Here is a 110358-nt window from a genome sequence, read left to right on the forward strand (position 1 = left end):
GCTGCCGCTTCTGCTCGACTTCCCCCTTCTCTGAAAAAAAACCCGCGTCGAAGAAAGCCGCTTCGACGGCTCTAGATCAGCGGTCTTGCCACCCCTCCCTCGACATTCCCTTTGTTCGTCCGTGACTTTTTTCAAAATTTATCTTGCGCGCTAAATATTTGCGCGATACATTCACCTCGCACTTACTTAGCGCGCAAACATTTAGCGCAAACAAACCAAACCCGAAACGAGGCCTACATCATGCAAACTCTCTACACCGCAATCGCAACCTCCACTGGCGGCCGTGACGGTCGTGCGGTTTCCAGCGACAACATCCTCGACGTCAAACTGGCTACCCCAAAAGAACTCGGCGGTGCTGGCGGCGCGGCCACCAACCCTGAGCAACTGTTCGCCGCCGGTTACTCCGCCTGCTTCATCGGCGCACTGAAATTCGTCGCCAGCCAGACCAAACGCAGCATCCCGGCTGACGCCTCGATCACTGCCCACGTTGGCATCGGTCAGATTCCTGGTGGTTTTGGCCTCGACATCGACCTGCACATCAGCCTGCCAGGTCTTGAACAAGCCGACGCGCAAACCCTGGTCGATGCGGCTCACCAGGTCTGCCCGTACTCCAACGCCACTCGCGGCAACGTCGAAGTGCGCCTGCACGTAACCGTCTAACCGAAGACCCCAAGACCGAACAGGAAACGAACATGAACACTTTCAGCAAAGTCTTGACCGGTACCCTTCTCGCCCTGTCCATCCACAGCGCATTCGCGGGCGACGGGGTTGAACACAACACCCAGGCGTTCCTCGATGTGTTGAACGCCGGTACCGGCAAACCGATGGAACAGATGACGCCTGCCGATGCCCGCGCCGTGCTGGTGGGCGCCCAGGCGGGGGTGAAACTGACACTGCCAAAAGCGGATGTCAGCCAGAAGACCATTCAAGTCGACGGCCAACCGCTCAGCCTGACCATCGTCCGGCCGGCCGGGGTCAAGGGCGAGCTGCCGGTGTTCATGTTCTTCCACGGCGGTGGCTGGGTGCTGGGGGACTTCCCGACCCACGAACGGCTGGTTCGGGACCTGGTCACGGGCTCGGGTGCGGCGGCGGTCTTCGTCAATTACACCCCATCCCCGGAAGCGCATTACCCGGTGGCGATCAACCAGGCTTACGCCGCTACCAAATGGGTGGCCGAGCACGGCAAGGAAATCAATGTCGACGGCAAACGCCTGGCGGTAGCCGGCAACAGCGTCGGCGGCAACATGGCAGCCGTGGTTGCGCTGATGGCCAAAGACAAGGGCACCCCGGCAATCAAATTCCAGGTGCTGTTGTGGCCGGTGACTGATGCGAACTTTGAAACGGCGTCTTACAACCAGTTTGCCGAAGGGCACTTCCTCACCAAAAACATGATGAAGTGGTTCTGGGACAACTACACCACCGACGCCAAGCAACGGAACGAGATTTACGCTTCACCGCTGCGGGCGACCACCGCACAACTCAAGGGCTTGCCACCTGCGCTGGTGCAGACGGCCGGTGCCGATGTGCTGCGCGATGAAGGTGAAGCCTATGCACGCAAACTCGACGAGGCCGGTGTGCCGGTCACGGCGGTTCGTTACAACGGCATGATTCACGACTACGGTTTGCTGAACGTGGTGAGCCAGGTGCCGGCGGTGCGCTCGGCGATGCTGCAAGCGTCGGAAGAACTGAAGCAACACCTGAAGAAGTAACACCGCTTACCTGTAGAAGCCGGCTTGCCGGCGATAGCGATCTTGAGGACGCCATCGCCGGCAAGCCGGCTCCTACAGGTTTGTGTATCGGTCGAGATCAATGATGTATGTGATACCGCCTTCGCGAGCAGGCTCGCTCCCACAGGGTTCATCGTTGAACCCGGAATTTCAGGCACAAAAAAGCCCGACTCAATGGTCGGGCTTTTTCATTCCTGAAGCAGTGCTTATTTAGCACGGCCTTTGTAGGAACCGCCTTCGCGGGTATCGATCTCGATCATGTCGCCGATTTCGATGAAGTCAGCAACCGACAGTTCGGTACCGTTCTTCAGTTTGGCAGGCTTCATCACCTTGCCGGAAGTGTCACCGCGAGCGGAACCTTCGGTGTAGTCAACCTGACGCACGATGGTGGTCGGCAGTTCTACGGAAACCAGACGCTCTTCGAAGAAGATCGCTTCGCAAACATCGGTCATGCCTTCTTCAACGAAAGGCAGAACGGCTTCGATGTCTTCAGCGTTCAGCTCGTACATGGTGTAGTCGGTGGTGTCCATGAACGTGTAGGTGTCGCCGCTGATGAAGGACAGGGTCGCTTCTTTGCGGTCGAGGATTACGTCGTCCAGTTTGTCGTCGGCGCTGTAAACGATCTCGGTCTTGTAACCGGTCAGCAGGTTTTTCAGCTTGGTCTTCATGATCGCGCTGTTACGACCAGATTTGGTGAATTCAGCTTTCTGAACCAACCATGGATCGTTTTCGAGACGGATCACGGTACCGGGTTTCAGTTCTTTACCAGTTTTCATTGCGAATATCCGAATTTGGATGGGATTTACAAAAATCTAGGCCGCGTATCATATCCAATTTAGGTAAAACTGTACCAGCGCTGCGGCAAGATCCGCCTGCAAGGCCTGTTCCAGACACCACGCTTCGGCATGTTTTTGCAGTTCGGGCCAGTGTTTACGGACAGTCAGCCAGTGACCGGACATATCATGCCCGGCATTCCACGCCCGCCATAGACCGCTGATCGCCTCGCAGGCGGGTGCCGAAAGGCCTTTTGTGTACAGCGTCAGGAAGGCTTCGAGCTTGTCCAGGTGAATGTCTTCGTCCTGGCGATAGATGTGCCAGAGCAGCGGCCGCCCCGCCCATTGCGCACGGACAAACGAATCTTCGCCGCGCACGGCGTTGAAATCGCAGCTCCACAACAGCCGGTCATATTGATCCTGTCGGACGAACGGCAGCACCTGCACGGTCAGGGCATCGCGCACATGCAGGGCACCCGCCGCCAATCCCTCGACGCCGAGCCAACGTTCGACATCCCCCAGGATCCTGCCTTCGGGCACCAGCACATGCGTGGGAACCGAATCCGCCGCCAGCACGTTCAACCAGCTTGCCAGTCCCGCATTCTCGTAGGCGAACAGTGAGATCAACTGCGCGCCTTGTGCGTGATAGATCCCCAAACCTTGCAGGAATGTTTGCCGGGCGACGGGATCCTGCTGGAAAGCCCTACGATCCTCAAGCAATCCCCTCTCACGCAGCAAGCCGCCGGTAGCCTTCTGGAACCCCGGAAAGAAGAAGTACTTCTGCACATTCTTGTACTTCACCGACGGCAAGCCGTGGCAACCGACAACCCAGTCCTCGGCACTCAGGTAGTCGAGGTTCAGCCACAGGGGCGGTTTTTCGCGGGCGGCCATGGCGTCCATATAGACGCTCGGCAACTGGCAGGCGAAGGCGGCGATCACTACGTCTGCTGCGTCGGTGGGCGGCCAGTCGGCGGGCCAATGGCGGACGTCGACGCCTTCCTGCCATTGCTGCGCGGCGTGAATGTCGATGCCCGGGCAAAGTCGCTCGAAGGCCCGCAGGTCATCGACCCACAAGCGCACTTCCAGGGCATGCTCGGCCACCAGTTGCCGGGCCAGGCGCCAGGTCACACCGATGTCGCCAAAGTTGTCGACCACGGTGCAAAAAATATCCCAGCGCCTGTGGTTTTTCATTTGAGGCATATCAGGCATTCCAGGCTCCCGTTGGCAAAGGCGCCGATTGTCCGCATAAATTACCCCGTGCAGAAGAGCCGACGGCGATTAATCTTCATGCGACAATCGCCACTCGCCCGCGACCAGCCGCCAGGAGGCCGTCATGCCCTATCGTTCCAAACCGCGCCGTCACTTGCCGATCCAGCTCAACGCTCTGCAACTGATCGGCAGCATTGCCCTCGGATTGTGGCTGGGGTTTCTCGCCATCGCGCTGACCTGCTGGCTCGCCTCTCGCCTGTTGTTCAGCGAGCAACTGGCGCCCGTCGCACAAGCGATCGAGCAACTGGCGCAACCGCCGGTGGTGGTGCAACCGGAGCCGGACATTCCGCCGCAGAGCCCGATCTTCCAGCAGTACGAAGAAAACCTGCGCAAGAACGAACAGGCGCAACGGCTCGATCAGGCCCGCAGCAGCAACCGCAACCTGTCGAACCCCAACTGCCAGTTCTGGCTGCAACAGGACCGCACGGCACCGAACGAAAAAAGCCGCGCCAACGTCCTGCAATTCTGCGATTGATCATGAACAAGCAAACCGTCCACCAACTGATTATCGACAAGCTGCGGGTCGATCTCGACATCGCCGAGCGTGCCGCGCAAACCGCTTACGAAACCGCGACCCACGAAGAAAACATCGCCGAAAAAAAATACGACACGCTGGGGCTGGAAGCGTCCTATCTGGCCGCCGGACAGGCAAAACGGGTCGAGGAAATCAGGCAATCATTGGCGCTGTGCCAGAACCTCGCGCTGCGGCGTTATGACGACCGGCGCGGCATCGAAGTCGGCGCCCTGCTCGGCCTGGAAGACGAAAAGGGTCGTGAGCAATGGCTGTTTCTGGCGCCCGACGCGGCGGGGCTGAAGGTCGATCTGGTGGGGCAGCTGATTACCGTCATCACCCCTCGCTCACCGCTGGGCAAAAGCCTGCTGGGCAAGTTCGAAGGGGACGAGGTGGAGATTCTGGTGGCGGGTGCTCGGCAACAGTTTTCTGTTACCGAGGTAATCTAATACGCGGATTAATGGACTGGGAGTTCGACGCCGTCGAACAGCTCTTCCAGTTCCTGCTTGTTGTGGCACTGGATAGCCTTGGCCATGACTTCGCGGGTCAGGTGCGGAGCGAACTTCTCGATGAAGTCGCACATGAAGCCACGCAGGAACGTGCCGCGACGGAAACCGATTTTGGTGATGCTGGACTCGAACAGATCGCTGGCATCGAGCATCACCAGATCGCTGTCGAGTTTGGCGTCGACCGCCATTTTCGCCACGATACCCACGCCCAGGCCCAAACGGACGTAAGTCTTGATCACGTCGGCGTCGGCTGCGGTGAACACCACTTTCGGCGTCAGGCCGCGATGGCTGAATGCTTCGTCGAGCTTGGAACGGCCAGTGAAACCGAACACATAGGTCACGATCGGGTATTCGGCCAGCGCTTCGAGGGTCAGCTTCGACAGCTTGGTCAGCGGGTGGCCCTGAGGCACGACCACGCAGCGGTTCCAGCGGTAGCACGGCATCATCACCAGGTCTCCGAACAGCTCTAGCGCTTCGGTGGCGATGGCGAAATCGACGGTGCCGTCAGCAGCCATTTCGGCGATCTGCATCGGCGAACCCTGGTGCATGTGCAGCGCAACGTCCGGGTATTGCTTGATGAAGTTGCTGATCACCGGCGGCAACGCATAACGCGCCTGGGTGTGCGTGGTGGCGATCGACAGGGTGCCTTTCTTCTCGTTGGAGAACTCCTGGGCAATCTGCTTGATGCTCTCGACCTTGCGCAGGATCTCGCCAGCGGTGGTGATGATGCGCTCGCCGGCCGGAGTGACGCGGGTCAGGTGCTTGCCGCTGCGGGCAAAGACCTCGACGCCCAATTCGTCTTCCAGCAGGCGGATCTGTTTACTGATACCCGGTTGCGAGGTGTAGAGGCTTTGGGCTGTAGCGGAAACGTTGAGGTCGTGGTGCGCCACTTCCCAGATGTAGCGCAATTGTTGAAGCTTCATATGAATCCCTCAAAGCAGGTAGACGCCACGGGCATCAGCGACGGTATATAACTATATTAATGGTTTGAAGAATAAATCTAGAACTTTTTTATCAATTTGCCACTATTCGTGTTCTAGCGATCCCCTTGGCGGCGCCGTTCCACCAGCGGCACCAGATAGACCGGGACCCGAGCCAACTGCAATACCCGCGCTGCGGTCCGGCCCAAAGGCGTTTCCGCGCCAGCACCATGGCTATGACTACCTACGATCAACAAATCCACAGAGAGTTTCTGAGCCTGGTCGAGAATGACCTGCGACGGATCGCCCTGAAGCACCCGCACCGCTTGTATCCGTTCCAGGTCGTGCTCCCCTTCCTCCCCCAGCTCCTCACGGAAACTGTCGAGCACGCGCTGCTCGATATTGGCGATCACCGTGTTCAAGCCCTGGCTGTGAAACTCGTTCAACGCCTGCTCGTCGAGGTAACTCTGAAGCACCGACTCGGCAAACAGCCCCATCGGTTCAACTGCGTGCACCACGTACAAATCGGCATTGAAAGTTCGAGCCAGTTCCAGCGCATGCTGCATCACCAATGGGGCGTACAGGCCGAGGTCAGTGGCATACAGCATCGAACGAATCATATGACCTCCTCGAGTGCCAACATGGCGGAGATTTGATTCAGCTTAGCAGTGCCTTGGCGAGTGCGACGTCCCGCGTAACGCGTTGAACCGTGGGCTTAAACCTTTTGCTCGTTGCTTATGCCATGGGGCACATGGCCGGTGGCGACCACCTCGCGGGCCAATTCGCAATGGCCGGCCTGGTCATCGAAAAACACGTCGGCGGCAAAGGCTTCGAGGAAAGCGGACTTGGTGAGCCCGCCGAGAAACAGCGATTCATCCAGGCGGATGTCCCACTCGCGCAAGGTGCGGATCACCCGCTCGTGAGCCGGTGCCGAACGCGCGGTGACCAACGCGGTGCGGATTGGACAGGCGTCCTCCGGAAACTCGCGCTGCAACAGGTTGAGCGCCGCGAGAAAGCCTTTGAACGGCCCGCCGCGCAAAGGCTCGCGGGCACTTTCACGCTCGCTGGCCTGGAACGCTTCCAGCCCCCCGGCCTGATAGATGCGCTCGGACTCGTCGGAAAACAGCACCGCGTCACCGTCGAAGGCAATCCGCAATTCATCGCTCGCGGCACGGCTGGCACCGCCCGAGAGAATGGTCGCCGCCGCGAACCCGGCATCCAGCGCGCTGCGCACGTCTTCGGCGTGGGTCGACAGAAACAGATCGCAACCAAACGCCTTGAGATAAGGATACGGACTGCGCCCACCGACAAACGCCGCACGGGAAATCGCCAGTCCGTAGTGGTGAATCGAGTTGAACACGCGCAACCCGGTGTCGGCACTGTTGCGCGACACCAGGATCACTTCGACCCGGGCGCGACCCAGGCTGGTATTGAGGTTGAGGAGTTTTTCAACGAGTGGGAACGCATCGCCGGGCTCGAGGATTTCGTCTTCGTGTTCGATCTGGTATTGCCGATAAGCCTCGACGCCGCTCGACAGATACACCTTGTGGCTTTCACTCAGATCGAACAGCGCACGCGAAGAAATCGCCAGCACCAGTTTGTCGTCAATCGTCTTTGCCATGCCCTTCCCCCCTCGGGTTGATCGACTCAGGTGTTTCGTCGATCGATAAAACTCAAACTGCGATACAGCGCCTCGATCCGCGGCAACTCACATCCGGCGGCTTTGGCCGCCGCCAATGGCCGGGCGTAGATGGCTGCCAGTTCCAGCGGTCGCTTGTGCAGGAAATCGTGGTACATGCTCGGCCAGTAGTCCGGCATTTTCTCGGTCATAATGAACAGATAGTCGGCATAACCGGCCGGCATGTCGTGACCGCAGGCCTTGGCGCCCTGCACCACTTCGGCCATCAGCGCCTTGATCAGTTCCCGGCTGTCGGCATCGGCCATCAACGGCGTGGTGCCCGCGCCAAGCAGTACCGAGAGGCCGTTGTAAGGGATATTCCAGACCAGTTTCTGCCAGCGTGCCTGATGCAGATTCGGCATGGCCTGGGAGTCGATGCCGGCGCTGCGGAACAGCCCGGCGCCCTCCTCGACAATCGCCATGCGCGCCTGATCATCGCTGGCGGGGCCGCTGTGATAACCCACGTTCACCGCGCCCAGGGCCTGATGGGTGATCGCGCCTGGGCCGGTGCGATGGACGCAGATCAGACACAGCCCGCCGAGCAGGTGCAGAGTGTCGGGGAGCAAGGCGCGCAGACTGTCTTCGACATCCAGGCCATTCTGCAGCAACAGCACCTTGGCGTTCGGCGCGGCGGCCTGAATGATCGCCGGTGCCAGATCGGCATTACTGGTGGTCTTCGCGCCGACCAGCAACCAGTCGCAGGGCGGCATGTCTTCGGCCGACGAATAGGCCTGCACCGGATTCAGGGTCAGCGCACCGTGCACTGCGCTGTCCAGTTGCAACCCGCGTTCGGCCACTGCCGAAAATTCGCTGCGCAACAGAAAATGCACATCGAAACCGGCCCGCGCCAGCATCAACCCGTAGAAACCTCCGATCGCACCGGTTCCGATAATCCCGATGGTCGGCCTGGCAACTGCACCCGTCATGGCAACTCCTCTGCTGTTCTGGTCAACGCCTGATCCACGGCCGCATTGAGCTCGGTGCCGGTCAGGCGCGATTTTAGGGCCCCGAAAAACTCACCGTCGCGCACCACAAACAGCGCCGGCAAATGAAAGACCTGATAACGCTGGACCACCCCGCCATTGTCCCCGGCATCGATCCAGCACAAACGATCGACATGCAGGTCGAGCCTGGGCAATTGCTCACGGGCAAAACGGCAGCTGGCGCAGCCAACGCTGGTGAAAATCACCAGCGATACGCCGCTCATCGCCAGCAACCGTTGGTCGGCGTCGAAATCGGTCAGTTCCAATTCGACCACTATACTGGGGGAAACAATGTCAGATGGCCGACACATGGAGTCCGTGCTCATGGGACGTTTTATTCCTCATCCTGACGATGTACCCGTCGAATTAACGTTGCTCAAACCAGAGTGTATTTCACGGCAACAGCTGCACACTATCAGCCTCGGGGGCATGGCTTGCAATTACCACCGCGCCTGGCGTCACGGCACGGCGCTGGAAGTTCGCATGCCGACGCTGAACCCCGACTTGCGCTACCTGGGCTATGTGGCCTGGTGCCTGCGACGCAAGCGCGGCTATCTGGTGGGCATTGCCTTCGTTGACGAGCAGATGATGTTCAGTGCCCGGATGGGCGAACAGGTCTGCCAGATCGAACGTTACTGTCGCCTGCATGACGCCCATGACGATCTGCAGGAAACCCAGGCCCTGGCCCTCGAATGGGTGCAGCAGCACGCCGACGAGTTCTCTCACGACACGGTTCGCAAGGCATTTGCACAAGCGGTGTTGGACTGAAGGGTGTTCGCAATTCGCGAGAATGCCCCTAAAACCGGCGTCTGCCCATTGTCGAGCCACGGTGTAACGCGCTAAGGTTCCGCTCCCCGACGCGCTTAAATTTGCTGTGCTCCGCCGCGCGGGTTCGCTGGCGGCCGGCACCCGTGACCTGACGAGTAAACGATGGCTGATTTACCGATCAACGACCTAAACGTCGCCTCCAACGAGACGCTGATCACTCCCGACCAGCTCAAGCGTGATATCCCTCTGAGCGACGCTGCCCTGCGCACCGTCACCAAGGGTCGCGAAGTCATTCGCAACATTCTTGATGGCACCGACCACCGCCTGTTCGTCGTCATTGGGCCTTGCTCGATCCACGACATCAAGGCCGCCCACGAATACGCCGAGCGCCTGAAAGTGCTCGCTGCGGAAGTGTCCGATACGCTGTATCTGGTCATGCGCGTGTATTTCGAGAAGCCGCGCACCACCGTCGGCTGGAAAGGTTTGATCAACGACCCGTACCTGGACGACTCCTTCAAGATTCAGGACGGTCTGCACATTGGTCGTCAGTTGCTGCTGGACCTGGCCGAGATGGGCCTGCCCACCGCCACCGAAGCCCTCGACCCGATCTCCCCGCAGTATCTGCAGGACCTGATCAGCTGGTCGGCCATTGGCGCGCGCACCACCGAATCCCAGACTCACCGTGAGATGGCGTCCGGCCTGTCCTCGGCCGTCGGCTTCAAGAACGGCACCGACGGCGGCCTGACCGTGGCGATCAACGCCTTGCAATCGGTTTCCAGCCCGCACCGTTTCCTGGGGATCAACCAGGAAGGTGGCGTGTCGATCGTCACCACCAAGGGCAACGCCTACGGTCACGTAGTATTGCGCGGCGGCAACGGCAAGCCGAACTATGATTCGGTCAGCGTCGCACTGTGCGAACAAGCGCTGAACAAGGCCAAGATCAAGCCGAACATCATGGTCGATTGCAGCCACGCCAACTCCAACAAGGACCCGGCCCTGCAACCACTGGTGATGGAGAACGTCGCCAACCAGATCCTCGAAGGCAACCAGTCGATCATCGGCCTGATGGTCGAAAGCCACCTCAACTGGGGTTGCCAGGCCATCCCGAAAGACCTCGCCGACCTGCAATACGGCGTGTCGATCACCGATGCCTGCATCGACTGGTCCGCGACCGAGAACACCTTGCGCAGCATGCATGCCAAGCTCAAGGATGTGTTGCCGAAACGCGATCGTTCCTGATCACTGTTCAGCGCACACAAAAACGCCGGGCTAAACCCGGCGTTTTTTTATGCGTTCGTTTTACTGGCTCAATTTGGCCGCGTGCCGCTGGTGGCGCTCCATGTAGCGCTCCACGTAGGAACACGAAGGAATGACGGTGTAGCCCATTTCCTCGGCGTACTCCAGCGCCTTCTCGGTCAAGGCTGCTGCAATGCCGCGGCCACGCAAGGCATTGGGCACAAACGTGCGATAGATATCCAGGGTCTGTTTTCCCAGATCCATATAGGTCAGGTAGGCACGATGACCGTCCACATTGGTCTCGAACTGATGACCAGCCTGGTCATGGTGGATGGACAACGCCTCACTCATCACTACTCCTCGCGGGTCTTTTATTCTGACCCCTACCTTACCGATGTTTTTCCGGCGAAGGAACATCTACGCCACCCCGTGCCTGAATGGACACCGAGAAGAGCTGCACCGATCTCGCGCAACCGAGCACGTACAAATAGTAGGCACCATTGGCAGAAATGCTCAAGGTACGCTCGTCATCATACGGGGTTGGACCGGTGCTGCTCCGGGTGAAGCAGGGGCGGCTCGACCAAAGATCTGCGGGGGTCGATCGCCTGAACATTGCCGGATGTTGAGACTTAAGACGAGCGCCTTTCTTTTAAGTCACCTCAACTAGGAGAAAGATATGAGAGGCACCGCGCAAATCCCGAACAAAAGTGTAGACGAATCCATATAGGCAGACTTTAGCCTAGACCGGGAAAACAGTCGCAGCAGGCGGGAACTTTTTCGTGCCAACTCGCTCTGCGCGGGCCTTGCAGCTGGATATTTTTTAATCAGATGCAAGTAAAAGTTGCTCGAAAAAGAATCAACGCCTACAATTTTTTTTGCTTCTTGCTTTACGTCAGTTTACTTACGACAAGTAATGGGTAGTATGTACGCCGGCTATTTCCTCACTCTGAGGAGACAGCTACTTAATAGAAAGTCCTTGAAGGGGAACACGATGAACAACGTTCTGAAATTCTCTGCTCTGGCTCTGGCCGCAGTTCTGGCTACCGGTTGCAGCAGCGTATCGAAAGAAACCGAAGCACGTCTGACTGCTACTGAAGACGCAGCTGCTCGCTCCCAGGCTCGTGCAGACGAAGCTTACCGTAAAGCTGATGAAGCTCTGGCTGCTGCTCAAAAAGCACAACAGACTGCTGACGAAGCTAACGAGCGCGCTCTGCGCATGCTGGACAAAGCTAGCCGCAAGTAATAATCCCTCGGGATTGTTATCAAGCCGACCCATTTTTGGGTCGGCTTTTTTATTGCCTGCGTTTTGTATCGGCCATAAAAAAACCCGCCGATGCTGCCTGCACCGGCGGGTTCTGTTCAAGCCTTACTGCAGCGGGTCGAGCGGTGCGCTCGTCACCATCGGCGCGGAGCCGTTCGGCACGCCGATTTCCACTGGCAAGCCGTCTTCAGCGGCGACCACATCACGGACCACGTTCCAGTCCATGCGCAGGTTGTTGGTGATGTCTTCACGCTTGAGCATCGCGTTGATCACCGCCGTGTGCTTGTCGACCACCGACGGGTTGCCCTTGTCGTCCAGCGGCGTGTGCGCCTCCAGGTAAACCTTGCCGCCACTTTTGCCGAACTTGTAGGCGTCGTTGATGATGCGCACCGACGTTCCAACCGGAACCATGGTGGCCATTTCCAGCACGTTGTTGTTGAACATGCGGAAGCAGCCGTGGCTGGTGCGCATGCCGATGCCGAACTTCTTGTTCGAACCGTGGATCAGGTAGCCCGGTGTGCCCAGGGTGAACTTGAACGGCCCCAGCGGGTTGTCCGGACCGGCCGGTACGACGTTTGGCAACGGGTCACCGTCGGCAGCGTGTTCGGCCTTGATCGAGGCTGGCGGGGTCCAGGTCGGGTTCGGCGTCTTGGCGATGATGCTGGTGTGGGCGATTGGCGAACCCCAGCCTTCACGACCGATACCCAGCGGGAAGGTGTAGACCACGTTTCGGCCTTTCGGGAAGTAGTAGAGGCGGTATTCAGCCAGGTTGATGACGATGCCTTCACGCGGGCCCGGTGGCAGGATGAAGCGTGTCGGCAGCACGATCTCGGTGCCGGCGCCCGGCAGCCAGGCATCGACGCCAGGGTTGGCCGCAACCATCTCCGAATAGCCCAGATCGTAGGTGGTGCCAAGGTCGGCGAAGGTGTCTTCGTACTTGGCCTTGATAACCTGGACCTGGCCGATGATGTCTTCACCAGGCGGTGGCAGGGGCAACTCCAATGCGGCTACGGGGCCTGCCATACAAACGGCGGCAAGGGTCAGGCAGCGGGTGACGGCAGGAAAGCGCGGCAACATCCGGAAAATCCTTCGCATGATCGACTAGGGTATAAGAACGGGATTGTACACCGGAGCTCGGGTATACGGGGAGACGCACCGATAGAGCGCGCGTTGATGCTTTTTGAAGGGGTACATATCCATTTCTTCGGTAACGGCGGCTATTGGTTTCGCCCTTACGGCGAGTCACTTGCAAAAGCGGCAAGTAAACAAGCGCTTTTGCCCCTTTCGTTCGGTGCCTCGCCTAGACTCGGCATTCCCTCGCTCCGGTCCTGCTCCGTGGGCCCGCCGCCATCGGCCATCCATGGCCGGGGGCGGCTACCGCGAGATCAAAAGCCAAGGCGAGCTAACGCTCGGCCTGATGAGTGGTGAGAATCAAAAGCGAACGCGATCCCCTGTAGGAGCCAGCTTGCTGGCGAAAAACGTCCAGACACCGCGCTCATCCAGACAACCCGCGTCATCGTTAACGTCCATCGCCAGCAAGCTGGCTCCTACACTTTCGACCGTGTGAACCCGATCCCTTGTAGGAGCCGGCTTGCTGGCGATTACGGTGGGTCAGTCGACACATTTATTGACTGAACGGACGCCATCGTCGGAACGCCGCCCGCAGCAAGCCGGCTCCTACAGGGGATCGGTGTACATATCCGGAATGAGGGAACGCGTACACCAAGAGCCAGGTCGGCTTTAAGGCCGCCTCGGCGGCTGTGGCGGTGGTCGCCCCCTCGAGAGGCCGAGTGGATGTTCTGCGCAGTGGGCAACCCGGCATGGATGCCGGGTTAGCCGCGCACGGCCATGGATGGCCGATGGCGGCGGGCCCACGGAGCAGGACCGGAGCGAGGGCATGCCGAGCCATGGCGAGGCACCGAACGAAAGGGGCAAAAGCGCTTTGGTTACTTTCCGCCGGGCCGCGCAGGCTTTTCGAAAGTGACTCGCCGTAAGGGCGAAACCATTAGCCGCCGTGACCGCAGTAACGGATATGTACACCGTCAAAAAAGGCGATCAAAGCTCAAACCGCAACTCAGGCCAGATCGGCGAAGTACCCCGCTTCTGCGACTCCAGGATCGCCCGGCACAACGAACACAGACGCTGATCCTGAAACACCCGCCGGTCAACGCTCGACCAGCGCGGCTGCGCCGGCAACAGGCTGCCGCACAAGGTTCGATCCGCCGAGCCGCCCAGCTCCAGCTGACGGGTCACCAGATGCACCCGCACTTCCTGGCAGGCGAACAGATCCAGCTGCTCGTCAGGCTCGATCAGTTGATAGGCAAAAAGGGACCAGGCAGGACGCGGCATCGGGGGCTCCAAATCGGGGGCGCCACATTAGCCGAAACGCCGCCACTAGAAAAGCGTCAAAGCAGCGGTTTCAGTGTCGGCCAGACATTTTCCAGCAACTTGTCCTGAGCCCCGGCGGCCGGGTGCAGGCCGTCGGCTTGCATCAGCTCCGGATGCCCGCCCACACCTTCGAGAAAAAACGGCACCAGCGGGATTTTTTTCTCGGTGGCGACGTTGCTGTACACCTCGGCGAAAGCCTTGGTGTAGCGGGCGCCATAGTTAGGTGGCAACTGCATGCCGAGCAACAGGACCTTCGCCCCACTGGCGCGTGAGCTGTCGATCATCGCTGCAAGGTTTTGTTGCAATTGTGTTGGCAGCATTCCACGCAGGCCATCGTTGCCGCCCAACTCGAGGATCACCAGCTCCGGTTTATGCTCTGCAAGCAGCGCCGGCAGGCGTGCCTGGCCTCCCGCACTGGTGTCGCCACTGATGGACGCGTTGACCACCTTATCGTCGAAACCTTCGTGCTTGAGCCGTTGCTCAAGCAGCGACACCCACCCCAGGCGGGTATCCAGTCCGAAACCGGCGCTGATACTATCGCCAACGATCAGGACTGTACCCGCCGCTGCGTTCTGGGCCATGCACATCAAGGCCAGGCCAGCACTCAAAAACCACACTCGCATCGGATTCTCCATGGGCGCAAGCATTCTCACCGCGAAGAACCTCAGCAAAGTGGTTCCCAGCGCGGAAGGTGAACTGACTATCCTGCACGAACTCAGCCTGGAACTGAACAAGGGCGACAGCCTGGCCATCGTTGGCGCCTCCGGTTCCGGCAAATCCACCCTCCTCGGTCTGCTGGCCGGCCTCGACCTGCCGAGCAGCGGCGAAGTCACCCTCGCCGGCCAGGGCCTGAGCAATCTCGATGAAGATCAGCGCGCACGCATTCGCGCCGAGCACGTCGGCTTCGTGTTCCAGTCCTTTCAGTTGCTCGACAGCCTCAACGCCCTGGAAAACGTCATGCTGCCGCTGGAGCTCGATGGCCGCAAAGACGCCCGTGAACGCGCCACCGAGTTGCTGCAACGCGTAGGGCTCGGCCAGCGCCTGACCCACTCGCCACGCCAGCTCTCCGGTGGCGAACAACAACGCGTGGCGATTGCCCGTGCGTTTGCCGCCGAGCCCGATGTGCTGTTCGCCGACGAACCCACCGGCAACCTCGACAGCCACACCGGCGAGCGCATCAGCGACCTGCTGTTCGAACTGAACAAGGAGCGCGGCACGACCCTGGTGCTGGTGACCCACGATGAACGCCTGGCACATCGCTGCCGGCGCCTGATCCGTCTTGAAGCCGGCCTGTTGGTCGCCCCTCTGGAGCCTTGATGGCACGTCTGCCGCTGTTGCGCCTGTTCAGTCTCGCCATCCGCCAACTGCTGCGCGACGCCCGCGCCGGCGAGCTGCGGGTGTTGTTCTTCGCTTTGCTGGTGGCGGTGGCCGCGAGTACCGCCATCGGTTACTTCGGTGCCCGCCTGAATGGCGCCATGATGCTGCGCGCCACCGAATTCCTCGGTGCCGACCTGCTGCTCGAAGGCAGTTCACCGGCGCGGCCGGAACAGATCAAAAGCGGCACCGAGCTGGGTCTCGAACACGCGCAGGTGGTGGAGTTCTCCAGCGTCATCGCCACCGACAACGGCATTCAACTGTCCAGCATCAAGGCCGCCGATGACGTCTACCCGCTGCGCGGCGAGCTGAAAAGCGCCCCTGCGCCCTATGCCGAGGAAGTGCCCGGCGGCGGACCGAAACCCGGCGAAGCCTGGGTCGAAGCTCGACTGCTGACCGCACTCGACCTGAAGATCGGCGACAACATCGACGTTGGCATGCGCACCCTGAAACTGGCGCGCGTACTGACCTACGAACCGGATCGCGCCGGCAATTTCTACAGCCTGACGCCGCGAGTGCTGATCAACCTCAGCGACCTCGCCGCTACGGGTGTGGTGCAACCCGGCAGTCGCGTCAGTTACCGCGAACTCTGGCGCGGCAATGCCGAAGCGCTGGAAACCTATCGCCAACTGATCAAACCCGGCCTGGCTGCCAACCAGCGCATCCAGGACGCCCGCGACGGCAACCGACAGATCGGCGGTGCATTGGGCAAGGCTGAACGCTACTTGAACATGGCCAGCCTGGTGGCGGTGCTGTTGTCCGGCGTCGCGGTGGCGTTGTCGGCGACGCGTTTCGCCACTCGCCGCTTCGATGCCAGCGCATTGTTGCGCTGCCTGGGACTGTCCCGTCGGGAAACCATGGTGCTGTTCAGTTTGCAACTGACCGTGCTTGGGCTGCTGGCCAGCATCAGCGGCGCGTTGATTGGCTGGCTGGCGCAGCTTGGCCTGTTCGCGCTGCTGCATGATTTGCTGCCGACCGACGTGCCGCCGGGCGGCCTGTTTCCAGCCCTTGCCGGGATCGGCACCGGACTGGTGGCGCTGGCTGGTTTCGCCCTGCCGCCCTTGGCTGCATTGGGTCGGGTTCCGCCATTGCGCGTATTGCGCCGCGACATGTTGCCCATTCCGTCCAGCACCTGGATGGTCTACGGCGCAGCGCTGGGTGCGCTTGGCCTGATCATGTGGCGCCTGAGCCTGGACCTGCTGCTGACATTCGCCCTGCTCGGCGGTGGCGTGATGGCTGCGCTGGTGCTGGGCGGTTTGCTGTTGCTGCTATTGAAGAGCCTACGCCGGATGCTCGCGCGCGCTTCCCTGCCATGGCGGCTCGGGCTGGGGCAATTGCTGCGTCATCCACTGGCAGCGGCAGGCCAGTCGCTGGCCTTCGGCCTGATTCTGCTGTCGATGGCATTGATCGCGCTGCTGCGCGGCGAATTGCTCGACACCTGGCAGAATCAGTTGCCGAAAAACGCCCCGAACTATTTCGCACTGAACATCCTGCCGGCGGACAAACAGGCCTTCACCGATCGCTTGATCGAACTGTCGGCACAATCCGCGCCGCTTTATCCGGTGGTGCCGGGGCGGCTGATCAGCATCAACGGCGAGCCGGTGCAGGAAATCGTCAGCAAGGACTCGGCCGGGGATCGCGCCATCCAGCGCGACCTGAGCCTGACCTGGGCGGCGGACCTGCCGGCCGGCAATAAACTCACCTCCGGCAACTGGTGGAGCGAACAGGCGCCGGACGACATTCCCGGCGTGTCGGTGGAAGGCAAAGTCGCCGAGAGCCTGAAGCTCAAACTGGGCGATCACATGGTGTTCACCGTTGGCGGTGTCAACCGTGAAGCGAAAGTCACCAGCTTGCGGGAGATCAACTGGGACAACTTCCAGCCGAACTTCTTCATGATCTTCCAGCCGGGAACCCTGAAGGATCTGCCGGCGACGTACCTGACCAGCTTCTATCTGGCCGCCGGTCATGATCAGCAGATTGTCGACCTGTCCCGCTCCTTCCCGGCGGTGACCATCCTGCAAGTCGAGGCCTTGCTGGAACAATTGCGCAGCATCCTCGCCCAGGTCACTTTGGCGGTGGAATACGTGTTGTTGTTCGTGCTGGCAGCGGGGATGGCTGTTTTGTTCTCAGGCCTGCAAGCCACACTGGACGAACGCATCCGCCAAGGCGCATTGCTGCGAGCGCTAGGGGCCGAGCGGCAGTTGCTGGTCAAGGCACGGCGGATCGAGTTCGGCCTGCTTGGCGCGGTCAGCGGATTGCTGGCGGCGCTGGGTTCGGAGCTGGTGAGCCTGGTGCTTTATCGCTACGCGTTCGACCTGCCGTGGCACCCGCATCCATGGCTGTTGGTGCTGCCATTGATCGGCGCCGTGCTCATCGGCGGCGCCGGTGTGTTCGGCACCCGTCGGGCTTTGAACGCCAGCCCGCTGACAGTGTTGCGCGAGGGTTGATAGACTCCAGCCTTCTCAATCACAAGAAGTTGCCATGAGCCGCTATCGCCCTCCCCGCCCAGCTGGCACCGCGCTGATCACCCCCGAAGGTGAAGCGCGGATGCGGGCCGAGTTTCATGAGCTCTGGCATGTGCGCCGACCGCAAGTGACGCAATCGGTCAGCGAGGCGGCCGCGCAGGGTGATCGCTCCGAGAACGCCGAGTACACCTACGGCAAAAAGATGCTGCGCGAGATCGACAGTCGCGTGCGCTTTCTGACCAAACGCCTGGAAGCACTTAAGGTTGTCAGCGAAAAACCCAGCGATCCGAACAAGGTCTACTTCGGCGCCTGGGTCACCATCGAAGACGAGGACGGCAAGGAGTCGCGTTACCGCATCGTCGGCCCGGATGAACTGGACTTGAAACTGGGCCTGATCAGCATCGACTCACCCCTCGCTCGCGCCCTGATCGGCAAGGCACTGGACGCGGAAGTCCGGGTGCAGACGCCGACCGGCGAGCAGTGTGTTTATATCGTGGCGATCGACTACCCCTAGGCTCAGCGGCGGGTGATCAACCCTTGTCGGGCAACGCGGGTCAGTTGCCTGATCATTTCGGGGGCGTCTTCGACACTCGGAGACTGAATCACTGCGAGGTCGAAACTGTCGCTGGCAAATCGAGCCAGAGACTCACCGTCTTCAACAAACTGGATCAGGAACGCGGCGGGCCCACCGGTGCGACGTGGCCAGCCATCGAGATAACGCAGGAGCGTCGGCTGATGTTTGCCGCCAAGCAGGATTTTTGGATTGCGCTGGGTGAGGTGTGCCGTGATCGGCGCGGGGCGTACAACGGGGCTTAGTGCATTCATCGTGTCGTGTCTCTGCCTCAAAAGTCTGCATGGCAGGTGAGAGGCAACACCGAACCAGCGCTTTAGCGGTATTTCGAAGCCTGTTTAAAGCTTCTATCGGCAACTGAATGAGTCACCTGGCGCCCCGCAAGTAGCTGTTTAAATCGGCGCATGGGCAGCATCCTAGAGAAGCTGACCGGACAGTGTCAAGAATGACGCACAACAAAAAAGGCCCGCGCAATGCGGGCCTTTTCGTTGAGCCAGAGCGATCAACCCGCGATGGCGCGATCCACCGACAGCTTGCCGGCGCCTTCGATCAGCACCGCGATGGTGCCACCGAGCAGGGCCAGGGCGAACTCGTAACCGTTGTTGGCCATGAACAGGCCGTGGCTGATATGCACGGTGAAGATAGCGACCAGCGACAGGAACGCCAGCCCCAGTGCCGCCGGACGGACCAGCAAACCAATGATCAGGGCCAGACCGGCGAAGAACTCGGTACCACCGGCCAATGTGGCCATCAGGTAGCCCGGCGTCAGGCCGATGCTTTCCATGTACTGCGCAGTGCCCGCCAGACCGTAGCCACCGAAGGCGCCGAACAGTTTCTGCGAGCCGTGGGCCGCGAAGATGATGCCGACGAAGATTCGCAGCACAGTCAGGCCGTAGCCAGCGCGAGTAAACAGTACCTTGTTGATCAGTGAGCTCATGTTGTGTCATCCATTCTGGAGTTATGTGTGTTGGTTGGCCGCTATATTAATCAGTAAAACAAATGTTAAAAGCGCAATTTTTCCGCCATAACAATCAGTTTAGTCGATCATTTGCGTGAGACAACTTTCTGCCCCTGGGGCTCCAACGACTCCCGCTCCCTATCGAACGCCAGGTAATACTTGTTCACGCTATTAACATAGCTGACAGGTCCCATTCCCACCTGCTCCATGGCGATGCGTTCGACCTGGAAAAACCACTGGTTTGGATTCAACCCGCGCCGCCGCGCTTCGGCGCGCATACCCTGCACCCGCTCCGGCCCGATGTTGTAGGCCGCCAGCACGAATGCCATGCGCTCGCGCTCGTTGAGTTTGGGGCTGGCAAAAAACTTGCGGCGGATCATCGCCAGGTACTTGGCGCCGGCCTGCACATTGGCGTCAAGGTCCTGGATGTTACTGACCCCTACCCGCTGCGCCGCCGACGGCGTGATCTGCATCAGCCCGGTCGGGCCGCTGCCGCTGCGGGCGTTGGGCTGCAAGGCAGATTCCTTGAACGCCAGTGCCGCGAGGTTCAGCCAGTCCATGCCTTGTGCATCGGCGTGCTTCTGCAACACCGGCCGAAGTTTTTCCAGGCGCTGGCGATCGTTCTTGGCCAGTGGGTAATGCACTTGATAGAGACGTCGATAAATACGCAGGAACGCCGCGTCCTGATCCGAAGGCTTTTTGTAACCGGTCAGGAAGCGATCGATGCTCGCCCGCAGCATCGCGGCATCGCGACGCACGAACCAGAACTCTTCGCCCGGTTCGCTGACGAGCACCTGCCGATCGAAGCGCAGCTTGGGCAGGATCTTGCCCCAGCGCTCGGCAATGGGTTGCTCGACGATGGTCAGGTGAAAGATCCCGCCCTGAACCATCTCCAGCACGTCTTCCACCGCCAGGCTCGGGTCGACCCATTCGATCTTCACCGGCGCCAGTTTGTGCAGGGCCAGTTTTTGATTGATCTGGCTGATGGCATCCCCGGCGGCGCTGCCGGTGGGCAATGCCAGGGTTTTACCGGAGAGTTGTTCGAGGTGCGTGTAGCGTTTCTCGCCTTTGATCCCGACCAGCACCAGCGGGATATTGCTGGCGATCGGCTCGCTGGTACTGACGGCGAAACCCGGTTGCAAGTCGAGCAATTCCCCCGGCGCAACCAGATCGCCCTCCCCGCGCTGCAATGCGCCGAGCAGTTGATCCTTGGCTCTGGGAATGATCTTGAGGGTGACTTCCTGACCGTCGCGGGCATGACCGTTGAGGTATTGCTCGAAGGCGCGCAGCCGATGGTATTCGACGCCGATGGCCTGGCCCTGGACTTCGCCGGAGCTGTTGCGGCTCTGGTTGACCAGCACCCGCAGCACACGGCTGCTGCGGATTTCCTGCAGATCGCGCACCTTGGCCGCCGGTACGGCTTGCAGTGGGCCGGCCAGACGCGCAACCGCCGGCATCGGCAGCAGCAACGAACCACACAGCAGTAACAAAATCGAGGGACGTGTCATCCACTCTCCGGAAAGAATACTGGGCCGATTTCAAAGAATTTTGAGAAATCGAACGACAGAAACAGAGCGCCTTGAGCGCTGGCAAAGTGCGAAAGACTGGCACAGTGATGGCACGCTGACCACCCCGGCTTGCCTCGCGGCATCAAAAGACAGCTTTAACTCGTTGTAGTTCTTGGCTTTTCTTATAAATCTACAGCTCTGATATGCTTTCCGGCCTTTGGTCCGAGGTAGCACCATGCAACTCATCGATATCGGCGTCAACCTGACCAACCCCAGTTTTGCCGACAAACACCAGGCTGTACTCGACCGCGCGTATGCCGCCGGGGTCTGCCAATTGGTGTTGACCGGTACCAGTGTCGAAGGCAGTGAACAGGCGCTGGAGCTGTGCCAGCAACTGGACGAAACCGCGCAGCGCTTGTTCGCCACCGCCGGCATTCACCCGCATTCGGCCAGCGACTGGAACGCCGACAGCGACCGGCGTCTGCGCAGTTTGCTCAAGGAGCCGAATGTGGTGGCCGTGGGTGAATGCGGGCTGGACTTCAATCGCGATTTCTCGCCGCGCCCGCAGCAGGAAAAAGTCCTCGAAGAACATCTGGCGATGGCGGTCGACCTGCAACTGCCGGTGTTCCTCCACGAACGCGACGCCAGCCAGCGCTTGCTGGAAATCCTTCGGGACTATCGGGATCAGTTGCCCGCCGCCGTGGTGCATTGCTTTACCGGCGAAAAGAAAGCGCTGTTCAGCTACCTCGACCTGGACCTGCACATCGGCATCACCGGCTGGATCTGCGACGAGCGTCGCGGCACGCATTTGCATCCGCTGGTGAAAGAGATCAAGCGCGGGCGATTGATGCTGGAGAGCGATGCGCCGTACCTGCTGCCGCGCAGCTTGCGACCAAAACCGAAAAATGGTCGCAACGAACCGGCGTACCTGACTGAAGTCCTGCGGGAAGTGGCGTTGCATCGTGGGGAGAGCGAGGAAGACCTGGCAGCCCATAGCACCGCGTGCGCGCGGGCCTTTTACGGACTGCCGACGATCGACTGAAACCCGATCTACTGTAGGAGCGAGCCTGCTCGCGATGGACGTCAACGATAACGCGTGTTTACTGGATAAAACGCGGTGTTCATTAGTCCATCGCGAGCAGGCTCGCTCCTACAGTGGGGTAACACTCAGTGGTTGCTGCGCATCATTTCCTTCGGCACATACTTGCCGATCTCGAACTTGCCGATCGCCGCGCGGTGCACTTCGTCCGGGCCGTCGGCCAGGCGCAGGGTGCGCTGCATCGCATACATGTAGGCCAGCGGGAAATCGTTGGAAACCCCGGCCCCGCCATGGATCTGGATCGCCCGGTCGATGACGCGCAACGCGACGTTCGGCGCGACCACCTTGATCTGCGCGATCTCGCTCTTCGCCACTTTGTTGCCGACGGTGTCCATCATGTACGCCGCTTTCAGGGTCAGCAGGCGGGCCATGTCGATCTCCATCCGTGAGTCGGCGATCTTGTCGATGTTGCCGCCCAGACGCGCCAATGGCTTGCCGAACGCCGTACGGTTCACCGAACGCTTGCACATCAGCTCCAGCGCGCGCTCGGCCATGCCGATCGAACGCATGCAGTGGTGAATCCGGCCCGGGCCAAGGCGACCTTGAGCGATTTCAAAGCCACGCCCTTCACCCAACAGGACGTTTTCGTACGGCACCCGCACGTTTTCAAACAGCACTTCGGCGTGACCGTGCGGCGCGTCGTCGTAACCGAACACCGGCAGCGGACGGACGATTTTCACGCCAGGGGTGTCCACCGGCACCAAAATCATTGAGTGCTGTGCATGACGCGGCGCATCGGGGTTGCTCAGGCCCATGAAGATCAGGATCTTGCAGCGCGGATCGCAGGCACCCGACGTCCACCATTTCTTGCCGTTGATCACCCACTCGTCACCGTCACGCACAGCGCGGGCGGCCATGTTGGTGGCGTCGGAGGACGCCACGTCCGGCTCGGTCATGGCGAACGCCGAGCGGATCTCGCCACGCAGCAACGGTTCGAGCCAGCGTTGTTTCTGTTCTTCGTTGGCGTAACGCACCAGTACTTCCATGTTGCCGGTGTCCGGCGCCGAGCAGTTGAACGGCTCCGGGCCGAGCAAGGAGCGGCCCATGATTTCTGCCAATGGCGCGTATTCGAGGTTGGTCAGGCCGGCACCGAGTTCGGACTCAGGCAGAAACAAATTCCACAGGCCTTCGGCCTTGGCCTTGAGCTTGAGTTCTTCCATGATCGCCGTCGGCTGCCAGCGGTCGCCCTCAGCAACCTGGCGCTCGAACACGGCTTCGGCGGGATAAACGTAGGTGTCCATGAACGCGGTCACGCGCTCACGCAGTTCTTGCACCTTGGGCGAATAAGCGAAATCCATGAGCAGCTACCTTCTTGGGGGAGGTTGTTTAGGTCATGAAATCGATGCTAGATCAGCTACGAAAATTTACCTAGCCTATTCTCGGCGTGTATTAACATTCATCACCGATATATGATCGGCTGATTGCCAGGGCCTTCGGCCTGATCAAAAAAGCCCAACAATAAGAGTGCAGCGCAATGAATCTGAGCAAGGTCGACCTCAACCTTTTCATCGTCTTCGACGCGATCTACACCGAAGCCAACCTGACCCGCGCCGGGCAGATTGTCGGCATTACTCAGCCTGCGGTTTCAAACGCTCTGGCCCGCCTGCGCGAGACGTTCAACGATCCGTTGTTCGTGCGCACCGCCCAGGGCATGGTGCCGACGCCGATGGCACAGAACATCATCGGGCCGGTACGCAACGCGCTTTCTCTGTTGCGCGTGTCGGTCCAGGAAAGCCGCATCTTCAACCCGTTGCAGGCGGTCAAGACGTACCGCATCAGCATGACCGACCTCACCGAAGCGGTGATCCTGCCGCCGCTGTTCCAGCGCCTGCGCCGTCTGGCGCCGACGGTGATCATCGAGAGTTTCCTGTCCAAGCGCCGGGAGACCACCAAGGAGCTGGCGGCCGGACGTCTCGACTTTGCCGTGGATGCGCCGCTCAACACCGACCCGCAGGTGCGTCACGTCAAGTTGATGGAAGACCGCTACGTGTGTGCGATGCGCAGGGGCCACCCGCTGGCGGCCAAGGAAAAATTCACCCTCGACGATTACCTGTCGCTGACCCACATCCATATTTCCAGCCGCCGCAGCGGGCTCGGCCATGTCGATCTGGCCCTGGGCAAGATGGGCATCCAGCGCAAGATTGCCCTGCGCTCGCAGCATTACCTGATGGCCTCGCAGGTTTTGCAGCAGACCGACATGGTCATGACCGTGCCCGAGCGTTTTGCCCGGCGTAATGATTTGCATGCTTTCAGCTTGCCGGTGAACGACGTGCCGCCGGTGGAAACCCACCTTTACTGGCACGAAAGCACCGACCAGGACCCGGCCAACCGTTGGATGCGCGAGCAGATGATCGAGTTGTGCCAGCAGGTGACGGCGCATGAGAAGAAGCTCGATAAGGTGTAAGCGTTGCACCGCGTCATCGTTCTTCGCGGGCAAGCCCGCTCCCACAGGCCTTTGGGTGAACACAATATTTGTGAATGATAGAAATCTCTGTGGGAGCGGGCTTGCCCGCGAAGGGGCCGGTAGCAACACCACACATCCACGCCCCTTGACGTAAACGTCAACCTGCCATTAGCTTAGCGCCATGACCTTTTTCGAGCGCGCCCATGAGCAGCCAGACCTACAGCATTTCCGACCTTGCCCGCGAACTCGACATCACCACGCGGGCCATTCGCTTTTATGAAGAGCAAGGCCTGCTCAGCCCTGAGCGTCGAGGCCAGGAACGCATCTATTCGCCTCGCGACAAAGTCAGCCTCAAGCTGATCCTGCGGGGCAAGCGCATCGGTTTTTCCCTGGCCGAATGCCGCGAACTGATCGAACTCTACGACCCCACCGGCGGCAACCAGAAACAGCTGCAGACCATGCTCAACAAAATCGCCGAACGCCGCGAACAGCTGGAACAGCAGATGCTCGACATCGAACAGATGAAGCTGGAACTGGATACGGCGCAGGAGCGCTGCACCCAGGCGCTGGAGCAAACGATGAAAAGCCAGCCGGTCCTGTAGGAGCGAGCTTGCTCGCGAAAATCGCCAACGATGACGCGTTTACATGCCATACCTCAGCGGCAGATAGATTTTCGCGAGCAAGCTCGCTCCTACACGGTTTCTCGACATTCAGACAATCAGCACAGGTCGATTCCCATGTCCCTCCCCTCCCACGTACGCCTGGTCGAAGTCGGCCCCCGCGATGGTCTGCAGAACGAAGCACAACCCATCAGCGTCACCGACAAGGTGCAATTGGTCGATGCGCTGACCGTCGCCGGTCTTGGCTATATAGAAGTCGGCAGTTTCGTCTCGCCCAAATGGGTGCCGCAAATGGCCGGTTCCGCCGACGTCTTCGCGAAGATCCAGCGTAAACCGGGCGTGACCTATGGCGCCCTCGCCCCCAACCTGCGCGGCTTCGAGGATGCGATCGCCGCCGGGGTCACGGAAGTCGCGGTGTTCGCCGCGGCGTCGGAGTCGTTTTCCCAGCGCAACATCAACTGCTCGATCAGCGAAAGCCTGGAGCGTTTCGCACCGATCATGGACGCCGCCAGGAAACACGGCGTTACCGTGCGCGGTTACGTGTCCTGCGTGCTGGGTTGCCCTTACGAAGGTCAGGTGGCGCCGGCACAGGTCGCCCGGGTCGCCCGCGAGCTCTATGCGATGGGCTGCTACGAGATTTCCCTGGGTGACACCATCGGCACCGGCACGGCGGGTGCAACGCGCAGGATGTTTGACGTGGTGTCGGCCGAGGTGCCGCGGGAAAAACTCGCCGGGCACTTCCACGACACCTACGGCCAGGCCATGGCCAACATCTATGCCAGCCTGCTGGAAGGCATCGCGGTGTTTGACAGCTCCATCGCCGGCCTTGGCGGCTGCCCGTACGCCAAGGGCGCCAGCGGTAACGTCGCCACTGAAGACGTGGTTTATCTGTTGAACGGTCTGGGTATCGACACCGGCATTGACCTGGACGCGTTGATCCTCGCCGGCCAGCAGATTTGTACGGTACTGGGCCGTCCGACCGGTTCGCGCGTGGCCAAGGCGCGCAGCGCACAGTGAATGTGTCGGGGTGTTACCGCTGTGGGCTGGAATGTGGGCGCAAGCGAGTAACACGGAAACAAATTGTCGGGTTTTGCCTGAGTGAAAAATCCGACAAAAACCTAAATCATTGATTTACAAAGGTTTTAAAAAGTTGGCACGGCTTCTGCTATCTCTATGGCATAACAAGAATAAAAAGCAGCAAACCAATAAAAATAAGACGAAACGACTCTGACATAACAAGAACAACACGGCAGAGACGCAGCTAACAGATTTTTTTGGAGAAGGTGTGCTTTTCAGGGTGCTTTTCGGAGTAACCCGCAACCGGGCAGAGAACAATAAAACTACCTTCAGGTAGCTCCCGAACTGGTTGGATCGCTCAGCGAAAAAGTAGATCAGCGCTCAAAAAAATACGTTTGCTCTTGATCCCGGATGGGGATCGACAAAAACAGCGGTAAAGGGTCACGGTTGCTAAAAACAAAAACAGACCGCCCCTCAATAATAAAAAAAGAGCACGCGCAACGACAAATTAAAGGGGAGCTTCGGCTCCCCTTTGTGCTTTCTGCGATTCAGGTTTTCACCATCGCCCCTGTGGGAGCCAGCCTGCTGGCGATTGCGGTGGTTCAGACATAAGTATGTTGACTGACACTCCGCTATCGCCAGCAGGCTGGCTCCCCCAAGGGGAAATTTGTCACGCCTTGTTTATGCGCAACTCCTCGATACTGATCTCGCGCATCCGGAATTTCTGGATCTTGCCGGTCACCGTCATCGGAAACTCCTCTACAAACTTGAAGTAACGCGGCGTCTTGAAGTGCGCAATGCGTTCCTTGCACCAGACTTGCAGCTCCTGCTCGGTGGCGCTGTGGCCCGGGTGGAACTTGATCCAGGCGACGATCTCTTCGCCATAGCGCGAACACGGAATGCCGATCACTTGCACGTCCGCCACCGCCGGGTGCGTGAAGAAGAACTCTTCCAGCTCCCGCGGGTAAATATTCTCACCACCACGGATGATCATGTCCTTGTTGCGACCGGCAATGCACACGTAGCCTTCGTCGTTCATGCTGGCCAGGTCGCCGGTGTGCATCCAGCCGGCCTGGTCGATGGCTTCGGCGGTGCCGTCGGGGTTGTTCCAGTAACCGAGCATCACGCTGTAACCCCGAGTGCACAGCTCGCCAATGGTGCCGCGCGGCACCAGGTTGTCCGCTTCGTCGATGATTTTGCTTTCCAGTTGCGGCTGGGTGCGGCCGACGGTGGTTACGCGCAATTCCAGTTCGTCTGACGGACCGGTCTGCAAAGACACCGGGCTGGTTTCCGTCATGCCGTAGGCAATCTGCACTTCGCTCATGTGCATGTCGCTGATGACCCGACGCATCACTTCGATCGGACAGGTCGCACCGGCCATGATCCCGGTGCGCAACGTCGACAGGTCGAACTCGGTGCGCTGCGGATGATCGAGCATGGCGATGAACATGGTCGGCACGCCATAGAGCGCGGTGGCGCTCTCTTCAGCGACGGTGGTCAGGGTCAGCAGCGGATCGAAGGCATCGTTGGGGTAGATCATGGTGCTGCCGTGGGTGACGCAGCCGAGATTGCCCATGACCATGCCGAAGCAGTGATACAGCGGCACCGGGATCACCAGCCGGTCATTGGCGGTCAGGCCGAGGCTTTCGCCCACCATGTAACCGTTGTTGAGAATGTTGTAGTGGCTGAGGGTCGCGCCCTTCGGAAAACCGGTGGTACCGGAGGTGTACTGGATGTTCACCGGTTGGTCGAAATGCAGGCTGTCACCCCGCTCGCGCAACTGCTCGGCGGACACACCCGCGGCGAGATCGCTCAGTTGCGACCACGGCAGAAAACCTGACGGCGGCTGCGCATCGAGGCTGATCACACCGCGCAAGTCCGGCAGGCGGTCACTTTGCAACTGGCCGATGGATTGCTCCGCCAGTTCAGGCACCAGACCCTGGAGCATGCCGTGGTAGTTGGAGGTCTTGAACGCTCCAGCGCAGACCAGCCATTGGCAGCCCGACTGCTTCAACACGTATTCGAGTTCCGAGCTGCGATACGCCGGATTGATGTTGACCAGGATCACACCGATCTTGGCGCTGGCGAACTGGCTGATGCACCACTCGGCGCAATTCGGTGCCCAGATGCCGAGACGGTCGCCCGCCTGCAAACCCAGCGCCAGCAGCGCTTTGGCCTGCAGGTCCACCGCATCGGCCAGTTGCTGCCAGGTGTAGCGCAACTGCTGATGGCGCACGACCAGCGCCTCTCCCGTCGGGTACTGCGCGACGGTGTTATCGAACGCCTGACCGATGGTCATCGCCAGCAAGGCTTTGTCCTGTGAACCACGGGTATAGCTGCGCTGCGGGCTTGCACTGGGTTGATCCATGACGACCCCTATTGTCTTTATTTATGGGCTGCTCGCGGTGCCCTTGTGGGAGCGAGCCTGCTCGCGAAGAGGTCGTCACATTCAACATTACTGCTAACTGATCCGACGCTATCGCGAGCAGGCTCGCTCCCACAAATTCCATCCGCGTTCTATCTTGAACTGGCCCTACTGTCGCTCAAGTTGACGTTAACGTAAAGGGTGATTGACAGCCATTCGTCACAGGCTTACGTTAACGTAAAGGTGAGAGCTGAATCGTTGCCCTCCCCACCCGACAAAAAAGCCAAAAGGTGACCCATGAGCTACCCATCCCTGAATTTTGCCCTCGGTGAAACCATCGACATGCTGCGCGATCAGGTTCAGTCCTTTGTCGCCAAAGAGATCGCCCCGCGCGCTGCTCAGATCGACATCGACAACCTGTTCCCCGCCGACCTGTGGCGCAAATTCGGCGACATGGGCCTGCTCGGCATCACCGTTCCGGAAGAGTACGGCGGTGCCGGCCTGGGTTACCTGGCGCACGTGGTGGCGATGGAAGAAATCAGCCGCGGTTCGGCATCGGTCGCCCTGTCCTACGGCGCGCACTCCAACCTGTGCGTGAACCAGATCAACCGCAACGGCAATCACGAACAGAAAAGCAAATACCTGCCGAAGCTGATCAGCGGAGAGCACATCGGCGCCCTGGCCATGAGCGAACCGAATGCCGGTTCCGACGTGGTGTCGATGAAATTGCGCGCGGATAAGCGCGGCGATCATTACGTTCTCAATGGCAGCAAAACCTGGATCACTAACGGCCCGGACGCCAACACGTATGTGATCTACGCCAAGACCGACCTGGAAAAAGGCCCCCATGGCATCACCGCGTTCATCGTCGAGCGCGACTGGAAGGGCTTCAGCCGCAGCAACAAGTTCGACAAGCTCGGCATGCGCGGCTCCAACACCTGCGAACTGTTTTTCGATGACGTCGAAGTGCCGCAAGAAAACATCCTCGGCGTACTCAACGGCGGCGTGAAAGTGCTGATGAGCGGCCTCGACTACGAGCGTGTTGTCCTGTCGGGCGGCCCGACCGGGATCATGCAGGCCTGCATGGACTTGATCGTGCCGTACATCCACGACCGCAAGCAGTTCGGCCAAAGCATCGGCGAGTTCCAGCTGATCCAGGGCAAAGTCGCCGACATGTACACCCAGCTCAACGCCAGTCGTGCCTACCTGTATGCCGTGGCTCAAGCCTGCGAGCGTGGCGAAACCACGCGCAAGGACGCTGCTGGCGTGATCCTCTACAGCGCCGAACGCGCCACGCAAATGGCCCTCGACGCGATCCAGATTCTCGGCGGCAACGGCTACATCAACGAATTCCCGGCGGGTCGTCTGCTGCGTGACGCCAAGCTGTACGAAATCGGCGCCGGCACCAGTGAGATCCGTCGCATGCTGATCGGTCGCGAACTGTTCAACGAAACCCGCTGAATCGGAGCTGTCCATGGCTATCCTGCATACCCAGCTCAACCCCCGTTCGGCGGAGTTCGCGAGCAACAGCGCGGCAATGCTCAAACAGGTCGACGCCCTGCACACCCTGCTCGCGCAAGTGCAGCAAGGTGGCGGCCCGAAGGCGCAAGAGCGCCACACATCACGCGGCAAATTGCTGCCCCGTGAGCGGATCAATCGCTTGCTCGACCCGGGTTCGCCGTTTCTCGAGATCAGCCAACTGGCGGCTTACGAGGTGTATGGCGAAGACGTGCCGGCCGCCGGCGTGATCGCCGGGATCGGTCGCGTGGAAGGCGTCGAGTGCATGATCGTGGCGAACGATGCCACGGTGAAAGGCGGTTCCTACTACCCGCTGACCGTGAAAAAGCACCTGCGCGCCCAGACCATCGCCCAACAGAACCGTTTGCCCTGCATTTACCTGGTGGACTCCGGCGGCGCCAACCTGCCGCGTCAGGATGAAGTGTTTCCGGACCGCGAGCATTTCGGGCGGATCTTCTTCAACCAGGCCAACATGAGCGCCATGGGCATCCCGCAGATCGCCGTGGTCATGGGCTCCTGCACCGCCGGTGGTGCCTACGTGCCGGCGATGGCGGACGAAGCGATCATGGTCCGCGAACAGGCAACCATTTTCCTCGCCGGCCCGCCGCTGGTGAAAGCCGCGACCGGTGAAGTGGTCAGCGCCGAAGACCTGGGCGGTGCCGATGTGCACTGCAAGATTTCCGGGGTCGCCGACCACTACGCCGAGAGCGATGAACACGCCCTGGCGATTGCCCGACGCAGCATCGCCAACCTCAACTGGCGCAAGCTCGGCGAAGTGCAGCAGCGCACGCCCATTGCTCCGCTCTACAACAGCGACGAGTTGTACGGTGTGGTCTCGGCCGATGCCAAGCAGCCGTTCGACGTGCGCGAAGTGATTGCGCGACTGGTCGACGGTTCAGTGTTCGACGAATTCAAGGCGCTGTTCGGGACTACGCTGGTGTGCGGTTTTGCCTACCTGCACGGTTACCCGATCGCGATCCTCGCCAACAACGGCATCCTCTTCGCCGAAGCCGCGCAGAAAGGCGCGCACTTCATCGAACTGGCCTGCCAGCGCGGCATTCCTTTGCTGTTCCTGCAAAACATCACTGGTTTCATGGTCGGCCAGAAATACGAAGCCGGCGGCATCGCCAAGCATGGCGCGAAGCTGGTGACCGCCGTGGCGTGCGCCAAGGTGCCGAAATTCACCGTGATCATCGGCGGCAGCTTTGGTGCGGGTAACTACGGCATGTGCGGTCGGGCTTACGATCCACGCTTTCTGTGGATGTGGCCGAACGCGCGCATCGGCGTGATGGGCGCCGAACAGGCCGCTGGTGTTCTGGTGCAGGTCAAGCGTGAGCAGGCCGAGCGCAGTGGCCAGGGTTTCAGCGCCGAGCAGGAAGCCGAGATCAAGCAGCCGATCCTCGACCAGTACGAAGAGCAGGGTCATCCCTACTATTCCAGCGCACGGCTGTGGGACGACGGTGTCATCGACCCGGCGCAGACCCGCGACGTGTTGGCCCTGGCCTTGTCCGCGTCGTTGAACGCGCCAATCGAACCGAGCCGCTTCGGCGTGTTCCGGATGTGATCCTGCTGTAGGAGCGAGCTTGCTCGCGATGAATGAAAGGGCGGCGCGTTCAACCAGAAAAAACGCGTCATCGTTAACGTCCATCGCGAGCAGGCTCGCTCCTACAAGTACCGTGGAGACGGACGAAAATGAGCGACTTCAACACCCTCGAGCTGCAGACCGACCCGCGGGGCTTCGCCACCCTGTGGCTCAGCCGCGAAGAAAAGAACAACGCGTTCAACGCCGAGATGATCCGCGAACTGATCCTCGCGCTGGACAAGGTATCGACCGATGCCAGCCTGCGTTTCTTGCTGGTGCGCGGACGGGGCAAGCATTTCAGCGCCGGCGCCGACCTGGCCTGGATGCAGCAATCGGCCGAACTCGATTACCACACCAACCTCGACGACGCCCGGGAACTGGCGGAGTTGATGTACAACCTCGCCAAGCTGAAAATCCCGACCCTGGCCGTGGTGCAAGGCGCCGCGTTCGGTGGCGCGTTGGGCCTGATCAGTTGCTGCGACATGGCCATTGGCGCCGATGACGCGCAGTTCTGCCTGTCGGAAGTGCGCATCGGCCTCGCGCCAGCGGTGATCAGCCCGTTCGTGGTGCAAGCCATCGGTGAACGTGCGGCACGCCGCTATGCGCTGACGGCCGAGCGATTCGGTGGCCAGCGGGCAAGGGAAATCGGCCTGCTGTCGGAGAGCTACCCGATCAATGAGCTGGAGCAGAAAGTCGAGCAATGGATCGACAACCTGCTGCTCAACAGCCCGGCCGCCATGCGCGTCAGCAAAGACTTGTTCCGTGAAGTCGGCAACGGTGCGCTGACACCGGCGTTGCGCCGCTACACCGAAAACGCCATCGCGCGAATTCGCGTCAGCCCCGAAGGCCAGGAAGGCCTGCGCGCCTTTCTGCAAAAACGTCCGCCGAGCTGGCAGGCCGAAATCACCCCCAAGGAGCCACGTTGATGAGCGCACCTGTCATTACCTCTCTGCTGGTGGCCAACCGCGGCGAAATCGCTTGCCGGGTGATGCGCACCGCCAAGGCCCTGGGCCTGACCACCGTGGCCGTGCACAGCGCCACCGACCGTGACGCCCGGCACAGCCGCGAAGCGGACATCCGCGTCGACCTCGGCGGCAGCAAAGCCGCCGACAGTTACCTGCAGATCGACAAACTGATCGCGGCCGCCAAGGCCAGTGGCGCCCAGGCTATTCACCCTGGCTATGGTTTTCTCTCCGAGAACGCCGGGTTCGCCCGCGCCATCGAAGAAGCCGGCCTGATCTTCCTCGGCCCGCCCGCCTCCGCCATCGATGCCATGGGCAGCAAGTCCGCAGCCAAAGCCTTGATGGAAACCGCAGGCGTGCCGCTGGTGCCCGGTTATCACGGCGAAGCTCAAGACCTCGATACCTTCCGCGATGCCTGCGAACGCATCGGCTATCCGGTGCTGCTCAAGGCCACGGCCGGTGGCGGCGGCAAAGGCATGAAAGTGGTCGAGGACGTCAGCCAGCTGGCCGAAGCCCTGGCCTCGGCCCAGCGTGAAGCGCAATCCTCGTTCGGCGATTCGCGGATGCTGGTCGAGAAATACCTGCTGAAGCCGCGTCACGTGGAAATCCAGGTCTTCGCCGACCAGCACGGCAATTGCCTGTACCTCAACGAACGGGATTGCTCGATTCAGCGTCGGCACCAGAAGGTTGTCGAGGAAGCGCCCGCCCCAGGCTTGAGCGCGGAATTGCGTCGAGCCATGGGCGAAGCCGCTGTGCGTTCGGCGCAGGCCATCGGTTATGTCGGCGCCGGCACTGTGGAATTCCTGCTGGATGCGCGCGGGGAGTTCTTCTTCATGGAGATGAACACGCGCCTGCAAGTCGAACACCCGGTCACCGAAGCCATCACCGGTCTCGATCTGGTGGCCTGGCAGATTCGCGTGGCGCGCGGCGAAGCGCTGCCGATGACCCAGGACCAGGTGCCGCTGATCGGCCATGCGATTGAAGTGCGGTTGTACGCGGAAGATCCGGGCAACGATTTCCTGCCGGCCACCGGGCGTCTGGAGTTGTATCGCGAATCGGCTGAAGGCCCGGGCCGTCGGGTCGACAGCGGTGTTGAAGAAGGTGACGAGATTTCGCCGTTCTACGATCCGATGCTCGGCAAGCTGATTGCCTGGGGCGAGGACCGCGAGCAGGCGCGCCTGCGCTTGTTGAGCATGCTCGATGAGTTCGCGATTGGTGGGCTCAAGACCAATATCAACTTCCTGCGCCGAATCGTGGGGCATCCGGCATTCGCGGCGGCGGAACTGGATACCGGTTTTATTCCGCGTTATCAGGAGCAACTGCTGCCGGAACCCGCCGAGCTCAGCAATGAGTTCTGGCAAGCGGCCGCACAGGCGTTCGCCCAAAGCCAGCCGAACACAACCCGCACTGACGACCTGAGTTCACCTTGGGGAATCGGCAATGGATTCCGTGCCGGGCTGCCGAAGGAAATCACCCTTCACTTGAGCTGCGAAGGCCAGGATCGGGCGCTGACGCTCGGCGACAACCGCTCGGCGCAACTCAAGGGCGAGCAACTGTCGACCGAGCACAACGGCGTGCGCCGCCAGCATCGGGCCATCCGCCGCGACGGCTTCGTGTACCTGCAATGGGAAGGTGAACTGCGCCGCATCGAGGCCTACGATCCGATCAGCGCGGTCGAGGCCAGCCACAGCCATCAAGGCGGACTCACCGCGCCCATGAATGGCAGCATCGTGCGGGTGTTGGTGGAGGCCGGGCAAACGGTCGAGGCCGGCGCGCAACTGGTGGTGCTGGAAGCGATGAAGATGGAGCACAGCATTCGTGCACCACACGCCGGCGTGATCAAGGCGCTGTATTGCCAGGAAGGCGAAATGGTCAGCGAAGGCAGTGCGCTGGTCGAACTGGAAGAAGCCTGAAATGCAGACCGGTCCTACGCCATGCGGGGACCGGTCTGATCAGAACCTGGCCGTTGCCTGAACGACCACACCGATGATTCGGCACGCATCGGTGTAAAGGGCTTTCGGATACGTCGGATTGAGCGGGACCAGGTAACGCTGCCCGCCCTCTTCGATCAATTTGCGAAACGTTGCCTCGGCGCTGTCCGGCCACTGGGCGATCACCAGTTTTCCGGGTTCCGGCACAATGGCCGGGTCCACCAGGATCATCATGCCCTCGGCGATACTGACGCCACTCGGCGCCGTCATCGCATCGCCCACCACCCGCAACCAGAACGCCGCGCCCTGAGCGTGGTAATCCGTCAGTTCGAATTGCGCCTTGTCATACACCGTCGGTTCGCCGTCGCGCACTTCGCAGGATTCTCGCCAGTCGCTGACCGGGTAACGGAAGTACGGGTTGTACTTTCGCACCAGGTCCTGGCTGTCCTCCGCCACTGCGTCCGGCTCACGAATCACCAGCGCGACTTCGAGAAAATCCATGCCCAGCGCGTGCAGCACCCGATTCATGTCATCGATGCCCGGCTGGCGTCGCTTGTTCAGCCAATGGCCGATACCGCCCTGGGACATCCCGAGGCGCTCGGCGAGTATCTCTTGAGTGACGTTGAGTTCACTCATCTTGGCCTTGACCAATTCAATCCATTTTTCCATGTGCGGCACGATACGCGGGCGTCTCCGGCCATCAAAACACAAATTGTAGTATTTAATTACTCGTCACAAATACAGTTCGTACTAGGATTGGATCACGGATCTGAATCTATCACGGAGTTTGCCCTCGTCATGAACCTTCCCGTCAACGACCTGCCCGACCTGCAAATCGACACCTCCCTCACCTCGCCCAAAGGCTCGGCCGCCGCGCAAAAGGCACTGGATTATTACTTGAAACCCACTGTGTCCGAAGAGGCGGAGGAAGAACGTTTCTTTGATGTGAACCGCAACGTCAGCAGCGAGGAGGCACTGGTGCGGGCTTCAGACCTGCTGCGCTGCGCCGCCGCAACGGCGTCCGAGGCCGCGAACAACCTGCGCGGTGTCCATCGGGACCTGGCATGTTCGACGGTGCACATGATCGACATGGCCAAGGCGCTGCTGGATCGATCCCTGGACGGGATTCATCACGCATAGGACAAGGAGAGATATTTCGAAGGGCGCGGGAAAGAATTTTCCAATCGCGCAGATAAAATCATTTGACTTGCAAACGAGAATGATTATTATTGCATGCAACTGGTCGCGAGATCAGTCGATTGTCCAAGTGACCTTAGGTCGGTCTCCTGGACTATCTCCTCATCAGGCTAATCACGGTTTTTGACCCGGCTTTTTGCCGGGTCTTTTTTTTGCCAGTTATTCTGGCTTTACCTTCAGGCTAATGAAGTCTTTGGGTGCTGCAAATTCGATGGCGCGGATAATATCAAAAGAATATCGGTTGGCAAGAGAAGCCCGGCAACATTGGCTGAAACTAACGATAAATAGCACTTGAGAATCAATCGCACACTCTCTAAGCTGCGACGGCGTCAAGGAGGACGCCCCCCCCCTACACCCCGCAATTTCTCCCGGTTTTTCCCTTCCCAGCGTGTAAAGTAGCAGCCATAAAAATCATATTCAGGAATCGACTATGACCGTGGCTAAATCCTCTTTCGACATCCGTGCAGACTTTGACAGCGGCAACATTGAAGTGCTGGATATCAGCAATCCATTGCAAGCGCTGTTGGCTATCAAGCCGGACACCCGCAGCCAGCATTTCCAATGGTTTCATTTCAAGGCCAGCGGCCTTCACGTCGGTCAGGAACACTGGTTTCGTCTGAGCAACGCCAGCAAATCCTCGTACAACAAAGCCTGGGACGGTTATCAGGCAGTGGCGTCCTACGACCACGTCAACTGGTTCCGGGTGCCGACCATTTTCGAAGGCGACTGCCTGCGTTTCAGCCTCGAAGCCACCGCCACCCACGCCTGGTTCGCCTATTTCGAACCCTACAGCCGTGGTCGCCATGACTGGCTGATCGAGCAAGCCCTGACCAAGGCCGGCACCGAGCTGCTGGCCACCGGCAAGAGCGTTGAAGGTCGTGACATCCAGTTGCTGCGTAAAGGCACCGGTGCCGAAGGTCAGCGCAAGGTCTGGATCATTGCCCAGCAACACCCCGGCGAGCACATGGCCGAATGGTTCATGGAAGGCGTGATCGAGCGCCTGGAACGGCACGACGATCCGGTATTGAACAAGCTGCTGGCCAGCGCCGACCTGTACCTGGTGCCGAACATGAACCCCGATGGCGCTTTCCACGGTCACCTGCGCACCAACGCCATGGGTCAGGACCTCAACCGCGCCTGGCAGAGCGCCAGCCAGGAGATCAGTCCGGAAGTCTTTTTCGTACAGCAGCAAATGGAAAAGTACGGTGTCGACCTGTTTATCGACGTCCACGGCGATGAAGAAATCCCCTACGTGTTCACCGCCGGCTGCGAAGGCAACCCGGGCTACACGCCGCGGATCGAAAAACTCGAAGAGCATTTTCGCAGCCACCTGAAACACCTGACCAAGGACTTCCAGACCAAGCACGGCTACACCCGCGACGAACCGGGAAAAGCCAACATGACCCTGGCCTGCAACAGCGTCGGTCAGAAATTCGACTGCCTGTCGCTGACCCTGGAAATGCCCTTCAAGGACAACAACGATGCGCCGAACCCGCTCACCGGCTGGTCGGGCAAGCGCTCCAAACAGTTGGGCAAGGACGTGTTGACCACGGTAGCGGACGTGATCGATTCAGTTCGCTAATCCCTCAAAATGGCTGCATGCCCGACATGCAGCCCTGCTTTATTGCGCCGCGATACGTACGCAATCCTCTGGCCCCAGCAAACGCCCATCCTCGGCGCGTAGCTCCAAAGCCCGCACCGGCTGACCGTTTTCCCGATCAACCACTCGCGAGTGCGCCTCCCCTTCCTCGTAAAAAAAAGCTTCGCCCCACTGCCGCAAGCCGATGATCAGCGGGAACAAGCCCTTGCCCTTGTCCGTCAGCACATACTCCTGATACGCGCTGCCGTCCGAAGCCGGCACCAGATCAAAAATCCCGTGGGTCACCAGCGTGCGCAACCGCGCCGACAGGATGTTCTTCGCCATGCCCAGACTGCGCTGAAACTCGCCGAATCGGCAGAGGCCATCGAAGGCATCGCGCACGATCAACAACGACCACCAATCGCCAATGGCATCCAGAGAGCGGGCAACCGGGCATTCGGCGCCTTCCATGCTTGTGCGTTTGGCCATGAATCCGCCCTCGAAAACAAATGTGGTTGCAATATAAAACCGGCTTCCTTACCGTACAACTGGTTTTATTTAGAAACCACATTAGGAGCCCGGCATGAAGCCCACTCACACAACACTCAGCAACGGCGTCGTGCTGCTATTCGCCGTCGCTTGCGGTCTGGCCGTTGGCAACGTGTATTACGCCCAGCCCTTGCTCGATGCCATGGCCGAGGCGTTCGGCATGGACCCGGCCACCATCGGCATCGTCGTGACGCTGACCCAGGTGGGTTACGGGGTTGGATTGTTGCTGCTGGTGCCCCTCGGCGATTTGCTGAATCGCCGACGCCTGATCGTCACGCAAACCCTGCTGTCGGCACTGGCCTTGTTGATGATCGCATTGGCGCCGAACAGCATTTGGCTCTTGCTTGGCATGACGTTGACCGGGCTCTTGGCGGTCGTGACACAAGTGCTGGTGGCCTACGCCGCGACCTTGGCCATCCCGGCGCAGCGCGGGCGCGTCGTCGGCGTGGTCACCAGCGGCATCGTCGTCGGTATTCTGTTGGCGCGGACAGTGGCAGGCGGTATGGCCGATCTGGCGGGTTGGCGCTCGATTTACCTGCTGTCGGCGGGCTTGACCCTGGTGATGGCGCTGCTGCTGTTTCGCGTGCTGCCGAAACACGAAGCCCCACAACCTGCCAGTTCATACGCGGCGTTGCTCGGTTCGGTGTTCATGTTGTTCAAGGAAGAACCGGTGCTGCGTCAACGGGCGGTGCTGGCGCTGCTGACGTTCGCCAGCGCCATGGTGCTGTGGACGCCGATGGTGTTGCCGTTGAGCGCCCCGCCGCTGTCGTTGTCCCACACGCAAATCGGCTTGTTCGGGCTGGCCGGCGCGGCCGGTGCACTGGCTGCCGCGCGCGCCGGGCATCTGGCTGATCGCGGTTTGGGTCAATGGGTCAGTGGATTGTCCCTGCTGTTGATGCTCGCTTCCTGGGTGCCGATCGCCCTGACTCAATCCTCGTTATGGGCCTTGCTGCTGGGCGTGATCACTCTCGATCTGGGCTTGCAGGCGGTGCACGTCACCAGTCAGAGCATGATCTACAGCGTGCGCCCGGAGGCCCAAAGCCGTCTGACCGCCGGTTACATGCTGTTCTACTCGATTGGCAGCGCGCTGGGTTCGATCGTCTCGACGGCGATGTACGCCTGGGCCGGGTGGCTCGGAGTCTGCCTGTTGGGTGCCGGGATCAATGCCGTGGCGTTGGGTTACTGGTGGCTGACGCTGAAAAGTGGCGCACCGGCACGATGCGCCACACAAACCGGCTAGCCGCGATCCTTGCCCCGCAACATGCTGTCGAGCACGTCATCGCGGCGCACCCAGCCGTGAAACAACGCCGCCGCCAGATGCAGCAGTACGGTCAGGAACAGCAGATACGCCAGGTACCCGTGCGCCTTGCGCAGGAACGCAAACACCTGGGCATTCGCCGGCACAATTGACGGCAACTGCAACGAGCTGCTGAGCATCACCGGGTCGCCCGCTGCCGAAATCATCGCCCAGCCGAGCAGCGGCAGGATGAACATCAAGGCGTACAGCAAAACGTGCGAAGCCTTGGCCGCCAGCACTTGCCAACCCGGCAGGTCCGCCGGCAATGGCGGTTGCCGGGTGGAAAAGCGCACCGCGAGGCGCACGATCACCAGCAACAGAATGGCGATGCCCAGCGGTTTGTGCAGATGGATCAGCCACTCATGCCGCTCCGAGACGGAAGCGGCCATCCCCGCGCCGATAAACAGCATGGCAATGATCATCAACGCCATCAGCCAGTGCAGCAGTCGCGCCAAGGGAGCGAAATGGTTCGGTTGAGCGCTCATTGTTGAGCCTCCTGTTTGGCGGCGGGCAGCTGGCTGACTTCACTGGTGCGACGCAGGTAGGAACTGGCGTAACCGGCGGAACGAGCGGCGAGCAACGGGTCGTCGGAGCCTTCGATACCGGCCGGCAATACCAGCGGGTCGTAGTTGATGTCGCGGCATTCGCCATTGAGTTGCGGCTGAGTGCTTTCGAGCACCAGCGTGCCGGCGTTCACCACTTTGCGACCGTCGGGCCAGGCCTTGCTGGCGTCATTGACCGGGTCGCCGGGGTTGGCCAGCGTGATGTTCAACTGCCAACGCAGGGGCCCTGCCGCGATTCGCTGGACGAGGTCTTTCTCAAGAAAATCGCTACCCTCGGGCGCCGTGGCGCCTGCCGCGTCCTGCGCCACGGGCACCATGCTCCAGCGCACCGCCTGCTTCTGCCCGCTCGCGTTGACCAGGTAAAACGCGTTGACGCTGTTGTAGGTTTCCGTCACGTAGCTGGCGGACGGTTTGGCGGTCTTGATCCAGGCCAGGAACGGCCCGGCTTCCGGGTGCGCACCGAAGAACGCCGGCACCGCAGTCGGGTTGGGTTTGCCGGTGGCCGGGTCCGGCGACTGGGCTTGCTGCAACTGGTAGAACGCTTCCGGCGTGCCCACCGGGAACACCGGCATGCTGTTCATCCCGGTGCGCCACTGTTGGCCGTTGGCCTGGGTGAAACGCAGCGCCAGGCTGCGGATCGGCACCGCGCTGTCCGGCGCGTAAGGATTGCCGGCCGGCAACGCGAAACGCCCGACCACCGGGGTCCGCGCGTCATTGAAGACTTGAGCGCTGGAGTAGCTGCGCGCTTCGCCACTGCTCTCGAAATGCCCGATCACGCACACGCCTTTGGAGTGATTGCGTCGAAACCCGGGGTGCACGCCGTTGTTGGTTTCCAGCACGTTGATCAGTTTTTTCGGGGTCAGGCGCTGTGGGTCAAAGGTGCCATTGACGTAGGCAAATGCCCCGGCAATCGCAGCGACCACCACGGCGATGCCAGCCAGGCGCAACGTCAGGCTCGCGGCACTCAAGGGGGGCCGGTTGGGCGGTGATGAGCGATCTACCATGAAAGACTCCAGGGCCATCGGCCACAAGTGAGAAGAATCAAGCAGACGAACCACGCGAACGTTTATTCCATCGCGCGGTATTTATTTTTTCGGGCGTGGAATAACCTTCGGTGCCGGGCGTCTTCCGGGTGTCCGGTCTCACAAATACGTTCCTTTTTGGCGAGTGGCTGTTGTTGCCAGACAAGGCGCCGCGACGCGTCATAGCTCGCTATGGCAAGGAGCGGTAACGCAGTATGGCGACAACAGACGCCGCCAAAAAGGAAACGTATTTGTGAGACCGGATACCCCCCAGCGTAGTGACTAGTCAGAAATTCATGATCGATATCGACGAACAACTGAGTGAAATCATTCCCAGATTGCGCCGGTTTGCCGTGTCGTTGACGCGCAACCCGAGCAGCGCCGACGACCTGGTGCAATCGTGCCTGGAGCGGGCGCTGTCGAGCTGGGGCGACAAACGTCCCGAAGGTGATTTGCGGGCCTGGCTGTTTTCGATTCTCTATCGGCAATTTCTCGACGCTCACCGGCGCTCGCGGCGCTATGCGCGAATGCTCGAATTCTTTACCGGCCGCGACGACAGCCAGCCGTCGGTGGAACGCACCGTGATCGCCCAATCGACCCTGCAGGCTTTCGATCAGCTCAACACCGAGCAGCGTGCGTTACTGCTCTGGGTGTCGGTCGAAGGCCTGAGTTACAAAGAGGTCGCGGAGATTCTCGACGTCCCCGTCGGCACCGTCATGTCGCGCCTGTCCCGCGCCCGCCAGGCCTTGCGCCAACTCAGCGACGGCGAAATCACCCGCCCTTCCCTGCGGAGACTCAAATGATCAGCATGCCCCCGAGCGAGCGAGACCTGCACGCGTACGTGGATCACCAACTCAGCGAGGACGACCGACGCCTGGTGGAAACGTTTCTGGCGAGCAACGCGACCATCGCGGCGCAGGTTCGCGCCTGGCAGCAGGACGCGCAGCAATTGCGCGCGGCCCTCGGCGGCGCGTTGCAACAACCCGCCAACCCGGCCCTCGACCCGGTGCTGATTCGCCAGCGCCTCAAGCGCCAATCACGCCGCCATCTGGCCAGCGCCGCCGTGTTGTTGATTGCCGTGAGTGTCGGCGGATTCAGCGGCTGGAAGGCGCGGGAAATGACCCTCCTCAGCGCGGCGGCGCCGATGACCGATGCGATGCAGGCCTATCGACTGTTTGCCCAGCAAGGCTTCCTGCCAGCGGATTACAAGGTCAGCGATGACGGCGATATGCAGGGTTGGCTCGACCGCTATTTCACCCAGGCCCATCGCTTGCCGGACCTTTCCGGTGCGGGGTTCAAACCGCTCAGCGGGCGTCTGCTCAGTACCGAACAAGGGCCGGCGGCGATGGTGGTTTACGAGGACAGCAGCGGGCACAAGATCAGCTTCTACGTGCGCCCGCCGGGGCCGAAGAATTTCCTGTTGCCGAGGGGTAGTCGCAGTGACGGCGGATTGCAGGCCGAGTACTGGTCGGGCAGCGGTTACAACTACGCAATGGTCAGCCCGAGCGACACGCCGACGGCTCAGATACTCAAGCAAACCCTGCAATTCTGAACCGTACGCCAACCCTTGTAGGAGCCGGCTTGCCGGCGAAAAACGCAAGGGCTCCGCGTTTATCCAGGAAAAACGCGTCATCGTTAACGTCCATCGCCGGCAAGCCGGCTCCTACAAGGGATCGTGGTGTTTTCAGTTTTGGCCGAAAACCTGGGATGGCCGTCGCAACAACGGATCAAACGGATTGATCCGCGGCCCGATCAGCGCCGCTTCGCGCTTGAGCATCTCCACCACCGTCGGTAAACGATCAGGCCCCAATCGATCACTCACCGTGGCGACACTCAACGCCGCCACCGCCCGCCCCTCTCGATCGAGAATCGGCACTGCCACGCCAGCCATGCCTTGCAGCACGCCGGTGTTGCGCCCGGCGTAACCGAGGGCGCGCACGTTCTCGACTTCCGAGCGCAGGAACACCTCGTCGTACAGGTGGAAATCCTTCAGCCGCGGCAAGTTGTAATGGATCACCGTGTCGCGCTCTTCCTCGGGCAGGAACGCCAGGATCGCCAGGCTGCCCTGACCCACTCCCAACGCCACCCGCCCGCCGATGTCGCCGGTAAACGTACGAATCGGAAACGGCCCCTCACTGCGATCCAGGCAGATCGCATCAAAACCACTGCGCGCCAGCAGGAACAACGAATCCCCCAGCGAAGCCGACAGCCGCAGCAATGACGGCCGCACCAGTTCGCGCAGGTTTCCGGTATTGCCGGCCCGCGCCGCCAGGGCAAAAAAATCCAGGCTCAGGCGATAGCGCTTGCTGCGCGCGTCCTGCTCGACCATGCCTTCGTCCATCAGACTGCGCAGCAAGCGGTGGGTGGTCGGTTGCGACAGACCGATGCGCTGGGCCAGTTGCGTCACGCGCTCCCCGCCCTCGACGGTATCGCCCAGCGTGCGCAGCACGGCAAACAGCCTGGAGACGGCACCGACACCGACCTCATTTTTATTTTTATTCCGCTCAGTGGAATCAGTCATGTCATTTCTCGACAATTAATTTGCTCACTGAATGAAACTGAAAATAGTCATCGCTTCAGTGAAATAGGCCATTGAGCCCATCCTAGTCTTCGTCCTAATCTGCGTCCACAGGGGCGATTCGAACAACAGCGGCAGCCGACTCAAGTCGAGCGCCAACGCACCCCGCAAGACCCTTTCGTATCTGCCCATACAAAAAAGCGCGACCTCAGGCCGCGCATAACAATCTCAGGTGGAGCGCAGTCATGGCTTTTGTGCAACTTGAAGGACTCGGCAAACGTTACGGCGCGATCGACGCCGTCGTCGCCACCAACCTCTCGGTCGAGAAAGGTGAGTTCGTGTCCCTGCTCGGCCCCTCCGGCTGTGGCAAAACCACCACCCTGCAAATGATCGCCGGTTTCGTCGAAGTCACCAGCGGGCGCATCCTGCTCGACGGTCGGGACATCACCCACGCCAAACCCGCCAGCCGTGGCCTGGGCGTGGTGTTCCAGAGTTACGCACTGTTCCCGCACATGACCGTCAGCGACAACGTGGCTTTTGGCCTGCGCATGCGCAAAGTGCCCAACGGCGAGTTGCAGCAACGGGTGGACCGGGTGCTGAAACTGGTGCGCCTCGACCAACACGCCGAGCGTTATCCACGGGAATTGTCCGGTGGTCAGCGCCAGCGTGTGGCCCTGGCCCGGGCGCTGGTAATCGAGCCGCCAGTGCTGCTGCTCGACGAGCCGCTGTCCAACCTCGACGCCAACCTGCGCGAAGAAATGCAGTTCGAGATCCGCCGCATCCAGCGCGAAGTCGGGATCACCACATTGATGGTGACCCACGACCAGTCCGAAGCGCTGTCCATCAGCGACCGCGTGGTGGTGATGCAGGCCGGGCGCATTACCCAGATCGACGCGCCCTACACCCTTTACGAGCACCCGCGCACCGAGTTCATTTCCGGTTTTGTCGGCAAGGCCAATCTGCTGCCCGGCGCACGTGACAGTGCCGGTGTGGTGCAGGTGAGCACGGGCGGCGATCTGACCCTGAGCCTGCGTCCGGAAAAAATCGATCTGCGGGAAACCGGCCAGGGTCGTCTGCAAGGCCAGATCGTCAGCCGTTTTTTCCTCGGCAGCCAATGGCTTTACGGCGTGTCGACCGCCCTCGGCGAACTCTGCGTGGTGCGCCGCAACGACGGCTCCGCCCCGATGAACGAAGGCACGGCGGTCGGCCTCGACTGGGACGCGACGTTGCTGCGGGTATTGAGCGTCGACGAGGTGCCGGCATGAGTACACTCGCCGCCGCCCGCCAGGGACGTCAGGGTTATCTGTTGTCGGCCCCCGCGCTGGCGTTGTACGTCTGCCTGTTGGTGATCCCGTTGCTGTTGACCCTGGTGTTGTCGTTCAACGTCTTCGACTACAGCTCGGGAATCAACGGCGACGCTTACACCGTCGACCATTACAGCAGCCTGCTGGGTGATCCGTACTTCTACGAAATCTTCCTGCGCACGTTCTGGATCAGCGCCCTGACCACCCTGCTTTGCGTGGTGATCGGCGTGCCCGAGGCCTACATCCTCAGCCGCATGGGCGCGCCGTGGCGCTCGATTTTCCTGATCCTGATCCTCACGCCGCTGCTGATTTCGGTGGTGGTACGCGCCTTCGGCTGGAGCCTGTTGCTCGGTGCCGACGGCCTGGTCAACCAAACCCTGCAAGCCTTCGGCGGTTCGCCGATGAAATTGCTCTACACGCCATTCGCTGTGGTGATTGCACTGGTCCACGTGATGCTGCCGTTCATGATCATCCCGGTCTGGACCTCATTGCAGAAACTCGACCCTGCCGCTGAGCAGGCCGCGTTGTCCCTCGGTGCCAGCCACCTCACGGTGATGCGCAAAGTGGTGCTGCCGCAAATCATGCCCGGCGTGCTCTCCGGCACCTTGATCGTGTTCGGCCTCGCCGCCAGCTCCTTCGCCATTCCCGGCCTGCTCGGCGGGCGCCGGATCAAGATGGTCGCCACGCTGATCTACGACCAGTACCTGTCGGAACTGAACTGGCCGATGGGCGCCGCCATCGCCGTCGCGCTGCTGTTGCTCAACCTGCTGATCATGCTGTCGTGGAACCGAATGATCGAAGGCCGCTACAAGAAGTCATTGGGATAACTCGTCATGTCCAAGAACGGTCCTTTCGCCCTGCTGTTTCATACCCTGGTGGTGCTGTTCATGCTCGCGCCGCTGGTGGTGGTGTGCCTAGTCGCTTTCACTCCGGAAAACACTCTGAGCTTGCCGACCACCGAGTTTTCCCTGCGCTGGTTTCGTGCAGTGTTCGAGCGCGCCGACTTTGTCGATGCGTTCTACAACAGCCTGATCCTGGCGTTCAGCGCGGCCAGCCTGGCGACATTGATTGCAGTGCCGGCGGCGCTGGCGATCACCCGTTTCGAGTTCCCCGGACGGGACTTTTTCAATGGCCTATTCCTGTCGCCGATCATCATTCCGCACCTGGTGCTGGGCGTTGCCCTGCTGCGGTTGTTCGCGCTGATGGGGGTCAACGGCAGCTTCGCCTGGCTGATCTTTGCCCATGTGCTGGTGATTACGCCGTATGTGTTGCGGCTGGTGCTGGCCTCGGCGATTGGTCTGGATCGCAGCGCCGAACACGCGGCGCAATCCCTGGGTGCCGGGCGCTTCACGCTGTTCCGCCAGATCACTCTGCCGATGATTTTGCCGGGCGTCGCCGGGGGGTGGTTGCTGGCGTTCATCAACAGTTTCGACGAGGTCACGCTGTCGATTTTCGTCACCTCGCCGGCCACGCAAACCTTGCCGGTGCGCATGTACGTGTACGCCACCGAATCCATCGATCCGATGATGGCGGCGGTGTCGGCCCTGGTGATTGCGCTGACCGCGGCGACGATGATTCTGCTCGATCGGGTCTATGGCCTGGATCGGGTTCTGGTAGGTAAACAATGAGGGCGCCATGGCTCTGCTGAAACGACTGGCCGAAGGCGACCGCCCGGCCCTGGACTTTACCCTCGACGGCCAACCGGCCAGCGGTCTGCTGGGCGACACCGTGCTGACCGCGGTGCTGACCTGCAGCGAACACTTGCGCGGCAGCGATTTCAGCGCCGAACCTCGCGCCGGGTTTTGCCTGATGGGCGCGTGCCAGGACTGCTGGGTCCGCCTGGGCGATGGCCGCCGGGTGCGCGCGTGTTCGACGTTGCTTGAAGCCGGCGAACACATCCGCCGCGAACCGGGGCGATCCCTATGAACACACATTACTTCAGCGCAAACCCAATCCACTGTAGGAGCCAGCTTGCTGGCGATCGCGGTGTGTCACTCAACATCAATGTTGAATGTGAAGCCGCCATCGCTGGCAAGCCAGCTTCTACAGGGGAACTGTGTCGGGCACAAAAATTGTGGCCAACCCCAATCCACTGTAGGAGCCGGCTTGCTGGCGATCGCGGTGTATCAGCCGGCATGGACGTTGAATGTGTAAACCTGATCGCGAGCAGGCTCACTCCTACAAGGGATCTGTGCCGGGCACAAAAATTATGGTCTCCCCACACCCACTGTGGGAGCGAGCCTGCTCGCGATTGCGGTGTGCCAATCGACATCGATGTTGGATGTTTGGCCGCTATCGCCGGCAAGCCAGTTTCCACAAGGGGGCGGGGATGAATTCGGTGGTGATTGTCGGTGCCGGCCCGGCCGGGATTCGCGCAGCGCAGACGCTGGTGGCGCATGGTGTGCGCCCTGTTTTGCTGGACGAATCCGCACGCGGTGGCGGGCAGATTTATCGGCGCCAACCGGCGAATTTCAAACGCTCGGCGGTCAAGCTGTATGGCTTCGAAGCGCGCAAGGCGAACGCCTTGCACCAAACCCTTGACGAGCTGCGCGAGCAAATCGATTACCGCCCGGACACGCTGGTGTGGAACGCCGAAGCCGGTGCGCTCGACATCCTGCACGAGAACCGTGCCGCACGCCTGGCGTTCTCGCGGGTGATCGTCGCCACGGGTGCCACCGACCGGGTGTTGCCGGTCCCGGGCTGGACACTGCCGGGGGTCTACAGCCTCGGCGCCGCGCAGATCGCCCTGAAATTCCAGGGCTGCGCCATCGGTGAGCGGGTGGTGTTTGCCGGCAGCGGACCGTTGCTCTACCTGGTGGCGTATCAATACGCCAAGGCCGGGGCGAAAGTGGTCGCGGTACTCGACAGCTCCCCATTCAGCGCCCAGGCCCGTGCCCTCCCCGGCCTGCTGGCGCAACCGGCGACATTGGCCAAAGGCATTTATTACCGCAGCTGGCTGACCGCCCACGGCATTCCGGTGCATCAGGGTGCAACCCTGAAACGCATCGAGGGCGAGCAGCGAGTGCAAGCACTGAGCTGGTCCGACGCCAGCGGCGAACACCCGCTGGCCTGCGACGCCGTCGCGTTCGCCCACGGCTTGCGCAGTGAAACCCAACTCGCCGACCTGCTCGGCTGCGCCTTCAACTGGAACCCGCTCAATCGTGCGTGGCTGCCGCAACGCGACAGCGCCGGGCGCAGCAGCGTCGCCGAGGTGTACCTGGCCGGTGACGGCGCCGGCATCATGGGCGCCGACGCCGCGGAAATGGCCGGCGAACGCGCAGCCCTCGCCTTGCTGGAAGACATCGGTTACCTGATCCCGCCACAACGCGGCGTGCAACTGGAGCAGGCGCTTGGGCGAATCGACACCTTTCGCCACGGCCTCGAACGCGCCTTCGTTTTCCCCGAACACTGGGCGGCCAACACCGCTGACAACGTAATGATCTGCCGTTGCGAAGAAGTCCGCGCCGGCGACATCCGCGAAGTCGTGCGCGAAGGCCATTGGGAGATCAATCGGGTCAAGGCCCATTGCCGGGTCGGCATGGGTCGTTGCCAGGGCCGGATCTGCGGTGCCGCCGCCGCAGAAATCATTGCCTGCGAAAGTCAGCGCGCGGTGTCCGACATCGGGCGGCTGCGAGCGCAGGCTCCGATCAAACCGTTGCCGTTTGGCCTGGAGATCGAGCCATGATCGAGGTCGACGCAGTCATCATCGGCGGCGGCATTGTCGGCGCCTCCGCCGCGCTGTTCCTCAGTCAGGCCGGTCAGCGCGTGGCCCTGCTGGAACGGGATTTTTGCGGCTCGCATTCCAGCGGCGTGAACTACGGCGGCGTGCGTCGTCAGGGTCGACCGCTGTCGCAATTGCCGTTGTCGCAACGGGCTCATGAGATCTGGGGCCACTTGCCGCAGTTGATCGGCATCGATGGTGAGTACCAGCGCAGCGGCCACTTGAAACTGGCCCGCAGCCTCAACGACCTGCGTGCGTTGCAGGACTATGCCGCAAGCAGTCAGGGCTTCGGTCTCGATTTGCAATTGCTCGACCAGGCCGGTTTGCGCGCGCGTTTTCCATGGGTCGGCGACGTGGCGGTCGGCGCCTCGTTTTGCCCGGACGACGGTCACGCCAACCCGCGCCTGGTGTCGCCAGCGTTTGCTCGGGCGGCACGGCGGCATGGCGCGCAAGTTCATGAACAATGCGCGGTCAGTGCAGTGGAGCACGACGGCCAGCGCTTTCGCGTCAGCAGCCAAAACGGTCTCGAACTGCACGCACCGTGGCTGTTGAATTGCGCCGGCGCATGGGCAGGAACACTGGCCGAACAATTCGGTGAAGCCGTGCCGATGCACGCCGGGCACCCGGCGATGCTGGTCACCGAGCCGTTGCCGCTGGTGATGGATGCCAGCACCGGGGTCGAGGGCGGCGGGATTTATGCGCGTCAGGTCGCGCGCGGCAATTGCGTGCTCGGCGGCGGCCAGGGCTTTGCCCTCGACGATGCCCGCGCACGTCCCGGTCAACACGCGGTGATCGAGATCCTGCGCCAGGCCGTCGAGCTCTATCCGTTTCTTGAAGGTGCCCAGGCGATTCGTACCTGGAGCGGCACCGAAGGTTACCTGCCCGATCGCCAGCCGGTGATCGGCCACAGTGGCACCCAACCCGGCCTGTTGCACGCGTTCGGCTTTGCCGGCGCAGGCTTCCAGATCGGCCCTGCGGTGGGCCAGGCGCTCACCGAGATCATCTGCAGCGGCGCCTCAACCACGTCGCTGGATGCGTTTTCCATCACCCGGTTTCACTCCATCTCCGTTGCTTGATAGAGGAAGGTCGCGCCAATGAATAACGTCAAACGCACTGCACTGCTCGGTTTTTCATGCCTGAGCGCCCTGTTCACGGTCGCCCAGGCCCACGCCGAACCGACGCTTTACCTCGGCATGAACGGCGGGACCATGGAGCGGCTCTACGCCGACAAGGTGCTGCCGGCTTTCGAGAAAGCCAACAACGTCAAAGTGGTGATCGTGCCCGGCACGTCCGCCGACATCCTGGCCAAGGTCCAGGCCAGCAAAGGCAACCCGCAGATGCACGTGATGTTCCTCGACGACGGCATCATGTACCGCGCCATCGCCATGGGCCTGTGCGACAAACTCGAAGACAACCCGACCCTGGCGCAGATCCCGGCCAAGGGCCGCATCAAGGATCAGGCCGTGGCCGTCAGCCTCGGCGTCACCGGGCTGGCGTACAACACGCGCCTGTTCAAGGAAAAAGGCTGGGCGACACCGACCTCGTGGATGGACATGGCCGACCCGCGCTTCAAGGACAAACTGGTGTTCCAGTCGATGGCCTCCTCGACCTTCGGCCTGCACGGCTTCCTGATGTTCAACCGGATTCAGGGCGGCAGCGAAACCGACGTCGAGCCGGGTTTCAAGGCCTGGCCGAACACGGTCGGGCGCAACGTGCTGGAATACATTCCAAGCTCGGCGAAGATTTCCGAAATGCTCCAGACCGATGAAGCGGCGCTGTTCCCGCTGACGCCGACCCAGGTCACCGCGCTGAAACTCAAGGGCATGCCGGTCGAGTACGCGCAGCCTAAAGAAGGCGCAGTGGTCCTCAACGTCGCCGAATGCGCGATTGCCAACAACACCCAACCGGAACTGGCGCAGAAACTCGCTGCGTTTCTGTTGACCCCCGATGCGCAAGCCGCCGCGCTTGAAGACGGCGACCAGATCCCGTCCAACCCGAACACCCCGACCACGGACAAGACCCGCGGTCAGGTCGAGGCGATGAAAAAGTACCTGGATACGGCGATTGCCATCGACTGGGATCAGGTCAACGAACAGCGTCCGGCGTGGAACGCGCGGTGGAATCGCAGTATCGAGCGGTAGATCTCAATCTATCGAATACCTTAATCCCCTGTAGGAGCGAGCTTGCTCGCGATGGTGTGTCAGTCAAAGTGATGTCGACTGACACACCATCGCGAGCAAGCTCGCTCCTACAGGGGGGGCGTCGTGACTAAAAACCGACATCCAGAATCACATTGTCCTGATACGTCCCCGCCGGCGGGGTGGTCTGGTCGGTGTAGATTTTCGCGTTGTAATTGAAGATCTGACTGCCGGTGCCCAGGCCATTACCGGGGTTAACCTCTGCATCACTACTGGCCCGGCGGGCGCTGCCAACATTGCCCCAACGCGTGGTCCCGGCACTTTTGAAAATGTCATACGCCAGATAATTGCTGCCGGAAATCATCCGCCGCCGCCCACCGACACTGACCGGTTGTGAACCATCGCTCAGCCCCACGGTGTAAGCGCTGCCCTTGGTGCACGCCAGGTTGATGGTCTGGCCAGTCACCGCCGTGAACGCACTGATCACCGGCGCGCTGCCGAAATTGATGTTCGGCGCGGTGATGGTGCAGTCATTGGCGACCGTCAGATTGACCGTCAGCGAGGTGGTGCCGCTATTGATGTCGCGTCCCAGGCACAGGCTGCCGGCACCAATGCCTGAACAGTAATTCCAGCTCCAGAAAATGCTCAGGGTTTCGGTATAGACCCCCGCTGACACGTTACTGCCGATGGTCGTGCCCAGATAAATCGGTGCGGTTTTCGGCACCACGCTGCCCAGCAAGCCCAGCGCATCGATGATCCCGTTGCGCGCGAAGTCGAACGCCGTGCCGCGGGTGATCGGGTAACTGGTGGAGTTATTGGCATACAGCGTGTAACCGATGACGTCACCGTTGGGCCCCAGCAGTCCGGATTGAGTCGAAGTAATCGTGGCGTAGAAGTGATCGTTGGTGGTCAGCAACGAAAGCAATGATCCCGTGCAACTCAACCCCCCGTTCAGGGTTGAACTGGACTGCGACACGGTGCGCACGGCAATCGAGCTCAGCGAGCCGAATGCCACAGGGGTGGTCGTGACCGCCGAGCACAATGCCCACGCCGAACCGGGCAGCCACAAGACCACCAGCATCAGCCACTTCACCGCACTCACCGACACACCAGCGGCCCGATCAGCGGGATCTGATCCTGCTTCATATCGACCGCGAACTGCACCTCGCAGGTGTTCCCGTCGGCCAGCGTCACTCGCAACGTGTTCTGCGCCTGCAGATTTTCCAGGTACACCAGACCGTCCCAACCGACCACGGTGTGCGTGCCGCTCTGTTCATGGACAACGCCACTGCCCAAGGCCAGTTCTTGCTGCTGCGCATCCACCAGCACGATGCTCGCGGCAATCACCCGGTTCAATGGAAACTCCAGCAGGTAACCGCTGCCGCGGCGCACGGCTATACGCTGTTCGACGTTCGGGCTGCGCACATTGGCCGGCAGGTTCAGCGGATCGATTTCATATTTGCCACGGTAGTAAGCGCTGCTCCACGGCACCAGCAGGTGACCGTTGCGATCGGTCTGGCCGACCTGCTGGTTTTCGTAACGCACCGGGATGTCGGCATAGCCATCGGTGCTGACCACCACAAACGCGTCGTCGATGCGGTTGGCGGCGAACACCTGACGGTCCATCCACACCAGCGACCCACTGGCATCCGCCCAACGGGTTTCGGCGTCACTGTTGCCGTAGACACCCGCCTGCAACTGCACCGATTGCAAGCGCCAGGTCAGGTCGGCCTGGCGATAGGCCGGTCCGTCGCCGTGGGCGTAGCCGAGGTTGAAACCGACCCCGCCTTCCGTCGGCACGGACCGACTGTAGTTGACCCGCTGCTGGCTCTGCCCGGTCTTGCTGCGCTCGCTGCTGATCGCCAGGCTGCCACGCAGGTCGAACGGGATCACCAGCTGCGCCTGCACCGCCCAATTGCTGTCGCCGATCTCGCGGTTGGCCGACAGGTAAAAACTGGTGTTTCGCCACAGCGGTTTGCTCCACGTCAGGTTGAGCAAACGGGTGCGCGAATCGTCCGCCGCGCGTACGTCGAAATACCCGGCGCCGAGGCTGCCCCAGGTATCGAGGTTGAGGCTGAGCGTCGCCTGTTCGCTGCGCTTGCTGAGAGTCGCGTAAGGGCTGTCGATCACCGTCAGGTCGGCGTATTGATCGCGGCGTTGCAGGCGTTGATACGAGAAGCTGTAGCGCTGACTGCTGTATTGATAGCCGAGGCTGAGTTGCTGACCGCTGTCGCCGTCGAACTGGCTTTGACTCAACGCGGTGTTCAGTACGCCGAAGTTGCCGAGGCGCAGATTGCCGCCGATGCCGCCGAGGGTCAGCGAGTCCGACGCCTCGGCATGACTTTCCACGGTGAAGTTATCGCTCAGGCCGTAGCGCAGGCTGCCGGACGAGACACCGGGACCGTAACCGAAATCGCGAATGCCGTAGTCACGGCGCAAGGTCCCGGCGGCCACCGAAAAATCGCTCAGGCCCTTTTGCAGCAAATTGCTGGTGACGTAAAACGGCACGGTGGTCGAGACTTGCCGGCCGAGGGCATCGGTAGTGACCACCATCGCTTCGCCGGCGCCGTTGATGAACGGAATGTTGGTCAGTGTGTAAGGGCCGGGTTGCAGGTCGGCGCTGCTGGATTTGTAGCCGTTGATGAACAGATCGACCGAGGATGGCACCGCCGCTTCGCCGGCAAACTGCGGCAAGGGATAGGTCACCAGGTCCGGACGCACCGCGAAGTCCCGCGACACTTGCACCCCGCCCATGCGCACCGAACTGCTCCAGGGCAATGCGCCGCTGACCAGGTCACCGGCCTCGTAGGTCAGTAACCGTTCATCATCGGAGTAACGCCAGGTGGTGTCGTAACGCAGGTAGCCGTTGTTCAGTGTGCTGACCGAATCACCCGACAGTGTACGGCGGTATTGACCGGTGTTGGACAGCGTTCCCCAGCTATCGAAGAAGCGCACTTCATTCCACGCCGCGAGGTAAGTGCCGGCATCATCGGTGTCGTTGAGGTACAGGTCGTAGTTGAGCAGCGCCCCGAAACTGCTCAGGGCCGGGGTTCGCGGGTAGGCGTCGCGGTTGCCGACAAACTGTTCCGGCAGCCAGTTCGGCGGCACGTCGAGCAGCAGGCGCTGACCGGCGCTGTCGTACTCGCTGTGCAGGCCCGACAGGCTGTCGAGGTCGACTTCGGCGTCGAGGTGCTCCGGCAGCTTCATGCCGGTTTCACGCAACGCGCCAGCCTGCAGGAAAAATCGCCCGTTGCGCTGCTCCACCGCGACGACGCGCCCGGTATTCATCTGATTGACCACCAACTCCAGAAACAACTGTGCATCGGCCACGGCCTCCATACCGCTGGGTGGGGGCGGCAAATCGGCTGCCCCGGACGGGCACGCGAACGCCAGGCACCCCACACAACTCATGGCCCACAACGAACACTGGAAACTGCGAGCCCAACGCTGGCTCATTACCGTTTTACGTCCGTCAATGGACCTGTTCTCCCTTTCCCCTCAGCGACAGATCAGCGCGCTGGGGTAATGCTTTGTACCTGCGGCGCACCGTTCACCCGAACCTGCAACGCCGGATCCCCCGCCACCGGACCGGGCGCCGGCCAACGCATGATCGCGCCCGGCAACACGTAACCGAGCAGACCTTCCACCAACGGTTTGGTCTGCCCACCCTGCTTCAAGGCCACGTCGGTCAACCGCGCATGCACCGCCCCCTGGTTGCGCACCTCGACATAGGGCCGACCGTCCACCGCCACCGTGCGCCAGCTCAAATCGGGCAGTCCCGCGCCCTTGGGATCGCGTTTGCGGCTGGTGTCCTCCTTGCTCCACAGACCCGCGCCGTAGGCGAACAACGGCACCGAATAACGCATCTGGAAACGAATCGCCGCAGCGGTCTTGCCTTCTTCGGCAACGGGCGATTTCGCCGAGGGTATTTCATCGATGATGATGCGATAGGCCAGCTCCTGCCCCGGTGGAATCTCCCGGGTGCGCGTCAGGCGCACCAGCTGTTTCTGGCCCGGTTCGATCTTCGTTACGGGCGGGCTGCCGATCACGTCGCGCTGGTTCTGGTACTGGTCACTGAAACCGCTCTGGCTCCAGGCGAATACCCGAATCTGCAAATTCGCCGGTTCATCGCCGCGGTTTTCCAGCCACAAGGCACTGGCCTGCTGATCGGCCTCCAGCACCGGGTCGATCGGCCAGATCAGCACCGAACTGGCCGCCTGCACCTTGACCGCCGCCGCCAACAACATCATCGCCAACACTGCCTGACGCACGACCGAATGCCGCTGCGAAGGACCACCCATTTGCCTACTCCTATGCCTTCCAGGCTCGATCAAAAAAACGCCGCATTACCACGACAGCTGCACTTGCAGCACATCGCTGTAGGTCCCTCCAGGCTGATTGCCCGGTAACTGCACCTGACCGTAGATCGGCAGGCGAATGTTGTTCGCGTCGGTATACGCCACGGCCACGGTTTGCCCGATCCCCAGGCTCTGGCTGTACGCCGCGTCGCGAAACAACTGGTACGCCACACGGTTGCTGCCGGTGGTCAGCTGCATGTGCCGACCGCTGCTGTTGTACTGGCCGCCATCGACCGTCATGTTCATCGTCACCCCCGGCGTGCATTGCAACTGCACGCCCCCGCTCAGGGCCACTTGCACTGTGCCGGTGGCCAGTGCCGACTGGTTGCCGAAGTTCAGGCTGCCGTAATTCGAGACGCCGCCGACCACCAGGCAACCGGGAGTCACCGTGGCATTGACCTGAAAACTCTGGCTGGTCACCGCCGCCAACGGCATCGGCACACTGGCCGCACACAACAACACCAGCACCGCGCCTCCATGGCGGTTCATGGCGCTAGAACGTCAGTTCGACGGAAATCGTGTCGCTGTAGGTGCCCGCCGGGAGCCCGGCCTTGCCCTTGGCCTGACCGTAGATGTTCACGGTCTGCGCCACGCCAGTGCTGGCAGCCAGGTTGATCACCCCGTCGATGGCCAAAACCTGGGTATGTCCGGAGTCGGTGTACAGGTCGTACGGCACATAGTTGGCGACACCGTCGTACAGCGCACGGGTCCCCCCCGTCGACAGTCCGTCGTGGGCGCCGGCCCGGACCTTGATCGTTGGCGTGGTGCCGCTGGAGCACAGGATCGACAACGCCCCACCGCCACCGCCCAGCACCTGGCCGTCGACAGTGGGGAACAGGCTGTTGGCGGTACCGAAATTCAAGGCACCGAAATTCAGCCCGCTGGACCCACCGGCCCCGTTAACCTGACAACTGCTGATCAGGATCAGGCTGGAAGTGATCTGGCCGGTGACCGTGGTCGCCGCGTGGGCACTGGACGCCAGCGTCAGGCCGAGCAGTGATAAACCTATCCTTTTAGCGAGCATGTGCATGGAGTCCGTCCTCTACGGGTTTACCAATCGAGCGTCACGGTCAGGGTGTCGGTGTAGACACCGGCCGGTACCGCGCGGGAGTTCGCCACCACCGAGCCAAACACCGGAATCGGTATTCGGGCCCCGCTGGTGACAGCGAAATTGTGTTGCTGGCCGATGCTGTAGCTCTGGTTTCCAGAGGCATCGAGGAACAGTTGATAAGGGAGGGTCTGGCGACCGTTGCTCAGGCGCCGGGTGGTGCCGTCGCCATGGGTGCCGCCATCGATGGTGACGGTGAAGCCGGTGACCGACGGGTTGCAGGCGACATTCAGCTTGCCGCTGCCGTCTTCGCCGAGGCTGGCTTTGATCGGAGTGTTCCAGGTCGGGCCCTGCTGGCCGAAATCAAGCGTACCGAAATCACTGACCGGGCTGCCGGCGCTGCCACCGTTGGTGACTTCACAGCCGGCCATGATCGTCAGGCGCGCGTAGATCTGGCCGCTGATCGCCGCGTGTGCGACGCCCGTCAGCAATACCCCTGCCCCTGCGGCCATCCCTATCCAGAATCTGTTTGTCATAACGCCAATCCCAATTCCTTCAGGACTCAAAAAACCGGACGTCCAACGAGGAGCGCCCCCTTCCCTGCGCCACCCGAATCCATCGGGGGCCATTACCTGTTCGCGGCTACCAGGTGACTGTCACCTTCACCAGGTCTGTATAGCGACTGACCCGGGGAATCTCCGCCAGCGGCTCGATTCGCGCATACAACGGTAGATCGACCGAACCCGTATCCGGCACCCGTCCACTCATGGGCACGTCCACCGCCAGCGGGATCAACCGCGCGGGGTCTTGATAGAGCCGATAAGGAATGGGCTTGCTGCCGGCGGAGCCCGCCATGTAACGCACATCACCGACGCCACCGTGCAGGCCGCCGTCGACGCGTAATTGATAAGGGGTATCGGGATTGCATTCGAGACGGGGCAGGCGCTCGTTCATCAGCGCCGCGCCCAAAGGTCCGGCCGGGTCATCCAGGCGCGCGGTGGGGCCGAAGTCCAGCACACCCAATTGTTCGACGCCCGCGCTGCGTTGTTGCCCGACCAGCTGACAGCCGCGCTGCACGTCAACCCGCACCTGCACTTGAAGTTCTGCGGCCAACACCTGCGTACTGAGCATCATGCCCGCGACTGCCAATACCACAATTCCATTCACGTCCCCATTCCTTGTTTGGGGTGGCTTGTTCAAGTCAGGTTAGCAACGCAGCGAGGATTTTCCAGTTATCCGGGGAAAATTGGATCCAGGGAAAGAGTGTGCTTTTGTGTCGAGATACTGGCGAACAACCATCACTCCTGCGGACAATTAGCTGTACACCCCGCACATTTCTGTCCAAATATACCGCTCAGCCGTCGACACAACTGGAAGCAAATTTCCTGTATTGGTTACACTACGCCCCGCAACTCGGGGAGCCTGCCTGACGAATACGGGGTGATATCAGTGGCCGTTCGACCGCCCAACCGTTCGCGTTTTACATCACGCTGGCCTGCGCTGCGCCGCTTCTTCGCCAAGGCATCGAACCTGTCCGCCGGTCATTCGCCGGCAGGCCGCGCGGTCCAGGACTACTTCCGCCACAAGGCCCACACCCAGGGCTACACCCTGAGCCACAGCCAGCAGCGCGTGATCGATTGCATGGCGCAGCACGCCGCCGCGCTGCTGGGCAGTTCGGCGAAACCTCTGCCGGGGCTTTATCTGCATGGTGCCGTGGGCCGCGGTAAAAGCTGGTTGCTCGACGGTTTTTTCCAGGCGCTGCCCATTGCCGAAAAACAGCGCCTGCATTTTCACGAGTTTTTCGCCCGGCTGCATCAGGGCATGTTCAGTCACCGCGAACAACCTGACGCGCTGGCGACCACCCTCGACGAACTGCTGAGCGATTGCCGGGTACTGTGTTTCGACGAGTTCCATGTGCATGACATCGGCGACGCAATGCTCATCACGCGGCTGTTCAAGGCCCTGTTTCGCCGGGGCATCCTGCTGTTGGTCACGTCGAACTACCCGCCCGAAGGCTTGTTGCCCAATCCGCTCTACCATGCGCGTTTCAAACCGGTGATCGACCTGATCAATGCACGCATGCAAGTCATGGAAGTCGGCGGCCCCCACGACTATCGCAGCCAGACCAGAACCCACGCGCAGCAGCTGTTCACCCAAGGCCACTACGTGTGGCCGGCCACCGTGGCCCAGCGTCAGGCCTTGAACCTACCCGAACCCGACGCGCCCGCTATCGCGTTGCCGGTCGGCACGCGGCATTTGCCTGCGCGCTACTGCGAAGGGCGCACCATCGGCTTCACCTTCGGCGACCTGTGCGACCAGCCCACCGCCGTCATGGATTACCTGGAGCTGTGCCGGCGCTTCGATCACTGGATCATCGACAAACTGCCCAGCCTCGCCGACTGTTCGATTGCTGCACAGCAGCGTTTCATCAATCTGGTGGACGTTCTATACGACCAGGACAAGCACCTGATCCTGCTGGGGCAACGCTCGTTGCGCGAAAGCCTGGGCGGGGATGCCATTGACCTGGCGCGCACCCGCAGTCGGCTGGGGCAGTTGATGGAGGTCAGGGAGCCGGTCTGACAGCAGGATCGCTGGTGTTGCATCTATCGCCATCGCCGGCAAGCCGGTCTCGCTCCCACACTTGACCGCGTTCGTGCGGACAACCCGGTCTAAAGTGGGAGCGAGCCTGCTCGCGATGGCGGTCTGACAGCCACCCGAGTTTTACCGCTATCATGTCGCCCTTTTCCAGGCCCCCGCGCCCCAACCTCGATCAATAGCGAATCTGTTCATGGATACCCTTGCCCAACTGCGCGCCGGCCTGCTGGCTGGCGTCACTCGCCTGGACCTGGCCGCCGACCTGACGGAGTTCCCCCGGGAAATCCTCGACCTCGGGGATTCGCTGGAAATACTCAACCTCAGTGGCAACGCCTTGCGCAGCCTGCCCGACGACTTTCATCGCCTGACCCGTTTGCGCGTGCTGTTCTGCGACCGCAACCAGTTCACCGAGCTGCCCGCCTGTCTTGGCCAGTGCCCCGCGCTGACCATGGTCGGTTTCAAGTCCAACCGCATTCAAACCGTGCCGGGCGCCGCGCTGCCGCCGTTATTGCGCTGGTTGATCCTGACCGACAACCGCATCAGCGAACTGCCGACCGAACTGGGAGAACGCCCACACCTGCAAAAACTCATGCTGGCCGGTAACCGTCTGCGCCACTTGCCAGAGAGCCTGAGCAACTGCCATCGACTCGAACTGACCCGCATCGCGGCCAATCAGTTGACCGAGTTGCCCGAATGGCTGTTGACCCTGCCGAGCCTGACCTGGCTGGCCTACGCCGGCAATCCGCTGGAAACCGAAGCCGATGCCGCCGCGCTCGACGCCACGCCGACCATTGCCTGGTCACAGATCAGCCTTGAAGAAAAGCTGGGCGAAGGCGCTTCCGGGGTCATTCATCAGGCGTTGTGGCAGCAGACAACGCCGGTCGCGGTCAAACTCTACAAGGGCGAAATGACCAGCGACGGATCACCGCTGCACGAAATGAACGCCTGCATCACCGCCGGCCTGCACCCCAACCTGATCCGGGTCGAAGGACGGATTGTCGAGCATCCGCAGGCCCAGGCCGGATTGGTCATGGAGCTGATCGACCCGAGCTATCGCAACCTCGCCGGGCTGCCGAGCCTGGCGTCCTGCAGCCGTGATGTCTACGCCGACGACACCCGCTTCAGCGCCGACGTGGCTTTGCGGATCGCCAGCGGCATCGCCTCGGTGGCCGAGCATTTACACCGCCAGGGCATCACCCACGGCGATCTCTATGGCCACAATATTATGTGGAACGAGCACGGCGATTGCCTGTTGGGGGACTTTGGCGCAGCGTCTTTCCACGCGACCGAAGACAGCCTTGAAACCCGCGCATTGCAGCGGATTGAGGTGCGCGCATTTGGTGTGCTGTTGGGGGAATTGCTGGAGCGGATCGACTCGGGGTTGAGTGATCAGGCGCGTGTGAAGCTGGAAGATTTGCAGCAGCGTTGCTGTCAGCCGCAAGTGCTAGCGCGGCCGGGGTTCAGCGAAATTGTGCGGGAATTGAACGGCGGGTGACCGCTTCGCGAGCAGGCTCGCTCCCACATTTGATATGTGCTCGACACAAAACCAATGTGGGAGCGAGCCCTGCTCGCGATGGCGGCATCACCGAAAAAACAGATTACCCAGCCAGACCGACAAACATGTCCTGCACATCATCATGGTTATCGAGGCCTTCCAGGAAGGCTTCCACTTCAGCCATCTGCTCGTCGCTCAAACCGCTGACCGGGTTCTTCGGCTTGTAGCCCAGCTTCGCCGACAACACGGTGAACCCCTGCTCCGGCAACGCTTTCTGCACCGCATCCAGGTCGGTCGCTTCGGTGATGAACAAGGTCGCGCCGTCTTCGGCAGGCTCGAAATCCTGAGCGCCGGCTTCGATGGCGGCCATTTCAGGGTCGGCATCCGGGCTGTCCGGGGACGCCTCGATCATGCCCACATGGTCAAAGTCCCAGGCCACGGAACCGGAAGCGCCCAATTGCCCTTTACGGAACGCGACGCGGATTTCCGCGACGGTGCGGTTGATGTTATCGGTCACGCATTCAACGATCAGCGGCACCTGATGCGGCGCGAACCCTTCGTAGGTCACGCGATGGTATTGCACGGTTTCGCCGAGCTGGCCCGAGCCTTTCTTGATCGCACGTTCCAGGGTTTCCCGCGGCATCGAGGCCTTTTTGGCCTGTTCGACCACCAGACGCAGGTGTGCGTTGGTGGCGGTATCGGCACCGTTACGCGCAGCGATGGTGATTTCTTTCACCAGTTTGCCGAAGATCTTGCCCTTGGCATTGGCTGCCGCTTCTTTGTGTTTAACCTTCCACTGTGCGCCCATTACTCACTCTCTTATCTGTGGCGCCGAGACATCTATTGGCCGACGCTTTGCGCAAGTTTATACGGCCTAAAGTTGGCAATCGACCAAAAATTCCATCCAGCCGGATCGACATTTTCAACGCTGCTCGTAGGGCGATTCTGAAACATGGGTTTGCGATGCCCCTAAAGGGTCACGGTTTCGTACCCTCTGTGCCCGTACTCCGTGGCAGAAGCGCGCTCGATGCACAACGACAAGGAAAGTCCCTTCACCCTGACATTGCTGGACGGCGATCTGAGCCTGCCAGTGGTGCAGTTCAGCGGCCGTGAAGCCCTCAACCAGCCGTACCGGTTCGATATCGACGTGATCGGCCTCGCGCCGGCCATGCACCTCGACCACCTGCTGCAACAACCGGTGTTCTTCAACCTTGCGAATGGCCTGGGCGTTCACGGGATCATCCACAGCGCCGATTGCGAGCACCGCGGCCTGCACCGGGTCGATTACCGGCTGGTGCTGGTGCCGTGGCTGCAAAACCTCGACAGACAGCGATCCCGTCGGGTTTTTCATCAACTCGATGTGCCAGCCATCCTGCGCCGGCTGCTCACGGAAAACGGCTTGCCTGAAGACAGCTACCGCTTTGAACTGCCCGGCGGGCGCTATCCTGCCAGGCCGCTTTGCATTCAGTTCGACGAGAGCGACCTGGCGTTCCTGCATCGGCTCTGCGAGGAAGAAGGCATCCACTATCACTTCGAACACCGGCGTGATGGCCATGTGCTGGTGCTGGCGGATGACAGCCTGAGTTTCCCGCAGGAACCCCTGCTGCTGCCCTTCCACAGCGACATGCCTGAACGCGAAGACGGGCCACTGATCAGCGAGCTGTTCCAGCGCCACACCTCGCCGCCGATCGACACGCACAACGCCCCGCCACCGCTCGACCGCGACAGGCTCAGCCGTCGAATACTCGAGCGCCTGCGTTGCCGGCACGGGCAGCTGCAGGGGCGCAGCAATCAGAGTGCATTGCGCAGCGGAGGAATCGTCCAGGTGTCAGAACATCCGCTGCCGAACTTCAACGATCAATGGCTGCTGACCGAAGTCCGACACCAGGGCCAGCAGCCGTCGATTCTCGAGCACAGCCATTGCGACCGGACCCGGTGTTACAGCAATCAGTTCACCGCAATGCCGTGGTCAACCGTGTTCCGCCCCGCCTTGACGCAGGCCAGGCCCGGCATTCCCGGTTTTCAGACAGCGCGGGTGCTGGGACCCGCCGGCGAACCCGCCAGGCTGGACGATCAAGGCCGGATTCAGGTCAGGTTGTGGCCAACGGCGCAGACCGACAGCGAAGCATCCGACGGCTTCTGGTTACCGATGGTCCTCGCCGCGCCGGACCAGCGGATTGATCCGTCGAGGTTGCCGGTCGCCGGCACCGACGTGCTCGTCAGTTTTCTCGACAGCGATCCGGACCGCCCGGTGTTGTACGCCGCGGCGACCAGCCCGCCAGCGCCTCGGCCCGCCCCGCAACCCAAGGTCGATGACCGCCTGCTGTTTGACTGGCTGCTGAACCGCAAGGGCTGATCAACCCTTGTCGGCCTTGCCCGCCGCCGCCGCGAATTTCGCCAGGCGCACGTCCAGGTGCTGGGGTCGACGCCCGTGATCCTCGGCGCGTTCCTTGCGGCGGATGGCGTTGCGCACCATTAGCGAACCCAGGTAACGAATCGGTTCTGGCGGAAAGAAACCCAACGGACCGTTGACCAGTGGCGAACGGGTCCAGGCGTTGTCCAGCCCCTGGACCATCGAGGCGAGAATCTGCCCGCCCATATGACAGGGCCCGACGCCGCTGCCGGAATAACCAAAACCGTAGAACACATTGCCGTGGGCACTCATCTGGCCGAAGAACGGCAAACCGGTAACTGAACGATCCGACGGACCGTTCCAGGTCGCCTCGACCTTCACGCCGGAAAACGACGGGAAAAAGTCGACGAGACTGTGCTGCAGCAAACCCGCATAGGGCGACGGCTGATCGAACACCGGCAACATCCACCCACCGTAGGCGAACGTGTTGCCGCCCTTGCCGAGCATGATTCGACCGTCCGGCGTGTTGTGGTAGTAGTGCACGAAAATCCGCGAATCGAGCACCGTGACACCGCTGGTCAAGCCGATGTCATTGAGCAGATCCGGCCGTGGCTCAGTGATCAGCATGTCGCTGGAGACAATCGCCACGCTGCGCTCGAACTGCGGGAACGCACGGGCCATCCACGCGTTCATCGCCAGCACCACCCGGTCTGCGCGAACGGTGCCGTTGGGGGTTTGAATCCCCGCCGGCTTGCCTTCCTCCAGTCCGGTCATCGCGGTTTTTTCATGAATCCTCACCCCCAGCTGCAAGGCAACCCGGCGCAAACCGCGCACCAGTTTGCCTGGCTGCACACTCGCGGCGGCTGGCGAAAACCAGCCTTCCAGGTGCTTGCCGGAACCAGCCATGCGCTGCACATCCGCCACCGGCCGTTGAGTGAAGGAGTTGATGCCGTTGCGTTCGAGGGCTGCAATCACTGCGTCGGTCGAACCGCATTGAGCGCGATTCGTCGCGGTGTAGAGCGTGCCGTCGAGGCGGTAATCGGCATCCACGCCGTACTGTGCGCAGAAGCGGCCGATCGCCTGGATGCTGCGCTCGGATTCCTTGACCAGGCGCACCGCCTCTTCGACACCGAACAACCTTTCCAGGGTGAAATACTTGGCTGACCACGACAGTGCACACCCGCCGTTGCGGCCACTGGCGCCGGCACCGCAGATGTCCGCTTCGATCAGCAGCACATCCAGCTCGGGGTTCTGCTCCTTGAGCATGATCGCGGTCCACAAACCGGTGTAGCCACCGCCGACAATGCAGACGTCGGCGCGGGTGTCGCTCAGCAAAGGTTCGCACGGCGCGCACGACTCGGCCGCCAGCGCCTGTTCCAGCCAGAAAGGTCTCATCGGTGTTTCCTCAGGTACGCAGGGGTTTGACGCTCATCGGCCGGTTCGGCACGAATGCACTTTCGGCACGCAAGCCCGCCGGGCGGCTGTTCCAGTAGGGGATCAGCACCAGCGCTGAAAACAAGGCGCAGGCGGCGAAGATAATGAACACGGTGACCGAGTCGAAGTAACCCGGCAGCAGGCCGCCGAGAATGGCTCCGACCGATCCGCAACCGTTGACGAAACCGGCCGACGTCGCGCCGGCCTTGGCGGTGCCGAAATCGATGGCGGCCGCGCCGCTGATCATCGAGTCCGGCCCGTACAGGGTCAGGCCCATCACGAACAACAGCGCCACCACCAGCGCCACACTGCCGGTATGCAATGCGCCCATGAACAGCGCCAACGCCACGGTCAGCGCCAACAGGCTGAGCACGCAGGCCGGCATGCGCCGGGCGCCGAACAATTTGTCCGAGGCCAGCCCGAGCAGGATCGGCCCGAGCAATCCCGCCAGTTCAAACGCGGTTGGAATGATTGCCGCACCGACCTTGCCCACGGTCGGCATCTGCTCGAAAACGATCACCGGCCCCCACAGCAGAATCGCGTAGCGCGCCGGTTTCAGCAGGAAGTACGCGAGGCCGAGAATCAGCACCGTGCGGTTGCGCAGGATTTCCTTCAACGGTTCCAGCACGCTGATCCGGCTTTGCGCCTGCGCTTCTTCGGCGCTCAACTCGGGTTCCGGTTCCACCGCCGGCAAGCCGACGTCTTCCGGTTTGTTGCGTTGGAAAATAAAAAACAGCACGGCGACCAGCCCAACTACCGCCGCACTGGAAAAGAACGCCGCATGCCAGCTGCCGATGAGCGTGTATGCCCACCAGCCGGCAAACGGCGAAGCCACGAGCCCGCCAAAGGCGTAGCAGGAACTCCATAACCCGAGCACCCGCCCACGCTGTTCGGCGGGGAAGAAACTGCCGATGTTCTTGCACAGACCCGACCATCCCGTGGACTGGGCCAAACCTTGAATCAGCATGCAGGTGGCGAAAATCGGTAGCGTTGCAAAACTGCCCATCACCAGCGCTGCAGCGGCGGAGATCAGCAAGCCGCCGAGCACCACGACCCGCGGGCCAAAGCGGTCGGCGAGGATGCCCCAGGTGAATTGTCCGATGGCGTAGGCCGCGAGGTAGATCGCGTCGAGGTTGGCCATGGCCATTTTATCGAGCATGAACGTCGGGTCTTCGCCGATGCCCAGTTTGGCCACGGAAAACGCTTTGCGGGTGAAGTAGAAAGCGGCGTAGGCGAGCCAGGTGATCGCGAAGATCTGCACGCGCCAACGCTTGATGGTGCCGATGTGCTTGTTCATTGTGGTTCTGACCTCAGGGTGTGAGTGTGCCGGCAGAAATTGAGAAATAACGCCTGTCTTTTTATTGTTGAGCACTGCGATATCGCTGCGTCCCTGAGGCGATACCGGTCAGATGAGGCCTGCTGTTGCACGCACAGGCTCATGGTCACGGCGGCTGTTCGACTGACCAGTCACCGCGACTGGGGCCGATAAAAACAATTACTGATTAATAAGTGAAATCGATTTATCGTATTTCCAATATAAGCTCAGCTTGTTACTGGAGGTTTCGATGTCGGTTTCCCACGCCCAGCTCAAAGCCTTCCACGCCGTGGCCGTCCACGGAAGCTTCACCAAAGCCGCCGAGCGGCTTTTTCTCACCCAGCCGGCGATTTCCGACCAGGTGCGCAAACTCGAAGAGCGCTTCGGGGTGTTGCTGTTCCACCGCAATAAACGCTCGGTGCACCTGACCGATCTGGGCGACCGCTTGCTCAGCATCACCCAGCGGCTGTTCGTGATTGAGGCCGAAGCCCAGGAGTTGCTCCATGACTCACGGGCGTTGCAGACCGGCAGCCTGATCCTGGCGGTGGATGCGCCGGTGCACGTGCTGCCGCAGATCGCGCGGTTTTGCGAACGCTACCCCGGCATCAGTGTGAAGATCGAAACCGGCAACACCGATGAATCGCTGTTTCGCCTGTTCAACTATCAGGCTGACCTGGCGTTGCTCGGGCGCGAGGTCAGCGATGAACGACTGATCTCGCTGCCGCTGCGCAACGACCCGATGGTGGCGTTCGTTTCGCGCAATCATCCGTGGGCCGACCGCGAGTCGATCTGCCTGGCGGACCTTGATGACACGCCCCTGGTGCTGCGGGAAATCGGCTCGGTGACGCGTCAGACGCTGGAGGAGGAAATGGCCCGCGCAGGGTTTCGGATTCGTCCGGCGATTCAGGTTGAAGGCCGGGAAGCGGCACGTGAGGCGGTGGTCGTGGGGATCGGCGTGGGTGTGGTTTCGGCGGCGGAGTTCGGCGCGGATTCGCGGGTGTGTGCGTTGCCGATCACCGACTGCACACGACGGCTGACGGAGACGCTGGTGTGCTTGCGCGAGCAGAGTTCGCGGCGGGTGGTGGCGACGTTTCTGGAGATGGTTCGCGAGAGTCTTGAGTAGGCAGGCCCGGCCTCATCGCGAGCAGGCTCACTCCTACAGGTTTTGTGGTTGCCGCCTATTTTGTATACGACGCAAAACCCTGTGGGAGTGAGACCGGCTTGCCGGCGATGGCCGCGCCGCGGTCTAACTGACCGACGCCAATTCCAGAAACGCCTGAATCAACCGCAAATCCCGCCGCCGCTCCATGCACCCGATCATGTGCCGGTTCACCAGGCCCTCGCCAATGATCGGCACCGCCGCCACCCGCGGGTCATGACTGACTTCCACCGACGACACCACGCCAACCCCCAACTCCGCCGCGACGGCCTCGGTCACCGCTTCGCGACTGTCCAGCTCCAGCAACACCCGCGGATTGACCTGCGCCTGCGCACACGCCTCATCGAAGGTGCGCCGGGTGATCGAACTCGGCTCGCGCAACACCATGATCACCTGATCGAGTTCCTTGAGCTGCACGCCTTTGGTCTTCTGCGCCCACGGGTGACCGTCAGGCACCAGCGCGCAAATCCGTGATTCGTTCAGCGCCTGCAAATGCAGGCCCTTGCGCGGCTCGACCTCGGTCAGCACCGCCACATCGGCATGTTCCGACAACAACGCGGCGAGGGTTTCCTGGGCATTGCCCAGGCGCAGGTTCACGGTGATTCCGGGATAGCGCGCACGCAGGCTGGCGAGCATCGGCATGACCATGTGCGGCCCGTCCGCCGCGACTTCCAGGCGTCCGGTGAGCAATTGCCGATTGGCCTCGAGCATCACTTGCGCCTCCTCCGCCAGACCAAACATCGCCCGGGTGATGGCCGCGAGTTTGGTGCCCTCTTCCGTGAGCTCGACCCGACGTGCGGTGCGGCGCAGCAGGGTGATCTGGTAGTGCTCCTCCAACGCCTTGATGTGGCCGGTGACCGCCGGCTGGCTGATGAACAGCCGCGCGGCGGCACGGGTAAAGCTGCCCTCCCGGGCCACCGCATCGAAGGCGCGGAGCTGGAACAGGTTCATGAATAACCCTCACTGATGGCTGGCATAACAACAAACAATTTGATTGATAGCACGGCAAATTGCAATTTAAGCCCCGTAGCTTCATCCCATCGATTGCGAGGACACGAGAATGAGTACTGCCGAACCCATCCTGCTCACCCCCGGCCCGTTGACCACTTCGGCCCGCACCCGTCAGGCGATGATGGTCGACTGGGGTTCATGGGATGACCGCTTCAATCAAATGACCGCCAGCCTGTGCGAACAATTGCTGGCGATCATCAACGGTGGCGACAGCCACCACTGCGTGCCCCTGCAAGGCAGCGGCACCTTCGCGGTCGAAGCGGCAATCGGCACGCTGGTGCCTCGCGATGGCAAAGTCCTGGTGCTGATCAATGGCGCCTACGGCAAACGCCTGGCGAAAATCTGCGAAGTGCTCGGCCGCTCTTTCAGCACCTTCGAAACCGCCGAAGACGAACCGACCACCGCCGCCGACGTTGATCGCCTGCTGCGAGCGGATGCCGGCATTACCCATGTCGCGCTGATTCACTGTGAAACCAGCACTGGCATCCTCAACCCGCTGCCGGAGATCGCCCAGGTCATCGCGCAGCACGGCAAACGCCTGATCATCGACGCCATGAGCTCGTTCGGCGCACTGCCGGTGGATGCGCAACAGGTGCCGTTCGATGCGCTGATCGCGGCCTCGGGCAAATGCCTGGAAGGCGTACCGGGCATGGGGTTCGTCTTCGCTCGCAAAGAAGCACTGGCGCAGGCCGCCGGCAACTCGCACTCGCTGGCGATGGACCTTTTCGACCAGCACACCTACATGGCCAAGACCGGCCAATGGCGCTTCACCCCGCCGACCCACGTGGTCGCTGCCCTGCACGAAGCCTTGCTGCAATACAGCGAAGAAGGAGGCTTGCCAGCCCGGCATGCGCGGTATGCCGCCAACTGCCAGGCACTGATGGAAGAAATGGCGAAGCTGGGATTGCGCAGCTTCCTGCCGGCCGCGATCCAGGCACCGATCATTGCCACCTTCCATGCACCGAAAGATCCGCGCTACCAGTTCAAGGAGTTCTACGAACGGGTCAAGGCCAAGGGTTACATCCTCTACCCCGGCAAACTGACCCAGGTCGAAACGTTCCGGGTCGGCTGCATCGGCCACGTCACCCCGGCGCAAATGCGCGAAGCGGTGGCGGCGGTGGCCGAAGTGCTGCGCGAGATGGAAGTGCTCGATATCTAAACAACAGACGCTTCAGCTGTTGTAGGAGCTGGCTTGCCAGCGATGAACTCAACAGCACCGCGTTCATCCAGACAACACGCGTCATCGTTAACGACCTTCGCTGGCAAGCCAGCTCCTACACGGACATCGATACTCATGAACTACGCAAACCCAACCAAACTGCAAGCCGCCATCCTCGACTGGGCCGGCACCGTGGTCGACTTCGGCTCGTTCGCCCCAACGCAGATTTTTGTCGAAGCCTTCGCCGAATTCGACGTCCAGGTCTCCATCGAAGAAGCCCGCGGGCCGATGGGCATGGGCAAGTGGGATCACATCCGCACCCTGTGCGACCAGCCGGCGGTTGCCGAACGTTATCGCAAGGCGTTCGGCCGCACGCCGACCGACGATGACGTCACCGCCATCTACAAACGCTTCATGCCCCTGCAGATCGAGAAGATCGCCGAGCACTCGGCGCTGATTCCCGGTGCGCTGGACACCATTGCCAACCTGCGGCAGCAAGGGATCAAGATCGGCTCCTGCTCCGGCTATCCGAAACAGGTCATGGACAAAGTCGTCGAACTGGCGGCCACCAACGGCTACGTCGCCGATCACGTGGTCGCCACCGACGAAGTGCCCAACGGCCGCCCATGGCCGGCCCAGGCCCTGGCCAACGTGATTGCACTGGGCATCGACGATGTCGCCGCGTGCGTGAAGATCGACGACACCGTGCCGGGCATTCTCGAAGGTCGGCGCGCCGGCATGTGGACCGTGGCGCTGATCTGCTCGGGCAACGCGCTGGGCCTGGATTACGAAGGCTATCGCGCCCTCGGCAGCGATGAACTGGCCAGCGAACGCAAACGCATCCACGCCCTGTTCGAAGGTTCGCGCCCGCATTACATGATCGACACCATCACCGACTTGCCGGAAGTGATCGCCGACATCAACAAGCGCCTGGCAAACGGCGAGATGCCACAGACCAATTGATCTCCTGTAGGAGCCAGCTTGCTGGCGATGGCGGTGGGTCATCCAACCCTTCTGTTGGCTGGACGGACGCCATCGCCGGCAAGCCGGCTCCTACAATTTCAACCGTGTGAACCCGATCCCCTGTAGGAGCCGGCTTGCTGGCGATGGCGGTGGATCATCCGACTCTTCTGTTGGCTGGAAGGACGCAATCGCCGGAACGCCGCCCGCAGCAAACCGGCTCCTACAATGGACTGCGGTGCTTTTGCTGTCTGTTTCCTGAACCAGCGCATTGAACTTCCCTCCGCCTCAGGCAAACCCGTCGATTCAGGCTTACAGTTAAGGGACACCGTCGGCCAAGAACGGTGGTCTACCTGTGAGGAACACCGTATGCCCTGGAAGAATTCCGACTCACGCTACAGCACCGTATCAATCACGCTGCACTGGTTGATGCTGGTCCTGCTGGTGCTGGTCTACGCCTGCATCGAATTTCGCGGGATCTTTCCGAAAGGCAGCGGCGGCCGGACGCTGATCACCGAATCGCACTTCATGCTGGGGCTGACCGTTTTCGTGCTGGTCTGGCTAAGACTGTTCGCCCGCAGCCTCGGCCCGGCACCGCAGATCTTCCCCGCCTCCCCGCACTGGCAAACCGCCGTCGCCCGGCTGATGCACTGGGCGTTGTACCTCTTCATGATCGCCATGCCGATCCTCGGTTGGCTGGTGACCAGCGCCAAGGGGCATCAAGTGATGTTCTACGGGTTCGATTTGCCACTGCTGGTGTCCGAGGACAAGACGTTCGCCAAACGGATTCAGGGATGGCACGAGCTGGGCGGCACGATCGGTTACTGGCTGATCGGGCTGCACGCCGTGGCGGGGATTTATCACCACTACGTGGTGGGCGATAACACATTGCTGCGGATGATGCCCAAACGCGTCAGCCGCAATTCCTGAAACAACGCCTGCCCTTGTAGGAGCCGGCTTGCTGGCGATTCAGGCGCCGCGGTCCATCTGTTGGACCGCGTTATCGTTCATCGCCGGCAAGCCGGCTCCTACAAGGTCGGTGAAAATCCGCGAAGGCCCTGCAAGCCTCCGGTGTGGACGAAGATCAGGCGTGTGCCCTGTGTGAATCGCCCGGCCTCGACTTGTTGCTTGAGCGCCAGCAGCGCCTTGCCGGTGTACAGCGGCTCAAGGGGAATGCCGCCGGCCTGCTCGGTTTGCTCGATGAACGTCAGCAACAACGGATCGACTTTGGCGAACCCACCACGACTGGCATCGATCAATTCATACGCCGGGTTCTGCAACCCCGCTTCCCGCACAATCGATTCAACCTGCTGCGCCACGCCATGGTCGTCAGGCACCGCCAACGCACCATAGACCGGACGCTGCCCCGCTTCGGCCAGCACCAGGCCGGCGAGCGTGGTGCCCGTTCCGCAGGCCAGCCACCAGCCGCCGTAATCGTCCCAGCCCAGACGGTCCAGTTGCGCGCTGGCCATCGCCTTCAATTGCACGCACCCCTTCGCTCCCGGCAAACCGCCGCCACCTTCCGGCACCGGTAGCAGATCGGGATACTGCGCCTGCCAGGGCTCCCAGAAACCTGCTTCGTGCCGCGCTCGGTAGCCGCCATAACCGAGCCAGTGCAGCTGCATGCCGAAGGCTTGCAAGTCTTTCACCGTCGGGGTTTCTTGAGGATGCCCCCGCAGCAACCCCACGGTGCTGAATCCGAAACGCTTACCGGCAGCAGCCAGCGCGTGGAGATGGTTGGAGTGAGCGCCTCCCAGGCTGATGATGCCTTTGGCACCGGCCAGGTCAGCGGCCTTGAAATATTCGATCAGCTTGAACCACTTGTTGCCGCTGATCAGCGGGTCGATCTGGTCGAGGCGCAGGATGGCGACTTCGAGGCCTGATTGGGTGAGCCAATCAAGATGAAAGCGTTCGAGGGGGGCTTCATGGAGCCAATTTGAAGGAGGAGAAAGCATTGGCGCCTGACTGTGCCCGGTAAAGAGCAGCATTCTAGTCGCTGTGAGGACGCCATCGCGAGCAGGCTCGCTCCTACACTGGATCTTTGTCGCACCGAAGATCCAGTGTGGGAGCGAGCCTGCTCGCGATAGCCATTGGCACGCTAAACCTGCAAATTACAACTCAGCAGCCAACCGCGATCCCTGATTGATCGCCCGCTTCGCATCCAGCTCCGCCGCCACGTCCGCGCCGCCGATCAGATGCACGTTCTGTCCGGCCGCGACCAACCCGTCCTGCAACTCACGCAACGGATCCTGCCCGGCGCAGATCACGATGTTGTCCACCGCCAGCACTTGCGGCTCGCCGGTTTCGCCAATGCGGATGTGCAGGCCTTCGTCGTCGATCTTCAGGTACTCGACGCTGTTGAGCATCTGCACCTGCTTGTTCTTCAGACCGGTGCGATGAATCCAGCCGGTGGTCTTGCCCAGGCCGTCGCCGACCTTGGATTTCTTGCGTTGCAGCAGGAACACTTCACGCGCCGGCGCATGCGGTTCAGCCTTGATCCCGGCCACACCACCACGCGCTTGCAGGTGCGTGTCGATGCCCCACTCTTTCCAGAACGCTTCACGGTCCAGGCTGGTGGCCACACCTTGATGCACGAGGAATTCCGACACGTCGAAACCGATCCCGCCCGCACCGATCACGGCGACACGTTTGCCCACCGGCTTGCGCTCGAGGATCACGTCCAGGTAGCTCAGCACCTTGGCATTCTCGACGCCCGGGATCGCCGGCGTTCTTGGGGCAATGCCGGTGGCGAGGATGATCTCGTCGTAGCCGCCTTCCACCAGTTTCGCCACATCGACACGAGTGTTCAGGCACAGCTCGACGTTGGTGGTCTGCAGTTTGCGGTTGAAGTAACGCAGGGTTTCAAAGAACTCTTCCTTGCCCGGCACACGCTTGGCGATGTTGAACTGGCCGCCGATCTCGCTGGCCGAATCGAACAGCGTCACCTGATGGCCACGCTCGGCAGCCACGGTAGCAGCCGACAGACCTGCAGGGCCGGCACCGACCACCGCGATCTTCTTGATCTGCTGCACCGGCAGGTAATTGAGTTCGGTTTCGTGGCAGGCACGCGGGTTGACCAGGCAACTGGTCAGCTTGCCGCCGAAAGTGTGATCGAGGCAGGCCTGGTTGCAACCGATGCAGGTGTTGATTTCATCGGCACGGCCCTCAGCGGCCTTGTTGACGAAATCCGCGTCGGCAAGGAACGGACGTGCCATCGACACCATGTCGGCATCGCCTTCGGCCAGGATCTGCTCGGCCACTTCCGGGGTGTTGATGCGGTTGGTGGTGATCAGCGGAATGCTCACCGAGCCGCGCAGCTTGGCGGTGACTTTGCTGAACGCCGCGCGCGGCACCTTGGTGGCGATGGTCGGAATTCGTGCTTCGTGCCAGCCGATACCGGTGTTGATGATCGTCGCGCCAGCCTGTTCGATGGCCTTGGCCAGCGTCACGATTTCTTCCCAGGTGCTGCCGCCTTCCACCAGATCGAGCATCGACAGGCGGAAGATGATTATGAAATTCGGGCCAACGGCTTCGCGTACTCGGCGGACAATTTCCACCGGCAGGCGCATGCGGTTTTCGTAACTGCCGCCCCAACGGTCGGTGCGATGGTTGGTGTGGGCCGCGAGGAACTGGTTAATGAAATAACCCTCGGAACCCATGATCTCGACACCGTCGTACTCGGCTTTTTGCGCCAGGCTGGAGCAGGTGACGAAATCGTTGATCTGCTTCTCGATGCCCTCTTCGTCCAGTTCCTTGGGCTTGAACGGGTTGATCGGCGCCTGAATCGCGCTCGGTGCCACCTGTTTCGGGCTGTAGGCATAACGGCCGGCGTGGAGGATCTGCATGCAGATCTTGCCGCCCGCCTCGTGCACGGCACGGGTGACGATCTGGTGTTTGATTGCCTCTTCTTCGGTGGTCAGCTTGGCCGCGCCGGAATACACGCCGCCTTCGTCGTTCGGGCCGATACCGCCTGTCACCATCAGGCCGACACCGCCACGAGCGCGCTCGGCGAAATACGCCGCCATGCGTTCGAAACCGCCGGGTTTCTCCTCAAGACCGGTGTGCATCGAACCCATCAGGGTGCGGTTGCGCAACGTGGTAAAACCCAGGTCCAGCGGGGCCAGCAGGTGCGGGTAATGAGCGGCGGTCATCGGTAACTCCACAACGAACGATCACGGAAAAATGTGGGCGCTCTTCGGCGCCCCTCTGTCTTGTGTAACAGACTATGAGCAGTCCTTCGGTGGCTCAATGACCGAAACTGACAACTTATTGATCCAAATGCGCAGCGGCCCTTGGCAAGCGCCGGCATGGGCCCTACCCTAGTCAGCGAACCCTGCACACGGCTGTCGACTGTTTCCCCATGCGCAAACTTCTGTACCTGACTTTCTCCATGGCCCTGGTTGCCGCCCTGACGACTTACGCCATGTGGGCCGCCGATCGTCCGGTGGGTCACTATCTGTCCGACCTTCGCATCGATCTCGTCATCGATCAGGGCACACCCGCCGATCGCGGCAACCTCCTGGGCATCCAGCCCGAACTGTTTCCCACCGACTACCAAAGCATTGGGCGCCTGCACCGCAAGCTCGCGGCCTATTTGCAAAAAGCCCAGGAACAGGGCCTGCTGAATGAAAAAACCATCGTCGTGCTGCCCGAACATGTCGGCACCTGGTTGATGGTCAGCGGTGAAAAAGACGAGCTGTACCAGGCCAACACCATCAAGGAAGCCATGAACTGGCTGGCGGTGAGCAATCCCGTGAAGTTCATCCGTGCGCTGATCAGCGCCAAAGGCGACAACCGCCTGGACGACGCGCACCTGCGCATGAAAGCCAAAGGCATGGCCAAGGATTACCAGGCGCTGTTCGGGGGGCTGGCCAAGGAATTTCACGTGACGCTGGTCGCAGGCTCCATCGTGCTGCCCGAACCCAGCATCATCGACGGCACCCTGAAAGTCGGCCGCGGTGCGTTGTACAACAGCAGCGTGGTGTTCGGTCGGGACGGCGCACCCATTGGCCAGCCCCAGCGCCAGATGCATCCGATTTTCGCCGAGCGCGATGTGATCGAGGCCAATGGCGAACATATCCTGAGCGTGGTCGATACCCCGGCCGGTCGCCTCGGTGTGCTGATCGGCAGCGACAGCTGGTACCCGGACAACTACCGCAAACTCGATGCGCAGGGCGTGCAACTGGTGGCGGTCCCGGCATTTGTCAGCGGTCGCGGTACGTGGGAAAAACCATGGCGGGGTTATAAAGGGTTGTCGACACCGGGCTCCGTCAGCCTGAAGCCTGGTGAGATCAGTGAAGGTCAGGCCTGGCATCGCCTGACATTGACCGCGCAACCACCCAGCAGCCAGGCCATCGCCGGTATGAGCGTGTTCCTGCGTGGCCAGTTCTGGGACCAGGGCAGCGCCGGACAAAGTTTTCTCAGCAGCAACGGGCAGCATTTCGCCGGCGGCAATTTCCGTGGCGCGCGTTTGCTGAACCTGTGGTTGTAAGCGATGAAACCCTTGCCGATGCGTCTGGGCGATCTGTCAGTCGGCTTTGTTCATAGCTTGGCCGATGCTGTGCGCAGCCATGGCATCGACCCTCAACCGCTGCTCGATCAATACGGCCTAGACCCGGCTCGCCTGGGCGAACCCTGTGCCCGTCTGTCGATCCCGCGTTACATGCGTTTGGGCCACGCTGCCATTCAACTCACCGACAACCCGGCACTGGGTTTGCGCATGGGCCAGCTCAGCCGCCTGAGCCAGGCCGGCCTCGCCGGTGTCACCGCGGCGCAGGCGCCGACAGTGCGCGAAGCCGCGCGCTGCCTGATTCGCTTCGAAGCCTTGTACGGTTCCAACTATCGCGGCCAATCGAGCTTCCACGAAGACGCTCAAGGCGCGTGGCTGCGGTTCTATTCCATCAGCCCTTACAACGCCTATAACCGCTTCGTGGTGGATTCGATCATCGCCGGCTGGTTGCAGCAGTTATCCAGCGTCAGCCCTGTGCCGTTGAGCGCCGAACGCATCGACATCGAGTTCGAAGAACCGGATTACCGCGAGGCTTATGCGATGCTGGGCGATTGCCCGATCCAGTTCGGCGCCGAACAGAACCAGCTGCGCCTGAGCCTGGCCAGCCTCGCTCAGCGTAACCCGGTGCATTGCCCGAGTACCTGGCGGCATCTGCTGCAACTGTGCGAACGGGAACTGGAACACCTGACACGCACCCGCAGCCTGCGTGAACGCATCACTCAGTTGCTGGGGCCGTTACTCAATGGTGGTCGGGAGCCCGACCTGGAAGAAGTGGCGGCACGCCTGAAGCTGCCAACCTGGACCTTGCGCCGCAAACTCGCCGAGGAAGGCACGCAGTTTCGTGCAATTCTCAACGACACCCGTCGCGACCTGGCCATGACCTACATTCGCGATACCGAACTGGCGTTCGGGGAAATCGCTTACCTGCTGGGATTTGCCTCAGCCGAAGCCTTTCAACGCGCTTTCAAACGTTGGAGCGGTCAGACTCCAGGCGAGTTTCGCCGCAGTCACCGCCAGTCTGCCTGACGCTTACAGCTCGGTAGCGTCTTCGGCCGGTTCCAGCGGGTCCAGTTCAAAGGCCTGGAACTCGAGCAGCTCTTCTTGATAATCGTCCATTTTGAATCCCCCATCGCTCATTGAAAAAATGCTTGAATAAATGACCTGTACTTTGAGCATAAAGTGCCCGCGTGAAAGAAAAATGACGCAGGCATGACGCTTCGCCGCTACTTAATAAAACGTAGCAGGCGGTCAGGAATTTATCACAGGATTTTTTCGATACAGGCCGTAGGAAAACGACCTGGGTTGACGCGGGTCAATCTGAATGCTGCTCCGGGACCGGTGATCCCGGAGCGTCAGCCACCAAAATCAGTGGCTGGTAACAGGCATCGCGGGAATCGGCTCGGTCGGTGGGGGCAAATCCGAGGCTGGCGGTGGCGTGACGTTTTCCGTCGACGGAACCGATTCGGCGTTTTCGGCCGGAGTGACCGGTGCAGGCTCTGGTGGCGGCGCAACCGGTTCCGCGGCCGGGGCTGGCGCGGCTTCTGCTGCCGGGGCTGGCGTCGGTTCGGCGGCAGGTGCCGGCTCAGGCGCCAGAGCAGCCGGTGCGGCCTTGGTCTCAGGCACGCCTAGGTCGGTTTTCGGCTTCTCGACGATGTGTGCGGCTTTTTTCGCTTCCGGCGGCAGGAACAATTCGACCAGCGTGAAGAAACGCTCGTAGAACTTGGCCGACGACACGGTCTCGCTGGCCACCTTGACCATCGAATCATCGGACGAACCGATCGGCATCGATACCGATCCCAAGACACCGACACCGAGGCTGGCGGAATTGTTGGTCTTCTTCAGCGCATAGCGATCCTGCAATGCGTTGGCAAACATGGTGGCGTGGTGCCCTTCGCTACCGTCGTCGGCACAAACCACGCTGAAGCTGATCTCCATGTGGGTGTCGCCAGTCTGCTGGAAGCTCTTGTGACCACTGATCAGCTTCGGATCGCTGCTGGTGATGATGTAACCTTGGCTGAGCAACGCTCGACGGGCGGCTTCGCAGGTTTGCGCATCGGTCACCGGATAGTTGCGCGAAAACGTTCCGGAGTCGTCGAAGTTCTCATGCTCATAAATGGGGGCTTTCTTCGACGAGCATCCGGCCGCTGCCGCCAGCACCAATGCCAGCCCGACAACCCGCACGGGAAATGATTTAAACATTGAACATCCTGAGGAAAACGGTCCGGGGCGTATTGTGCAACAGATCGATGCTTAGCGTCGCATCGATTAGTGTCTTGAAACAGTTACAAGTGTAATGACTGCCATTTACAGGAAAAAGTCTCCCGAAAAAATCCAGGCCGACGGATAACCCCCCTCCGGTTTCTCTACGCCCATAAAAAACCCCGGCTGTCTGGCCGGGGTCTTTGTGTTGCGGAAAACTCAGTCAGGCATCAGAAACGCTTGATGTCCGCTTCGGCTTCCAGCTGCTTGCGATACGCCGCAAAGTCTTGCTGGCCAATACGCGAAGCGAGGAAGCGACGGTATTGAGCCTTCTCTTCATCGGTCGGCGCGGCGGCTTCGTTGACGCCGTTCAGGCGCACGATCACCAGGCTACCATCGGCCAGGGTTACGCTGCTGAAGGTCGGCTTGTCTTTGGCCACCGGTTTCGGCATGCGGAACAGCGCTTGCAGCACAGTCGGGTCGATCCCTTCCTGAGCGCGGGTCGCGGCTGCGGTGACTTTCCAGTTCTGGCCATCGATGGCCTTGTCCAGTGGCGTCTTGCCCTCACGCAGGCTGGCAATCAGCTCGTCAGCCTTGGTCTTGGCGGCAGCACTCGCGTGCTCCTTGGCCAATTGACCGCGAATGGCGGCAGACACGCTTTCCAGCGGCAGTTGCGAAGGCTTCAGGTGCTCCTTGGCACGCAGCACGATCACGGTTTCCGGATCGAGCTCGATGGCGGTGCTGTTGGCACCCTCATCCAGCACTTCAGGACTGAACGCAGCCGTCAGCACGGCACGGTTGGCGGTAACACCCTCGCCACCTTCACGGCCGAATGGCTTGGAAGTGTGAACGGTCAGTTTCAGGTCCTGCGCTGGCTGGGCCAGATCGGAAGCTTCGAACGACGCGTCTTCCAGTTGCTTGGTTGCCTCGACGAATCGCTGCTCGACCTGCTGGGTTTTCAGCTCACGTGTCAGCTTGTCTTTCAGGCTGGCCAAGGTCGGAACTTCCGGCGCCTCGACACCCAACAGCTTGATCAGGTGGAAACCGAAATCAGTGCGAACCGGTGCCGACACCTGGTCCTTGGTCAACGCATACAAAGCGGTTTCGAACGCTGGATCGTAGACGCCAGGACCTGCATAGCCGAGATCACCACCGTTGTTAGCCGAACCCGGATCCTGGGAGAATTCCTTGGCCAGGGCCTCGAATTTCTCGCCTTTGGCCAGACGGGCCTGAACTTCTTCGATCTTGGCCTTGGCTTGCGCCTCGGTCACTTTGTCGTTCACTTCGATCAGAATGTGCGCCGCCCGACGTTGCTCGGACAGGTTGGCGATTTCTTTCTGATACGCCGCTTGCAGCTCTTCGTCCTTGACGGCGACCTGGTCGAAGAAGGACGACTTCTTCAACTCGAGGTAATCGATGATCACCTGATCCGGTGTCATGAATTCCTTGGCGTGTTCGTCGTAGTAGGCCTTGACCTCATCGTCGGTCAGCTTCACCGCTGCCGGGTCAGCCTTGACGTTCAGGGAGGCGAAATCGCGGGTCTGTTTTTCCAGACGGGCGAAGGCCAGAACCTGTGCATCGGTGACAAAACCGCTGCCTGCCAGACCCGCGCGCAACTGACCGATCAGCATTTCCTGAGCCAGCATCTGGCGGAATTGCATGCGGCTGTAGCCGAGTTGACGGATGACCTGATCGAAACGCTCGGGGCTGAACTTGCCGTCCACCTGGAATTCAGGGGTTTGCAGGATCACCTGGTCCAAAGCCGCTTCGGAAAAAGCGAATTTCGAGTTTTCTGCGCCTTGCAGCAGCAGTTTGCGATCGATCAGACCCTTGAGGGCCGATTCGCGCAGCATTTTTTCGTCGAGCAAGGAAGCATCGAAATCCTTGCCCAGCTGTTGCATGAGTTGACGGCGTTGCATATCAACCGCCTGGCTCAGCTCGTTCTGGCTGATTTCTTCGCCGTTGACCTTGGCCGCCTCATTACGATGGGTGGTGGCCTGAAAAATGGCATCGAAACCGGTCAAAGCCATCAGTGCAACGATGACCCCGATAATGGTCTTGGCAATCCAGCCTTGTGAATTGTCCCTGATATTCTGCAGCATGCGTCCCCCAGAAACGGTTGAACTTCAAAATTAGGCAACCGTGGAGCGTGGGTAGAATCCGGATAGAAGAAAGGCGCATCCGAGGATGCGCCTTCTCGTAACTGGCGGAACGGACCAAGGGTTCGAACTTGCGACCCTCGGCGTCTCGGACCGGCAACTTGCCGACTGGACTACCGCTCCGCTGCCAGGTCAGGCATGACCCCGACCCGGATAGGCAAAAACCTGAATCGAACTTAGTTGACAGCTTCTTTCAGTGCTTTACCGGCTTTGAAACCTGGTTTTTTGGCTGCCGCGATTTCCAGCGTCTTACCGGTCTGTGGGTTACGACCGATGCGAGCAGGACGATCAGTCACGGAGAAAGTACCGAAACCAACCAGAACAACGGAGTCGCCAGCCTTGAGAGCGCCAGTGACGGATTCGATTACAGCGTCCAGCGCACGGCCAGCAGCAGCTTTCGGGATATCAGCGGATGCAGCGATAGCATCAATCAGTTCCGACTTGTTCACTCTAAGTCCCCTTATATCTATTTGAGTATGATTCTAAGTTTTTTTGGTGAAAGCAAAAACGAGTGCTGAATGGCCTACAGACACTTAAGAGCCGCTTTATAACAAGGGCTCTAAAAAGCTGTCAACAAGCCCCCCAGGCAAATGCGTATTAATGCGTGCTAATTCTTTCCTTAGAGTCAGACTCGCGTTTTTCATCCTTTGCGACTATCTCCGGAGCTACATCGGGCAAGGGCTCCGGCGCGTATTGCAGCGCAATTTGCAGGACCTCGTCAATCCATTTAACCGGTTTAATCTGCAGATCCTGCTTGATATTGTCCGGAATTTCCTTGAGATCGCGTACGTTCTCTTCAGGAATGATCACGGTCTTGATTCCGCCACGGTGAGCGGCGAGCAGTTTTTCTTTCAGACCACCAATCGCCAGCACCTGGCCACGCAAGGTGATTTCGCCAGTCATGGCGACATCCGCGCGCACCGGAATTCCGGTCAATGCCGACACCAGGGCCGTGCACATGCCTACACCGGCGCTAGGGCCGTCCTTCGGGGTCGCCCCTTCCGGCATGTGGATGTGCGTGTCGCGCTTCTCGTGGAAGTCCAGAGGGATCCCCAGGCTTTTCGCGCGGCTGCGGACAACCGTGAGCGCAGCGGTGATCGATTCGACCATCACGTCACCCAGGGAACCGGTCTTGATCAACTGGCCCTTGCCCGGTACGACAGCCGCTTCGATGGTCAGCAATTCGCCGCCCACTTGCGTCCACGCCAGGCCGGTCACCTGACCGATCTGATCCTGGGATTCAGCCAGGCCGTAGCGGAATTTACGCACGCCCAGAAAGTGTTCGAGCATGTCGGCAGTGACCTTCACCGAGAAGCGTTTTTCCAGTGCATGCTCTTTGACCGCCTTGCGGCAGACCTTGGCAATCTGGCGCTCCAGGCCCCGTACACCGGCTTCGCGGGTGTAGTAGCGGATGATGTCGCGGATCGCTTCGGCGTCGAATTCCAGCTCGCCTTTCTTCAGGCCGTTGGCCGTGATCTGCTTCGGCGAAAGGTATTTGACGGCGATGTTGATCTTCTCGTCTTCGGTGTAGCCCGGCAGACGAATCACTTCCATCCGGTCGAGCAGCGCCGGCGGAATGTTCATGGAGTTCGAGGTGCAAAGGAACATCACATCGGACAGGTCGTAGTCGACTTCCAGATAGTGATCGTTGAAGTTGTGGTTCTGCTCGGGATCGAGCACTTCCAGCAACGCCGACGCCGGATCGCCACGCATGTCGCTGCCCATCTTGTCGATTTCATCGAGCAGGAACAGCGGGTTGCGGACGCCCACTTTTGTCATCTTTTGAATCAATCTTCCCGGCATCGAACCGATGTAAGTCCGGCGATGACCACGGATTTCCGCTTCATCACGCACGCCGCCGAGGGCCATGCGCACGAATTTACGGTTGGTGGCGTGAGCAATCGACTCCGCCAGGGAGGTTTTACCCACACCCGGAGGACCGACCAGGCACAACACCGGGCCACGAATTTTCTTCACGCGTTTTTGCACGGCGAGGTATTCGAGGATCCGCTCTTTGACTTCTTCCAGACCGTAGTGGTCGGCGTCGAGGATGTCTTCGGCGCGCGCCAGGTCCAGACGCACCTTGCTCTGGGCCTTCCACGGCACCTGAACCAGCCAGTCGATGTACGAACGTACAACGGTGGCTTCCGCGGACATTGGTGACATTTGCTTGAGCTTGTTCAGTTCAGCCTGGGCCTTGGCCAGGGCGTCTTTCGGCAGGCCGGCGGCATCGATACGCTTTTTCAGCTCTTCGATTTCGTTGTGGCCTTCGTCGCTGTCACCGAGTTCTTTCTGAATGGCCTTCATCTGCTCATTCAGGTAGTACTCGCGCTGACTGCGCTCCATTTGTTTTTTGACGCGGCCGCGAATGCGTTTTTCGACTTGCAGCAGATCGATCTCGGCATCCAGCAACGCCAGGACGTGTTCGACCCGGGCCGACAAATCGATGATTTCGAGGATTTCCTGCTTCTGCTCGATCTTCAGGGCCATGTGCGCGGCCATGGTGTCGACCAGGCGGCCCGGCTCGTCGATGCTGTTGAGCGACGACAGGACTTCTGCAGGGACTTTCTTGCCCAGCTGCACGTATTGCTCGAATTGAGCCAGCAGACTACGAACAAATACTTCCGACTCGCGCTCCGGCGCGTCGACTTCGTCGATCAATGAGACTTCGGCACGGCAATGGCCGTCCACTTCGCTGAAGCGCTCCACGGCGCCCCGCTGCTCACCTTCGACCAGAACCTTGACCGTGCCATCCGGCAGCTTGAGCAACTGGAGAACGGTAGCGATGGTACCTACGCGATAGAGTGCATCTTCACCGGGATCGTCGTCAGCAGGGTTTCTCTGAGCCAGCAGAAGAATCTGCTTGTCGCCCGTCATCGCTGCCTCGAGGGCTTCGATGGATTTCTCGCGCCCCACGAACAGCGGGATAACCATGTGCGGATAAACCACGACATCACGCAATGGCAGGAGAGGCAATTCGATGGTTGTCTTCATGATTTCGCCTCTACGGCGGCCATAAGGCCGTAAACAGATGGAAGTAAGCTTGAAACCAAGATGGGGGCTGCCTTCAAAAAAAACAAGCGCAAAGAGGACGTTAAAAAGGTTTAAAAGAAAAGGGGCCCGAAGGCCCCTTCTTTATTCCAGCTGCGTGACGCTTAAGCGTCTGGCGCGGCCTTGGCAGCCGGCTCACTGTTTTCGTAGATATACAGTGGCTTGGACTTGCCTTCTATTACGCTTTCGTCGATCACTACTTTACTCACCTCGGATTGCGAGGGGATTTCATACATAGTGTCGAGCAATACGCCTTCGAGAATCGAGCGCAGGCCACGGGCACCGGTCTTGCGTTCCAGGGCACGTTTGGCGACCGATTTCAGTGCGTCGGCCCGGAATTCCAGGTCCACGCCTTCCATCTCGAACAGCTTGGCATACTGTTTGGTCAGAGCATTTTTCGGCTCGGTGAGAATCTGCATCAATGCAGCCTCATCAAGCTCGTCCAGCGTGGCAAGAACCGGCAGACGACCGACGAATTCCGGGATCAGACCGAACTTGACCAAATCGTCAGGCTCGACTTCACGCAGGGACTCACCGACTTTCTTGCCTTCTTCCTTGCTGCGCACTTCTGCGTTGAAACCGATGCCGCCCTTGGTGGAACGGTTTTGAATAACCTTTTCCAGACCAGAGAATGCGCCGCCGCAGATGAACAGGATGTTACGGGTGTCAACCTGAAGGAATTCCTGCTGTGGATGCTTGCGACCGCCTTGAGGCGGGACGGAAGCGACCGTGCCTTCGATCAGCTTGAGCAGGGCCTGCTGCACGCCTTCACCGGAAACGTCCCGGGTGATCGACGGGTTGTCAGACTTGCGCGAGATCTTGTCGATCTCATCGATGTAGACAATGCCCATCTGGGCTTTTTCCACGTCGTAATCGCACTTCTGCAACAGCTTCTGAATGATGTTCTCGACATCTTCACCCACGTAACCCGCCTCGGTGAGGGTGGTTGCGTCGGCGATGGTGAACGGAACGTTCAGCAAGCGGGCCAGTGTTTCGGCAAGCAGGGTTTTACCCGAGCCTGTCGGGCCGATCAGCAAGATGTTGCTTTTGCCGAGTTCGACGTCGTCATTCTTTTTGTCACGCTGGTTCAGGCGCTTGTAGTGGTTGTACACCGCTACGGCCAGCACCTTTTTCGCGCGTTCCTGACCAATTACATACTGATCAAGGATGCCGCTGATTTCTTTAGGCGAAGGCAATTTATGCGCGCTGCTTTCGGCCTGGGCTTCCTGCACCTCCTCTCGGATGATGTCATTGCACAGGTCGACGCACTCGTCGCAGATAAAGACCGAGGGGCCGGCAATCAATTTGCGCACTTCATGCTGGCTTTTGCCACAGAAGGAGCAATAGAGCAGCTTGCCGTTGTCCTCGCCGTTGCGGGTGTCAGTCATTCGTTCGATCCAAATCCGATAGGCTTGCAACACAAGATGAAGGCTATTGCGGGCTTTTTCAAGCCCGCAGGTGATCGGACCCGCCGACCCGCCTTATTTTGAGCTGCTTATTTTAAGCGGGGCGCTGGGTGATCACTTCGTCGATCAACCCATATTCACGCGCAGCTTCTGCACTCATGAAATTGTCGCGGTTGGTATCGCGCTCGATCTCTTCAAGCGTGCGCCCGCTGTGCTTGGCCATCAGCGTGTTGAGACGCTCACGAATGAAGAGGATTTCCTTGGCATGGATTTCGATATCCGACGCCTGGCCCTGGAAACCGCCCAGTGGCTGGTGAATCATCACGCGCGAGTTCGGCAGGCAGAAACGCTTGCCCGGAGCACCGGCGGTCAGCAGGAATGCACCCATGCTGCACGCTTGGCCGATGCAGGTAGTCGACACGTTTGGCTTGATGAACTGCATGGTGTCGTAGATCGACATGCCCGCCGTCACCGAACCGCCCGGGGAGTTGATATAGAGATGGATGTCCTTGTCCGGGTTTTCCGCTTCAAGGAACAGCAGTTGCGCACAAATCAGGTTAGCCATGTAGTCCTCTACCGGACCAACCAGAAAGATCACTCGCTCCTTGAGAAGGCGCGAATAGATGTCGTAGGCGCGCTCGCCACGAGCGGACTGCTCGACAACCATCGGGACCAGGCCGCCTGCGGCCTGGATATCAGAGTTCTGCTGAATATACGAATTACGGAACATGCTCTGCAGTCACTCCCAAATAGTTATGTCTTGAATACGCATAAGCCAGCACGAAGGCTGGCTTATGGTGTGTGCTTCTTACCGCAAAAGTGATCAGTCGGCTTGTGGAGCTTCTACCGGCTTGACCGCTTCTTCGTAAGAGACCGATTTGTCGGTCACGCTAGCTTTCTGCAGAACAGTATCCACAACTTGTTCTTCCAGCACAACCGAACGGACTTCGTTCAGTTGCTGGTCGTTCTTGTAGTACCAGGACACAACCTGCTCAGGCTCTTGGTAAGCCGAAGCCATTTCCTGGATCATCTCGCGAACGCGGGCTTCGTCAGGCTTGAGGTCGAATTGCTTGACCACTTCAGCCACGATCAGACCCAGAACAACGCGACGCTTGGCTTGTTCTTCGAACAGCTCGGCCGGCAGCTGGTCAGGCTTGATGTTGCCGCCGAACTGCTGAACAGCCTGCACGCGCAGACGGTCAACTTCGTTGGACAGCAGAGCCTTTGGCACTTCGATCGGGTTGGTGGCCAGCAGACCGTCCATTACCTGATTCTTGACCTTGGATTTGATGGCCTGACGCAGCTCGCGCTCCATGTTCTTGCGAACTTCGGCGCGGAAGCCTTCCAGACCGGTTTCCTTGATACCGAATTGAGCGAAGAACTCTTCGTTCAGTTCTGGCAGCTTAGGCTCGGAAACAGTGTTCACGGTGACGGTGAACTCAGCAGTTTTGCCTGCCAGGTCGAGGTTCTGATAGTCCTCTGGGAAGGTCAGGTTCAGAACGCGTTCTTCGCCGGCTTTAGCGCCAACCAGACCGTCTTCGAAACCAGGGATCATGCGGCCGGAACCCAGAACCAGCTGGGTGCCCTTGGCGGAACCGCCAGCGAACACTTCACCGTCAACCTTGCCGACGAAATCGATGTTCAGTTGGTCGTCGTTCTGAGCAGCGCGATCGGTCACTTCAAAACGGGTGTTCTGCTTGCGCAGCACGTCCAGCATTTTGTCCAGGTCAGCGTCAGCCACGTCAGCGCTCAGGCGCTCAACGGTGATGCCTTCGAAACCGGCAACGGTGAACTCAGGGAACACTTCGAAAATCGCGACGTATTCCAGGTCTTTGCCAGCTTCGAGCGACTTAGGCTCGATCGAAGGCGAACCAGCCGGGTTCAGCTTCTGCTCAACGACTGCTTCGTAGAAGGAGGACTGGATCACGTCGCCGACAGCTTCCTGACGCGCTTCAGCACCAAAGCGGCGCTTGATTTCGCTCATCGGCACTTTGCCTGGACGGAAACCAGCGATCTTGGCTTTTTGGGCGGTCTGCTGCAGACGCTTGTTGACCTGAGTCTCGATGCGCTCAGCCGGCACGGTGATGCTCATGCGGCGCTCAAGAGCAGAAGTATTTTCAACAGAAACTTGCATGGATATTCCTCGTTGCACAGACGTTGGCCGGCCGTTTCCGACCCCAGAATCAAGGGCATGCATTCTAGTAGGTCAAACTCAAGAAGTCACCCTACTGAAAACGGGTAAAAACGCAGCAGGCAATTTATAGGGGCGAATGCGCGAAAGCATCTCGTCCCGGTGACAAATACAGCCAATCACGCCAGAGCTCTGCGCCAACCCTTCTATATATAGAAGAGGTCGTCATTCATCTCCCTGACAGCCGACCCTGCGAACAAGACCGGCGGGCAGCGCAGCATCATCGAGACACATAAATACGACGAAACGCCCTGCCCCGCGACCCAGAACCTGCAGCCGCCAAACACTCAAAACCCTGAAACAAAAAAGGCGCCAGACTGTTAAATCTGGCGCCTTTCGGAATATGGGGTGGACGATGGGGATCGAACCCACGACAACGGGAGTCACAATCCCGTGCTCTACCAACTGAGCTACGCCCACCATATTGCGTAACAAAAAAGCCAAACAACTTCTTTGTTGAACTCCAGCCAGGCCAAACGGCATGGATGAAGCTTTATTTGGTGCGGATGAAGAGACTCGAACTCTTACGCCTCGCGGCGCTGGAACCTAAATCCAGTGTGTCTACCAATTCCACCACATCCGCATGCAGCCTTTAAAGCAAAGGCGCCAGACTGTTAATCTGGCGCCTTTCGAAATATGGGGTGGACGATGGGGATCGAACCCACGACAACGGGAGTCACAATCCCGTGCTCTACCAACTGAGCTACGCCCACCATATCGCGTTACTTGTGCCAAAGCTGCCTAATGGCGCACCCGGCAGGACTCGAACCTGCGACCATCCGCTTAGAAGGCGGATGCTCTATCCAGCTGAGCTACGGGCGCCTTGTTAATCTGTACCCTTGAAGGACTACAAACTAAGTGCTTTCCAGCCTTGCAGAACCGTAATTCCGCTCAACCTTCTTAACCAGTGCTAGGCTGTGCCCGACAAGTGCGACGAATAGTATAGAGCCCCCTGTAGGGCGTCAAATCCTTTTTAAAAAAAATTCATTTAATTAAAGGGGTTAGAGGAATTTGCAGACCAAGCGCCTTTGCCCTCAACGCATGACATGCGAGAATGCGTTCTCTTTTTTTCCCCTCTCGATGGTTAATCACGCGCAATGACTGCACAACTAATCGACGGCAAATCGATCGCCGCCAGCCTGCGCCAGCAGATCGCCAAACGCGTCACCGAGCGCCGCCAGCAAGGCCTGCGCACTCCCGGTCTCGCGGTGATCCTGGTCGGCAGCGATCCTGCCTCTCAGGTTTATGTCTCGCACAAGCGTAAAGACTGTGAAGAGGTCGGCTTCATTTCCCAAGCCTACGACCTGCCTTCCGAAACCACTCAAGAAGCGCTGACCGACCTGATCGATCGTCTGAACGACGACCCGGCAATCGACGGCGTTCTGCTTCAACTGCCTTTGCCTGAACACCTGGACGCGTCCCGATTGCTGGAACGCATTCGCCCGGACAAAGACGTCGACGGCTTCCACCCTTATAACGTCGGTCGCCTGGCCCAGCGTATCCCGCTGCTGCGTCCGTGCACGCCAAAAGGGATCATGACCCTGCTGGAAAGCACCGGTGCCGATCTTTACGGGATGGACGCAGTGGTCGTCGGCGCCTCCAATATCGTTGGCCGGCCGATGGCGATGGAATTGCTGCTGGCCGGTTGCACCGTGACCGTCACCCACCGCTTCACCAAGGATCTGGCCGGCCACGTCGGTCGTGCCGATCTGGTGGTGGTCGCCGCCGGCAAGCCGGGTCTGGTCAAGGGTGAATGGATCAAGGAAGGCGCGATCGTGATCGACGTCGGCATCAACCGCCAGGATGACGGCAAACTGGTCGGCGACGTGATCTACGAAACCGCCCTGCCCCGCGCTGGCTGGATCACGCCAGTACCGGGTGGCGTCGGCCCGATGACCCGCGCCTGCCTGCTGGAAAACACGCTGTATGCAGCGGAAACCCTGCACAGCTGAGTTCCCGATTACAGGTCAGCGACGAACAAAAGAACCCTGCCATTGGCGGGGTTCTTTTTGCCCGGAGAATTAACACGACCACTCGCCGGAAACCTGCTGTTTTGTAGGGGTTTTCAAGGACTTTCACCTGTTGATTGATCAACTATCGACAGTTCTTCAGCCATACTCCTAGAATGCGTCGGTTTTTAAGAAACAGCCCGTTACAAAACGGCTAATCCACACCTTATGAGTCCGCCAGCGTGAAAATCCGTCTTTCCATCCTGAGCCTATTTTTTGCATTTACAGGGACGTTCATCACGCCAACCGTCAATGCTGCCGAGACCACGTCGGCACCACGTGACACCAGCCAATTGAAGATCGCCTCCGGCAGCGCGTTGCTGATGGATATGCAGACCAATAAAGTCATCTATGCCAGCAACCCGGATGTGGTCGTGCCGATCGCGTCGGTGAGCAAACTGATGACTGCACTGGTGGTGGTTGAAGCCAAGCAGAACATGGATGAGTACATCTCCATCAACATCAGCGACACACCGGAAATGAAAGGTGTGTTTTCCCGGGTCAAACTCAACAGCGAAATGCCGCGCCGGGAGATGCTGCTGATTGCGCTGATGTCTTCGGAAAACCGTGCCGCAGCCAGTCTGGCTCACCATTATCCGGGCGGTTATGTTGCGTTCATTGCTGCGATGAACGCCAAGGCCAAGGCGCTGGGCATGACCAGCACCCACTATGTCGAACCGACCGGCCTGTCGCCGCGTAACGTGTCGACGGCGCGCGACCTGAGCAAGTTGCTGGTGGCGGCGCACAAGTACCCGATCCTGACCGAGCTGAGCACCACCAAGGAAAAAACCGTTTCGTTCCGTAAACCCAATTACAGCCTGGGCTTTCGCAATACGGACCATCTGGTGGGCAAGCCGAACTGGGACATCAAACTGACGAAGACCGGCTTTACCAATGAGGCGGGGCACTGCCTGGTGCTTGTGACAAGCATGGGCAATCGGCCGGTGGCCTTGGTGATTCTCGATGCGTTTGGCAAGTACACGCACTTTGCCGATGCCAGCCGTATTCGTAACTGGGTCGAGACGGGCAAGGGCGCGAATGTTCCTTCGGTGGCGTTGCAGTACAAGTCGGAGAAGAATCTGAAGCATCGTCAGAGTGGGGTTATTGAGGCTTCGAAGTAGTTGGGGATATATCCTTTTCTTCGGTAACGGCGGCTATTGGTTTCGCCCTTACGGCGAGTCACTTGCAAAAGCGGCAAGTAACCAAGCGCTTTTGCCCCTTTCGTTCGGTGGCTCGCTTAGGCTCGCCATACCCTCGCTACGGTCCTGCTCCGTGGGCCCGCCGCCATCGGCCATCCATGGCCGGGGGCGGCTAACCCGGCATCCATGCCGGGTTGCCCACTGCGCAGAACCTCCACTCGGCCTCTCGAGGGGGCGGGCACCGCAAGATCAAAAGCCAAGGCGAGCTAACGCTCGACCTGATGAATGGTGAGAATCAAAAGCGTGCGCGATCTCCTGTAGGAGCCAGCTTGCTGGCGAAAAACGCCCAGACGCCGCTTTCATCCAGATAACCCGCGTCATCGTTGACGTCCATCGCCAGCAAGCTGGCTCCTACAATTTTGACCGTGTGAATCCAATCTCCGTGTAGGAGCCGGCTTGCTGGCGATGGCGTTCGTTCAGCCAATAAATAGGTTGGATGACACACCGCTATCGCCAGCAAGCCGGCTCCTACAGGGGATTGGTGCACATATCCGGAATGAGGGAACGCGTACACCAAAGAGCCAGGTCGGCTACTAGGCCGCCTCGGCGGCTGTGGCGGTGGTCGCCCCCTCGAGAGGCCGAGCGGAGGTTCTGCGCAGTGGGCAACCCGGCATGGATGCCGGGTTAGCCGCCCCCGGCCATGGATGGCCGATGGCGGCGGGCCCACGGAGCAGGACCGGAACGAGGGCATGCCGAGCCATAGCGAGGCACCGAACGAAAGGGGCAAGAGCGCTTGGTTACTTGGCGCTCCTCCAAGTGACTCGCCGTAAGGGCGAAACCAATAGCCGCCGTTACCGCAGCAATGGATCCCCCCCAATCCAACGCCCCAAACCGCGCCAAGCAGAAGCCTCAATCATTCGGCAACGGCATCTGATCATCATCCGGAATCCCATCCCCCGCACTCGGATCCCGAGGACCGCGCGGATGCTCACCCGGCGTTACCAAAGGCCTGGCCAACGGATCACGCAACGGACTATCCGGATCCATCACCGGATCAATCTCGTCCTCAGGCGTGGTCGGAACACTGTCCGGACGTTTGTCATCAAAACTCGAATCGGTAGACATACACACCTCACTCTGAAAATCAGGGTTTCAGGTCAGCCAGCGGGTCGTAAGGTTTCGCGGGAGCCTTATGATCGTCGCCAGGCTTTACATCCTTGGGGGCCTTTGCAGGTCCTGTCGGGTCAACCTGAGGATCGGCGAGATCGGGCGAATCGGGATCGAAGCCCAGCTCATCACCCGAGGAGTGCTCGGACGAGTGCGGGCCGGAAGGTGAAGTGGAATGAGCCATGAGCGCCTCCTCGGGACTGACCCGGACAGATCCGGGTCCTTATCCTTCAGAGGTCAATGGTGCGTGACCGTGCGATACAGATGACGAACGGGACTTTACTGAGCGCCCAACGCTTTCTTCGCTCGCGCCGCCGCCTGTTCCTGACCGGCCTGAGCCAGATCGCTCGCGGCTTTTAGCCAGCGCTGCTGATCGACATTGGCCGGAATCTGGTTCGGTTTCTGGATCAGCACCGCCCAGCCACCGGCGTCCTTGAACGCCGACTCAAACGAACCGAAGCTCATCAACTCGCGGCGATTCATCCCGGAACGCAGCAACACGGTGCGCTTCTGGCGGTTGTAGCCGGCGAGAATGGCGTAACGCGGTTCAGCCCAGAAGGCCGAGCCTTCGGTAAAACGTACCATCACCGGGTATCCCGCCGCGACCTGCGTCAGCAGCGCAGGCAGATTGCTGTCCAGTGGATACACGACCATGCCGTACTCGCGGGCGAGGTTTTGCATGTTCTGTTGCAACTGCGCTTCGGCACCGGGTACGTGCAAAGGCTTTTCCAGCAGGCCCGGCGTAATCACTATGCCCTGCTGCGACAACATGCTCGCCAGCACCTGTGGCCCGCTTTGATAGTCCGTGCCCCGGTAGAACGTGCCGCTGAGTTCCACCCGCTCTGGCAGACGCTTGACCTCGGGTGCAACGCTCCCCGCACACCCAGCCAGTCCTGCAACACAACCGGCAATCAGTGCTGCCATTCGAATTCGCGACATTACTCGCCCCATGATCACTCTCTTGTTCAGGCGCCGCTCAATCCAGTTCGCGGCTTGGCCGTCGATCATAGGGCGCCACGCCGCAGCGGTATAGCCTTAACCCTCAGTTGATCGCGTTCAATAGAGCGAAGTGGTTAGTAGCGGCATACCTTTGGTCAATAGCCTGAAACACAGCAGCGACTAGACTGTCACTTGCAGAGAGTGTGCGCCCGCGGCAGGGCGAAGAGGAGGCACTGATGAGCCTGACAATGACCATAGTGATGTTGATTTCCGGCTGGCTCGCGGTTGCCGCCGCCATGTTGTGGGGCGTCCTGCGGATTGCACGCCGGCACCATCACCCTGCCCCGCCTTCTCGGGTAGCGAAGATCGATAAGTCTTCCGCACGCCACGCTCCTTCGCACTGACGTTCGGCTCTTCACAGAACTCGCAGACAACACCATCCGTGTAGGAGCCAGCTTGCTGGCGATGAACTCAAGTGCGCCGCGTTTAACCAGGATGCACGCGTTATCGTTAACGAACATCGCCAGCAAGCTGGCTCCTACAAGGGATCGCGTGATCCGGTGATGCAAAAAAAACGGCCGCCTGGGCTCTTTCGAGCGCAGGCGGCCGTTTTGTCTAACGCAGGTTACGCTTCAGCGGCAACGCGCTTCTGCTTGGCCCGCCGGGACATCATGTTCAGGCATTCGATCGTGGCCGAGAACGCCATGGCCGCGTAGACGTAGCCTTTCGGTACGTGGGCGCCGAAGCCTTCGGCGATCAGCGTCATGCCGATCATGATCAGGAAGCCCAGCGCCAGCATCACCACCGTCGGGTTGTCGTTGATGAACTTGGCCAGCGGGTCAGCGGCCAGCAACATCACCAGCACCGAGACCACCACGGCGATGATCATGATCGGCAAATGCTCGGTCATGCCGACCGCGGTAATGATGCTGTCGATGGAAAACACCATGTCCAGCATCAGGATCTGCCCGATCGCCGCGGCAAAGCCCAGGGTCACGGTCGACGTCGCGGTCTTTGGATCTTCCGGCGCCGGGTCCATGCTGTGATGGATTTCGGTGGTGGCTTTCCACAACAGGAACAGGCCGCCGGCGATCAGGATCATGTCCTTCCAGGAGAACGCGTGGCCGAGAATCTCGATCACCGGCGCCGTCAACTGGACGATGAACGCGATGGTGCTCAACAGTGCCAGGCGCAGGATCAGCGCCATGCCGATACCGATGCGACGGGCTTTCTGCCGGTGCTGCTCGGGCAGTTTATTGGTCAGGATCGAGATAAAGATCAGGTTATCGATGCCGAGCACGATTTCCATCACCACCAGCGTGGCCAGGGCGACCCAGGCGGTGGGGCTTGCAGCAAGTTCTAAAAGGTATTCCATGGGTCAGTCCTGACTCGTTTAAGGCGGGTTAGATTTCCTGGGACGAAGATTTATCTTTCTCTTTATCTTCGTCGGACGATTCTTTCTTGCTGATCAGCCCGCCAGTGGCATCACTGAGCGCTTGCTCGGCGGCCTTGTGGGTATCGTCGATCGCTTGCTTGGCGGATTCGGCAGCCTTGCCCATCAATTGCTGCGCGCTTTTCTCGGCCTGGTCGCAACCGGCCAGAACCAGTAAAGACGCAATCAGCAGTGCCGTGGTGTTGAGCTTCATGATGCTTTCCTCGATAGAACAGAACGGGCCGATACGATGGCCCGTTGATAGCGACGCATTCTAGGGAGGCAAACACTTCAGGAAAATTCGTATTTTCAGCGGTTATACTTCGGTTTTTACGAACTGTAGGTCGCCATGCTCAATTATCGACAGCTGCATTACTTCTGGGTCGTCGCCAAGACCGGCAGCATCGTGCGTGCCTGTGAACAACTGAACCTGACACCCCAGACCATCAGTGGGCAGATTTCCCTGCTCGAACAGACCTATGGCATCGAACTGTTCCGTCGGGTGGGTCGGCAGCTGGAACTGACCGAAGCCGGACGTCAGACGTTGCCCTACGCCGAGCAGATGTTTCAGCTTGGCGGGGAACTGGAGTTAATGTTGCGTGCGCAACCCAATGAGCAGCAGATTCTGTTCCGGGTCGGCGTGGCAGACGTCGTACCCAAGTCCATCGTCTATCGCTTGATCGCGCCGACCATGGAGTTGAGCGAGCCGCTGCGCATTACTTGCCGCGAAGACAAACTCGAACGTTTGCTCGCCGACCTGGCGATCCAGCGCCTCGACCTGGTGATCTCCGACAGCCCGATGCCGTCGCACCTGGACATCAAGGGCTACAGCCAGAAGCTCGGTGAATGCGGGATCAGTTTCTTCGCCACCGCCGAACTGGCGGCGCAGCATGGTCAGGATTTCCCGCGCAGCCTGCACGGCGCCCCCCTTCTGATCCCAGGGCCGGAAACCGTGGTGCGCAGTCGCTTGCAGCGCTGGTTTGCCGAGCAGCAGATCCAGCCGCGCATCGTCGGCGAGTTCGACGACAGCGCCTTGATGCAGGCGTTTGGTCAGTCCGGCAGCGGGATTTTCATCGGGCCGAGCGTGATTGCCGATGAAGTGAAACGCCAGTACGGCGTGGAGTTGATTGGCCAGACCGACGCGGTGACCGAGTCGTTCTATGCCATTTCGGTGGAGCGCAAGGTCAAGCACCCCGGCATCGTTGCGATTACCGAAGGTGCCCGACGGGAGCTGTTCACGGCGATGTAGCTGTCAGGCGCAGATTTCGCGGGGTTTGAAGGTCATCAGCGCCATGGCCAACAGGATCGACACCAGGATAAAACCGGCCGCCGCAAACCCGAGGCCGCCGAGGCCCACGCTGTCGATCACTCGTCCGCCGACCATGGCCCCGAGGCCGATGCCGAGGTTGGCGCCGGCAATGTTCAGCGACGCGGCAAATGCCGGCGCCTCGGGCGCGGCCTTCATCAGGCGCACATGACTGACCAGGAACAGCGCCGCCTGGGTCACGCCCCAGATGCCCATGGCCGCCGCCAGCCCCAGCGGCGAATGAATGTTCGGCACCAGCGTCACCATGCCGGCAATCATGAAGGCGCAGAAGGTCACCGACGCGATCAGCGGATGACGATCCACCGCACGACCGCCCAGCGAGTTGCCGATCAGGCCCACCGCGCCGAAGCCCATCAGGCACCAGCCGACCACGGTGCCGTTGAAACCGGCCAGCCGCTCAAGGATGTCGGCCAGATAGGTGTAAGCGGTGAACATGCCGCTGAACACCAGGATCGACAGCAGCACATGCCCCAGCATCAGCGGGCTGCGCAGGATCTTGAACTGCGAGCGGAAGCTCACCTGATGCTGATGCAGGCTGGTTTTCGGCAGGTAGACAAACAGCAGCAGCGCTTTGGCAAACGCGATCACCGCCAGAATGGCGAAGGCACTGCGCCAGCCAAAGGCGTCGGAAATCAGCGTGCCCACAGGAATGCCGAACACCGTGGCGCAGACAATGCCGAAACCGATCTTGGCGATGGCGCGCCCGGCGTAGTCCGGCCCGACGATATCTACCGCCGTTTCACTGGCCAGGGCCCAGAACACCGGCAGCCCGAGTGCGGGGATCAATCGGGCAATGGCCATCACCCAGATGTTCGGCGCGAACGCCGCGAGGGTGTTGGCCAGCCCGAACATGATCAGCACCGAGATGAACAGCTTGCGCCGTTCGAAGCGTGCGAAGTAAGCGGTGAGGAATGGCCCGAACGCGGCGACGGTGAAAGCGAACAAGGTCACCAGCAAACCGGCCTGGGGGATGGTCACTTCCAGATCCCGGGCGATGGCCGGTAACAGGCCGACGATGATGAATTCCGTGGTCAGCACCGTGAAGCCGGCGGCGGACAACAGAAGGATGGGAAACAGCATTCGGAACTCCAGAAAACGACGACACCAGCGATAGCCCGAAGGCTCACTGGCAGACATGAAAATGAGGATGGGCCATCTTAACAGAGTGTTTCTGGATGCGGTTGCACGAACCTGCCGATCTCGGCGTTGTGTTCTTGGTGGCGATGGCGTCAGTGAAATCGCCATCGCCAGCAAGCTGGCTCCTACAAGGTTTGCGGCAACCTGAAATTTTGGAACGCCCGCGATTTTGTAGGAGCCGGCTTGCTGGCGATGGCGTCGGTGAAATCGCTATCGCCAGCAAGCTGGCTCCTACAGGGTTGGCGTATATCCGCGGGATAAAAAAAGCCCGCCAAGGCGTGAACCTTGGCGGGCTTTTTTTACGGCGGGGGGGTTTAGAACGCGCCCATGTAATCGCGCTTGCCCACTTCCACACCGTTGTGACGCAGCAGCGCGTAAGCGGTGGTGACGTGGAAGAAGAACTGCGGCAGGCCGTAGCTCAGCAGGTAAGCCTGGCCGCTGAAGCGCTTCTCTTTCGGCGTGCCCGGACGGGTGATGATTTCGATGCCTTCCTTGCCATTGATCTGCTCGGGCTTGATCTCGCCGATGTAGGCCAGGACCTTGGTCAGCAGTGCTTGCAGCTCGGCGAAGGTGGTTTCGGTGTCTTCGTACTTCGGCACTTCGACTTCGGCCAGACGCGAAGAAACACCCTTGGCGAAATCAACGGCGATCTGCACCTGACGCACCAGCGGGAACATGTCCGGGTACAGACGGGCTTGCAGGAAGGCGTTCGGGTCGATGTTCTTGGCGGTGGCGTGGGCTTCGGCCTTTTTCAGAACGTCGCTCAGGGCAGTGAGCAATTGTTTGAAAACCGGAACGGAAGCGTCGTACAGGGAAATGGTCATGGCAGTCTCGTGTGATGACAGGAGTGAAACGTGGGGTCGATTATAGCGATGCGCGGTCCCAGGTGAAGCGATAGATATGGCCCGGCGGCCCAGGGTGACATTGGCCATTGTCGGCGTCGGCACCGACGATCGACCATTGCGCCCGCGAGGTGTCGCCCAGCTCACGGGCGGCCTGCGGATTGAAACACCGGCCGAGCAGCTCATCCGGCACCAACGCGTACGCCTGAGGGTGTTCGCGCAACCACTGCGCCGCCTGCTCGACCGTGGAGCCGGCCATTCCAAAGTGCACGATCGGCTGTCGGGCGAACAACCAATGGCCCTCGCGCCAGTCGACCAGCACCAGGTCGGCGCCCTGGGTCATCGCCGCCGCTTGAACCATCAACGCCTGGTGGGGATTGTCCCCATCCTTGACCGGCTCGATGAATCCGCGGGCAAACCACAGCGCGAACCAGGCCACCGCCACGCCCTGAAAAATCCGCCAACCTCGTCGGCGTTGACGGAACCAGCGCTTGAGCAACCAAGGCACCAGCGGCGCGGCGACCAGCACCAGCCCCGGCAACGCCGGATAAATGTACAACTTGCGCTTGCCGCTGCTCAGGCAGAAAAACAGCACCACCAGCGCCACCCACCCCAACAACACCAGCACTCGACCATCGCGTTTGCGCAATTGCCGACGCCAGGCAGGGATCAACCACGGCAGCGCGAGCACCAGCGGCAACCAATACTGCGGAATCACGCTGACGAAGAAATACCAGAACGGCTCGCGGTGATCCCAGGCGGCCGCATAACGCCCCGCCGTCTGGCGCAGGAGGATTTCCCTGGCGTAGGCGATTTCCTCCGCTCCGCCATTCAGCGCGATGGACAGCGCCAAGGGCAGCAGCCAAACCGCCACCGCGCCCAACACCACCACAATCCCTACAGACCATTTGCGCGCTTCGCCCGGCATCGCCACCACGCCGGGCCAGCCTTTGCGCACCGCGTAGGCATACGGGATCAGCATCAGCGCCGGCACGAAGCCCACGCCTTTGGTGATCACGCCGATTCCCATGGCCGCGCACCCCACGTAAAACCAACGCCACGCAGGCCCGAGCAGCAGGTGTCGGGCCAGGCCGTACAGGCCCAGCGAGGTGAACAGAATCAAAAAGCTGTCGATCTGGCCGGTGCGCAAAATGCTGTAGGTCTGATAGGTCGCCAGGTACAGCAGCGCGGCAGTGCGACCGGTTCGTCGATTCCACAGCCTGCGGCCCAGGTCATAGAGCATCGCCGTAACCGAAGTGGCGGACAGCAGCCCGGGAATATAGAGCGCAATGGCGGGCATCCCGGTGAGCCAGGTGAAAAACGCCACGGTCCACATGAATATCGGTGGTTTATCGCCGTAAATCTCCGCCGCGCGATGGGGAATCAACCAGGAACCGTTGTGCAGCATTTCCAGCGCCACGCCGAGGAACCGTTCCTCGTCCACATTCTGCGGCTGGCGCAAGCCGAGCCCCGCGCCGACCAGCAGCAGCGCAAGCAGCATCAGCCCCAGGCATTCGACGCCGGGTGTAAGGGTTCGGCGCATGGGTCAGTCCTTCAAGGTTTTGCTGCGGGCAATCAATTGCAGGTTGCGCAAATAAACGATGGAGCCGAACGCCTGGCCGGCGATGAACACCGGGTCCTGCCGATAGATGGCGTAAGCGAACAACAGCGCACTGCCGATGATGCTCAGGTACCAGAAGCTCACCGGAATCACGCTGCGTTTTTTGTATTCGCTGTACAGCCACTGCAGGACAAAGCGCCCGGTGAAGGCGATCTGACCGCTGAAACCGACCACCAGCCACAGGGTTTCGCGGGACAGGTTCATCCTTCGATCTCCTGCGGTTGGGTGTTGAGGCGCGTACGCCGGATCAGCCACCAGACGCCGATCAGGTCGAGAACGCCCACCAGCGCTCGGTCGAGGTTGCCGTAATTGGAGACTCCGGCCGTGCGCGGTCGATGATTGACCGGATGGGTGAGCATGCGTCCGTTGTGGCGCTGGATCAGCGCGGGGATGAAGCGGTGCATATGGTCGAAGTACGGCAAACGCAGAAACGCCGCGCGCTGGATCAGTTTCAGCCCGCAGCCGGTGTCCGGCGTCTGGTCCCTGAGCATGCGTCGACGCAAGCCGTTGGCAAACCGCGACGCCCAGCGCTTGCTCGCGGTGTCACGGCGGTTGACCCGATGCCCGGCGACCAATTGCACGCCAGCACCGGCCCGCTCGCTGCGCACCAGCGCCAGCATGCCGGGGATGTCCGCCGGATCGTTTTGCCCGTCACCGTCCAGGGTCGCCAGCCATTGGCCGCGGGCAGCGAGCGCGGCGTGATACAGCGACGTGCTCTGCCCTATTGAACGTTCGTGCTGCAAGATGCGCAGCGTGTTCAGGCCGTTTTGCCGGGCCTGTCGCAATGCCTGCAACGTGGCGTCCGTGCTGCCGTCGTCGACGACGATGACTTCATACGCTTCATCCGCCAGCGCGACGCGGATTTCCTCCAGCAGCACGGCGAGATTGCTCGCTTCGTTCTTGGCCGGAATCAGCACGGATACAAATAAGTCCTGGCTCATGAAGGTCTCTGTTTTCCTGAATTTTTATGATCGAAGAGCAACGCTTCAGCGTTGATAAAAGTGCCGGTACCACTTCACGAATTGCCCGACGCCGGCCTCGACCGTCACCTGCGGGCGGAAATCGACCCACTGCGCCAACGCCGACACGTCCGCCCAGGTCCTGTGCACATCCCCCGCCTGCATCGGCATCAGGTTGCGCCGGGCCGGCCGGTCCAGCGCCGCCTCCAGGCAGTCGACGAAATCCAGCAGCGCCACCGGTGTGCCACGGCCGATATTGAAAATCCGGTTGACGCCCTCCCCGACGCTCTCCGGCAACGGCGGGCGTGAACGCAGGCGGACAATGCTTTCGACGATGTCATCGATGTAGGTGAAATCCCGCGACATCTGGCCCTGGTTGTAGAGGTCGATGGGGCGGTCGTTGAGGATCGCGTCGGTGAACTTGAACAGCGCCATGTCGGGACGTCCCCAGGGGCCGTACACGGTAAAAAACCGCAGGCCGCTGGCCTTGAGCCCGTACAGATGGCAGTAGCTGTGAGCCATCAGCTCGTTGGCGCGCTTGCTCGCGGCGTACAGCGAAACCGGGTGATCGACGGCGTCTTCGACGCTGAAGGGCAGTTTGCTGTTGGCGCCGTACACCGAACTGCTCGAGGCATAGATCAGGTGTTCCGGGCGATGGTGTCGGCAGGCTTCCAGTACATTCAGAAAACCTGTCAGGTTCGATTGTGCGTACACGTCCGGGTTGTCCAGCGAATAGCGAACGCCGGCCTGGGCGGCCAGATGGATAACCTCGGTAAAGCGGTGATCCTTGAACAACGTCATCAAGGCCGGTTTGTCGACGATGTCCAGCGTCCGGAAATCGAAGCCCGGCAAGGCCTGCAGCTCCTTGAGCCGAGCTTGTTTGAGCTCAACGCTGTAGTAGTCGTTGAGGTTATCGATACCGACTACTTCAAGACCTTGCTCACACAGGCGCTTGACCGTGTGAAAACCGATGAAACCCGCGGCGCCGGTGACCAGTACGGTCATGGCTGGTGCGCGCCGATCAGCGCATTATTGCGGGTCAATCCCAACGTCAGCGTCATGCCTTGCTCCCGGTTGCACTTAAGTAAGGCCAGCGCTGACGCCGCGCACGCCGGGCGCGACCGTCATCCCGCGGCCATGCATACGGTGCCCGCCAAATTGTAAAAATCCCGTTATGGATTGATGTAGCTTTTATGACCATTGCCGCAGCGGCGCGACGAATTCAGTTGCCATTGGCGCACGCCCATCTAAAGTGCATGCCAGCTGGAGAAGAATATGAACCGGGGTAAGGACGCAGCATCATGAGCATTGAGCAAGAAACCACCGTCGACGAGCCACGCCTCAACAGCACGGAAATCCGCATTCTGGGTTCGTTGATCGAGAAACAGGCCACCAGCCCGGAAACCTATCCGCTGACCCTCAACGCCCTGGTGATTGCCTGCAACCAGAAAACCAGCCGCGAACCGGTGATGAACCTGACCCAGGGCCAGGTCGGCCAGAGCCTGCGCGCCCTCGAAGGCCGCGGGTTCACCAAGCTGGTGATGGGCAGCCGCGCCGACCGCTGGGAGCACAAGGTCGACAAGGCGCTGGAACTGGTGCCGGCGCAGGTGATTCTGACGGGGCTGCTGTTCCTGCGCGGACCGCAGACGATCAATGAACTGCTGACCCGCAGCGGCCGCATGCATGAATTCGAAGATGCCGAACAGGTGGTGCATCAGCTTGAGCGACTGATTGCTCGCGGGCTGGCGCTGCTGATTCCGCGTCAGGCCGGGCAACGCGAAGATCGCTACATGCATGCGCTGGGCGATCCGGCGGATATCGAAGCGATTCTCGCGGCGCGGCAGAATCCGGTGGAGCGTGGTGGTGGAAGTGGTGTGTCGGTGGAGCGCATCGAAGAACTCGAAGCGCGGATTGCAGCGCTGGAAGAGCGCCTGGCACGCCTCGAATAACCAGGCTTGCCCGCGAAGGCGATTCAATGGCCAACATAATCGTCGATCTGGAAATAGCTTTCGCGAGCAGGCTCGCTCCTACAAAGGACTCGTGTGCCCTCCCGATCTACTGTAGGAGCGAGCCTGCTCGCGAAGAGGCCGGATCAGTCACCCAATTACCTGAAATGCTCAGCTCCGGGCAAACTCCACCGCTTTCTGAAACTGCTCCTGCGTCGGCCGCACGCCGGTGTACAGCACAAACTGCTCCAACGCCTGGATCGCAATCACTTCTAGCCCGGTGATCACCCGCTTGCCTTCAGCACGACCGCGCACGATCAGCGGTGTTTCCGAGGGAATAGCCACCACATCAAAGACCGTCTCTGCCGCTGCGATAACCTCGGCATCGAAAGCCAATTGATCAGCCTCAGCCCCGCCGGTCATGCCGATCGGAGTCACGTTGATCAGCATCTGCGGGCGCCGCGCGCCCAGTTCAGCTTGCCACTCATAACCCAGCGATTCAGCCAGGGCCCGCCCAGCACGCTCGTTGCGGGCAACGATCAAACCGTTTTTGTAACCGCCATCGCGCAGGGCGCTGGCCACGGCCTTGGCCATGCCACCGCTGCCACGTAAGGCAAAGGTCGACTCCTTGGGTACCTGATGGGTTTCCAGCAGTTGAGCGATGGCGATGTAATCGGTGTTGTAGGCCTTGAGGTGGCCGTCAGTGTTGACGATGGTATTGATCGACTGAATGGCGGCGGCGGAGGCGTCCAGTTCATCGACCAGGGCGATGCAAGCTTCCTTGAATGGCATCGACACGCCACAACCGCGAATGCCCAAGGCGCGGATGCCGCCGACGGCACCGGTCAGGTCCTGGCTGCGGAATGCCTTGTAGTAGAAATTCAGGCCCAGCTGTTCGTACAGATGATTGTGAAATCGCAGGCCAAAGTTCCCCGGACGCCCCGACAGGGACATGCACAGCTGGGTGTCTTTGTTAGGGTTCATCTGCATGAAATATCTCCTTCGACAGCACTTTCAGATGGACGGGATTAGCCATTCCAGCGCGTTCTGATCGATCATATTGATGTGCCTGCCCGTGGCAGCGCACGACGGTAAGGAAGCCGGTACAGACCTTACACAAAATTTACCCAACGGCTGTGCTGATTTTCCGAAATTCGCTGTCTTAGCTGTATCCCCGCGACAATCCTTGGGTCTATTGCAGACGCAAGCGCCGGGTTGAAGAACCGAGGAATTATCATGATCCGTAAAATCCCCACAGTTGCCTTGCTGATCGGTGCTCTTGCTATCGCAGGGCAGGCAGAAGCGCATGGCGGTGGCGGTTGGCAAGGTCCAGCGGTATTTGGCGCGATCGTTGGTTCAGCCATCGTCGGTTCGGCCATCATCAACAGCAACCGGCCGGTCTACGTCCAGCAACCGGTGTACGCGCAGCCGCAGCCGGTGTACGTGCAACAACCGCCACCGGTTTATTACCAGCCGGCACCGGTCTACGTGCAACAACCGGTCTATTACGCCCCGCCGGCGCCGGTCTACTACGGTCCACCCCGTGGTTATTACGGCCCGCCTCGCGGCTATTACGGCCCTCCCCACGGTTACGGCCGCTGGTAACAGGCTCATCAAGCCCCGCTTATAAAGCGGGGCTTTTTTATGCCCGTTCGTCGGCGAAGGTCTGGATAAATCGCGTCAAGGTCGCTATCGGGACAGTCCCGACGGCCCAAGTGGGCAAGATTGACTCAAAGCACCCTTTCCTCTGTTTTGGTGGAAACGGTCATATTTATGTCATGACAGGTCCGCAAGCTCGGCTCTGTCCGCTCACAACAGGTTGATAACAACAAGGACGACGTCATGCCGACGCAAAACCCGCACCGCGATCTCAGCCTGTGCACTTCCAGCAAGGTGTATAGCGCCCTGACCGAACTCAAGCACCTGGAAGGCCATCGCAGCGCCAAGTTCCTCTCGCTGCTGGCCGAACACCTGGTACGCAAGGGCCTGCTCAACGAGCACGAAGTGGTCCATATGCTGGATCTGGTGGTCGACTGACTGACAGACGGTCGTTTGGGGCTGCTCGCGTCAATGACGACTATTGAAAGCGTTGATTTCTCGTTCAGGCACCGGGTCCGTAAGGTAGCTCCATAGATTGATGGAGGTACTTATGTCCCAGGTTCGAATCATGTCCGTTATCGGCAGCGCTGTTCCCGCCCCCCTTCGAGAGCTGGGATTGCTCGCCTGTTGGTACCTGGTGCAGGACGGTGCACCCATCAGTGGTCCACTCACATCGCTCAATGCCGCGAAGGCACTGTCGGAACGCCTCGACACCGGCCGACTCAGCGCCTAAGGCAGCTGCACCCGCGGTTTGGTTTCGATGAAAATCGCCCAGCTCGACATGAACAGCGCCGCGATCAAAGGCCCGATGACAAAGCCGTTGAGCCCGAAAATCGCCAGGCCGCCCAGGGTCGAAATGAGGATCAGGTAATCCGGCATCTTCGTGTCCTTGCCCACCAGGATCGGGCGCAGCACGTTGTCCACCAGACCGATCACGAATACCCCGAACAACCCCAGCACCACGCCTTGCCAGATCGCCCCGGTGAACAGGAAAAATGCGGCCACCGGCGCCCAGACAATCCCCGCGCCCACCGCTGGCAACAGCGACAGAAACGCCATCAGCACCGCCCAGAGCAACGCACTGGGAATATCGAGAAACCAGAAGATCAAACCGCCCAGCGCGCCTTGCGTAATGGCCACCACCAGGTTGCCTTTCACTGTAGCGCGCACCACGCGATTGAATTTGAGCTGTAAACGACGTTTCTGGTGTTCTTCCAGCGGTACGGCGGCGCGGACTTTGCGCGCCAGGTCTGCACCGTCGCGCAAAAAGAAAAACAGCAAGTACAGCATGATGAAAAAACCCACCACAAAATCAAACGTGCCCTGACCGAAACTGAATACCTGCGTGGCCACGAACTCATTGCCCGTCACTGCGCTCTTGATGATTTTCTCGCGCAGGCCATCCAGCTCGCCGATACCGGCCCGATCGAGCAGATGCTGAAAGTACGGCGGCAGGCTGTGCTTGAAATGCGTGACATACCCGGCGATGTCCAGCTCGCCGCTTTCGATGCTCTTGTAGAGCGTGGCGCCCTCTTGAACCAGCAAAATGCTCAGGATGATCACCGGCAGAATCGCAATGACCAGGCAGATGCTCAGCGTCAGCAGTGAGGTCAGGTTGCGCTGCCAGCCGAACTTCAATTGCAGGCGACGCTGCATCGGTGCGAAGAGAATGCCGAGGATCACCGCCCAGAACACCGCGCCGTAGAACGGCAGCAAAATCCAGATGAATGCAGCGGTCACGAGCCCAAGCAGGATCACCAGCGATTTGTTGTTTACCGTCTCTTCGTTCATGTCCGATCCATGTCAGTCCGCCGGGACGCAGGTCGCGCCCTGATGCTTAGTCCGCCACGGTTCGCACGAGTGCCATCCGTTTGTTGATCAAGCATAGATCCAGATCAATGAAAGCCGCGGGCCAGCCGATTACCCTCGCCGGCTTTTGCGATCGACACGCCCATGCCCCTTGCCACGCCCGAACTGCTTGCCCCCGCCGGCACCCTGAAAAACATGCGTTATGCCTTTGCCTACGGCGCCGATGCGGTGTACGCCGGTCAGCCGCGCTACAGCCTGCGGGTGCGCAACAACGAATTCGATCACGCCAACCTCGCGCTCGGTATTCGCGAGGCGCAATCCCAAGGCAAGCGCTTCTATGTGGTGGTGAACATCGCCCCGCACAACGCCAAGCTGAAAACCTTCCTCAAGGATCTGGAACCGGTAATCGCGATGGCACCGGATGCGCTGATCATGTCCGACCCGGGCCTGATCATGCTGGTGCGCCGGCACTTCCCGCAGATGCCGATACACCTGTCGGTGCAGGCCAACACGGTGAATTGGGCGAGTGTCGAGTTCTGGCAGCAACAAGGCGTGAGCCGGGTCATCCTGTCGCGGGAACTGTCCCTGGAAGAAATCGGCGAAATCCGCCAGCACCTCCCGACCATGGAACTGGAAGTCTTTGTTCACGGTGCGTTGTGCATGGCCTATTCTGGTCGCTGCCTGTTATCGGGCTACATGAACCGGCGCGACGCCAATCAGGGCAGTTGCACCAATGCCTGTCGCTGGAAATATTCCGCGCAGGAAGCCACGGAAAACCAGCTCGGCGAGATCGTGCAGACCTTCCAGCCGGAACCGACCCTGGGGATTGGCGCGCCCACCGATCAGGTGTTCCTGTTGCAGGAAGCCAACCGACCGGACGAACTGATGCCGGCGTTCGAGGACGAGCACGGCACCTACATCATGAACGCCAAGGACCTGCGCGCCGTGCAGCATGTCGAGCGGCTGACGCAGATGGGCGTGCACTCGCTGAAAATCGAAGGCCGGACCAAATCCCACTTCTACTGCGCGCGAACCACACAGGTTTACCGGCGAGCGATTGATGATGCCGTGGCCGGACGCGCGTTTGATCGCAGCTTGATGACGGACCTGGAATCCCTCGCCCAACGTGGCTACACCGAAGGTTTTCTGCGTCGGCATGTGCATGACGAATACCAGAATTACCAGAACGGCAGCTCGGTGTCGGAGCGGCAGCAGTTTGTCGGTGAGTTGACCGGCGAACGGCGTGACCGGCTGGCGGAGGTCAACGTGAAGAACCGTTTTGGCCTGGGCGATCACATGGAACTGATGACGCCCAAGGGCAATTTTCACTTCGACTTGCACCAGTTGCAGAACATCAAGGGTGAGCCCATCGAGGTCGCGCCCGGAGACGGGCACACGGTGTACCTGCCGATTCCGGATGCAGTGGATCTGCGGTTCGGGTTGTTGATGCGGGATGTGAGCGTGGCGTAACTTCCGCACCAACGCGATCCCTTGTAGGAGCCGGCTTGCCGGCGATGAGGCCCTCAAGATTTGCATCGACGTTGCGGACGCCATCGCCGGCAAGCCGGCTCCTACAGGGGATGTTGCGGGGTTGTTAAGCGAACTCCTCGCGCAACATCGCCACAAACGCCTCTCGCGCCGGGTGCACCCCGGCGTTTTCATGCCAGTAAAACAGGTTGTCGACGGCGGTCAGTTCGGGGAATTCATACCCCGCGCAACCGGCGCCCCTGGCGTATTGATCGAACACACCTTTGGGCACCAGCGCAACGCCCGCCCCTGCGCTGACGCAACCGACAATCGCGCCATAACTGGCCAGGCTGACAATCGGCAGCGCCAGCCCCTGGCGCAACAACCAATGTTCCAGCGCCGCACGATAAGGACAACCCTGAGGCCACATGAACACGGTCTTGTCGTGCAAATCGGCGATGTCGCGCACCGGACCCAGGGACGTCGAGGCAATCAGCAGCAGCTCTTCACGGTACATCGGCGTGCGCTTGAGTTGCGAGCGCTCGACATCCACCGCGACGATCGCACCGTCGAGCCGGTGGCTGGCCGTGTCGTCGAGCAACTGGCCCCAGGTGCCGGTGGTCAGCTCCAGCGCCACCGCCGGATAGCGCTTGTGGAACTTGGCGAGCAAACGCGGCAAGCGCCCGGTAGCCGACGATTCAATGGCGCCGATGCGCAGCGGGCCGGACGGCTCGGCGGCAGGGTCGACTGCGCGCTTGGCCTCAGCCGTGAGCGCCAGGATTTTCGAGGCATACGCCAGGAACGTCTGCCCCGACGGACTGATGCGCAACCCCCGGCCCTCTCGCAGAAACAGCGCCACGCCCAACTCGGCTTCCAGCGCCTTGATCCGCGCCGTGACATTCGACGGCACGCAGTGCAGCAACTCGGCCGCGCGGGCAATGCTGCCGACGTCGGCAACGGTCTTGAACATGCGAATCTGAGCCAGCTCCATACATCACCAAAAGTGAACGGTTACCGCAGTATAAGTCAGTTGTGGCGAACAGTCCGGATTCTGATACTCGGGGCATACGACCACAGGTGCCCGACCATGCAAGCGCTTCCGACTGCCGCCTCTCCGCTCAAAATCATTCTGGCCATGGCGTTTGTCGTGGCGTGCTGGGGTTACTCCCCGACCGGCATTCATATCGGTTTGCAGGCGTACGACCCTGGGCATCTGGCCTTGCTGCGGTTTCTGCTGGCGTCGGCGTTCATGGCGCTGGTGGCGCTGGTCAAAGGCATCAGCCTGCCCAGGCTTCGCGACCTGCCGCTGTTGTTCGGCCTCGGTTTTTTTGCCGTGAGCCTGCATCACGTGGCGATCAATTTCGGCCAGCAAGGGGTCAGCGCCGGCGCGTCCAGCGTGCTGGCGCAGACCACGCCGCTGTTCAGCACGCTGCTGGCGCGCTTTGTGTTCAAGGATCAGGTCAGCGCCTGGCGCTGGGGCTGCGTTTTGCTGGGGCTGATCGGCGTGGTGATTGTGGTCGCCGGTGATCGCGGGGTGGGCAGCATCGATGCCCATGGCTTGTTGATCCTGCTGGCGGCGGTGTCCTGGAGTTTTTATTTCGCATTGCAGAAACACCATTCCGGGCGCTACGACGGGCTGACGCTGGTTTGCTACACGGTGTGGTCGGGGACGGCGCTGTTGCTGGTGTACCTTCCGGGGCTGACGGAACAAGTGCTCGGCGCGCCGGCTCATGTGCAATGGGCAGTGGTGGCGCTGAGCGTGTTTCCGAGTGCACTGGCTTATCTGGCCTGGGCGTTTGTGCTGGCTCACGTTGACCTGAGCCGGGCGACGATGACGTTGTATCTGGTGCCGCCGACGGCGATGGTGATGGCGTCGTTTGCGTTGGGTGAGCGGCCGACGGTGATGATCGTGGTGGGGGCGACGGTGGTGCTGGTCAGTGTGTTGGCGCTGAATCTGGAGCGGCGGCCGGTGGTGGCTCGGGTGGTGGGGGTTTGACAGGAAACAGCGGTGATGCGTCGGCCCTCATCGCGAGCAGGCTCGCTCCCACAAGGGATCTACAGCGCTCATGAAGTCAGTGTGGGAGCGAGCCTGCTCGCGATAAGGCCTGACGCGGTCCACCGCCATGCACAAAAAACCCGGCACACCGGCCGGGTTCTTGTTTATCGCCGATCATCGGACAGCGGTGTCGGCTCATCCGCAGGCGGCACCTCTTCTTCCGCGTCCGGGTCCATCCAGTCTTCGGGCCGATCGGGTTCCGTGTCCGCCGGATCCCGCGCGGGGTCCATGCCGGGTGGAGCATCGTGATCCATTGAGCTAGCCATGACGCACCTCACTGATGAGGTCCAGCAAATCTGGGCCGTACTCATTGGAATCAGGCACGCGACCGGGGTGCGGTCGAGTAGACAGGCGGCTAATCGCGGTCCGCGAGAAAGCGGTCGCGACTGTTGGTCAGGTGCAGCCACATGGCCGCCCGCGCCGCATCCGCATCCTGGCGTTTGATCGCGTTGAGAATCGCCTCGTGTTCGAGATTGGCAAGCTGACCCAGCTTGCTCAGATCCGCCGCGCCACGCTCGACGGCGTTGACCCGGGTCCGGGGAATCATCGCGCTGCCCAGGTGCTGCATGATTTCGGTGAAACACACGTTACCCGTGGCTTCGGCAATCAGCAGGTGAAAACGCTTGTCGGCTTCGACGCAGCTGTCGTTGTTGGCGAGCAGGCTTTGATAATCGTCCAGTGCTTCGCGCATCTGCGCCAACTGGTGATCGGTGCGGCGCATCGCCGCCAGGGCGGCGGCCTGGGTTTCGAGGCCCATGCGCAACTCAAGGATGCTGCGCACGCCCAGCGCCGTGTCGACGTTCAGCCGCAGCCCCTGCTCCGGCGCGCGCTCGATCACGAACGTACCGATGCCGTGCCGGGTTTCCACCAGGCCCGAGGCCTGCAACTTCGAGATCGCCTCGCGCACCACGGTGCGACTGACCCCGTGCTCCAGCACGATGCTGTTCTCTGACGGCAACTTGTCACCCGGCAACATCTGGCCCAGCAGGATGCTCTGGGTCAGTTTGGCGACCAGGTCGTGGGCCAGGTTGTGGGTGCGCTTGCGGGCAGGCGCGTCGAGGTCTTCTTGCATGGCGGTCATCCGGGAGTGGAGCTGACGGAATCGTAGCACCACGCCCGGATAGAAGCCTCAACAAACACACGCCAACTTGTATGACAACACTCAACAACTGCCACAAAACCATCTCAAAAAGACCGTTAATCGTGGCGATCACAGAATAACAAATCACAACACAAGAGCCATTTCGTTGGACATTACCGCTTGCGAAAGGAAAAAACGCAGTTGTATGATGTCTAGCAACAACGCAACACTCAGCAACACCCCGCATAAAAATAATCAGTGGGAGAAAACCAAGTGAGTACATCCATCTCCGGGATGCACGACGGCACCGATTCGGTCCTGAAGTCCGCCATCTCAAAAGTGAAACGCCACGTTCTGCCGCTGTTCGTCATCATGTTCATCGTCAACTACATCGACCGCGTGAACATCGGCTTCGTCCGCGCCCACATGGAACATGACCTGGGCATTGGTGCCGCCGCCTACGGCCTCGGTGCCGGTCTGTTCTTCATCGGTTACGCGCTGTTCGAAGTCCCCTCCAACATCCTCCTGCAAAAAGTCGGCGCGCGAATCTGGCTGACCCGCATCATGCTGACCTGGGGCCTGGTGGCCGCCGGCATGGCATTCATCCAGAACGAAACGCACTTCTACATCCTGCGATTCCTGTTGGGCGTGGCCGAAGCCGGGTTCTTTCCGGGGGTGATCTATTACTTCACTCGCTGGCTGCCAGGTGTCGAGCGCGGCAAGGCCATCGCGATCTTCCTCAGCGGTTCGGCCGTCGCTTCGCTGATCTCCGGCCCGCTGTCCGGGCTGCTCCTGCAAATCAACGGGCTCGGCCTGCACGGCTGGCAATGGATGTATTTCATTGAAGGCATGTTCTCGGTGGGCCTGTGTGTTTTCGTCTGGTTCTGGCTGGACTCCAAACCCCACGACGCCAAATGGCTGACCCGCGAAGAGCAGGACGCGCTGGTCCACGCCATCGACGCCGAACAGATTGCTCGCGAAGCCGCAACACCGATCAAGCCGTCCCTGGGCAAGCTGCTCAAGGATCGCCAGATCATCCTGTTCTGCCTGATCTACTTCTTCATCCAGCTGACCATTTACGCCGCAACGTTCTGGCTGCCGAGCATCATCAAGAAGATGGGCGACCTCAGCGATATCCAGGTCGGCTTGTTCAACTCGATTCCGTGGCTGCTGTCGATTGTCGGCATGTACGCCTTCGCGTCGCTATCGGCGAAATGGAAACACCAGCAAGCCTGGGTCGCCGCTGCCCTGCTGATCGCGGCGGCCGGGATGTTCATGTCCACCACCGGCGGGCCGGTCTTCGCCTTCGTGGCGATCTGCTTCGCGGCTCTGGGTTTCAAATCGGCATCGTCGCTGTTCTGGCCGATTCCACAGGCGTACCTGGATGCACGAATCGCTGCCGGCGTGATCGCGCTGATCAACTCGGTGGGCAACCTTGGCGGCTTCGTCGCGCCGACCACCTTCGGCCTGCTGGAAGAACACACCGGTTCAATCCAGGGCGGGCTGTACGGCCTGGCCGCGACCTCGATCATTGCCGCAATCATCGTCTTCGCTGCACGCAACACTCCCAAACCTGCACCTGACCTGGCACCGGGCAAACCAGCGCCCCAGCACGCCTGAACATCGGCCTACAAGGACAAGAAAATGAACGCAAACGACAGCGCAAAAGCCCCGATCATCACCAGCATGCAAGTGGTTCCAGTGGCGGGTCACGATGGCATGCTGCTCAACCTGAGCGGCGCCCACGGTCCGTTTTTCACCCGCAACATCGTGATCCTCAAGGACAACGCCGGCCACACCGGCGTCGGCGAAGTGCCCGGTGGCGAGCGCATTCGCCAGACCCTGGAAGACGCTCGCAGCCTGGTGGTCGGCAGCCCGATCGGCACGTATCAGAAGATCCTCAATCAAGTGCGCCAGACCTTCGCCGACCGTGATGCCGGCGGCCGCGGCCTGCAGACATTCGACCTGCGCATCACCATCCACGCGGTCACCGGCCTCGAAGCCGCGCTGCTGGATTTGCTCGGCCAGCACCTGGACGTGCCGGTCGCCGCCCTGCTCGGCGAAGGCCAGCAGCGTGATGAAGTGAAGATGCTCGGCTATCTGTTTTATGTCGGCGATCGCAACCAGACCGACCTGGCGTA

108 protein-coding genes and 4 tRNA genes (1 of these 112 only partly in view) are annotated in these 110358 nt (G+C 60.6%); 51 read left to right on the forward strand and 61 right to left on the reverse strand.

Features of this window, described 5'->3' with window-relative positions:
* The first annotated feature begins 240 nt into the window (after positions 1-240).
* Both ACF6ZU_RS02450 and ACF6ZU_RS02455 read left to right on the forward strand, forming a co-directional pair.
* On the forward strand, positions 241-660 hold the full coding sequence (locus tag ACF6ZU_RS02450) for an organic hydroperoxide resistance protein (protein ID WP_008031409.1): 420 nt from the start codon (positions 241-243) through the stop codon (positions 658-660).
* A 32-nt stretch (positions 661-692) separates the two neighbouring features.
* The gene (locus tag ACF6ZU_RS02455) at positions 693-1709 is read left to right on the forward strand and encodes an alpha/beta hydrolase fold domain-containing protein (protein WP_392890342.1); all 1017 of its coding nucleotides are present in this window, start codon (positions 693-695) and stop codon (positions 1707-1709) included.
* 224 nt (positions 1710-1933) lie between these two features.
* Here ACF6ZU_RS02455 and ACF6ZU_RS02460 read toward each other — a convergent pair whose 3' ends face one another.
* Together ACF6ZU_RS02460 and earP are read right to left on the reverse strand one after the other, a co-directional pair.
* Positions 1934-2503 (reverse strand): elongation factor P, encoded by a 570-nt coding sequence (locus tag ACF6ZU_RS02460; RefSeq protein ID WP_007943632.1) that lies wholly within the window; start codon positions 2501-2503, stop codon positions 1934-1936.
* Between the two features lie 48 nt (positions 2504-2551).
* Positions 2552-3709: an elongation factor P maturation arginine rhamnosyltransferase EarP gene (gene earP, locus ACF6ZU_RS02465; RefSeq protein ID WP_392890344.1), complete on the reverse strand. Its 1158-nt coding sequence runs from the start codon at positions 3707-3709 to the stop codon at positions 2552-2554.
* A 124-nt stretch (positions 3710-3833) separates the two neighbouring features.
* Here earP and ACF6ZU_RS02470 point away from each other — a divergent pair, with 124 nt between their 5' ends.
* Positions 3834-4244, forward strand: a complete 411-nt coding sequence (locus tag ACF6ZU_RS02470) for a hypothetical protein (RefSeq protein WP_392890346.1) — start codon at positions 3834-3836, stop codon at positions 4242-4244.
* Positions 4245-4246: 2 nt separating this feature from the next.
* Positions 4247-4729, forward strand: a complete 483-nt coding sequence (locus ACF6ZU_RS02475; protein ID WP_392890348.1) for a transcription elongation factor GreAB — start codon at positions 4247-4249, stop codon at positions 4727-4729.
* Positions 4730-4737: 8 nt separating this feature from the next.
* On the opposite strand, the gene cysB is transcribed toward ACF6ZU_RS02475, so the two are convergent.
* The 5 genes from cysB to ACF6ZU_RS02500 all read right to left on the reverse strand — a co-directional run bounded on the left by cysB (position 4738) and on the right by ACF6ZU_RS02500 (position 8696).
* Positions 4738-5712 carry an HTH-type transcriptional regulator CysB gene (gene cysB / locus ACF6ZU_RS02480; RefSeq protein ID WP_008148549.1) on the reverse strand — a complete coding sequence of 325 codons (975 nt, stop codon included), beginning with the start codon at positions 5710-5712 and terminating at the stop codon, positions 4738-4740.
* A gap of 113 nt (positions 5713-5825) precedes the next feature.
* Positions 5826-6329, reverse strand: a complete 504-nt coding sequence (locus ACF6ZU_RS02485) for a universal stress protein (RefSeq protein ID WP_392890350.1) — start codon at positions 6327-6329, stop codon at positions 5826-5828.
* Positions 6330-6424: 95 nt separating this feature from the next.
* Positions 6425-7330 (reverse strand): 5'-nucleotidase, encoded by a 906-nt coding sequence (locus ACF6ZU_RS02490; protein ID WP_392890352.1) that lies wholly within the window; start codon positions 7328-7330, stop codon positions 6425-6427.
* A 26-nt stretch (positions 7331-7356) separates the two neighbouring features.
* On the reverse strand, positions 7357-8313 hold the full coding sequence (locus tag ACF6ZU_RS02495; protein ID WP_392890354.1) for a putative 2-dehydropantoate 2-reductase: 957 nt from the start codon (positions 8311-8313) through the stop codon (positions 7357-7359).
* Entirely contained in the window at positions 8310-8696 is a 387-nt protein-coding gene (locus ACF6ZU_RS02500; RefSeq protein WP_392890355.1) for a thioredoxin family protein, read from the reverse strand. The genes ACF6ZU_RS02495 and ACF6ZU_RS02500 overlap by 4 nt, the downstream gene beginning before the upstream one ends.
* Between ACF6ZU_RS02500 and ACF6ZU_RS02505 the strand changes: the two genes are divergently transcribed.
* On the forward strand, positions 8695-9138 hold the full coding sequence (locus ACF6ZU_RS02505) for a PilZ domain-containing protein (RefSeq protein WP_392890357.1): 444 nt from the start codon (positions 8695-8697) through the stop codon (positions 9136-9138). The genes ACF6ZU_RS02500 and ACF6ZU_RS02505 overlap by 2 nt on opposite strands.
* 162 nt (positions 9139-9300) lie before the next feature.
* On the forward strand, positions 9301-10377 hold the full coding sequence (locus ACF6ZU_RS02510; RefSeq protein ID WP_392890358.1) for a 3-deoxy-7-phosphoheptulonate synthase: 1077 nt from the start codon (positions 9301-9303) through the stop codon (positions 10375-10377).
* 60 nt (positions 10378-10437) lie between these two features.
* Here ACF6ZU_RS02510 and ACF6ZU_RS02515 read toward each other — a convergent pair whose 3' ends face one another.
* Entirely contained in the window at positions 10438-10725 is a 288-nt protein-coding gene (locus tag ACF6ZU_RS02515) for a GNAT family N-acetyltransferase (RefSeq protein ID WP_008057026.1), read from the reverse strand.
* Positions 10726-11365: 640 nt separating this feature from the next.
* On the opposite strand from ACF6ZU_RS02515, the gene oprI reads away from it, so the two are divergent.
* Positions 11366-11617 carry an outer membrane lipoprotei OprI gene (oprI, locus tag ACF6ZU_RS02520; RefSeq protein WP_002553018.1) on the forward strand — a complete coding sequence of 84 codons (252 nt, stop codon included), beginning with the start codon at positions 11366-11368 and terminating at the stop codon, positions 11615-11617.
* 123 nt (positions 11618-11740) lie between these two features.
* Here oprI and ACF6ZU_RS02525 read toward each other — a convergent pair whose 3' ends face one another.
* The 3 genes from ACF6ZU_RS02525 to ACF6ZU_RS02535 all read right to left on the reverse strand — a co-directional run bounded on the left by ACF6ZU_RS02525 (position 11741) and on the right by ACF6ZU_RS02535 (position 14646).
* Entirely contained in the window at positions 11741-12712 is a 972-nt protein-coding gene (locus ACF6ZU_RS02525; RefSeq protein ID WP_392890359.1) for a L,D-transpeptidase family protein, read from the reverse strand.
* Between the two features lie 978 nt (positions 12713-13690).
* Entirely contained in the window at positions 13691-13984 is a 294-nt protein-coding gene (locus tag ACF6ZU_RS02530) for a hypothetical protein (protein ID WP_003226812.1), read from the reverse strand.
* Between the two features lie 56 nt (positions 13985-14040).
* Positions 14041-14646 (reverse strand): arylesterase, encoded by a 606-nt coding sequence (locus ACF6ZU_RS02535; protein ID WP_392890360.1) that lies wholly within the window; start codon positions 14644-14646, stop codon positions 14041-14043.
* A 10-nt stretch (positions 14647-14656) separates the two neighbouring features.
* Between ACF6ZU_RS02535 and ACF6ZU_RS02540 the strand changes: the two genes are divergently transcribed.
* The 3 genes from ACF6ZU_RS02540 to greB are packed head-to-tail and all read left to right on the forward strand — an operon-like array spanning position 14657 to position 18376.
* Entirely contained in the window at positions 14657-15340 is a 684-nt protein-coding gene (locus ACF6ZU_RS02540; protein ID WP_007939984.1) for an ABC transporter ATP-binding protein, read from the forward strand.
* Positions 15340-17844 carry an ABC transporter permease gene (locus ACF6ZU_RS02545; RefSeq protein ID WP_392890361.1) on the forward strand — a complete coding sequence of 835 codons (2505 nt, stop codon included), beginning with the start codon at positions 15340-15342 and terminating at the stop codon, positions 17842-17844. The genes ACF6ZU_RS02540 and ACF6ZU_RS02545 overlap by 1 nt, the downstream gene beginning before the upstream one ends.
* A 34-nt stretch (positions 17845-17878) precedes the next feature.
* Positions 17879-18376 (forward strand): transcription elongation factor GreB, encoded by a 498-nt coding sequence (gene greB, locus ACF6ZU_RS02550; protein WP_392890362.1) that lies wholly within the window; start codon positions 17879-17881, stop codon positions 18374-18376.
* A gap of 2 nt (positions 18377-18378) precedes the next feature.
* Here the strand turns inward: greB and ACF6ZU_RS02555 are convergent, their stop codons facing one another.
* The 3 genes from ACF6ZU_RS02555 to ACF6ZU_RS02565 all read right to left on the reverse strand — a co-directional run bounded on the left by ACF6ZU_RS02555 (position 18379) and on the right by ACF6ZU_RS02565 (position 20899).
* The gene (locus ACF6ZU_RS02555) at positions 18379-18687 is read right to left on the reverse strand and encodes a class I SAM-dependent methyltransferase (RefSeq protein ID WP_392890363.1); all 309 of its coding nucleotides are present in this window, start codon (positions 18685-18687) and stop codon (positions 18379-18381) included.
* Between the two features lie 248 nt (positions 18688-18935).
* Positions 18936-19370 carry a DoxX family protein gene (locus ACF6ZU_RS02560; RefSeq protein ID WP_392890364.1) on the reverse strand — a complete coding sequence of 145 codons (435 nt, stop codon included), beginning with the start codon at positions 19368-19370 and terminating at the stop codon, positions 18936-18938.
* A gap of 107 nt (positions 19371-19477) precedes the next feature.
* The gene (locus ACF6ZU_RS02565) at positions 19478-20899 is read right to left on the reverse strand and encodes a transglycosylase SLT domain-containing protein (RefSeq protein ID WP_392890365.1); all 1422 of its coding nucleotides are present in this window, start codon (positions 20897-20899) and stop codon (positions 19478-19480) included.
* A gap of 235 nt (positions 20900-21134) precedes the next feature.
* On the opposite strand from ACF6ZU_RS02565, the gene ACF6ZU_RS02570 reads away from it, so the two are divergent.
* Complete coding sequence (locus tag ACF6ZU_RS02570; protein WP_392890366.1) at positions 21135-21941, forward strand: TatD family hydrolase; 807 nt, start codon at positions 21135-21137, stop codon at positions 21939-21941.
* 125 nt (positions 21942-22066) lie between these two features.
* Here the strand turns inward: ACF6ZU_RS02570 and ACF6ZU_RS02575 are convergent, their stop codons facing one another.
* A complete protein-coding gene (locus ACF6ZU_RS02575) occupies positions 22067-23296 on the reverse strand; it encodes an acyl-CoA dehydrogenase (protein WP_392890367.1) in 1230 nt (409 codons plus the stop codon).
* Between the two features lie 176 nt (positions 23297-23472).
* On the opposite strand from ACF6ZU_RS02575, the gene ACF6ZU_RS02580 reads away from it, so the two are divergent.
* The 4 genes from ACF6ZU_RS02580 to ACF6ZU_RS02595 all read left to right on the forward strand — a co-directional run bounded on the left by ACF6ZU_RS02580 (position 23473) and on the right by ACF6ZU_RS02595 (position 26651).
* Positions 23473-24402 (forward strand): LysR family transcriptional regulator, encoded by a 930-nt coding sequence (locus ACF6ZU_RS02580; protein WP_392890368.1) that lies wholly within the window; start codon positions 23473-23475, stop codon positions 24400-24402.
* A gap of 203 nt (positions 24403-24605) precedes the next feature.
* Positions 24606-25004: a MerR family DNA-binding transcriptional regulator gene (locus ACF6ZU_RS02585; RefSeq protein WP_150631041.1), complete on the forward strand. Its 399-nt coding sequence runs from the start codon at positions 24606-24608 to the stop codon at positions 25002-25004.
* A gap of 135 nt (positions 25005-25139) precedes the next feature.
* The gene (locus tag ACF6ZU_RS02590; RefSeq protein WP_392890369.1) at positions 25140-26039 is read left to right on the forward strand and encodes a hydroxymethylglutaryl-CoA lyase; all 900 of its coding nucleotides are present in this window, start codon (positions 25140-25142) and stop codon (positions 26037-26039) included.
* A gap of 411 nt (positions 26040-26450) precedes the next feature.
* Complete coding sequence (locus ACF6ZU_RS02595) at positions 26451-26651, forward strand: hypothetical protein (protein ID WP_392890370.1); 201 nt, start codon at positions 26451-26453, stop codon at positions 26649-26651.
* A 58-nt stretch (positions 26652-26709) separates the two neighbouring features.
* Here the strand turns inward: ACF6ZU_RS02595 and ACF6ZU_RS02600 are convergent, their stop codons facing one another.
* Complete coding sequence (locus ACF6ZU_RS02600) at positions 26710-28407, reverse strand: AMP-binding protein (protein ID WP_392890371.1); 1698 nt, start codon at positions 28405-28407, stop codon at positions 26710-26712.
* A gap of 294 nt (positions 28408-28701) precedes the next feature.
* Between ACF6ZU_RS02600 and ACF6ZU_RS02605 the strand changes: the two genes are divergently transcribed.
* The 4 genes from ACF6ZU_RS02605 (at position 28702) to ACF6ZU_RS02620 (ending at position 34379) form a co-directional block, all read left to right on the forward strand.
* The gene (locus ACF6ZU_RS02605; protein ID WP_060543519.1) at positions 28702-29865 is read left to right on the forward strand and encodes an isovaleryl-CoA dehydrogenase; all 1164 of its coding nucleotides are present in this window, start codon (positions 28702-28704) and stop codon (positions 29863-29865) included.
* A gap of 13 nt (positions 29866-29878) precedes the next feature.
* Positions 29879-31486 (forward strand): carboxyl transferase domain-containing protein, encoded by a 1608-nt coding sequence (locus ACF6ZU_RS02610; RefSeq protein ID WP_392890372.1) that lies wholly within the window; start codon positions 29879-29881, stop codon positions 31484-31486.
* Positions 31487-31614: 128 nt separating this feature from the next.
* Positions 31615-32430, forward strand: a complete 816-nt coding sequence (locus ACF6ZU_RS02615) for a gamma-carboxygeranoyl-CoA hydratase (RefSeq protein WP_392890373.1) — start codon at positions 31615-31617, stop codon at positions 32428-32430.
* Positions 32430-34379, forward strand: coding sequence for an acetyl/propionyl/methylcrotonyl-CoA carboxylase subunit alpha (locus tag ACF6ZU_RS02620; RefSeq protein WP_392890374.1), 1950 nt, complete (start codon positions 32430-32432; stop codon positions 34377-34379). Before ACF6ZU_RS02615 ends, ACF6ZU_RS02620 begins: the two co-directional genes overlap by 1 nt.
* Before the next feature lie 39 nt (positions 34380-34418).
* Here the strand turns inward: ACF6ZU_RS02620 and ACF6ZU_RS02625 are convergent, their stop codons facing one another.
* Complete coding sequence (locus ACF6ZU_RS02625) at positions 34419-35066, reverse strand: LexA family protein (protein WP_392890375.1); 648 nt, start codon at positions 35064-35066, stop codon at positions 34419-34421.
* Between the two features lie 129 nt (positions 35067-35195).
* On the opposite strand from ACF6ZU_RS02625, the gene ACF6ZU_RS02630 reads away from it, so the two are divergent.
* Positions 35196-35537 carry a DUF6124 family protein gene (locus ACF6ZU_RS02630; protein WP_392890376.1) on the forward strand — a complete coding sequence of 114 codons (342 nt, stop codon included), beginning with the start codon at positions 35196-35198 and terminating at the stop codon, positions 35535-35537.
* Positions 35538-36024: 487 nt separating this feature from the next.
* Positions 36025-37176, forward strand: coding sequence for a M14-type cytosolic carboxypeptidase (locus ACF6ZU_RS02635; RefSeq protein ID WP_392890377.1), 1152 nt, complete (start codon positions 36025-36027; stop codon positions 37174-37176).
* A 39-nt stretch (positions 37177-37215) separates the two neighbouring features.
* Here ACF6ZU_RS02635 and ACF6ZU_RS02640 read toward each other — a convergent pair whose 3' ends face one another.
* The gene (locus ACF6ZU_RS02640; RefSeq protein WP_392890378.1) at positions 37216-37662 is read right to left on the reverse strand and encodes a winged helix-turn-helix transcriptional regulator; all 447 of its coding nucleotides are present in this window, start codon (positions 37660-37662) and stop codon (positions 37216-37218) included.
* A 94-nt stretch (positions 37663-37756) separates the two neighbouring features.
* Here ACF6ZU_RS02640 and ACF6ZU_RS02645 point away from each other — a divergent pair, with 94 nt between their 5' ends.
* Positions 37757-38962 carry an MFS transporter gene (locus ACF6ZU_RS02645; RefSeq protein WP_392890379.1) on the forward strand — a complete coding sequence of 402 codons (1206 nt, stop codon included), beginning with the start codon at positions 37757-37759 and terminating at the stop codon, positions 38960-38962.
* Here the strand turns inward: ACF6ZU_RS02645 and ACF6ZU_RS02650 are convergent.
* Both ACF6ZU_RS02650 and ACF6ZU_RS02655 read right to left on the reverse strand, forming a co-directional pair.
* Positions 38959-39504, reverse strand: coding sequence for a cytochrome b (locus tag ACF6ZU_RS02650; protein WP_392890380.1), 546 nt, complete (start codon positions 39502-39504; stop codon positions 38959-38961). The genes ACF6ZU_RS02645 and ACF6ZU_RS02650 overlap by 4 nt on opposite strands.
* The gene (locus tag ACF6ZU_RS02655) at positions 39501-40586 is read right to left on the reverse strand and encodes a catalase family peroxidase (protein WP_392890381.1); all 1086 of its coding nucleotides are present in this window, start codon (positions 40584-40586) and stop codon (positions 39501-39503) included. The genes ACF6ZU_RS02650 and ACF6ZU_RS02655 overlap by 4 nt, the downstream gene beginning before the upstream one ends.
* Positions 40587-40900: 314 nt before the next feature.
* Here ACF6ZU_RS02655 and ACF6ZU_RS02660 point away from each other — a divergent pair, with 314 nt between their 5' ends.
* Positions 40901-41407, forward strand: coding sequence for an RNA polymerase sigma factor (locus ACF6ZU_RS02660; RefSeq protein ID WP_392890382.1), 507 nt, complete (start codon positions 40901-40903; stop codon positions 41405-41407).
* On the forward strand, positions 41404-42156 hold the full coding sequence (locus ACF6ZU_RS02665) for an anti-sigma factor family protein (RefSeq protein WP_392890383.1): 753 nt from the start codon (positions 41404-41406) through the stop codon (positions 42154-42156). The genes ACF6ZU_RS02660 and ACF6ZU_RS02665 overlap by 4 nt, the downstream gene beginning before the upstream one ends.
* Before the next feature lie 132 nt (positions 42157-42288).
* On the opposite strand, the gene ACF6ZU_RS02670 is transcribed toward ACF6ZU_RS02665, so the two are convergent.
* Positions 42289-43125 (reverse strand): IclR family transcriptional regulator, encoded by an 837-nt coding sequence (locus ACF6ZU_RS02670; protein ID WP_392890384.1) that lies wholly within the window; start codon positions 43123-43125, stop codon positions 42289-42291.
* Between the two features lie 242 nt (positions 43126-43367).
* Between ACF6ZU_RS02670 and ACF6ZU_RS02675 the strand changes: the two genes are divergently transcribed.
* The 7 genes from ACF6ZU_RS02675 (at position 43368) to ACF6ZU_RS02705 (ending at position 50288) form a co-directional block, all read left to right on the forward strand.
* Positions 43368-44387, forward strand: a complete 1020-nt coding sequence (locus ACF6ZU_RS02675) for an ABC transporter ATP-binding protein (RefSeq protein WP_392890385.1) — start codon at positions 43368-43370, stop codon at positions 44385-44387.
* Positions 44384-45253 carry an ABC transporter permease gene (locus ACF6ZU_RS02680; protein WP_392890386.1) on the forward strand — a complete coding sequence of 290 codons (870 nt, stop codon included), beginning with the start codon at positions 44384-44386 and terminating at the stop codon, positions 45251-45253. The genes ACF6ZU_RS02675 and ACF6ZU_RS02680 overlap by 4 nt, the downstream gene beginning before the upstream one ends.
* Positions 45254-45259: 6 nt before the next feature.
* Entirely contained in the window at positions 45260-46054 is a 795-nt protein-coding gene (locus ACF6ZU_RS02685; RefSeq protein WP_392890387.1) for an ABC transporter permease, read from the forward strand.
* Positions 46055-46061: 7 nt separating this feature from the next.
* Positions 46062-46352 (forward strand): (2Fe-2S)-binding protein, encoded by a 291-nt coding sequence (locus ACF6ZU_RS02690; RefSeq protein WP_392890388.1) that lies wholly within the window; start codon positions 46062-46064, stop codon positions 46350-46352.
* Between the two features lie 403 nt (positions 46353-46755).
* Complete coding sequence (locus ACF6ZU_RS02695) at positions 46756-48111, forward strand: FAD-dependent oxidoreductase (protein ID WP_392890389.1); 1356 nt, start codon at positions 46756-46758, stop codon at positions 48109-48111.
* Complete coding sequence (locus ACF6ZU_RS02700; protein WP_392890390.1) at positions 48108-49223, forward strand: NAD(P)/FAD-dependent oxidoreductase; 1116 nt, start codon at positions 48108-48110, stop codon at positions 49221-49223. The genes ACF6ZU_RS02695 and ACF6ZU_RS02700 overlap by 4 nt, the downstream gene beginning before the upstream one ends.
* 18 nt (positions 49224-49241) lie before the next feature.
* Positions 49242-50288, forward strand: a complete 1047-nt coding sequence (locus tag ACF6ZU_RS02705; protein WP_392890391.1) for an ABC transporter substrate-binding protein — start codon at positions 49242-49244, stop codon at positions 50286-50288.
* Between the two features lie 127 nt (positions 50289-50415).
* On the opposite strand, the gene ACF6ZU_RS02710 is transcribed toward ACF6ZU_RS02705, so the two are convergent.
* The 7 genes from ACF6ZU_RS02710 to ACF6ZU_RS02740 form a co-directional block, all read right to left on the reverse strand.
* Positions 50416-51366 (reverse strand): spore coat protein U domain-containing protein, encoded by a 951-nt coding sequence (locus tag ACF6ZU_RS02710; RefSeq protein ID WP_392894005.1) that lies wholly within the window; start codon positions 51364-51366, stop codon positions 50416-50418.
* Between the two features lie 17 nt (positions 51367-51383).
* Positions 51384-53741, reverse strand: coding sequence for a fimbria/pilus outer membrane usher protein (locus ACF6ZU_RS02715; protein ID WP_392890392.1), 2358 nt, complete (start codon positions 53739-53741; stop codon positions 51384-51386).
* A 53-nt stretch (positions 53742-53794) separates the two neighbouring features.
* On the reverse strand, positions 53795-54586 hold the full coding sequence (locus ACF6ZU_RS02720; protein WP_392890393.1) for a molecular chaperone: 792 nt from the start codon (positions 54584-54586) through the stop codon (positions 53795-53797).
* A 45-nt stretch (positions 54587-54631) separates the two neighbouring features.
* Positions 54632-55132: a spore coat U domain-containing protein gene (locus tag ACF6ZU_RS02725; protein WP_392890394.1), complete on the reverse strand. Its 501-nt coding sequence runs from the start codon at positions 55130-55132 to the stop codon at positions 54632-54634.
* A gap of 4 nt (positions 55133-55136) precedes the next feature.
* The gene (locus ACF6ZU_RS02730) at positions 55137-55673 is read right to left on the reverse strand and encodes a spore coat U domain-containing protein (protein WP_392890395.1); all 537 of its coding nucleotides are present in this window, start codon (positions 55671-55673) and stop codon (positions 55137-55139) included.
* Between the two features lie 20 nt (positions 55674-55693).
* Positions 55694-56227 carry a spore coat U domain-containing protein gene (locus tag ACF6ZU_RS02735; protein ID WP_392890396.1) on the reverse strand — a complete coding sequence of 178 codons (534 nt, stop codon included), beginning with the start codon at positions 56225-56227 and terminating at the stop codon, positions 55694-55696.
* Between the two features lie 106 nt (positions 56228-56333).
* On the reverse strand, positions 56334-56858 hold the full coding sequence (locus ACF6ZU_RS02740; RefSeq protein WP_392890397.1) for a spore coat U domain-containing protein: 525 nt from the start codon (positions 56856-56858) through the stop codon (positions 56334-56336).
* 282 nt (positions 56859-57140) lie between these two features.
* Between ACF6ZU_RS02740 and zapE the strand changes: the two genes are divergently transcribed.
* Positions 57141-58271 carry a cell division protein ZapE gene (gene zapE / locus ACF6ZU_RS02745; RefSeq protein ID WP_392890398.1) on the forward strand — a complete coding sequence of 377 codons (1131 nt, stop codon included), beginning with the start codon at positions 57141-57143 and terminating at the stop codon, positions 58269-58271.
* Between the two features lie 208 nt (positions 58272-58479).
* Positions 58480-59781 (forward strand): leucine-rich repeat-containing protein kinase family protein, encoded by a 1302-nt coding sequence (locus tag ACF6ZU_RS02750; protein ID WP_392890399.1) that lies wholly within the window; start codon positions 58480-58482, stop codon positions 59779-59781.
* A 103-nt stretch (positions 59782-59884) separates the two neighbouring features.
* On the opposite strand, the gene ACF6ZU_RS02755 is transcribed toward ACF6ZU_RS02750, so the two are convergent.
* Entirely contained in the window at positions 59885-60589 is a 705-nt protein-coding gene (locus ACF6ZU_RS02755; RefSeq protein ID WP_392890400.1) for a YebC/PmpR family DNA-binding transcriptional regulator, read from the reverse strand.
* A 219-nt stretch (positions 60590-60808) separates the two neighbouring features.
* On the opposite strand from ACF6ZU_RS02755, the gene ACF6ZU_RS02760 reads away from it, so the two are divergent.
* A complete protein-coding gene (locus ACF6ZU_RS02760) occupies positions 60809-62137 on the forward strand; it encodes a type VI secretion system Vgr family protein (RefSeq protein WP_392890401.1) in 1329 nt (442 codons plus the stop codon).
* Here the strand turns inward: ACF6ZU_RS02760 and ACF6ZU_RS02765 are convergent, their stop codons facing one another.
* Both ACF6ZU_RS02765 and ACF6ZU_RS02770 read right to left on the reverse strand, forming a co-directional pair.
* Complete coding sequence (locus tag ACF6ZU_RS02765; RefSeq protein WP_392890402.1) at positions 62138-63529, reverse strand: FAD-dependent oxidoreductase; 1392 nt, start codon at positions 63527-63529, stop codon at positions 62138-62140.
* Positions 63530-63539: 10 nt separating this feature from the next.
* Positions 63540-64865: an MFS transporter gene (locus ACF6ZU_RS02770; protein ID WP_392890403.1), complete on the reverse strand. Its 1326-nt coding sequence runs from the start codon at positions 64863-64865 to the stop codon at positions 63540-63542.
* A 268-nt stretch (positions 64866-65133) separates the two neighbouring features.
* On the opposite strand from ACF6ZU_RS02770, the gene ACF6ZU_RS02775 reads away from it, so the two are divergent.
* A complete protein-coding gene (locus tag ACF6ZU_RS02775; protein ID WP_392890404.1) occupies positions 65134-66006 on the forward strand; it encodes a LysR family transcriptional regulator in 873 nt (290 codons plus the stop codon).
* Between the two features lie 123 nt (positions 66007-66129).
* Here the strand turns inward: ACF6ZU_RS02775 and ACF6ZU_RS02780 are convergent, their stop codons facing one another.
* Positions 66130-66993, reverse strand: coding sequence for a LysR substrate-binding domain-containing protein (locus ACF6ZU_RS02780; RefSeq protein ID WP_392890405.1), 864 nt, complete (start codon positions 66991-66993; stop codon positions 66130-66132).
* 109 nt (positions 66994-67102) lie between these two features.
* On the opposite strand from ACF6ZU_RS02780, the gene ACF6ZU_RS02785 reads away from it, so the two are divergent.
* The 3 genes from ACF6ZU_RS02785 to ACF6ZU_RS02795 all read left to right on the forward strand — a co-directional run bounded on the left by ACF6ZU_RS02785 (position 67103) and on the right by ACF6ZU_RS02795 (position 70102).
* Entirely contained in the window at positions 67103-68212 is a 1110-nt protein-coding gene (locus tag ACF6ZU_RS02785) for a 2-aminoethylphosphonate--pyruvate transaminase (RefSeq protein ID WP_392890406.1), read from the forward strand.
* Between the two features lie 135 nt (positions 68213-68347).
* Entirely contained in the window at positions 68348-69175 is an 828-nt protein-coding gene (phnX, locus tag ACF6ZU_RS02790; protein ID WP_392890407.1) for a phosphonoacetaldehyde hydrolase, read from the forward strand.
* Between the two features lie 366 nt (positions 69176-69541).
* Entirely contained in the window at positions 69542-70102 is a 561-nt protein-coding gene (locus tag ACF6ZU_RS02795) for a cytochrome b (RefSeq protein ID WP_392890409.1), read from the forward strand.
* A 98-nt stretch (positions 70103-70200) separates the two neighbouring features.
* Here ACF6ZU_RS02795 and ACF6ZU_RS02800 read toward each other — a convergent pair whose 3' ends face one another.
* Both ACF6ZU_RS02800 and ACF6ZU_RS02805 read right to left on the reverse strand, forming a co-directional pair.
* Entirely contained in the window at positions 70201-71127 is a 927-nt protein-coding gene (locus tag ACF6ZU_RS02800) for a 1-aminocyclopropane-1-carboxylate deaminase/D-cysteine desulfhydrase (RefSeq protein WP_392894007.1), read from the reverse strand.
* Between the two features lie 156 nt (positions 71128-71283).
* Positions 71284-73323, reverse strand: a complete 2040-nt coding sequence (locus ACF6ZU_RS02805) for an FAD-dependent oxidoreductase (RefSeq protein ID WP_392890410.1) — start codon at positions 73321-73323, stop codon at positions 71284-71286.
* 209 nt (positions 73324-73532) lie between these two features.
* On the opposite strand from ACF6ZU_RS02805, the gene ACF6ZU_RS02810 reads away from it, so the two are divergent.
* On the forward strand, positions 73533-74663 hold the full coding sequence (locus ACF6ZU_RS02810; protein ID WP_392890411.1) for a carbon-nitrogen hydrolase family protein: 1131 nt from the start codon (positions 73533-73535) through the stop codon (positions 74661-74663).
* Between the two features lie 3 nt (positions 74664-74666).
* The gene (locus ACF6ZU_RS02815; RefSeq protein ID WP_392890412.1) at positions 74667-75707 is read left to right on the forward strand and encodes an AraC family transcriptional regulator; all 1041 of its coding nucleotides are present in this window, start codon (positions 74667-74669) and stop codon (positions 75705-75707) included.
* Between the two features lie 339 nt (positions 75708-76046).
* Here ACF6ZU_RS02815 and ACF6ZU_RS02820 read toward each other — a convergent pair whose 3' ends face one another.
* The 11 genes from ACF6ZU_RS02820 to ACF6ZU_RS02870 all read right to left on the reverse strand — a co-directional run bounded on the left by ACF6ZU_RS02820 (position 76047) and on the right by ACF6ZU_RS02870 (position 86509).
* Entirely contained in the window at positions 76047-76880 is an 834-nt protein-coding gene (locus tag ACF6ZU_RS02820; protein ID WP_392890413.1) for a DUF2242 domain-containing protein, read from the reverse strand.
* A gap of 230 nt (positions 76881-77110) precedes the next feature.
* The gene (locus ACF6ZU_RS02825) at positions 77111-78982 is read right to left on the reverse strand and encodes a SurA N-terminal domain-containing protein (RefSeq protein ID WP_392890414.1); all 1872 of its coding nucleotides are present in this window, start codon (positions 78980-78982) and stop codon (positions 77111-77113) included.
* Positions 78983-79215: 233 nt separating this feature from the next.
* Positions 79216-79488, reverse strand: coding sequence for an HU family DNA-binding protein (locus tag ACF6ZU_RS02830; protein ID WP_002552737.1), 273 nt, complete (start codon positions 79486-79488; stop codon positions 79216-79218).
* A 148-nt stretch (positions 79489-79636) separates the two neighbouring features.
* Positions 79637-82033 (reverse strand): endopeptidase La, encoded by a 2397-nt coding sequence (gene lon, locus ACF6ZU_RS02835; RefSeq protein ID WP_392890415.1) that lies wholly within the window; start codon positions 82031-82033, stop codon positions 79637-79639.
* 161 nt (positions 82034-82194) lie between these two features.
* Positions 82195-83478 carry an ATP-dependent Clp protease ATP-binding subunit ClpX gene (gene clpX / locus ACF6ZU_RS02840; RefSeq protein ID WP_007946893.1) on the reverse strand — a complete coding sequence of 428 codons (1284 nt, stop codon included), beginning with the start codon at positions 83476-83478 and terminating at the stop codon, positions 82195-82197.
* A 112-nt stretch (positions 83479-83590) separates the two neighbouring features.
* Positions 83591-84226 carry an ATP-dependent Clp endopeptidase proteolytic subunit ClpP gene (gene clpP, locus ACF6ZU_RS02845; RefSeq protein ID WP_017339698.1) on the reverse strand — a complete coding sequence of 212 codons (636 nt, stop codon included), beginning with the start codon at positions 84224-84226 and terminating at the stop codon, positions 83591-83593.
* A 93-nt stretch (positions 84227-84319) separates the two neighbouring features.
* Positions 84320-85630, reverse strand: a complete 1311-nt coding sequence (tig, locus tag ACF6ZU_RS02850; protein ID WP_392890417.1) for a trigger factor — start codon at positions 85628-85630, stop codon at positions 84320-84322.
* A gap of 401 nt (positions 85631-86031) precedes the next feature.
* Positions 86032-86107: transfer RNA gene (locus ACF6ZU_RS02855), tRNA-His, on the reverse strand.
* A 78-nt stretch (positions 86108-86185) separates the two neighbouring features.
* A tRNA-Leu gene (locus ACF6ZU_RS02860) sits at positions 86186-86270 on the reverse strand.
* Positions 86271-86324: 54 nt separating this feature from the next.
* Positions 86325-86400 (reverse strand) — tRNA-His (locus ACF6ZU_RS02865).
* 32 nt (positions 86401-86432) lie between these two features.
* Positions 86433-86509: transfer RNA gene (locus tag ACF6ZU_RS02870), tRNA-Arg, on the reverse strand.
* Between the two features lie 275 nt (positions 86510-86784).
* Here ACF6ZU_RS02870 and folD point away from each other — a divergent pair.
* Positions 86785-87639, forward strand: coding sequence for a bifunctional methylenetetrahydrofolate dehydrogenase/methenyltetrahydrofolate cyclohydrolase FolD (gene folD / locus ACF6ZU_RS02875; RefSeq protein ID WP_392890418.1), 855 nt, complete (start codon positions 86785-86787; stop codon positions 87637-87639).
* Between the two features lie 239 nt (positions 87640-87878).
* Positions 87879-88817, forward strand: a complete 939-nt coding sequence (gene pbpG / locus ACF6ZU_RS02880; RefSeq protein ID WP_392890419.1) for a D-alanyl-D-alanine endopeptidase — start codon at positions 87879-87881, stop codon at positions 88815-88817.
* 927 nt (positions 88818-89744) lie between these two features.
* Here pbpG and ACF6ZU_RS02885 read toward each other — a convergent pair.
* The 5 genes from ACF6ZU_RS02885 to ACF6ZU_RS02905 all read right to left on the reverse strand — a co-directional run bounded on the left by ACF6ZU_RS02885 (position 89745) and on the right by ACF6ZU_RS02905 (position 92587).
* Positions 89745-89960 (reverse strand): hypothetical protein, encoded by a 216-nt coding sequence (locus ACF6ZU_RS02885; protein WP_392890421.1) that lies wholly within the window; start codon positions 89958-89960, stop codon positions 89745-89747.
* Positions 89961-89979: 19 nt separating this feature from the next.
* Complete coding sequence (locus ACF6ZU_RS02890) at positions 89980-90186, reverse strand: DUF6021 family protein (RefSeq protein WP_392890422.1); 207 nt, start codon at positions 90184-90186, stop codon at positions 89980-89982.
* Positions 90187-90281: 95 nt separating this feature from the next.
* Positions 90282-91010: a peptidase C39 family protein gene (locus tag ACF6ZU_RS02895; protein ID WP_392890423.1), complete on the reverse strand. Its 729-nt coding sequence runs from the start codon at positions 91008-91010 to the stop codon at positions 90282-90284.
* A gap of 556 nt (positions 91011-91566) precedes the next feature.
* Complete coding sequence (locus ACF6ZU_RS02900) at positions 91567-92316, reverse strand: TerC family protein (RefSeq protein WP_392890424.1); 750 nt, start codon at positions 92314-92316, stop codon at positions 91567-91569.
* A gap of 28 nt (positions 92317-92344) precedes the next feature.
* Entirely contained in the window at positions 92345-92587 is a 243-nt protein-coding gene (locus ACF6ZU_RS02905) for a hypothetical protein (RefSeq protein ID WP_392890425.1), read from the reverse strand.
* 135 nt (positions 92588-92722) lie between these two features.
* Between ACF6ZU_RS02905 and nhaR the strand changes: the two genes are divergently transcribed.
* Positions 92723-93622 carry a transcriptional activator NhaR gene (gene nhaR, locus ACF6ZU_RS02910; protein WP_392890427.1) on the forward strand — a complete coding sequence of 300 codons (900 nt, stop codon included), beginning with the start codon at positions 92723-92725 and terminating at the stop codon, positions 93620-93622.
* Positions 93623-93625: 3 nt separating this feature from the next.
* Here the strand turns inward: nhaR and ACF6ZU_RS02915 are convergent, their stop codons facing one another.
* The 6 genes from ACF6ZU_RS02915 to ACF6ZU_RS02940 all read right to left on the reverse strand — a co-directional run bounded on the left by ACF6ZU_RS02915 (position 93626) and on the right by ACF6ZU_RS02940 (position 99264).
* The gene (locus ACF6ZU_RS02915; protein ID WP_392890428.1) at positions 93626-94780 is read right to left on the reverse strand and encodes an MFS transporter; all 1155 of its coding nucleotides are present in this window, start codon (positions 94778-94780) and stop codon (positions 93626-93628) included.
* Positions 94781-95151: 371 nt separating this feature from the next.
* Complete coding sequence (locus ACF6ZU_RS02920) at positions 95152-95661, reverse strand: DUF1993 family protein (protein WP_392890429.1); 510 nt, start codon at positions 95659-95661, stop codon at positions 95152-95154.
* A 40-nt stretch (positions 95662-95701) separates the two neighbouring features.
* Complete coding sequence (locus ACF6ZU_RS02925) at positions 95702-97222, reverse strand: ArnT family glycosyltransferase (RefSeq protein WP_392890430.1); 1521 nt, start codon at positions 97220-97222, stop codon at positions 95702-95704.
* Between the two features lie 3 nt (positions 97223-97225).
* A complete protein-coding gene (locus tag ACF6ZU_RS02930) occupies positions 97226-97504 on the reverse strand; it encodes a lipid-A-disaccharide synthase N-terminal domain-containing protein (RefSeq protein WP_192419887.1) in 279 nt (92 codons plus the stop codon).
* Entirely contained in the window at positions 97501-98241 is a 741-nt protein-coding gene (locus ACF6ZU_RS02935; protein WP_392890431.1) for a glycosyltransferase family 2 protein, read from the reverse strand. Before ACF6ZU_RS02935 ends, ACF6ZU_RS02930 begins: the two co-directional genes overlap by 4 nt.
* Before the next feature lie 45 nt (positions 98242-98286).
* The gene (locus ACF6ZU_RS02940; protein ID WP_392890432.1) at positions 98287-99264 is read right to left on the reverse strand and encodes an NAD-dependent epimerase; all 978 of its coding nucleotides are present in this window, start codon (positions 99262-99264) and stop codon (positions 98287-98289) included.
* Between the two features lie 296 nt (positions 99265-99560).
* On the opposite strand from ACF6ZU_RS02940, the gene ACF6ZU_RS02945 reads away from it, so the two are divergent.
* On the forward strand, positions 99561-100208 hold the full coding sequence (locus ACF6ZU_RS02945; protein WP_392890433.1) for a YceH family protein: 648 nt from the start codon (positions 99561-99563) through the stop codon (positions 100206-100208).
* Between the two features lie 168 nt (positions 100209-100376).
* Here ACF6ZU_RS02945 and ACF6ZU_RS02950 read toward each other — a convergent pair whose 3' ends face one another.
* Positions 100377-101195, reverse strand: a complete 819-nt coding sequence (locus ACF6ZU_RS02950) for a shikimate 5-dehydrogenase (protein WP_392890434.1) — start codon at positions 101193-101195, stop codon at positions 100377-100379.
* A gap of 246 nt (positions 101196-101441) precedes the next feature.
* Between ACF6ZU_RS02950 and ACF6ZU_RS02955 the strand changes: the two genes are divergently transcribed.
* The 3 genes from ACF6ZU_RS02955 to ACF6ZU_RS02965 all read left to right on the forward strand — a co-directional run bounded on the left by ACF6ZU_RS02955 (position 101442) and on the right by ACF6ZU_RS02965 (position 102537).
* Positions 101442-101810 carry a hypothetical protein gene (locus ACF6ZU_RS02955; RefSeq protein ID WP_392890436.1) on the forward strand — a complete coding sequence of 123 codons (369 nt, stop codon included), beginning with the start codon at positions 101442-101444 and terminating at the stop codon, positions 101808-101810.
* A 237-nt stretch (positions 101811-102047) separates the two neighbouring features.
* Positions 102048-102242, forward strand: a complete 195-nt coding sequence (locus ACF6ZU_RS02960) for a hypothetical protein (RefSeq protein WP_392890437.1) — start codon at positions 102048-102050, stop codon at positions 102240-102242.
* 112 nt (positions 102243-102354) lie between these two features.
* A complete protein-coding gene (locus ACF6ZU_RS02965) occupies positions 102355-102537 on the forward strand; it encodes a hypothetical protein (RefSeq protein ID WP_392890438.1) in 183 nt (60 codons plus the stop codon).
* On the opposite strand, the gene ACF6ZU_RS02970 is transcribed toward ACF6ZU_RS02965, so the two are convergent.
* Positions 102534-103595, reverse strand: a complete 1062-nt coding sequence (locus ACF6ZU_RS02970) for an AI-2E family transporter (RefSeq protein ID WP_392890439.1) — start codon at positions 103593-103595, stop codon at positions 102534-102536. The genes ACF6ZU_RS02965 and ACF6ZU_RS02970 overlap by 4 nt on opposite strands.
* A gap of 162 nt (positions 103596-103757) precedes the next feature.
* Here ACF6ZU_RS02970 and yegQ point away from each other — a divergent pair, with 162 nt between their 5' ends.
* On the forward strand, positions 103758-105083 hold the full coding sequence (gene yegQ, locus ACF6ZU_RS02975) for a tRNA 5-hydroxyuridine modification protein YegQ (RefSeq protein WP_392890440.1): 1326 nt from the start codon (positions 103758-103760) through the stop codon (positions 105081-105083).
* Positions 105084-105207: 124 nt separating this feature from the next.
* Here the strand turns inward: yegQ and ACF6ZU_RS02980 are convergent, their stop codons facing one another.
* Positions 105208-106071 (reverse strand): LysR substrate-binding domain-containing protein, encoded by an 864-nt coding sequence (locus tag ACF6ZU_RS02980; protein WP_392890441.1) that lies wholly within the window; start codon positions 106069-106071, stop codon positions 105208-105210.
* A gap of 96 nt (positions 106072-106167) precedes the next feature.
* Between ACF6ZU_RS02980 and ACF6ZU_RS02985 the strand changes: the two genes are divergently transcribed.
* Positions 106168-107076: a DMT family transporter gene (locus tag ACF6ZU_RS02985; protein WP_392890442.1), complete on the forward strand. Its 909-nt coding sequence runs from the start codon at positions 106168-106170 to the stop codon at positions 107074-107076.
* A 164-nt stretch (positions 107077-107240) separates the two neighbouring features.
* Here the strand turns inward: ACF6ZU_RS02985 and ACF6ZU_RS02990 are convergent, their stop codons facing one another.
* Positions 107241-107402: a hypothetical protein gene (locus ACF6ZU_RS02990; RefSeq protein ID WP_392894017.1), complete on the reverse strand. Its 162-nt coding sequence runs from the start codon at positions 107400-107402 to the stop codon at positions 107241-107243.
* Between the two features lie 89 nt (positions 107403-107491).
* Positions 107492-108208 carry a FadR/GntR family transcriptional regulator gene (locus ACF6ZU_RS02995; RefSeq protein WP_392890443.1) on the reverse strand — a complete coding sequence of 239 codons (717 nt, stop codon included), beginning with the start codon at positions 108206-108208 and terminating at the stop codon, positions 107492-107494.
* 282 nt (positions 108209-108490) lie between these two features.
* Between ACF6ZU_RS02995 and ACF6ZU_RS03000 the strand changes: the two genes are divergently transcribed.
* Together ACF6ZU_RS03000 and gudD are read left to right on the forward strand one after the other, a co-directional pair.
* The gene (locus ACF6ZU_RS03000; RefSeq protein ID WP_392890444.1) at positions 108491-109837 is read left to right on the forward strand and encodes an MFS transporter; all 1347 of its coding nucleotides are present in this window, start codon (positions 108491-108493) and stop codon (positions 109835-109837) included.
* Between the two features lie 24 nt (positions 109838-109861).
* Positions 109862-110358 carry the 5' end (the start) of a glucarate dehydratase gene (gudD, locus tag ACF6ZU_RS03005; protein ID WP_392890445.1) on the forward strand. Its footprint extends 847 nt past the window's final position, so only the first 497 of its 1344 coding nucleotides appear in the window; the start codon lies at positions 109862-109864; its stop codon lies beyond the right edge, outside the window.

Source organism: Pseudomonas migulae, from assembly GCF_043225285.1.
GTDB classification, from domain to species: Bacteria; Pseudomonadota; Gammaproteobacteria; order Pseudomonadales; family Pseudomonadaceae; genus Aquipseudomonas; species Aquipseudomonas migulae_C.

Excerpts from the sequence above, each read along its gene's own strand:
- ACF6ZU_RS02450 (WP_008031409.1), top strand. The coding sequence starts at position 241 with ATGCAAACTCTCTACACCGCAATCGCAACCTCCACTGGCGGCCGTGAC.
- ACF6ZU_RS02455 (WP_392890342.1), top strand. The coding sequence starts at position 693 with ATGAACACTTTCAGCAAAGTCTTGACCGGTACCCTTCTCGCCCTGTCC.
- ACF6ZU_RS02460 (WP_007943632.1), bottom strand. The coding sequence starts at position 2,503 with ATGAAAACTGGTAAAGAACTGAAACCCGGTACCGTGATCCGTCTCGAA.
- earP (WP_392890344.1), bottom strand. The coding sequence starts at position 3,709 with ATGCCTGATATGCCTCAAATGAAAAACCACAGGCGCTGGGATATTTTT.
- ACF6ZU_RS02470 (WP_392890346.1), top strand. The coding sequence starts at position 3,834 with ATGCCCTATCGTTCCAAACCGCGCCGTCACTTGCCGATCCAGCTCAAC.
- ACF6ZU_RS02475 (WP_392890348.1), top strand. The coding sequence starts at position 4,247 with ATGAACAAGCAAACCGTCCACCAACTGATTATCGACAAGCTGCGGGTC.
- cysB (WP_008148549.1), bottom strand. The coding sequence starts at position 5,712 with ATGAAGCTTCAACAATTGCGCTACATCTGGGAAGTGGCGCACCACGAC.
- ACF6ZU_RS02485 (WP_392890350.1), bottom strand. The coding sequence starts at position 6,329 with ATGATTCGTTCGATGCTGTATGCCACTGACCTCGGCCTGTACGCCCCA.
- ACF6ZU_RS02490 (WP_392890352.1), bottom strand. The coding sequence starts at position 7,330 with ATGGCAAAGACGATTGACGACAAACTGGTGCTGGCGATTTCTTCGCGT.
- ACF6ZU_RS02495 (WP_392890354.1), bottom strand. The coding sequence starts at position 8,313 with ATGACGGGTGCAGTTGCCAGGCCGACCATCGGGATTATCGGAACCGGT.
- ACF6ZU_RS02505 (WP_392890357.1), top strand. The coding sequence starts at position 8,695 with ATGGGACGTTTTATTCCTCATCCTGACGATGTACCCGTCGAATTAACG.
- ACF6ZU_RS02500 (WP_392890355.1), bottom strand. The coding sequence starts at position 8,696 with ATGAGCACGGACTCCATGTGTCGGCCATCTGACATTGTTTCCCCCAGT.
- ACF6ZU_RS02510 (WP_392890358.1), top strand. The coding sequence starts at position 9,301 with ATGGCTGATTTACCGATCAACGACCTAAACGTCGCCTCCAACGAGACG.
- ACF6ZU_RS02515 (WP_008057026.1), bottom strand. The coding sequence starts at position 10,725 with ATGAGTGAGGCGTTGTCCATCCACCATGACCAGGCTGGTCATCAGTTC.
- oprI (WP_002553018.1), top strand. The coding sequence starts at position 11,366 with ATGAACAACGTTCTGAAATTCTCTGCTCTGGCTCTGGCCGCAGTTCTG.
- ACF6ZU_RS02525 (WP_392890359.1), bottom strand. The coding sequence starts at position 12,712 with ATGTTGCCGCGCTTTCCTGCCGTCACCCGCTGCCTGACCCTTGCCGCC.
- ACF6ZU_RS02530 (WP_003226812.1), bottom strand. The coding sequence starts at position 13,984 with ATGCCGCGTCCTGCCTGGTCCCTTTTTGCCTATCAACTGATCGAGCCT.
- ACF6ZU_RS02535 (WP_392890360.1), bottom strand. The coding sequence starts at position 14,646 with ATGCGAGTGTGGTTTTTGAGTGCTGGCCTGGCCTTGATGTGCATGGCC.
- ACF6ZU_RS02540 (WP_007939984.1), top strand. The coding sequence starts at position 14,657 with ATGGGCGCAAGCATTCTCACCGCGAAGAACCTCAGCAAAGTGGTTCCC.
- ACF6ZU_RS02545 (WP_392890361.1), top strand. The coding sequence starts at position 15,340 with ATGGCACGTCTGCCGCTGTTGCGCCTGTTCAGTCTCGCCATCCGCCAA.
- greB (WP_392890362.1), top strand. The coding sequence starts at position 17,879 with ATGAGCCGCTATCGCCCTCCCCGCCCAGCTGGCACCGCGCTGATCACC.
- ACF6ZU_RS02555 (WP_392890363.1), bottom strand. The coding sequence starts at position 18,687 with ATGAATGCACTAAGCCCCGTTGTACGCCCCGCGCCGATCACGGCACAC.
- ACF6ZU_RS02560 (WP_392890364.1), bottom strand. The coding sequence starts at position 19,370 with ATGAGCTCACTGATCAACAAGGTACTGTTTACTCGCGCTGGCTACGGC.
- ACF6ZU_RS02565 (WP_392890365.1), bottom strand. The coding sequence starts at position 20,899 with ATGACACGTCCCTCGATTTTGTTACTGCTGTGTGGTTCGTTGCTGCTG.
- ACF6ZU_RS02570 (WP_392890366.1), top strand. The coding sequence starts at position 21,135 with ATGCAACTCATCGATATCGGCGTCAACCTGACCAACCCCAGTTTTGCC.
- ACF6ZU_RS02575 (WP_392890367.1), bottom strand. The coding sequence starts at position 23,296 with ATGGATTTCGCTTATTCGCCCAAGGTGCAAGAACTGCGTGAGCGCGTG.
- ACF6ZU_RS02580 (WP_392890368.1), top strand. The coding sequence starts at position 23,473 with ATGAATCTGAGCAAGGTCGACCTCAACCTTTTCATCGTCTTCGACGCG.
- ACF6ZU_RS02585 (WP_150631041.1), top strand. The coding sequence starts at position 24,606 with ATGAGCAGCCAGACCTACAGCATTTCCGACCTTGCCCGCGAACTCGAC.
- ACF6ZU_RS02590 (WP_392890369.1), top strand. The coding sequence starts at position 25,140 with ATGTCCCTCCCCTCCCACGTACGCCTGGTCGAAGTCGGCCCCCGCGAT.
- ACF6ZU_RS02595 (WP_392890370.1), top strand. The coding sequence starts at position 26,451 with ATGGGGATCGACAAAAACAGCGGTAAAGGGTCACGGTTGCTAAAAACA.
- ACF6ZU_RS02600 (WP_392890371.1), bottom strand. The coding sequence starts at position 28,407 with ATGGATCAACCCAGTGCAAGCCCGCAGCGCAGCTATACCCGTGGTTCA.
- ACF6ZU_RS02605 (WP_060543519.1), top strand. The coding sequence starts at position 28,702 with ATGAGCTACCCATCCCTGAATTTTGCCCTCGGTGAAACCATCGACATG.
- ACF6ZU_RS02610 (WP_392890372.1), top strand. The coding sequence starts at position 29,879 with ATGGCTATCCTGCATACCCAGCTCAACCCCCGTTCGGCGGAGTTCGCG.
- ACF6ZU_RS02615 (WP_392890373.1), top strand. The coding sequence starts at position 31,615 with ATGAGCGACTTCAACACCCTCGAGCTGCAGACCGACCCGCGGGGCTTC.
- ACF6ZU_RS02620 (WP_392890374.1), top strand. The coding sequence starts at position 32,430 with ATGAGCGCACCTGTCATTACCTCTCTGCTGGTGGCCAACCGCGGCGAA.
- ACF6ZU_RS02625 (WP_392890375.1), bottom strand. The coding sequence starts at position 35,066 with ATGGAAAAATGGATTGAATTGGTCAAGGCCAAGATGAGTGAACTCAAC.
- ACF6ZU_RS02630 (WP_392890376.1), top strand. The coding sequence starts at position 35,196 with ATGAACCTTCCCGTCAACGACCTGCCCGACCTGCAAATCGACACCTCC.
- ACF6ZU_RS02635 (WP_392890377.1), top strand. The coding sequence starts at position 36,025 with ATGACCGTGGCTAAATCCTCTTTCGACATCCGTGCAGACTTTGACAGC.
- ACF6ZU_RS02640 (WP_392890378.1), bottom strand. The coding sequence starts at position 37,662 with ATGGCCAAACGCACAAGCATGGAAGGCGCCGAATGCCCGGTTGCCCGC.
- ACF6ZU_RS02645 (WP_392890379.1), top strand. The coding sequence starts at position 37,757 with ATGAAGCCCACTCACACAACACTCAGCAACGGCGTCGTGCTGCTATTC.
- ACF6ZU_RS02650 (WP_392890380.1), bottom strand. The coding sequence starts at position 39,504 with ATGAGCGCTCAACCGAACCATTTCGCTCCCTTGGCGCGACTGCTGCAC.
- ACF6ZU_RS02655 (WP_392890381.1), bottom strand. The coding sequence starts at position 40,586 with ATGGTAGATCGCTCATCACCGCCCAACCGGCCCCCCTTGAGTGCCGCG.
- ACF6ZU_RS02660 (WP_392890382.1), top strand. The coding sequence starts at position 40,901 with ATGATCGATATCGACGAACAACTGAGTGAAATCATTCCCAGATTGCGC.
- ACF6ZU_RS02665 (WP_392890383.1), top strand. The coding sequence starts at position 41,404 with ATGATCAGCATGCCCCCGAGCGAGCGAGACCTGCACGCGTACGTGGAT.
- ACF6ZU_RS02670 (WP_392890384.1), bottom strand. The coding sequence starts at position 43,125 with ATGACTGATTCCACTGAGCGGAATAAAAATAAAAATGAGGTCGGTGTC.
- ACF6ZU_RS02675 (WP_392890385.1), top strand. The coding sequence starts at position 43,368 with ATGGCTTTTGTGCAACTTGAAGGACTCGGCAAACGTTACGGCGCGATC.
- ACF6ZU_RS02680 (WP_392890386.1), top strand. The coding sequence starts at position 44,384 with ATGAGTACACTCGCCGCCGCCCGCCAGGGACGTCAGGGTTATCTGTTG.
- ACF6ZU_RS02685 (WP_392890387.1), top strand. The coding sequence starts at position 45,260 with ATGTCCAAGAACGGTCCTTTCGCCCTGCTGTTTCATACCCTGGTGGTG.
- ACF6ZU_RS02690 (WP_392890388.1), top strand. The coding sequence starts at position 46,062 with ATGGCTCTGCTGAAACGACTGGCCGAAGGCGACCGCCCGGCCCTGGAC.
- ACF6ZU_RS02695 (WP_392890389.1), top strand. The coding sequence starts at position 46,756 with ATGAATTCGGTGGTGATTGTCGGTGCCGGCCCGGCCGGGATTCGCGCA.
- ACF6ZU_RS02700 (WP_392890390.1), top strand. The coding sequence starts at position 48,108 with ATGATCGAGGTCGACGCAGTCATCATCGGCGGCGGCATTGTCGGCGCC.
- ACF6ZU_RS02705 (WP_392890391.1), top strand. The coding sequence starts at position 49,242 with ATGAATAACGTCAAACGCACTGCACTGCTCGGTTTTTCATGCCTGAGC.
- ACF6ZU_RS02710 (WP_392894005.1), bottom strand. The coding sequence starts at position 51,366 with ATGCTGGTGGTCTTGTGGCTGCCCGGTTCGGCGTGGGCATTGTGCTCG.
- ACF6ZU_RS02715 (WP_392890392.1), bottom strand. The coding sequence starts at position 53,741 with ATGAGCCAGCGTTGGGCTCGCAGTTTCCAGTGTTCGTTGTGGGCCATG.
- ACF6ZU_RS02720 (WP_392890393.1), bottom strand. The coding sequence starts at position 54,586 with ATGGGTGGTCCTTCGCAGCGGCATTCGGTCGTGCGTCAGGCAGTGTTG.
- ACF6ZU_RS02725 (WP_392890394.1), bottom strand. The coding sequence starts at position 55,132 with ATGAACCGCCATGGAGGCGCGGTGCTGGTGTTGTTGTGTGCGGCCAGT.
- ACF6ZU_RS02730 (WP_392890395.1), bottom strand. The coding sequence starts at position 55,673 with ATGCACATGCTCGCTAAAAGGATAGGTTTATCACTGCTCGGCCTGACG.
- ACF6ZU_RS02735 (WP_392890396.1), bottom strand. The coding sequence starts at position 56,227 with ATGACAAACAGATTCTGGATAGGGATGGCCGCAGGGGCAGGGGTATTG.
- ACF6ZU_RS02750 (WP_392890399.1), top strand. The coding sequence starts at position 58,480 with ATGGATACCCTTGCCCAACTGCGCGCCGGCCTGCTGGCTGGCGTCACT.
- ACF6ZU_RS02755 (WP_392890400.1), bottom strand. The coding sequence starts at position 60,589 with ATGGGCGCACAGTGGAAGGTTAAACACAAAGAAGCGGCAGCCAATGCC.
- ACF6ZU_RS02760 (WP_392890401.1), top strand. The coding sequence starts at position 60,809 with ATGCACAACGACAAGGAAAGTCCCTTCACCCTGACATTGCTGGACGGC.
- ACF6ZU_RS02765 (WP_392890402.1), bottom strand. The coding sequence starts at position 63,529 with ATGAGACCTTTCTGGCTGGAACAGGCGCTGGCGGCCGAGTCGTGCGCG.
- ACF6ZU_RS02770 (WP_392890403.1), bottom strand. The coding sequence starts at position 64,865 with ATGAACAAGCACATCGGCACCATCAAGCGTTGGCGCGTGCAGATCTTC.
- ACF6ZU_RS02775 (WP_392890404.1), top strand. The coding sequence starts at position 65,134 with ATGTCGGTTTCCCACGCCCAGCTCAAAGCCTTCCACGCCGTGGCCGTC.
- ACF6ZU_RS02780 (WP_392890405.1), bottom strand. The coding sequence starts at position 66,993 with ATGAACCTGTTCCAGCTCCGCGCCTTCGATGCGGTGGCCCGGGAGGGC.
- ACF6ZU_RS02785 (WP_392890406.1), top strand. The coding sequence starts at position 67,103 with ATGAGTACTGCCGAACCCATCCTGCTCACCCCCGGCCCGTTGACCACT.
- phnX (WP_392890407.1), top strand. The coding sequence starts at position 68,348 with ATGAACTACGCAAACCCAACCAAACTGCAAGCCGCCATCCTCGACTGG.
- ACF6ZU_RS02795 (WP_392890409.1), top strand. The coding sequence starts at position 69,542 with ATGCCCTGGAAGAATTCCGACTCACGCTACAGCACCGTATCAATCACG.
- ACF6ZU_RS02800 (WP_392894007.1), bottom strand. The coding sequence starts at position 71,127 with ATGCTTTCTCCTCCTTCAAATTGGCTCCATGAAGCCCCCCTCGAACGC.
- ACF6ZU_RS02805 (WP_392890410.1), bottom strand. The coding sequence starts at position 73,323 with ATGACCGCCGCTCATTACCCGCACCTGCTGGCCCCGCTGGACCTGGGT.
- ACF6ZU_RS02810 (WP_392890411.1), top strand. The coding sequence starts at position 73,533 with ATGCGCAAACTTCTGTACCTGACTTTCTCCATGGCCCTGGTTGCCGCC.
- ACF6ZU_RS02815 (WP_392890412.1), top strand. The coding sequence starts at position 74,667 with ATGAAACCCTTGCCGATGCGTCTGGGCGATCTGTCAGTCGGCTTTGTT.
- ACF6ZU_RS02820 (WP_392890413.1), bottom strand. The coding sequence starts at position 76,880 with ATGTTTAAATCATTTCCCGTGCGGGTTGTCGGGCTGGCATTGGTGCTG.
- ACF6ZU_RS02825 (WP_392890414.1), bottom strand. The coding sequence starts at position 78,982 with ATGCTGCAGAATATCAGGGACAATTCACAAGGCTGGATTGCCAAGACC.
- lon (WP_392890415.1), bottom strand. The coding sequence starts at position 82,033 with ATGAAGACAACCATCGAATTGCCTCTCCTGCCATTGCGTGATGTCGTG.
- clpX (WP_007946893.1), bottom strand. The coding sequence starts at position 83,478 with ATGACTGACACCCGCAACGGCGAGGACAACGGCAAGCTGCTCTATTGC.
- clpP (WP_017339698.1), bottom strand. The coding sequence starts at position 84,226 with ATGTTCCGTAATTCGTATATTCAGCAGAACTCTGATATCCAGGCCGCA.
- tig (WP_392890417.1), bottom strand. The coding sequence starts at position 85,630 with ATGCAAGTTTCTGTTGAAAATACTTCTGCTCTTGAGCGCCGCATGAGC.
- folD (WP_392890418.1), top strand. The coding sequence starts at position 86,785 with ATGACTGCACAACTAATCGACGGCAAATCGATCGCCGCCAGCCTGCGC.
- ACF6ZU_RS02885 (WP_392890421.1), bottom strand. The coding sequence starts at position 89,960 with ATGTCTACCGATTCGAGTTTTGATGACAAACGTCCGGACAGTGTTCCG.
- ACF6ZU_RS02890 (WP_392890422.1), bottom strand. The coding sequence starts at position 90,186 with ATGGCTCATTCCACTTCACCTTCCGGCCCGCACTCGTCCGAGCACTCC.
- ACF6ZU_RS02895 (WP_392890423.1), bottom strand. The coding sequence starts at position 91,010 with ATGATCGACGGCCAAGCCGCGAACTGGATTGAGCGGCGCCTGAACAAG.
- ACF6ZU_RS02900 (WP_392890424.1), bottom strand. The coding sequence starts at position 92,316 with ATGGAATACCTTTTAGAACTTGCTGCAAGCCCCACCGCCTGGGTCGCC.
- ACF6ZU_RS02905 (WP_392890425.1), bottom strand. The coding sequence starts at position 92,587 with ATGAAGCTCAACACCACGGCACTGCTGATTGCGTCTTTACTGGTTCTG.
- nhaR (WP_392890427.1), top strand. The coding sequence starts at position 92,723 with ATGCTCAATTATCGACAGCTGCATTACTTCTGGGTCGTCGCCAAGACC.
- ACF6ZU_RS02915 (WP_392890428.1), bottom strand. The coding sequence starts at position 94,780 with ATGCTGTTTCCCATCCTTCTGTTGTCCGCCGCCGGCTTCACGGTGCTG.
- ACF6ZU_RS02920 (WP_392890429.1), bottom strand. The coding sequence starts at position 95,661 with ATGACCATTTCCCTGTACGACGCTTCCGTTCCGGTTTTCAAACAATTG.
- ACF6ZU_RS02925 (WP_392890430.1), bottom strand. The coding sequence starts at position 97,222 with ATGCGCCGAACCCTTACACCCGGCGTCGAATGCCTGGGGCTGATGCTG.
- ACF6ZU_RS02930 (WP_192419887.1), bottom strand. The coding sequence starts at position 97,504 with ATGAACCTGTCCCGCGAAACCCTGTGGCTGGTGGTCGGTTTCAGCGGT.
- ACF6ZU_RS02935 (WP_392890431.1), bottom strand. The coding sequence starts at position 98,241 with ATGAGCCAGGACTTATTTGTATCCGTGCTGATTCCGGCCAAGAACGAA.
- ACF6ZU_RS02940 (WP_392890432.1), bottom strand. The coding sequence starts at position 99,264 with ATGACCGTACTGGTCACCGGCGCCGCGGGTTTCATCGGTTTTCACACG.
- ACF6ZU_RS02945 (WP_392890433.1), top strand. The coding sequence starts at position 99,561 with ATGAGCATTGAGCAAGAAACCACCGTCGACGAGCCACGCCTCAACAGC.
- ACF6ZU_RS02950 (WP_392890434.1), bottom strand. The coding sequence starts at position 101,195 with ATGCAGATGAACCCTAACAAAGACACCCAGCTGTGCATGTCCCTGTCG.
- ACF6ZU_RS02955 (WP_392890436.1), top strand. The coding sequence starts at position 101,442 with ATGATCCGTAAAATCCCCACAGTTGCCTTGCTGATCGGTGCTCTTGCT.
- ACF6ZU_RS02960 (WP_392890437.1), top strand. The coding sequence starts at position 102,048 with ATGCCGACGCAAAACCCGCACCGCGATCTCAGCCTGTGCACTTCCAGC.
- ACF6ZU_RS02965 (WP_392890438.1), top strand. The coding sequence starts at position 102,355 with ATGTCCCAGGTTCGAATCATGTCCGTTATCGGCAGCGCTGTTCCCGCC.
- ACF6ZU_RS02970 (WP_392890439.1), bottom strand. The coding sequence starts at position 103,595 with ATGAACGAAGAGACGGTAAACAACAAATCGCTGGTGATCCTGCTTGGG.
- yegQ (WP_392890440.1), top strand. The coding sequence starts at position 103,758 with ATGCCCCTTGCCACGCCCGAACTGCTTGCCCCCGCCGGCACCCTGAAA.
- ACF6ZU_RS02980 (WP_392890441.1), bottom strand. The coding sequence starts at position 106,071 with ATGGAGCTGGCTCAGATTCGCATGTTCAAGACCGTTGCCGACGTCGGC.
- ACF6ZU_RS02985 (WP_392890442.1), top strand. The coding sequence starts at position 106,168 with ATGCAAGCGCTTCCGACTGCCGCCTCTCCGCTCAAAATCATTCTGGCC.
- ACF6ZU_RS02990 (WP_392894017.1), bottom strand. The coding sequence starts at position 107,402 with ATGGCTAGCTCAATGGATCACGATGCTCCACCCGGCATGGACCCCGCG.
- ACF6ZU_RS02995 (WP_392890443.1), bottom strand. The coding sequence starts at position 108,208 with ATGCAAGAAGACCTCGACGCGCCTGCCCGCAAGCGCACCCACAACCTG.